Below are 115,343 nucleotides of genomic sequence, written 5' to 3'. Positions count from 1 at the left end.
GTCAGCAAAGGTTTGTGGGCGCCATTTTCGGGCTAAGACCTGATAACTCATTGGCAGGCTCTGAAAGGCTGGAGGGTGGATTCACAGGAGGATAATGCTAACACAACCTCGCACCGACGGCGAGGTTGTGTGTCTCGGTATTACTTCAGCCGGGATGAGATAGTCCGACTTAGTGGCCCGGGAACGGAACCAGGCTATAACAGGTCAGCCCCTGTTTTTCCAGGCGCTGTTCGCCGCCCAGATCAAACAAGTTAATGATAAAAGCAGCATCGGTCACTTCGCCACCCAGACGGCGGATCAGTTTCACGGTGGCTTCAATCGTGCCGCCGGTTGCCAGCAGGTCGTCCACAACCAGGACCTTATCGCCCGGTTTGATGGCATCAACGTGGATTTCCAGCTGATCGGTGCCGTATTCCAGCTCATAACTCTCGGCGATCACTTCACGCGGAAGCTTGCGGGGTTTACGTACCGGAACAAAGCCGACGCCCAGACCCAATGCTACCGGCGCGCCAAACAGGAAGCCACGCGCTTCGGTGCCAACCACTTTAGTGATACCCGCATTTTTGTAGCGTTCAACCAGCAATTCAATGCTGAGGGCGTAGGCTTTCGGGTCTTCCAGTAAACTGGTGACATCGCGAAAAAGAATGCCCGGTTTCGGGTAGTCGTGGATGCTTTTGATGCTATTTTTGAGAAACTCAAGCTGCTGTGCAGTCGCGGTCATAAGTTTGTGCCTGATTAATTCGGTATTACTTCACGGCGCACGAAAAGTGAGATCCAGGTTACACTTGCTTAACCTTTGACCACCTGCGCCTGTGCTCGAAAACGGTCGAATTTACTGGCTGCGAGAGACAATTGCAACAGCGATTATTGCGCTTTACTGCTTTTGTTGTTTTTCATCAATCACCGGGATCCGCCACATAAAAATCAGTAAACAGGCGAGAATAACCAGCAGCAGGCCGCGTACCCACATCATATTGACCAGCCACAGTGAAATACCAAACGTCACCAGGATCAACAAAATAGCGCGTGGCTTTGCTCCCGGCGGCATCGCGCGGTGTTTTTGCCAGTGGCGCAGATACCCGCCGAACCACGAACGATACAGCAACCAGTCGTGAAAACGTGGTGATGAGCGGGCAAAACACCAGGCAGCCAGCAGGATAAAAGGCGTGGTAGGCAATAGCGGCAATACAACGCCCAGCGTTCCTAATACTACCGCTAGCCAGCCAATGATGATTAGAATAATGCGTTGCATAATATGAGTACTTAACACAGAGAATCGCTACTTTAGCATAACAGTTCTCATTTTCATCGGAGTGTTGTCGTGAAAACCGTCATGCTGCTACAGACGCTCGAAAACCAGCTTAACCGCCTGCGACAGCGTTGTGCCCCGTTGGCGCATCATACAACGCTGAGCGCCCGCTTTGACAGGCATCTGTTCCACACTCGCAGTACGTTGCTGCAGGCTTGTCTGGATGAAGCAGAGGATAATCTCAAGGCCCTACGCCGCGCGGTGGATCAGCAACAACTACCACAAATTAGCTGGCTTGCGGAACACCTTGCTTCACAGTTAGAGGCGATTTCACGCGAAACCGCCAGTTGGTCGCTCAGAGAGTGGGACAGCGCCTCTCCCGGTCTGGCGCGTTGGCAGCGCAAGCGGGTTCAACACCAGGAGTTTGAACGCCGGCTGGTTGAAATGACGCGTGAACGTAAAGAGCGCCTGTCCCGGGCAACGGGTTTTGAAGAACAACAAAAATTGCATCGAGAAGTAGAAGCATTCGAGGCGCGACTGGCACGCTGCCGCCATGCGCTGGCAAGAATAGAAAACGTGCTGGCGCGTTTAACCCGTTAATACCCGGAGAATTTATGTCATTAGAGAACGCCCCGGACGACGTCAAGCTGGCCGTCGATTTGATTGTTTTACTTGAAGAAAATCAGGTCCCGGCACGCACGGTGCTACGCGCGCTGGAAATCGTTATGCGTGATTATGAAAACAAACTTAAAAGTGCGGAAGACGCCTCGCAAACTGATTAATTGCCCTCTGGTCTGCCATTGGTTTCGGTGTAAGAGTCGTCACAACATCACGACGATAACGGACAGATCATGGAACGACTCCCCACCACACCGCATGATGCGGTCTTTCGGCAAATGCTGACGCAAAAAGAGGTCGCCCTAGATTTTTTGCAGATCCATTTACCTGAAGCTTTTCTCAATATATGCGATTTGGAGACATTAACGCTGGAATCAGGCAGCTTTATTGAGGACGATTTACGCACCTGCTATTCCGATATCCTCTATTCCCTGCAGACAACACATGGACCCGGCTACGTTTACGCGCTGATTGAACATCAGAGTAAACCCGATAAATTAATGGCCTTTCGCCTGATGCGCTACGCTGTTGCCGCCATGCAGCATCACCTTAACGCCGGGCATAAAACCTTACCTCTGGTGGTACCTGTGCTGTTTTATCATGGTACGGAAAGCCCGTGGCCCTATACTCTCAACTGGCATCAGTTGTTTAGTGAACCACAGCTTGCAAAAGCACTTTACGGCAATGAATTTGCGCTGGTAGACCTGACTATTATGCCAGATAATCAGATCATGCAGCATCAGCGGGTAGCGATGCTGGAACTCCTGCAAAAACATATTCGTCGACGAGATCTTAGCGAGTTATTGGATCAACTGATTACGCTCTTAACGCAAGATCATCTGACAGAGTATCAAATCGACGTTTTGATCAATTACATGCTTAAAGCAGGAAATACCACGGAACCCGGCGTACTTGTCCGTCAACTGGCGCAGAGTGCGCCACAGTACAAGGAACAGCTGATGACAATTGCCGAATGGCTGGAAGAAAAAGGCAGAGTGGAAGGCATGCAGCAAGGGCTTGAAAAAGGGTTAGAAGAAGGTCGGCAGGCAGAAGCGCGTGATATCGCACAAAAAATGCTCGCCCGCGGGCTGGAACCGGACCTGATTACGCACCTTACTGGACTGACGCAGGAAGAACTGGTCGCGCTGGCGCACTAAATGCAATCAGGGCGGCAAATATACCGCCCTGATTGCAACTTAACCTACCGAAGGCGTCGGATCATCACCTTTGATGATGTCACGCTTAACCTCGGTCACGGTGTCCCCTTTTGCATTATGCAGGTGCACTTCGAGCTGGTTAAAGGCGATATCAATGTCATTTTCACGGCACAAACGATCGACTGCCCGGTTAAGTTCGTCAACCGTATGGCTACGATCGCGCAGTTCACGCACGTATAAACGCAGCTCATGATCCAACGTGCTGGCGCCGAAGGCGGTAAAGAACACCGCAGGCTCCGGATCGTGCATCACTTTCGGGTGTTCCATCGCCGCCTGCAGCAGCACTTTCTTCACTTTCTCCAGATCCGAACCGTAGGCCACGCCAATGCGGATCACCAGACGCGTAGTGGTATCGGAAAGCGACCAGTTGATCAAACGCTCCGTCACAAAGGCTTTGTTCGGGATGATCACCTCTTTGCGATCAAAGTCGGTAATAGTGGTGGCACGGATACGGATCTTGCTGACCGTTCCCGAGAATGTTCCGATGGTCACGGTATCACCGATGCGCACCGGGCGCTCAAACAGAATAATCAGACCGGAAACAAAGTTACCGAAAATCTCCTGCAAACCAAAACCAAGACCAACCGACAAGGCTGCGGCCAGCCACTGTAGTTTATCCCACGAGACGCCGAGCGATCCGAAGACCGTCATCGCACCGATGGCGATGATCGCATAGTTAAGAATGGTGGTGATCGCATACGACGCCCCCTGGCGCATCTTCAGTCGCGAGAGCACCAACACTTCCAATAGGCCGGGTAAGTTACGGATCAACGCCCACGCGACCATTGACGCAATAATCGCAAACAGCAGGCTGCCCATGGTGACGCTTTTCACCACTGCGGCCCCCGCTTCTGTCGCGTTATAATGCCAGAGCGTAATGCTGTCGAGGTAACTGAACACGGTGATCAGATCGGACCAAATTGCCCAGAACAGAACACCAAACAGGGCAACCATCACCAGCATGGTAATACGCAGGGTTTGCTGGTTAACCTGCTCCAGCGCAATGGTCGGTTCTTCTTGCGGTTCCGCGCCTTCCGCCCCTTCTTTCACCAGGTTCTGACGACGCGCTAACGCACGACGCCAGGCGATACGCCGCGCCGCTACGCTCAACCCGCGAAGTACCGTCTGATACAACAGGTTCCAGACAATAACCAGATAAACCGTTTCAATCCAACGACCCGACAAGCGCAGCGTGGTGTAGAAATACCCTGTCGCCGTCAGCACCATCAATGCGATAGGGATAATAGACAGCACGGTAATGGTGACCAGACGCAGACCATGCGACTCTTTGTCACGCCAGCTTTCACGGCACATAGGCCATACCAGGAAGGCGATCAGCAACAGGTTGAGGAAAATGACGGACTGACCAAGCACATCATCCATCAGATTGAGCGGTGACAGTTCAGCAACGACCGACCAGAAGTTAAGCGGTAACAACGCCAGGCTAATGCGCACAATCTGGCGACGCCAGTGGCTGGTTTGCTTTGCAGGCATGCCAAAATGGCGTATCGCCACACCATCTTTTTCCAACACCTTCCAGCACAGACCAAACACCAGCCAGAAGACGGTCATCTTCTTACTGAACGCCCACAGCAGGTCGCTGATATTCAGTTGCATGGTAAGCAGAATCAGACCCACGGCGAGGATAATCAGACACGCTGGCAGCGCCCTGATGAGATCGATCAGTATCGCTTTTGGCGTATTGAGCTGACTGTCATTACGCAGGTTGCCTACCGCAGCGGCTAATTTCGCCTGATATTCTTTCAGCCATTTCAAACGCCAGCGGATTAATCCGGCAATGAGCAGCAGCGGCAACCCTGCAAGGAAGGCAATAAATACCGCTGGCCAGGCTTTTTCCCAGTTCACGGTGATTTTCATCGACTTAAACTGGTCTTTCAGCGTTTGCGGGAAGGCTTTGATCCAGTCCCAGTCCATTGGACGGTTACTGTTAACCCAAAAAATTTGCTGGGTGAGGATCCCTTTCAGGTTTTTCGACACGCTCATCAACTGCTGCTGGTTGATTTGCAGGTTAATCGCCATCATCAACTGGTTACCCAGTTGCTTATTCAACTGATCCAACAGCTCCCGGCGCATATCAACGACCTGCAGCAGGGCATCATGGACTTCACCGTTGACTTCGTTGCTGTGCCCTTCTTCCAGTTTGGCGACAAACGCATCATTCTGGAACAGGGCGTCACGCTGCTGGTTGACCTCGAACTGCTCCAGACGCAAATCGGCGATTCGGTTGGTCATATCGGCAAGCTCATCTGCCGACGGCAGCGTTTGTTGCTGCTGATACAGAATACGTGACAACAACAGACTGCCTTTCAGGACGGCGATCTGTTCTTTAATATTGCGTTCGGATTGCAGCGCGCGATCGAGCCAGTTTTTGACCTTAATATTTTGCTGCATCAGGCTATTACCGTTTTCGGTCGCGGCGATCAGACGCTGACTAAGCTGATGGTTGACGTCCAGTTCCTGCTTCACTAACGGATTAGACTGAATACGCTCGGCCTCGTCAGGCGATACCGCTTCCTGCGCCGTCTTTTCGGTTAACGTCAGTCGTTTGCTGTTTACAGCCTCTTGCAGAAGCTGGAGCTGGTGTTCAAGACGATTGCTGTTCGCCGTCACGTAATCGCGTTGTTTTTGCAAGGTATCCTGCAAAACCGTATTACCTTCCAGGCTTTTACGCTGTTGGTCGATCTGCGCGTTCAGTAGCGCCTGCTGCGCCTGCAGTAGCACTTGCTGGCTGGGGCGCAACGCCGCCTCCCCCACATTATTACCATCGAGCCGATTGCGGATTTGCTGCATTTGCTGCGACGCGGTGTACATCGCATTTTGCACACGCTCTGGCTGAGTCTGTAGCGACACCAGTTGGCTGTTATAAGTGGCCAAATCGTTTTGCGCGCTTTGCAGGTCATCCAATACCTGCGCCACGCGCGACTCCAGTTGGCGTAAGGAGAGCGTACTCAGCGTTTTTCGCGTTTCATCGTCATTATCAACATCGCTGAGCGAATTTAGCGCATCCGTCGCCTGACGCATTTTCTCCGGCGCCTCGGCAACTTTCTGCCGAAGCTGTACGGTCTCATCTTTCACGCGCTCGATTTTATCCAGCGTGGCGATGGTATCGGTCAGATCCTGCTGAACCAGCTTATCCTGCGCGGAGAGATCTTTTTGTTTATTCAGCGCGTCCAGTTGGCTCTGAATATCCGCTTTCGTCGGCAGATCTCCACTCTGTTGCGCCCGTGCAAATGCTGACGACTGGCAAGAAAGCAATAGAATGAAGAAAAGAAAGGTAATAGCAATAAGATGCTGTGAACGTTTATAGAGCTGCAACATAGTCATGAGAATGAACGTTTCTGAACCGGAAGAGTGACCGGAAATAGTCAAGCGGCAAGAATATCACGGCTGTGAGCGGCAGAATAGCAGCAGGCAAAACGACCAGGAGAATTCCTGGTTCAGACTCCGAGAGTTAGCAGGATTTCGCCACGTTAACCCGCAGGCTTGGGCAGAGAAGACACATCTCCAGCAGCACTGCGACGTATTCACGCGCTTCTTTTTTCAGATCAAAAGATTCAGGGGCAAATAACCAGTTCTCTATAATTCCGGTAACATAGCTACGCAACAGCACCGCCACGCGACGCGTGTTCAGATTTTCCGGCAGCATATTGGCATTCATGCAGTGCCGCAATGTTTGTTCGATACGGTCGTAATTCTCAATACACAGACTGCGTTGAGCTAACTGAACAGAGGCCATTTCCCCGACAAATTCGCATTTGTGGAATATAATTTCCAACAACAAACGTCGGCGTTCTTCTGTCACGGTAGCTTCAAGAACGTAAATTAAAATTTCTCTTAATACTGATAGTGGATCGTCGGGGAATTTTGCTTGATACTCAGTCTCTAACTCATCAATGTTAGGTTTTGCTAGCTCCCAGATTTCACTGAATAAATCCGATTTGTTTTTGAAATGCCAATAGATTGCACCGCGCGTGACACCAGCGGCTTTTGCGATCTCCGCAAGCGAGGTGGATGATACCCCTTGTTGCGAAAACAAACGCAGAGCAACATCGAGAATGTGCTGTCGTGTTTCCTGTGCTTGTTGTTTGGTTTTTCGTGCCATAGGTCAGTGAATTTACAGGCGTTAGATTTACATACATTTGTGAATGTATGTACCATAGCACGACGATAATATAAACGCAGCAATGGGTTTATGGGCTTTAAGCCATTGATCAATTTGAAATCGGACACTCGAGGTTTACATATGAACAAAAACAGAGGGTTAACGCCTCTGGCAGTCGTTCTGATGCTCTCAGGCAGCTTAGCGCTAACAGGATGTGACGACAAACAGGCCCAACAAGGGGGCCAGCAGATGCCAGAGGTTGGAGTTGTTACGCTCAAAACTGAACCTCTACAGATAACAACCGAACTCCCGGGTCGCACCAGTGCGTATCGCATTGCTGAAGTTCGTCCTCAGGTTAGCGGTATTATCCTGAAGCGTAATTTCACGGAAGGTGGTGACATCGAAGCGGGTGTATCTCTCTATCAGATTGATCCTGCGACTTACCAGGCCGCTTATGAGAGCGCAAAAGGCGATCTGGCCAAAGCACAAGCCGCAGCAAATATCGCTCAACTGACGGTCAAACGTTATCAGAAACTGTTGGGTACTAAGTACATCAGTCAACAGGATTACGATAGCGCGCTGGCAGACGCACAGCAGGCGAACGCCGCCGTTGTCGCCGCGAAAGCCGCAGTAGAAACTGCACGCATCAATCTGGCCTATACCAAAGTGACGTCGCCGATCAGCGGCCGTATTGGTAAATCATCCGTTACGGAAGGCGCTCTGGTGCAAAACGGTCAGGCGACCGCACTGGCTACCGTTCAGCAGTTGGACCCTATCTATGTGGACGTGACGCAGTCAAGTAACGACTTCCTGCGCCTGAAGCAAGAGTTGGCCAACGGCACGCTGAAGCAAGAGAACGGTAAAGCGAAAGTTGAGCTGGTGACCAATGACGGCATTAAGTTCCCGCAGGCCGGTACGCTGGAGTTTTCCGATGTGACGGTAGATCAAACCACCGGTTCGATTACGTTACGCGCAATCTTCCCTAACCCGGATCACACCTTACTGCCGGGAATGTTCGTCCGTGCTCGTCTGGAAGAAGGGACTAACCCAACTGCATTACTGGTTCCGCAGCAAGGCGTTACCCGCACACCGCGTGGCGATGCCAGCGCCTTGGTTATCGGTGCAGACAACAAAGTTGAAACGCGTCAAATTGTCGCCGCACAAGCGATTGGCGATAAATGGTTAGTCACTGATGGACTTAAGCCAGGCGACCGCGTGATTGTCACTGGGCTGCAAAAAGTACGTCCTGGCGCGCAGGTAAAAGCCCAGGAGATTACCGCGGATAACAACCAGCAAGCCGCAAGCGGTAGCCAGCCTGAACAGTCCAAGTCTTAACTTAAACAGGAGCCGTTAAGACATGCCTAATTTCTTTATCGATCGCCCAATATTTGCGTGGGTGATCGCCATTATCATCATGTTGGCAGGGGGGCTCGCGATCCTCAAATTGCCGGTAGCGCAATATCCGACTATTGCACCGCCAGCAGTGACGATCTCCGCGACCTACCCTGGCGCTGATGCCAAAACAGTACAGGATACAGTTACGCAGGTTATCGAACAGAATATGAACGGTATCGATAACCTGATGTACATGTCCTCAAACAGTGACTCCACGGGTACCGTGCAGATCACCTTAACCTTCCAGTCTGGTACTGATGCGGACATTGCGCAGGTACAGGTGCAGAACAAACTGCAGCTAGCTATGCCGTTACTGCCGCAGGAAGTACAGCAGCAAGGGGTTAGCGTTGAGAAGTCATCCAGCAGCTTCCTGATGGTCGTCGGTGTTATCAACACCAATGGCACCATGACGCAGGAGGATATTTCCGACTACGTTGGCGCCAACATGAAGGACGCCATTAGCCGTACTTCAGGCGTGGGCGACGTTCAGCTGTTCGGTTCGCAGTACGCAATGCGTATCTGGATGGATCCGAACAAACTGAACAATTTCCAGCTGACGCCGGTTGATGTCATCAACGCAATCAAAGCGCAAAACGCCCAGGTTGCAGCCGGTCAGTTAGGTGGTACGCCGCCGGTGAAGGGCCAGCAGCTTAACGCGTCGATCATTGCGCAGACCCGTCTGACCTCCGCCGATGAGTTCAGCAAAATTCTGCTGAAAGTAAATCAGGATGGTTCCCAGGTTCGTTTACGTGACGTGGCGAAAGTGGAGCTGGGCGGCGAGAACTACGACATCATTGCGAAGTTCAACGGTAAACCGGCATCCGGTTTAGGTATCAAGCTGGCGACAGGCGCTAACGCCCTGGACACGGCTAATGCTATCCGCGACGAACTGAAGAAGATGGAACCGTTCTTCCCGTCAGGTCTGAAGATCGTTTACCCGTATGACACCACACCGTTCGTGAAAATCTCTATTCACGAAGTGGTGAAAACGCTGGCGGAAGCGATCATCCTCGTGTTCCTGGTCATGTATCTGTTCCTGCAGAACTTCCGCGCGACGTTGATTCCGACTATCGCCGTACCGGTGGTGCTGTTGGGTACATTTGCCGTCCTTGCGATTTTCGGCTTCTCGATAAACACCCTGACGATGTTCGGGATGGTGCTCGCCATCGGCCTGTTGGTGGATGACGCCATCGTGGTGGTTGAGAACGTTGAACGTGTTATGGCGGAAGAAGGGCTACCGCCGAAGGAAGCAACGCGTAAATCAATGGGCCAGATTCAGGGCGCGTTGGTGGGTATCGCGATGGTGCTGTCAGCAGTATTTATCCCGATGGCGTTCTTCGGGGGGTCTACTGGTGCAATTTACCGTCAGTTCTCCATCACCATTGTTTCCGCGATGGCGTTGTCAGTACTGGTGGCATTGATTCTGACCCCAGCCCTGTGTGCGACCATGCTCAAACCGATTGCTAAAGGCGATCATGGTGAAGGTAAAACAGGCTTCTTCGGCTGGTTTAACCGCATGTTCGATAAGAGCACGCACCATTACACCGACAGCGTGGGCGGCATTCTGCGCAGCACCGGTCGTTATCTGGCGCTGTATCTGATCATCGTCGTGGGCATGGCCTATCTGTTCGTACGTCTGCCAAGTTCATTCCTGCCAGATGAAGACCAGGGGGTATTCCTGTCAATGGCTCAGCTGCCAGCGGGTGCAACGCAAGAGCGTACCCAGAAGGTGCTGGACGAAATGACGGATTACTATCTGACGAAAGAAAAAGCGAACGTTGAATCGGTATTTGCCGTTAACGGTTTCGGTTTCGCGGGCCGTGGTCAGAACACCGGTATCGCGTTCGTCTCGTTGAAAGACTGGAGCGAACGTCCAGGTAAAGAGAATAAAGTTGAGGCGATTACTGAGCGCGCAATGGGCGCATTCTCGCAGATTAAAGATGCAATGGTCTTTGCCTTTAACCTGCCAGCCATTGTGGAGTTAGGTACCGCCACCGGTTTTGACTTCCAGTTGATTGACCAGGCAGGTTTGGGCCATGAAAAACTGACCCAGGCGCGTAACCAATTGTTTGGTGAAGTTGCGAAACATCCTGATCTGTTAGTCGGCGTACGTCCTAACGGTCTGGAAGATACCCCGCAGTTCAAGATCGATATCGATCAGGAAAAAGCGCAGGCTCTGGGTGTTTCCATTAGTGATATTAATACAACGCTGGGTGCCGCATGGGGCGGAAGCTACGTGAATGACTTCATCGACCGTGGTCGTGTGAAGAAAGTTTACGTCATGTCTGAAGCGAAATACCGTATGTTGCCGGAAGATATTGGCAACTGGTACGTCCGCGGCAGCGATGGACAGATGGTTCCGTTCTCCGCCTTCTCTACCTCACGTTGGGAATACGGTTCACCGCGTCTGGAACGCTATAACGGTCTGCCTTCCATGGAGATCTTAGGCCAGGCCGCACCGGGTAAAAGTACCGGTGAAGCGATGGCAATGATGGAGCAACTGGCCAGCAAACTGCCATCCGGTATCGGTTATGACTGGACGGGGATGTCCTACCAGGAACGACTGTCCGGTAACCAGGCCCCTGCCCTGTATGCCATTTCACTGATCGTTGTCTTCCTGTGTCTGGCAGCATTGTACGAGAGCTGGTCAATTCCGTTCTCCGTTATGCTGGTGGTACCGTTGGGGGTTATCGGCGCATTGCTGGCAGCAACGTTCCGTGGCCTGACCAACGACGTTTACTTCCAGGTAGGTCTGCTCACAACCATTGGGTTGTCGGCGAAGAACGCGATACTTATCGTCGAATTCGCCAAAGACTTAATGGATAAAGAGGGCAAAGGTCTGATTGAGGCAACGCTGGACGCAGTCCGCATGCGTTTACGTCCGATCCTGATGACGTCACTGGCCTTTATTCTGGGCGTAATGCCGCTGGTAATCAGCTCCGGCGCAGGTTCCGGCGCGCAGAACGCCGTTGGTACTGGCGTAATGGGCGGGATGGTGACGGCAACGGTGTTGGCTATCTTCTTTGTTCCGGTGTTCTTTGTGGTGGTACGCCGCCGCTTTAGCCGCAAAAATGAAGATATTGAGCATAGCCACTCAGTCGATCATCATTGATATCTCTCTAAAGATAAGGCCGCGCAAGCGGCCTTTTTTCTGCAAAAATGATAAAATCCACTTATTGCGATTCTGTTTATTTGCTCCAGCTTAAATAAGCGATATAATCCCTGTAGCGTTAAAGGCTATTCTTAAAAAGTGTTGAGAGTTCTTATTTACGTTAATAAATATTAAGATTATTCCTAGCTATCGGTCCATCCTGGTGGTTGCTTCCCGTCGTTACTATAGCTAATCAAGATAACCCGATGATTGCCCGAAGAATAAAAAAGTTGTCCGATTTCGAATAACTGCATTTATCTGTTAAAATGTAAAAATGACGCTACATCATAATTTTGCATAATTGTAATTTTTCGTGATATGACGATGAAATCTTTTTTAGAGTAGATTATAGTTAAATCATCAGGAGTCGCGGGCAAGTTCCAGGTAGTTTGTTGTATCCATCCCGAAGGTGTTCGGTTAGTTTAAGCCACGAAGAAGGGGATGCGTTATGGATGAATACTCACCCAAAAGACATGATATCGCGCAGCTTAAATTTCTCTGCGAAACTCTGTATCATGACTGTCTTGCAAACCTTGAACAAAGTAACCATGGCTGGGTTAACGACCCTACCTCTGCAACCAGCTTGCAGCTCAATGAACTGATAGAGCATATTGCAACCTTCGCACTTAATTATAAAATTAAGTACAATGAGGACAATAAGCTGATTGCGCAGATAGATGAATACCTGGATGACACTTTTATGTTGTTCAGCAGTTATGGTATTAATACGCAGGATCTGCAGAAATGGCGGAAATCAGGTAATCGACTGTTTCGCTGTTTTGTCAATGCCACCAGGGCTAATCCTGTTAGTTTGTCTTGTTAAAAATTATTACAATCATAGGTAAGAGTTATGTCTGATAAACCATTAACTAAAACAGATTATTTGATGCGCCTGCGACGCTGCCAGACAATTGACACGCTTGAGCGCGTTATTGAAAAAAATAAATATGAATTGACCGACAACGAACTGGCTGTATTTTACTCAGCAGCGGATCACCGTCTTGCTGAATTGACCATGAATAAGCTCTACGACAAGATTCCAACTTCCGTTTGGAAATTCATTCGCTAATTGCTCTCGAGGTTAAGTCAGGTATAGCGGTACATTTGTCTGACTGACCATTTTCGCATTTACAATGGTTATTTAATTCAAATCACGTGACTACGATCACAGTGAAGCAACGGGAACGTTCCCCTTATTGGCATTGCGTTTTACTGTGCTGAAATGTTCATCAGTACACAGGGAATTCGTAATGAGTAAAGAAAAGCAGAAAATGATCGCCGGCGAACTTTATAGCCCGGCAGATGAAACGTTGCGCCACGACCGACTACGCGCTCGTCAGTTGACCCATCGCTACAATCTCACCGCGCCAGATGCAAAAAGTGAGCGTCAGGCCATCCTGCATGATCTGCTGGGTCAAAGCGAGGGCGCGTATATTGAACCCTCTTTCCGTTGTGATTACGGTTATAACATCTACCTCGGTAAAGAATTTTACGCCAACTTCGACTGCGTCATGCTTGATGTCTGCCCAATCCATATTGGCGACAACTGCATGCTGGCGCCCGGCGTCCATATCTATACCGCGACACATCCTCTGGATGCAACCGAACGTAACAGCGGTCTGGAGCTTGGAAAACCCGTCACCATTGGCAACAACGTCTGGATAGGCGGACGTGCAGTGATCAATCCAGGCGTAACGCTCGGTGATAATGTCGTTGTAGCGTCTGGCGCGGTGGTGACCAAAAGCGTTCCGGCAAACAGCGTTGTCGGCGGTAATCCCGCGCGAATCATCAAAACACTGTGATCTTAAATGTAACTGTTATGCTAAATTGCGGTTAATCTGTTACTTTCTTCAGCAGGTGTCCCCTTTTAAAATAGGGCGATCGCTCCTGAATTTTGCAGATATCACGAAGGCAAGAGATGACAGAAATACAGCGCCTGCTTACCGAAACAATCGACGACTTAAATATTCGCGAGAAGCGCGACAACAAACCGCGCTTTAGCATCAGCTTTATTCGCAAACATCCGGGGCTGTTTATCGGTATGTATGTGGCGTGGTTTGCTACGCTGGCGGTAATGCTACAGTCAGAAACGCTGGTCGATTCGGTATGGCTGCTGGTGGTACTGTTTGTCATACTTAACGGCTTTTTCTTTTTCGACGTGGCGCCGCGTTATCGCTATGAAGACATCGACGTCCTGGATTTCAGAGTCTGCTATAACGGTGAATGGTACAACACGCGTTTTGTGCCCTCCTCACTCATCGACACTATTCTGCACTCCCCTTCAGTTGATAGCGAACATAAAGCCCAACTGCAAAAGATGATTTCGCGGAAAGGCGAACTCTCGTTCTACGATGTGTTTACGCTCACCCGCCCGCAGGCCAGCCAGTAATTTCGCCTTTATCATAAAAAAGTGCGTCCCTGTGAAGGAAACGCACTTTAATCCCTGAATGCTGGCAAAAAAACTAACGTCTTTTTTTACGGCCCTGTACCGCTTTAAATCGCGGATTCGTTTTACAGATAACATACAAACGCCCTTTGCGTTTCACTATCTGGCAGTCAGGGTGGCGCTGTTTTGCGCTGCGAAGCGAATTGAGTACCTGCATTTTAACCTCGCTTAGCGCCAATAAAATGGCCAAAACGTTTCTGGAAGCGCGCTGCGCTACCTTCGTTATCAAAGGTCTTTTGTTTTCCGGTGTAATACGGATGCGACTTAGAAGAGATATCAAGGGTCACATACGGGTACGTTTTCCCCTCGTACTCAATCTCACGTTCAGTTTTGATAGTCGAACCGACCTTAAAGTATTCATTGGCACTGGTATCGTGAAACACCACGGTACGATAAAAAGGATGGATATCCGGTTTCATGGCAACCTCAATTGTTACGTTATAACATAACTACAAAAATACACCACTCTTGCTTAAATCACAACCTGATTTACGCTACGGACAAACAAACGGGATGATAAGCGGCCCTAAATATCTGATGCCAATCGAATAGCTTTTTCGGCTTTCGGATATACTTTCCTTACGCTGTGTTAATAAGGATATCATTGTGACAACACGACATCTGATAAGCCTGGTAACCGGGGTGCTGTTTCTTTCTATCCTCGCGCCCGTAGGTTTAAGCTTGTGGCTGGCACATCGTCAGGTCGAAACAAAATTTATCGATGAACTCGATATGTTCTCAACTCGAGTCGCATTGCGCACGGAGCGCGTCGGCGAGCAGGCCAGGAAAGCCTTACGCCACATAGAATCCTTTCAGGGAGTGCCTTGTAGCGACGAGCATCTACTGGAAATGCGTCGCTTGTCATATAGCTATCGCTATATTCAGGAAGTGCTGTACCTCAAAGACAATGTTCCGCAATGTTCATCTCTGGAAAAAAACAGCCAGGCTGCCGCATTTCCACCGGCAATGAAAGTCACGCCGGATGGATATCGCGCATGGCTTACCACGCAAAACGATTTGGGCATCACGCGTTTTATGGCAGCTTTAGGTAGCGAGCATTATGTTGTGATGGTCGATCCGGGTTCCTTTATTGACGTCATCCCATTTGGCGCATGGCCGATCGAAGTCACGATCATTGGCACCGCGCGCAACGTGGTGGTTGCCAGTAGCGCCGCGTTGCCATCGGACGTTTTACAGCATGTGAAACAAGAACATTCGATCACTCATTTTCAGAAAGGGAGCAGTATTTTTAATGCCCGCCCCTTCCCCGAACTGGGCATCACGATCGTCACCTGGGCATCTACCCTCCCATTACAAAAAACCTGGCATCGACAGGCCCTGATCTGGCTCCCGGCAGGGATTATCATCGGCCTGCTTACCGCCGCCTTTATTCTGCGCATTTTGCGCCGCTTACAGTCACCCCATCACCAGTTGCAGGATGCTATCCAACATCGGGATATCAAGGTCCATTACCAGCCCATAATCTCACTCACAACGGGAAAAGTGGTCGGGGCAGAAGCGCTGGCCCGTTGGCAGCAGGCCGATGGGAGCTATCTGTCGCCTGAGATTTTTGTCGCGATGGCGCAGGAGACCGGACTGACAAAACCCCTCACGCGTTTGATAATTGAAAGCGTATTTGACGATTTAGGAAAATGGTTGCGTCAACATCCGGATCAGCATATCTCCATTAACCTTGAGTCAGCCGATCTGGCTTCTGAAACGCTTCCCGCTCTGTTAGCCCAGAAGGTGAAGCACTGGCAGCTGAAGCCAGCGCAAATCGCGCTGGAACTGACCGAACGCGAGTTTGCCGATCCGAAAAACAGCGCGCCGTTTATCGCTAAATATCGTCAGGCGGGGCACTCGATATACATCGATGACTTTGGTACCGGCTATTCCAGCCTGAGCTATTTACAGGATCTGGATGTGGACATCCTGAAGATAGATAAATCCTTTGTTGATGCCCTGGAGTACAACAACGTGACGCCGCATATCATTGAGATTGCCAAAACGCTGAAGCTGGAAATGGTGGCAGAAGGTATCGAAACTAAAACTCAGGAAGCCTGGCTACGCCAACATGGCGTGCAATACGGTCAGGGCTGGCTTTACAGTAAAGCCCTGCCAAAAGCGGAATTTATACTGTGGGCTGAAAAACGGCTTTGACATGGCTGGTGATGTTGAGATGGCTGGCGGCACGCCGCACAGCCAGTCACATTGCTCTTCCATAATGGGCGCAAATCCGCCGTAGATCATTCGCTTGCCATCAAATGGCATAGACTCACCGAACTCCTTCATACGGGGATCGGACATCATCTTCTGATTTGCCGCATCGCGGACCTCTTTGGAAGGGTATTCAATCCAACTGAATACCACCTCTTCATGATCCTGCGCTTTCACCGCCATGCGAAAATCGGTCAATTTGCCGTCGGGGACATCATCTGCCCAGCACTCCACCACGCGTAATGCGCCGAACTCCTTGAAAAGCGGAGCTGCTTTTGCCGCCATCGCAATGTACGCCTCCTTGTTTTCAGCGGGTACGGCAACTACAAAACCATCAACATACTTCATGAGAAAAACCTCCGAAGTGTACTGCGCGGCAAGCCGATTCCAGCCGCGTCAGTCGAGGTTAAGTTTAGTCGCCAGCGGACGATCGTGCCCCAGGCTCACTCCTGATACGGATGCGCGACTGTGGCTGGTGGCGAAACCACGGCAGGCAAATCTGAATTAACGGCCCAATAGCCAGCGCATACAACACCGTGCCAACCCCCACGGTTCCTCCCAGCAGCCAGCCGATAAGCAACACTGACACTTCGATTGCGGTGCGAATGCGTCGTACTGGCCATCCGGTACGTGCGTGAATACCGGTCATCAGACCGTCCCGTGGGCCTGCGCCAAAACCGGCACCAATGTATAAACTGGTGGCTAATGCATTCAGTATCACCGCCGTCACCAGCAGGCCGCTGCGCGCCGGCAAGGATTCGAATCCTGGGATCACCACCAGCGCGGCATCTGCCGCCAGCCCAATCATAATGACATTGCTCAGGGTGCCAAATCCGGGACGCTGGCGTAGCGGTATCCACGCCAGCAGCACCAACACGCCTACGACAATAATCACCACGCCGATATTCATTGACAGTAAATTGGCCACCCCCAAATGAAACACGTTCCACGGATCGGCCCCTAAATCGGCACGAACAAACATGGCCGTCGACACACCGTACAGCGCCAGACCGATATACAGCTGAAGTAAACGACGCAGCATGCTTTTTCCCTCTCACTCTCAGATAGCTTTCATCTTCCCCGCAATTGGCACTATGATTAATGTCCAGTTTTCAGAAAGTGGACTGCTATGTCATCTCGCCGTTATGGAAGTCAGTCTTTGCAGCGCCTGCTCGGCCACTGGCAGGAAAGCCCCTCGCGAACGCCCATCTGGCGACAGCTGGCAGAAGCGCTACGTCTATTAATTCTTGATGGTCGGCTGGCGCTGGATAGCCGCTTGCCCGGCGAGCGTGAACTCGCTGCCGTTCTGGAGGTGAGCCGAACCACCGTCGCCAGCGCGATGGCGCAACTGCGTGAAGAAGGGTATCTGGAGAGCCGTCATGGTAGCGGTTCAAGGGTGATTCTGCCGGAACACATTCGCCATGTGCCAACGCGAACCAGCACTGGCACAGCGCTTGATTTGTCCACGGCGGCGCTCAGTGCCGGTCCCGAAATTCATCAGGCTTATCAGCAAGCGTTGTACGCGATGCCGCAGCATCTGTTGAGTTCCGGGTATCTGCCGCAGGGACTGTCCGTTTTGCGTGAATCTATCGCCCGACATTATTGCGAGCGCGGGCTCCCAACGCAGCCCGATGAAATAATGGTCGTGAATGGCGCGGTCAGTGGTCTGGCGCTGATCCTGCGTTTGCTAACAGGTCCTGGCGATCGCGTCGTCGTTGATCACCCCACTTATCCGCTGGCGATTGCCGCTATTCAGGGCGCATCCTGTCGGCCCGTTGGCGTGTCGCTACCCGAGCAGGGTTGGGATACGGCCGGTCTGGTCGCCACCATCGCGCAAACGGCGCCAAGAATGGCCTACCTGATGCCAGACTTTCATAACCCGACCGGGCGCTGCATGGACGCCGCAACCCGCCAGGTCGTGGCGGATATTGCCGAAAGAACGCGTACTACGTTGGTAGTTGATGAGACGATGGTGAACCTGTGGTACGACGCCCCACCCTCACCGCCGCTTGCCGCATTCAATCGTGATGCTCCGATCATTTTGCTGGGATCGGCAGGGAAAAGTTTTTGGGGAGGATTACGTCTGGGTTGGATTCGGGCCTCGTCACGAACGATTGCCGCCCTGGTACAAACCCGCGACACCTTTGATTTGGGTTCGCCGGTACTTGAACAACTCGCCACCCGTTGGTTGTTGGATAACGCCGAGCGCTTTCTGCCTGACAGAAGACGCTTGCTGGCATCGCAGCGCGACCTGTGTTCCAGCCTGATGAATATGCATTTCCCGGAATGGCAGTTTACCCAACCACAAGGAGGACTCTCTTTCTGGGTCGAACTGCCCGATACGCTGGCGACGCTCTTTGCCACACGCGCCGAAAGCGTGGGGATTCAGTTAGGAACCGGTACGCGCTTCGGCCTTGATGGCGCATTCGACCGTTTTTTGCGCATGCCCTTCACATTGCCGGATGACACAGCTCGCGCCGCCTTCAGAGTGTTGCAACCCATTTGGGATAACCTGCGTTTGCAGTCCAGCAGCGGGAAAATGCGCAAAATAATTTAAGCGACGAGCCAAAGGACTCGCCCTTGTATGCCGTAACGGACAAAGAAGTCCGGGCAATATTACAGCTGCGGAGGAACCGGAAAACCTTTCAGGGAAATCACAAAATTCTCACCGTCCTTCTTAATTTTTGCCCCGGCATCACACCAGTCGGAAGCAATACGGAAGAACTCATCGCTGCCGACATTCCAGCTCAGGCGAACATGTTTCACATAGCCGGAACGCAGCAATTCACAGGCTTCGCCGTAATTACAGGCGGTTGAGAGCGATTGTTGTTTCATTTTTTCTTCTTCAGTAATCTGCGCAATGCTTTGATTTCTTTAGGAGTCAGTGCGTCAACGACGGATTCTTCCGTATGCTGGCTGTCGATATCCTCAGCGGAGACTCCCGCCTCTTCAACGGCGGAAAATGCTATCAGCAGCAGCTTTTCCGTCGCGACACTTAGATTTTCATTATGCACTTCGGCGTAATGACGAAGTTTTTCTTTCAGCGCTTCATCAATTTTGACATTCAGTACAGCAGTCGACATTGTAAAAAATCCTTGTGATCGGCGACGGTAAAAGCGTCAAACAACATCCCCGAAACACATTGACAGCATTTGATGACAATAAAATGACGATACGGTGACAAAGAAAAGAAGATAAGCAGAAAGGAAATTGCCGGACGGCAGAATTGGGTGGGGGCCCTGCCAGCTACATCCCGGCACACACGTCATCTGCCTTGGCTGCTTCCTTCCGGACCTGACCTGGTAAACAGAGTAGTGTTGCGGGAGAACCAACAGAGCCCCCATTGAGAGCGTTGTTAACCAACGCGCAGGCGCATTATCACTGCTGTACCCTGTAAATGCAACCCATCCTGCATCGGATGCTGTTTTCTTGCGCAATGCGGCTTCACTCACTCGCCATTCAGGATTATGCTGAAGGATTAGCGCAGGAATAAATGATGGATATACAAGACACTTTCCCCCAACGCGTCTGGCAAATTGTCGCGTCAATCCCCGAAGGATTCGTCACGACCTATGGCGATGTCGCCAGACTTGCCGGATCGCCACGCGCTGCGCGCCAGGTAGGCGGCGTACTTAAGCGTCTCCCCGAAGGAAGCACTCTGCCCTGGCATCGGGTCGTTAATCGCCACGGTGCTATTTCACTGACGGGTCCCGATCTGCAGCGACAACGTCAGGCGTTGCTGGCAGAAGGCATTGTGGTTTCCGGCAGCGGACAAATCGATTTACAACGCTATCGCTGGGTGTACTAACCCTCTCCCGGTGGAGAGGGTTACGACTGCCTTAGTACTGTGTGGGAGCAGGAACGGCAGAAGACGGGGTCACCTGGGTTGGTGAGGTCGAAGGCACCGTGGTGGTTGCGCCGCCGCCAGCATTAAGCGGGACTGCGGTCTGCTGCACGGGAACCAAAGTCAGGTCGGCTTTCGTCCCACCCTGATTGATAACTGTCTGAACGGTATCGGTAATAAAGACCAGTTTATCATTCACCGTAATTGCCGCACTCAGCAGAATACGCGCGTTGGGCTGAATGTCTGCCGGGTTAAACGGTAATACGAAACTAAATGGCGCTTGCTTACCTTCAGTACGCACCGCTTTTTGCGACAGCACTTTTGATGGCGCATCGGCCAGCGACGCATCCGACAGCGTAACGGTCAGCACCGCATCCGGTGGCAAGGCCACTTTCTGGCGGATCCATACCGTACCCGATACATTCGGCTGTTGAATTTTAGACTGTGTGTCAGAAATTGACGTATTAGGGCTTGGCGCAGGTGTCTGAATATCTGCACTTTTATCGGCGCAGGCCGCCAGCGCGACTGCAACCGCTAAACCACTTACCATGTGCACGAGTTTCATTAAATTCTCCTTATCATCTATGCACCAGCGAGAACTTTCCTCGCCAGAAGAGTGGTTAACAAAAACATAACGTGACTAAGTGTGGCACAAGACAGCTGTTTTTGCCTGTAATAGGCCAGTAATTCAGACAATTGCACCCATCGGACCACTTTCAAAATTGCGTTATACTCTGCCTACCTTGCGCGACATCGATATCACCTGGAGAGCACGTATGAGTCTGGCACTGAAAAATTTGCTGACATTGTTAAATCTGGAAAAAATAGAAGAAGGACTCTTTCGCGGCCAAAGTGAAGACTTAGGATTACGTCAGGTTTTTGGCGGACAGGTTGTCGGGCAGGCGCTGTATGCCGCGAAAGAAACCGTCCCGGAAGAGCGTCTGGTGCACTCCTTTCACAGCTACTTTTTACGCCCAGGCGATAGCCAAAAACCCATCATTTATGATGTAGAAGTCCTGCGTGATGGTAACAGCTTCAGCGCGCGCCGCGTTGCCGCGATCCAGAATGGTAAACCCATTTTTTACATGACCGCCTCCTTTCAGGCACCAGAAGACGGATTCGAGCATCAGAAAAACATGCCGGATGCGCCGGGTCCCGATGAGCTGAAATCAGAAACAGAAATTGCCCGCTCAGTCGCGCATTTGCTACCGCCGCTGTTGAAAGAAAAATTTATCAACGATCGTCCGTTGGAAGTGCGCCCGGTGGAGTTTCATAACCCCTTAAAAGGTCATGTCGCACCTCCGACCCGTCAGGTATGGATCCGCGCCAACGGTGAACTGCAAGACGATCTGCGCGTCCATCAGTATCTACTGGGTTATGCCTCAGACCTGAACTTCCTGCCCGTCGCCTTGCAACCTTACGGGATTGGTTTCCTGGAAAAAGGGATTCAGATCGCCACCATTGACCACTCAATGTGGTTCCATCGTCCGTTCAATATCAATGAATGGCTGCTGTATAACGTTGAAAGTACTTCCGCCTCCGGTGCCCGGGGCTTTGTGCGCGGGGAATTTTATACCCAGGATGGCGTGCTGGTCGCTTCTACTGTACAGGAAGGGGTAATGCGTAATCGCAACTGATAATTACCGGATGGCGGAGCAAGAGCGTTGCCATCCGGCAAATTGAAACATCAAGCGTTGTAGGCGTTCTCGCCGTGGCTGTTCACATCCAGACCTTCGCGCTCCTGCTCTTCCGGTACGCGCAGGCCCACTGTCATATCTGCCAGCTTATAGCCAATGAAGGCCACCACACCGGACCAGACGATGGTGATCGCCACGCTTTCCAGTTGCACCAGTAACTGATGCCCCATGGTTACGCCCTCGGCAAACCCCACGCCTCCCAGAGAGCTGGCGGCAAAAACCCCGGTCAGGATACAGCCGACAATGCCACACACGCCGTGAACACCAAACACGTCACACGGATCGTCTACGCGCAGAAAACGCTTCAGCATCGTTACTCCCCACAGACCCGCCAGACCGGCTACCACGCCAATAATCAACGCACCGCCGACACCGATATAGCCACATGCAGGCGTTACGCCAACCAGACCCGCAACGGCCCCAGAACAGGCCCCCAGCAGAGACGGTTTACCGCGCAGCGCCCATTCACCGAAGATCCACCCGAGGATGGCGGCAGCGGTGGCGACCACGGTATTGACGAAAGCCAGTGCAGCGATTTCATTCGCCATGCCCGCAGAACCGGCATTAAAGCCGAACCAGCCAATGTAGAGAATGGCGGTGCCGGTGAAGACCATCGGCAGGTTATGCGGCTTAAAGGCTTCTTTACCAAAACCGACGCGTTTGCCAATCAGATAAGCACCCACCAGACCGGCAATCGCCGCGTTGATATGTACAACCGTCCCGCCGGCAAAATCCAGTGCGCCGTGAGAAGCCAGCAAACCGCCGCCCCAGACCATATGGGCGATTGGGATGTAAGACAGCGTTAACCACACCACCACAAAAATCAGTACCGCCGAGAAGCGAATACGCTCAGCCAGCGCCCCAACGATAAGCCCAACGGTGATACAGGCGAACGAGCCCTGAAAAGCAACGTGAATATACTGGTAGAAACTCCCCGTGACCGCCGTCAGCGCAATGTTCTTCAACAATACCCAGTTGAAGTTGCCGAAGAAATTATTCCCTTCGCCAAAGGCCAGTGAGTAGCCATAAACCACCCATAAAATACAGACCAGGGCAAATGTCACCGTCACCTGAGTCAGCATCGACAACACGTTCTTACCGCGAATCAAACCGCCGTAAAACAGCGCAATGCCCGGAATGGTCATAAACAGCACCAGCGCGGTACAGATCATCATAAAAGCGTTATCCGCTTTATCCGCGACCGCCGGTGCCGCCATCGCCAGGCCCGGCAACAGCGCCAGTGAAGCAATACCCGTTTTCATCGTTGCTATCTTCATTTTTTGGTTTCCTATCACTGTGTGCCAGACGTTACAGTGCGGCTTCGTCAGTTTCGCCGGTACGAATACGAATCACGCGTTGCAGCTCGGCGACAAAGATTTTGCCGTCGCCAATTTTTCCGGTGTAGGCCGCCTTGCTGATGACGTCGATCACTTCATCCAGTTGGTCGTCGGCAATCGCCACATCAATCTTCACCTTGGGCAAAAAATTGACGCTATATTCAGCCCCACGGTACAGCTCGGCATGACCTTTCTGTCGGCCAAACCCCTTCACTTCGGTGACGGTCAGCCCCTGAATACCAATAGATGACAAGGCTTCGCGGACGTCTTCCAGTTTGAACGGTTTGATTACCACGGTAACCAGCTTCATAGATCCCCTCCAGTCAGAATTCAGTAGTGGCTGCAGATACACCAGATGAATACTGCAAGGGATGTGCCAGGAATGAAAAAGGCAGGATGACTCGGGCTAGCCGAGGAGGGTTGAGGGGGAAAAAGAAAAAACGCACTATAACGGTGCATAGTGCGTTACATTTTTGCACCAGATTGTTGATTGCCGTCCGGCCTACGATACCGCGTTGGTGTCAGCATCAGGCAATAACAGAATCCTCTTGTGCGCTGGCCGCCAGTTCCTCGCCTGCCAACTGCAACTGATACATCTGCCAGTAACGGCCTTGCGCCGCCAGTAATTGCTGGTGCGTACCACGTTCAACCGCCTGTCCACGGTGCAGTACCAGAATGGTGTCCGCATCGACAATCGTCGATAAGCGATGCGCAATCACCACCAGCGTGGTGTGTTCACGTACCGCCGCCAGCGCCTGCTGAATCGCCTGTTCCGTGCCGGAGTCAATACTGGCCGTGGCTTCGTCGAGGATCAGTACCTGCGGCGTTTCAACCAACACCCGCGCCAGCGCCAGCAGCTGTTTCTGCCCAACGGAGAGATTATTGCCCTGCTCGCCCAGCCGGGTATGAATCCCCTCACTCAGGCCGCGCGCCAGCTCCGCCAGTTGCACAGTCTCCAGCGCCTGCCATACCCGCGCTTCTGAGATATCGCGGCCCAGCGTGACGTTTGCCAGGAAGGTATCCGCCATCACCACCGGATCCTGCTGCACCATCGCGATGCCCTGGCGTAATACACCATGGCTCAGCGAAGACAGCGGTCTCCCATCAAGGCGGATTTCCCCCTGCGTCAGCGGGTAGTATCCCATCAGCAGGCTGGCCAGCGTACTTTTGCCGCTGCCGGTGTGCCCGACCAGGGCCACAAAGCTACGCGAAGGCACGGACAGACTGATGTTTTGCAGCACCAGATTGTCGTCGCGATAGGCAAATGAAACGTTATCTACCTCGATATCCCCACTCTTTAGCGGCTGGTCATCGTCACCATAGCGTTGACGTGGCCCATCCATCAATTCGAACACACGTTCACCGGCGACAACCGCCTGCTGCAGCATTGACTGCTGGGTCGTCAGCTCGATAAGCGGCTCGTTCAACCGCCCGAGATAGCTAATAAACGCATACAACACGCCAACCTCGATCGAACTGCCAGAGGTAAAGCTGAACAGCATCAATAAACCGCAGAGGATCAGCGCCGAGAAAAGGCTCAGCAGCGGACGCAGCAAAAAGCCATCCAGTCGCAGGGTCTGCATCCGCGCCATATAGTGCGAACGGCTGGCCTCGCCCATTCTTTCGCCAAATCGCGCCTGCTGACGGAACTGCTGGATAACGCTCATGCCGTTGATGACTTCGTTAAAGCCATCGTTAATATCCGCCAGATAAGCGCGAACCCGGCGCACAATCGGCGTGCTGTAACGTTGATAAATCACCATCACCACCAGCACTGCCGGGAAAATAGCCATCGCGACCAGCGCCATGCGCCACTCCAGGCTGAACATCGCCACCAGCATCGCGCCGATCAAGGCCGCACTGCGCAGAACCGTTGCCACTACCGTCACATACAGGTCACGAATCACTTCAGTGTCATTGGTCACTCGGGAGATAAGCTGCCCGACGGGCTGGGTATCAAAGGCGCTGAGCGGCTGGCGCAGCGCAGCGTCCATGACATCGGTGCGTAACTGTTGCACCACGCCAACCGCCGCCTGATTAAATAACAGTGACTGCGCGTAATGCAGACCAGCGGCCAACAGTTGCAGACCGACATAGGCCGCAACCAGTCCGACCACCATCGCCAGCGGTAAATTGTTCTTTGCCACCATATTATCGATAAAATAGCTAATCAGCAGCGGGCCGCTGACTTCAGCCGCAGCCGCTACCCATAGCATGACTACCGCAATCGCCAGCGGTTTTCGCCATGGCGAACCGTACTTCAGCAGTCTTTTCAGGGTCGGCCATAATTGCCCAAAACTACGCATTAGCCGCCTCCCCGTTTATCTCTGGCGTATCGGACAACGCCGCTTCCAATTGCTGATAGCGGTACATATCGCGATACCAGCCTGGCTGCTGCACTAACGCATCATGCTCACCGCGCTGAGCAATATGCCCATGCTGCATCACGATAATCTCACTGGCTTCCGTCAGGGCCGATAAACGGTGGGCGCTGATAATCACGGTTCTGCCTTCGCCCCACTGGCGCAGATTATGCAGGATCTGATGCTCGGTACGGCCGTCAACTGCCGACAACGCATCATCCAGGATCAGAATTTCAGCGTTCAACAGCAACGCACGGGCAATCGAGATTCGCTGTTTTTGCCCACCGGACAGCATCACCCCGCGTTCACCCACTTCGGTATCATAGCCTTGTGGAAGACGTAAAATATCCTCATGAACGCTGGCGAGGCGCGCTACCTGTTCGATCTCTTCCTGCGAGGCCTGCGGGCGTCCTAACGCGATGTTATTGGCGACGGTATCTGAAAACAGGAACGGCGTCTGGCTAACCACCGCCAGTCGGCTGCGCCAGCTATCCAGCTCTAAGCGCGTTAACGGGATATCATGAAAGCGCACATCGCCCAGGGTGATATCAAAATGACGCTGGATCAGCGACAGCACCGTACTTTTTCCCGCGCCAGTCGGACCACAGATGCCCAGCATCTGTCCAGGTTTAAGCTGGAAATTCACATTTTCCAGCGCCGGGTGGGTGGTTTGTGGGTAGCAAAACTCGCGAATCGCCACCGCCAGCTCGCCGCGTCCTTCCGGCACTGGTTCAGTACCGTCATCCACCACCGGCGCTTCAGCCAGCATGGCGCGAATACGGCTGTAGGCGGCGCTGCCGCGTTCGACAATGTTAAACATCCATGCCAGCGCCAGCATCGGCCAAATCATAAGACCGAGATACATCATAAAACTGGTGAGCTGGCCAAGTGTTAGCGAACCATGCACCACCATCCAGCTTCCTCCGGCAATCGCCAGCAGGTTAGCCATCCCAATGGCGATATAAATCGTTGGGTCAAAACGGGCGTCAATACGCGCCACCCGCAGGTTTTTCTTACCGGTGTCTTCAGCATCTGCGGCAAATAACGCTGACTGCCGATCCTCCAGGCCAAAAGCCTTGATCATGCGAATACTGGTCAGGCTTTCCTGCGTACGATCGTTGAGGCTGGAGAACGCCGCCTGCGCCAGCTTAAAACGGTGATGGAGTCGATCGCCGTAACGTTTGATCATTAACGCCATTACAGGCATCGGCAGTAGCGCAATAAGCGTCAGTTGCCAGCTGATCTGCGTAGACATCACGATCAGCACCGCGCACCCCATCACCAGCGAATCCACCAGCGTCAGCACGCCTTCGCCAGCGGCAAACACCACCCGATCGACATCGTTGGTGGCACGCGCCATCAGATCACCGGTGCGGTGGCGCAGATAGAACTCAGGGTGCTGACGACTCAACTGACGGTAATAATCTTCCCGCAGCTCAACCGCCAATTGGTAGGATGCGCCAAACAGCAATACGCGCCAGACATAGCGCAGCAAGTATACGACCACCGCAATCAGAGCGATTGTGCCTACCCACATCAGCAGCCGCTCGGTGGTAAAGCGTTGAGCCGTTACGCCATCCACAATGATCCCGACCACTTTCGGCGGGATAAGCTGAAGGATAGCGATGATAATAAGCAGGGCCACTGCCCCGAGGTAGCGACGCCACTCCCGGCGGAAATACCAGCTTAATTGAGCAAATAATCGCACGCGTTATGTCCTGACAAGATTTCCGGCAATGAGTGCCGGGAGAATTATTCAATCGGTAGAGCAGTTGTGTATTTAATCTGTTCCATCGCAAAGCTGGAGGTAACATCAGACAGGCCCGGCACGCTGTTCACCAGGCGCTTGTAGAATTCATCATAGCTTTTCATATCGGCAACCTGCACCCGCATCAGGTAGTCATACTCCCCTGCCATACGCCAGAATCCCAAAACTTCCGGCATTCCGGTGACTTCGGTGACAAAGCGGCAATACCATTCGCTGCTGTGGTGCTGAGTCTTGATCAACACAAACGCGGTTAAGCCCAGCCCCAGTTTTTCGGGATCCAGCAGGGCGACTCGCCCCAGCAGGATACCGTCATCTTCAAGCCGTTTGAGACGTTTCCAGCAAGGGGTGGTAGTCAGATTAACGGCATCTGCTAACGCCTGCAAAGAAAGGGTGCAGTCCTGTTGCAGTAAGCCGAGCAGTTTACGGTCAATTTTGTCTAACATATCCACTCCACAGAGAAGAATTTTCTCCTTACATTCTATTTTAAAGGCTAAATGGCAACAATTTTTTCCGTGCTTTTCGCTATTCTGGGCACAAAATGACAAATGGATATCTTTTAATGATGAATAGCTCCTGGGTTAAAAACGCCATCAATGAAATCAACGCGGATTATCAGCGTTCTGCGGATACGCATCTCATTCGTCTGTCGCTCCCGGCGTTTCCGGGCATTCAGCTCTATTTAAAAGATGAGAGCACGCATCCGACCGGGAGCCTAAAACATCGTCTGGCGCGCTCACTGTTTCTGTATGGGTTGTGCAATGGTTGGATCAAAGAAGGCACCACCATTATCGAGTCATCATCCGGCTCAACGGCGGTCTCCGAAGCGTATTTCGCCCGTCTGTTAGGACTACCGTTTATCGCCGTCATGCCTTCATGTACTGCAAAACGGAAAATTGAACAGATTGAGTTTTATGGTGGACGCTGTCATTTCGTGGAAAGCGCCTGCGAAATTTATGCGGCGTCTGAACAACTGGCACGTGAGCTGAACGGCCATTACATGGACCAGTTCACTTACGCTGAGCGCGCCACCGACTGGCGCGGTAACAATAATATTGCCGACAGTATCTTTCGTCAGATGCAATGCGAGCCCAACCCCGTTCCCCGGCATATCGTGATGAGCGCCGGAACCGGCGGCACCTCGGCGACCATTGGCCGCTATATTCGTTGTCAGGGCTACGATACTCGTTTGATGGTGGTGGACCCGGAAAACTCGGTCTTTCTGCCCTTCTGGCAAGATCGCGATGCAACATTACGCAGCCCGGTAGGCAGCAAAATCGAAGGTATCGGTCGCCCACGCGTAGAACCGTCTTTCATTCCAGATGTGGTCGATGAAATGCTACGCGTGCCGGATGCCGCTAGCGTAGCCACCGCCCACTGGCTGGAAACGCAGTTGGGCCGTAAAGTTGGCGCCTCAACCGGTACCAACATGTGGGGAGCGTTACAACTTGCCGCTCGTATGCGTGACGCAGGTGAAACGGGATCGCTGGTGACGTTGCTGTGTGACAGCGGTGAACGTTATCTGGAAACCTATTACAATCCGCAGTGGGTCGACGCGCACATCGGCGATTTAGCGCCGTGGAAAGCGGAGCTTGCTCAACTCCTGAATACCCACTAATCAGACAAAAAAAAGCCAGACGCAAAGTCTGGCTTGCTGGAAGGGATCTCTCATTCGGGGGAATAAGGTAGATGCGGATTGTCCAGCCAATGCGTCAAAAAGTGTGATACTGCCTGATTACGGCAATGCCCAATCACCGATAAATGAGGCAGTTCAGCAATCAGTTGCGGCATCGCGTTGCCCATAATCAGGCCGCGTCCAACGCTGCCTAACATTTCGCGATCGTTCATGGCATCGCCAAACGCCATACACTCGGCCATTGAATAACCTAAGTGGTCGCTCAATACCGCCAGCGCAGAACCTTTGTTACAACCCAGCGGCAGCACCTCGAGGCAATCAACCGCGGAGAAACAGAGATTCGCCTGCTCACCCAGCGCCTCATTGAGTTGAATACGCAGACGGATCAGCGAGTCATGATCGCCGCAGAAACAGATCTTCGTTACCTGGTGGGCGGGAATGCGTTTCACATCCACGATCTGATAACGAAATCCGCTATACACATGCGCCTGAAGCAGCGATGGAATTTCTTGTCCGGTGAACCAACCGTTGTCATTAAAGACATGCATGCTGGCCGTGGTGTCCCACTTCTGGTGCAACACAATATCCGCAACATTCGGATCCAGATCCTGGCGGTGCAGCACATCGCCCTCCAGCGAGTGAATGCGCGTACCGTTACCCGTGATCAAAAAGGCATCCAACGAAATAGAACCCAGAATGTGGCGCATCTCCAGCACATGACGACCGGTGGCAAATGTCAGAGTGATATCACGTTCACGCAGGCGCGCCAGCGTTGAAAGCGTTTCATCACCTAAATGGTGATTCGGCATCAAAAGAGTGCCATCCATATCAAATGCAGCCAGACGAGCCATTTCTTTCTCCACACTGTGAGGCGGTTAACTTGTGATTCAGTATCACCTGAGATATACGGAAGTAATAGTGAATAGATAAAATGAATTGTTCCGGGTTTATATGAGATTATTGAATCGACTGAATCAATACCAACGCCTGTGGCAACCGTCGAACGGCGAACCACAGTCTGTGACCGTGGGCGAACTGGCTGAACGCTGTTTTTGCAGCGAGCGCCATGTGCGCACCCTGTTAAAACAAGCTCAGGATGCGGGCTGGCTGGAGTGGCACGCCCAGTCGGGGCGAGGTAAACGTGGGCAGCTACGCTTTTTGGTTACGCCAGAATCGCTACGCAATACCATGATGGAGCAAGCGCTACAAAAGGGTGAACAGCTTAGCGTGCTGGAGCTGGCCCAACTGGCGCCGGGTGAATTAAGAACCCTGCTACAGCCGTTTATGGGTGGCCAGTGGCAAAACGACACGCCAACTCTGCGTATCCCCTATTACCGCCAGCTCGACCCTTTACACCCCGGATTTCTCCCCGGTCGCGCAGAGCAACATCTCGCTGGGCAGGTATTCTCTGGCCTGACCCGGTTTGACACGAATACGCAACGCCCCTGTGGAGATTTGGCTCACCACTGGAATATCTCCGCCGACGGTCTGCGTTGGGATTTCTATATTCGCTCCACGCTGTACTGGCATAACGGCGATGCCGTCAGCAGCACGCAGTTACATCAACAACTGTTGAGGCTACTTGAGCTGCCCGCCCTGAATAAATTGTTTATCAGCGTCAAACGTATTGAGGTGACCCATCCCCAGTGTCTGACTTTTATTCTGCATCGCCCCGACTTCTGGCTGGCGCATCGTCTGGCGAGCTACAGCAGCCATTTGGCACATCCTGAACATCCGTTTGTGGGTACCGGCCCGTTCAGGCTCACGTTGTTTACGCCTGAGCTAGTGCGTATCGAGAGTCACGATCACTACCACCTGAGTCATCCACTCCTGAAAGCGATTGAATACTGGATAACTCCGCAACTCTTCTCCCAGGATTTGGGAACCAGCTGCCGCCATCCGGTGCAAATTGCGATTGGTAAACCTGAAGAACTGCCCATGCTCAGCCAGGTGAGCAGCGGGATAAGCCTCGGTTTTTGCTATCTCACGCTCAGAAAAAGCGCACGCCTGAATACCCTGCAGGCCCGCCGACTGGTCAATATTATCCACCGCTCTTCCCTGCTACAAACGCTTGAGGTAGATGAAAATCTGATAACCCCGAGCAATGCGCTGCTGCCTGGGTGGACGATCCCACAATGGGATGAACTGGACGAAGTAGCGCTACCGGAAAAACTGACGCTGGCCTATCACCTGCCGGTAGAACTGCACGCCATGGCTGAACAGCTTCGCCAGGCGCTGGCGCTGCTCGGCTGTGAATTAACGCTTATATTTCATAATGCTAAAAACTGGGACGGTAATCATCCTTTAGCTCAGGCCGACCTGATGATGGGCGACAGGCTGATTGGCGAAGCGCCTGAATATACCCTCGAACAGTGGTTACGCTGCGATCAGCTCTGGTCACATGTCTTGAATGCCCCTGAATACACGCACTTGCAGACCACGCTGGATGCCCTGCAAGTCCAGGCCAATGAAGACGATCGTCACGCGGCGTTACAGCAAGTGTTCGCCACGCTGATGCATGATGCCACGCTGACTCCGCTGTTCAATTATCACTATCGTATTAGCGCGCCACCGGGCGTGAACGGCGTGCGTCTGAATCCTCGCGGCTGGTTTGAGTTCACCGAAGCCTGGTTACCGCCCCCTTCAGCATGAAGAAGCTGGTCGACGCCACGTCCAGGCGCTACCATATGGGTTTCGTTATTTGTCAGGAAAAGCCATGAAACGTGCCGTTGTTGTATTCAGTGGAGGTCAGGACTCCACGACCTGTCTGGCGCAAGCGCTACATCAGTATGATGAAGTGCACTGCGTGACCTTTGATTATGGTCAGCGCCATCGCGCTGAGATTGATGTCGCACGTGACCTGGCCTTAAAACTCGGCGTACGGGCGCACAAAGTGCTTGATGTCACGCTGCTTAGCGAACTGGCTGTCAGCAGCCTGACCCGCGATAACATTCCGGTGCCTGATTACGAACCGGATGCGAACGGTATTCCCAATACCTTTGTGCCTGGGCGCAATATTCTGTTTTTAACGCTGGCGGCAATTTACGCGTATCAGGTACAAGCGGAGGCGGTCATTACCGGCGTTTGCGAAACCGACTTCTCTGGATATCCGGACTGTCGCGATGAGTTCGTCAAGGCCCTGAACCATGCCGTGAGCCTGGGAATGGCAAAAGATATCCGCTTTGAAACTCCGCTGATGTGGATCGATAAAGCCGAAACCTGGGCGCTGGCCGATTACTGGGGCAAGCTGGACCTGGTACGCGAAGAAACGCTGACCTGCTATAACGGCATCAAAGGTGACGGTTGTGGTCACTGTGCGGCCTGTAATCTGCGCGCTAACGGTCTGAACCATTATCTGGCGGATAAACCGGCGGTAATGGCGGCGATGAAGCAGAAAACCGGTCTTAAGTAATACGTTAGGTTTTGCCGGATGGCGACGCGGGGGTCTTATCCGGCCTACGGGACTGGCCACCATTGTAGGCCCGGTAAGCGCAAGCACCACCGGGCATTTTCCACTACTTCACCATCAATTCCAGCTTTTCGCGTAACTCCCCTTCCAGCGGTAGCGCTTTTTGCGTTTTCAAATCAATACAAACGAAGGTTATCAACGCATCTGCCACCACCTGTCCTTCCGGCTCCAGCGTAATCGTCTGGTTCAACACGCCGCTTTTGCCATTTAACTGCTGCACCTGACTGGTAATAGTCAGCAGGTCGCTCAGCACCGCCGGACGGCGATAGTTGATATTAATATTCACAACCACAAAAGCGATGTTGTGAGCGGTCATCCACTGAAAGCTGTCGCTGTTTTCCAGTCCATCCCAGCGTGCTTCTTCCAGAAACTCAAGATAACGGGCATTGTTGACGTGCTGATAGACATCAAGATGATAACCACGAACTTTGATTTGTGTTTGCATAGCGCAGGAACCTTACGTTTTTTTATAAGTACATTTTCAGGGTAAAGAGGCCATAACTGGTATGACCTCTATAGTCTGGCAAACTTTCAGCGCTCTGCAAGTTATTAAAGTGTTAAAACTGCCAGGTTACGCTCCACCAAAGAACTGCCCATCCCCGGCACCTGCTTTAAATCATCGACCGTTTTAAATGGCCCGTACTCCTCTCGATAGCTGACAATAGCCTGGGCTTTTTTCAGTCCGACCCCATTCATCACTCGCGCCAAATCCTCCGCAGAAGCACTGTTGATGCTTACCCTGATGCCTTCATCATCGCTTGCTTTAGCCGGTTGCGTGGCCTTGCTATGCGCCGCCCCAGAAGCATCCGCTTTGGTTTGAGTCGCCTGGCTTTTGGCAACTGGTTCTGCAGCCAATGCGCTTTGGGCCATACCGCCGCAGGTCAATGAAAGGGTGATAAGCAGAGCTTTGATTCCATGTTTCATACTGTTTTCTCCGTGTTTGTTAACAGTGGAATCACGATAGCGAGGTGCAGAACGGCAGACAAACGGCAAATATCAGAAATGGAAAAGGCCGCGAAAGCGGCCTTTGGTTAATACAACTTTTTGCAATTTTTTGCGAGGAGCCTCGGTTATTGCTGCTGTTCCAGCGCGTCACCGATTTTAATTTTTGCGGCTTTACGCAGGTTGCTCATCAGCGCTTCAAAGGTAATTTGCGCATTATTCTGAGTAATCCCCTGAACCATGGCTTTCTTCTGCGCTTCAGGCATCGAACCCGCTTTCACTTCGTCCAGCGCCAGCAGAACAACGTTGCCCTGCATATCGTTCGCCACGCCGTAGCTTGGTTTGTCTTTCGCAGGTAGGCTCAGACCAAAGGCTGCCTGGCTCAGCGGATCCTGACCCGTACGGCTCAGCGTTTTTGCCTCACCAAAACTCAGACCCGCTGCTTTCATCGCTTCATCGCCTTTACCGGCTTTCAGGTCAGCCAGCAGTTTATCGGCATCCAGCTTAGCCTGTTGCTCTGCTTTATTATGCTTAACAAGCGCAGTAACCTGCTCTTTCACTTCAGCCAGCGGCTTAACGGCTTCGGCTTTGTGCTCTGCGATACGCAGCACAAACGCGCGATCGCCATCCACGGTAATGATGTCGGAGTTACTGCCAGGGGTACCGTTCTCGCCAACCAGACCACCATTGAAAATGATGTCAGCGACCGGTTTGAAGTTCAGTTCTTCCGGCAGGCTATCACGGCTAAACCAGCCCGTTTCAACCGCTTTCATACCGGCAGCTTGCTCTGCACCCGCCAGGGATTCGTTATCGTTGCTGGCTGCATCACTCACTTTCTGCTGCAGCGCATAGTAAGCATCCAGCGCTTTTTCCTGCTTCACTTTCGCCGCAATGTCGTCACGAGCTTCGCTCAGTGGTTTAACCTGCGCAGGCTGTACGTCGTCAAGACGCGCAACGAGGAAACCGACGGAAGATTTAATCACACCGGACAGTTGGCCTTTGTCTTTCAGGCCGGCATTTTTCAGCTCATCCGGAGTGGTGGAATCTTCCAGCCATCCCATATCGCCGCCTTTACGGGCAGAGATGATGTCGGCTGATTTTTCTTTCGCCAGCGCAGCGAAATCAGCGCCTTTGCTCAGCTCGTCCAGTACCGCTTTGGCTTCATCTTCCGTTTTAGTCTGAATGATGCTGTAGCGGTTACGCTGCGGCTGAGTGAACTGGTCCTGATGCTGGTCATAGTAAGACTGAATATCAGCATCGCTGGCCGTCTCCTGCAGTGCAGCAGCGTCGAGCTTGATGTAGCTCACGCGGAACTGTTCCGGCGTCATGAAGTTGTTTTTATTCTGCTCGTAGTAGCTGGCAACTTCCTGCTCGGTAACGGATTGCTTCGCGGCAAGCGCGTTAACATCAATCGTCGCCTCGCGAACGATACGCTGCTGTGCGACCAGTGCCGCCAGCTCGTCGGTTTCGCCTTTCAGCATGAAGTCCGTACCGGCAACGCCGTTGATCAACTGCTGGGTAGTGAGCTGATTACGTAATGCCTGAGCATACTGATCGGCGGTCATTCCCATTTGATTCACAATCGCGTTGTAGCGGTTGTTATCAAATTTGCCGTCCACCTGGAAAGCAGGCGTGGCGAAAATAGCCTGTTTAATCTGATCGTCGCTGATATTGAGCTTCAGCTCGCGGGAATACTGATCCAGCAGCGCTTCGTCTACAAGACGATTCAGCACCTGCTGACGCAGCGTTTTCATATAGCCTTCATTCGCCGCCAGTTCAGAGTATTGATCGCCCAACTGCTGCTGCATGCGGTTACGTTCGCTGTTGAACGCATTCTCGAATTGCCCGCGGCTGATCTCCTGGCCATTCACTTTGGCGGCGTAATTGTTGCCCCCGCCAATCAGGTAACCACTCACGCCGGTCAAAATGAACGACACGATAATGATACCGAAAATAATCTTGAGCACGAGACTGTTAGCAGCCGTGCGTAAGCTGTCCATCATGGTGTAACCACACTCCGCTGTAGATGACTATACGCGTTATCCTTCAAGCCGCCTGCGCGTTGTTACAACCACGGCGGCAAGGATGTTGAGTATATATGCTTCACGCAGCATAGCGTTTCCTGAACGCTGCGCACAAAGGTCTATTGTGACAAGAAACGGGGGCAATTGTCAGCCCACAACGCGTAGAAAGTACCGGAATCAGAAATAAAAAAGGCACATCAGTTGATGCGCCCTTGTACTTCGTCACATCCCCAAAGGGGAAATCACTTAGTTTACCGCGTCTTTCAGTGCTTTACCTGCACGGAAGCCCGGTACTTTAGCCGCGGCGATGGTGATCTCTTTACCTGTTTGCGGGTTGCGACCAGTACGGGCAGCACGCTCTTTAACGGCAAAAGTACCAAAACCTACCAGCGCTACGTCATCACCTTCCTTCAGGGATTCGGTAACAGAAGCAATAATTGCATCTAACGCACGTCCAGCCGCAGCTTTAGAGATATCAGCCCCTGCAGCAATTTTGTCGATCAGTTGAGATTTATTCACTCTTCTCTTCCTCTTTTATAATTTATATCGCACCTGAATCCTTCAAAGTGCGACCGCGCAGCAGTTATATCAGGCCTGCCATGCCCTTACAACACCCGTTAATGATGGCAAGCCTAATCCGTCATCTAAATTAGCTATACAAAAAAAGGCTGGCAAGTCCGAAATGGTCTGCCAGCCCTGTTTTTATTAGTGCTCTTTGCGCGAGGTCACTATTTTGCGGTCACAACCTGCATTCCAGACGGTTCATTTTGCAACGCAAGAGTCAAAACCTCCTCGATGCGTTTCACCGGATGGATGTCCAGATCGGCAATCACGTTGTCCGGAATCTCTTCCAGGTCACGTTTGTTTTCATCTGGAATTAAGACCGTCTTAATACCGCCACGGTGCGCCGCCAGCAGTTTTTCTTTCAAACCACCAATTGGCAGAACCTGACCACGCAGGGTGATCTCGCCGGTCATCGCCACATCGGCGCGTACCGGGTTACCGGTCAGACAAGAAACCAGCGCGGTACACATAGCAATACCGGCACTTGGACCATCTTTCGGCGTCGCCCCTTCAGGTACGTGAACGTGGATGTCGCGTTTTTCGTAAAAGTCCGGATTAATACCCAGTTTTTCCGCGCGCGCGCGCACCACGGTCAGTGCAGCCTGAATAGACTCCTGCATTACCTCACCCAAAGAACCGGTGTAGGTCAGCTTACCCTTACCCGGTACGCAGGCGGTTTCGATGGTCAGCAGATCGCCACCCACTTCCGTCCACGCCAGCCCCGTCACCTGACCCACGCGGTTTTCGTTGTCCGCGCGACCATAGTCAAAGCGCTGTACGCCCAGGTAGTCGTGCAGGTTGTCGCCATTGATCACAATATGTTTCAGTGATTTGTCGAGCAACAACTGCTTCACGGCTTTGCGGCACAGTTTCGAGATTTCGCGCTCCAGGCTACGCACGCCAGCTTCACGGGTGTAGTAACGAATAATGCCCACAATGGCGCTGTCGTCAACCGTCAACTCGCCTTTTTTCAGCGCGTTACGCTCAATCTGTTTCGGCAACAGGTGACGTTTAGCAATGTTCAGCTTCTCGTCTTCGGTGTAACCGGACAGACGAATCACTTCCATACGATCCAGCAACGGCGCCGGAATATTCATGGAGTTCGAGGTCGCAACGAACATCACGTCGCTGAGATCGTAGTCCACTTCCAGGTAGTGATCGCTGAACGCCACGTTCTGCTCTGGATCCAGCACTTCAAGCAGCGCGGAAGCCGGATCGCCACGCATGTCAGAAGACATTTTGTCGATCTCATCGAGCAGGAACAGCGGGTTTTTTACGCCCACTTTGGCCATTTTCTGGATCAGTTTGCCCGGCATCGAACCAATATAGGTCCGGCGGTGACCGCGAATTTCAGCCTCATCACGTACGCCGCCCAGCGCCATACGGATGTATTTACGTCCGGTCGCCTTGGCGATGGACTGTCCCAGAGAAGTTTTACCTACCCCCGGCGGCCCAACCAGACACAGGATCGGCCCCTTGATTTTGTTCACACGGCTTTGAACCGCGAGATACTCAAGGATACGGTCTTTGACGCGCTCCAGACCGTAATGGTCGGTATCGAGGATTTCCTGCGCCTGACGCAGGTCTTTTTTGACCTTGCTACGCGCATTCCACGGTACCTGTACCATCCAGTCGATGTAGCCACGCACCACGGTCGCTTCCGCCGACATCGGAGACATCATTTTCAGCTTCTGCAGTTCTGCTTCCGCTTTCTCTTTTGCCTCTTTCGGCATTTTCGCCGCGTCGATTTTGCGTTTCAGCGCTTCGTTTTCGTCCGGCGCATCGTCCATCTCGCCGAGTTCTTTCTGAATAGCTTTCATCTGCTCGTTCAGATAGTACTCGCGCTGGGATTTTTCCATCTGCTTTTTCACGCGGTTGCGAATGCGTTTCTCAACCTGCAGCAGATCGATTTCAGATTCCATCATTGCCATCAGATATTCCAGACGTTCGTTAACGTCGGACATCTCCAGCACGGACTGCTTGTCAGCCAGCTTCAGCGGCATGTGCGCAGCGATGGTGTCCGCCAGACGTGCAGGATCGTCAATGCTGTTAAGCGACGTCAGCACTTCTGGTGGGATTTTCTTGTTCAGCTTGATATAGCCTTCGAACTGGCTGATAGCGGTACGCACCAGCACTTCCTGTTCGCGCTCATCAATGGCAGGCGAGTCAAGGTACTCCGCTTTCGCAGAGAAATGCTCGCCGTTGTCAGACAGCGCAGAAATGCGCGCGCGCTGTAACCCCTCGACCAGCACTTTTACGGTGCCGTCAGGCAGTTTCAGCATCTGCAAAATAGAGGCCACGGTCCCGACGGTGAAAAGATCGTTTACACCCGGCTCATCCGTTGACGCTTCTTTCTGTGCGACCAGCATGATTTTTTTATCATGGTCCATAGCCGCTTCCAGACAACGGATAGATTTTTCCCGCCCTACAAATAAGGGTATGACCATGTGCGGATAAACCACCACATCGCGCAACGGCAACACGGGGATTTCAATGCGTTCAGAACGCTCAGGATTCATAGAGCTCTCTCTTAGTTTAGTGTCCGCCAGGTAATCAGGTGGTACGACTGTGCTTCACACCACCTTTAACATGTATGTCAGTATATGGGGATGTTTCCCACACATTCAACGCCATGTTTACGGAAAAATAAAAGGGGAGATAAAATCCCCCCTTTTTAATTAAATGCCTGTATGAATTGATGAATTATTCGCCAGATGCCTGCTGTGCTTCCGGCTTACCGTAAATCAGCAATGGCTTGCTCTGACCGCCAATCACCGACTCATCGATCACCACTTTTTCGACGTCTTCCATCGAAGGCAGATCGTACATGGTGTCGAGCAGCGCGGCTTCGACGATAGAACGCAGACCACGGGCACCGGTTTTACGCGCCATCGCTTTCTTGGCGATAGCATCCAGCGCTTCCTCACGGAACTCCAGATCGACACCTTCGAGGTTGAACAGCGCCTGATACTGCTTGGTCAGGGCGTTTTTCGGCTCTTTCAGGATCTGGATCAGCGCTTCTTCACTCAGTTCGCTCAGCGTTGCCACAACCGGCAGACGACCGATGAACTCAGGGATCAGACCAAATTTGATCAGATCTTCCGGCTCCACCTGCGACAACAGTTCACCTTCGCTGGCTTTATCAGACTGCGCTTTTACCGTCGCGCCAAAACCAATGCCGGAGCCGGTTTCAACACGGTTGGCAATCACTTTGTCCAGACCAGCGAACGCACCACCGCAGATAAACAGGATCTTGGAGGTATCAACCTGCAGGAACTCCTGCTGCGGATGTTTACGACCACCCTGCGGCGGAACGGCGGCAACCGTACCTTCGATCAGTTTCAACAGCGCTTGCTGTACGCCTTCGCCAGAAACGTCACGGGTAATGGACGGGTTATCAGACTTACGAGAAATCTTGTCGATTTCATCGATATAGACGATCCCGCGCTGCGCTTTCTGTACGTCGTAGTCGCACTTCTGCAGCAGTTTCTGAATAATATTTTCAACATCTTCACCCACATAACCGGCTTCGGTCAGCGTGGTGGCGTCAGCCATAGTGAACGGAACATCCAGCAGGCGCGCCAGCGTTTCAGCCAGCAGCGTTTTACCGGAACCCGTCGGGCCAATCAGCAGGATGTTACTTTTGCCCAACTCGACGCCATTGCTGGTGTCGCCGTTGCGCAGACGTTTGTAATGGTTGTATACCGCGACCGCCAGCACTTTCTTCGCCTGTTCCTGACCGATAACGTAATCGTCCAGGTGATTGCGAATTTCATGTGGCGTCGGCAGCGCACTGCGTTCACGGTGCGGTGCTACTTCCTTAATCTCTTCGCGAATGATGTCGTTACACAAATCGACACATTCGTCGCAGATATACACGGATGGACCGGCAATCAGCTTCCGCACTTCATGCTGGCTTTTGCCGCAAAAAGAGCAGTACAACAATTTGCCCGAGCCATCTTTGCGTTTATCTGTCATGGGTCAAAACCTCTTCTTTGTTCTTTGTGCCGCACACGACGACGCAAATGCCATTCTCAGGCGCAAGACGCTAGTCAGCGTTGTGCCGCTCCAGGTAATTATAGCGGCACACCTGCGCACTGGGCATTAATTACGATGGGTCAAAATCGAGTCGACCAGACCGTACTCTACCGCTTCAGAAGCGGAGAGGAAGCGATCGCGCTCGGTATCACGTTCAATCTGCTCAAGAGATTGACCCGTATGATGCGCCATAAGTTCGTTCATGCGCCCTTTTACCTTCAGGATTTCGCGGGCATGAATTTCAATATCCGTTGCCTGGCCCTGGTAACCGCCCAGAGGCTGGTGGATCATGACGCGAGAGTTAGGCAGGCAAAAACGTTTACCTTTCGCCCCGGCAGTCAGCAGGAACGCGCCCATTGAGGCCGCCTGGCCCATACAAATGGTGCTGACGTCCGGCTTAATAAACTGCATGGTGTCATAGATAGACATCCCGGCAGTGATCACCCCACCAGGGGAGTTGATGTACAGGTAGATATCTTTTTCCGGGTTTTCTGCTTCCAGGAACAGCATCTGCGCCACAATCAGGTTAGCCATATGGTCTTCGACCTGGCCAGTCATAAAAATGACGCGTTCCTTAAGTAGACGAGAATAGATATCAAAAGAGCGCTCACCACGTGAGGTCTGTTCAATGACCATCGGCACCAGCGCCATATGGGGTGCAAAGTTATCTCGTTCGCCGCTGTATGACATTTCCGTCTCCTGGATAAAATTTGAAAAAACCTGCTGTGCTGATTGTAACCTTATGGACGGATTATCAGCTAGTCCCTCAGTAATGGGTACGACATCGCCATAATTCAAGCATAACAATCTTTTGTTGTAACGCTAACACTGAAACGCTGTTTTCGCACTCTTCCCATGCAAAATGCGTGACAAAAAAAAACCCGCCACCAAAAGGTGACGGGCTTGCGTACGAAATTCGTGCTACAAAAGCGACGAATTACGCCTGCTGGTTCATCAGCTCGTTGAAGGAAGTGGCTTTTTCAGTCACTTTCGCTTTCGCCAGAACGGCTTCAACAGCTTGCTCTTCCAGAGCGACGTTACGCATGTTGTCCATCAGCTCTTTGTTTTTGCTGTAGAACTCAACAACTTCTTTCGGATCTTCGTAAGCAGAAGCCATCTCTTCGATCAGGCCTTTAACGCGATCTTCGTCAGCTTTCAGCTCGTTGGTGCGAATAACTTCGCCCAGCAGCAGACCTACAACTACGCGACGCTTAGCCTGTTCTTCGAACAGTTCACGCGGCAGTTCCAGAGCTTGTTTCTCGTTACCGCCAAAACGCTGCGCAGCCTGACGACGCAGAACGTCGATTTCGCTGTCGATCAGCGCAGCCGGTACGTCGATGTCGTTAGCTTTTACCAGACCTTCGATCGCCTGAGACTTAACGCGGTTACGCACAGCGCCTTTCAGCTCGCGTTCCATGTTTTTACGTACTTCAGCGCGCAGACCGGCTACGGAACCATCTTCAACGCCGAAACGTTTGATGAATTCTTCAGTCAGTTCCGGCAGTTCGCGTTCTTCAACTTTCTTCAGGTTGATAACGAACTTAGCGGCTTTACCTTTCAGGTTTTCAGCGTGGTACTCTTCCGGGAAGGTCACGTCGATAGTGAACTCTTCGCCAGCTTTGTGGCCCTTAACGCCTTCTTCAAAGCCCGGGATCATACGACCCTGGCCCATCGCCAGTACGAAGTCAGACGCTTTACCGCCTTCGAACTCTTCGCCGTCTACAGAACCGGTGAAGTCGATGGTTACACGGTCTTCTGCATCAGCAGCGCCGTCTTTGTCTTTCCAGGTAGCCTGCTGCTTACGCAGGGTGTCCAGCATGACATCAACGTCAGCGTCAGTGACTTCAACAACCGGTTTTTCAACTTCGATTGCTTCCAGACCAGTCAGCTCAACTTCCGGGTAAACTTCGAACTCTACCGCGTAAGTAAAATCTTCACCCAGCTTGTATTCGCCCGGAACGTAGTTCGGTGCGCCAGCCGGATTGATTTTTTCTTTGATGATCGCGTCAACGAAGTTGCGGCTCATCAGGTCGCCCAGCACGTCCTGACGCACGGAAGCGCCATAACGCTGAGCAACAACATTCATCGGTACTTTTCCTTTGCGGAAACCGTCAATACGCACTTTCTTCGCTACGTTGACCAGCTCGCTTTTCACAGCGGTCTCGATGCTGTCAGCAGCGATAGTAATCGTTACACGGCGGCCAAGGCCTTGAGTGGTTTCAACTGAAACTTGCATCTTGTTACCTCAAAAAATCACAGTGCTCGGTCAACTCTTCTCCGCAAGCACAGGTTGTTGGCTTCGCGGAACTGGGATGTTCTCATAAGCAATCACATTCCCTGTCGTCAGAATCATCCCGAAGACATTCCGAAAAATAAGACGCGCATTATAGCGGCATCACTTTTATGAGTCGAGAACGGTTATCGCGCGTTGCTGCGGCTTTTTTCACAATTCCCGGCTAATTTTTGTCTGAATACTGTACGACTCCCTCAGAATTCAGACAAAACAAAACGGCCCGCAGGCCGTTTTCACATATTCTGTAGCAACATACTGGAAAAACATCGGTTGTTGCAAATCCGTTTTTCTACGCGATGCTCCCGGCTCCACGACAAGGGGGCGACGCAAAGATCGTGTCCTGCAACGCTTCCCACTCCTTAATGGTATAGGTATGCAGGGCTAACGCATGTACGGTTGTGGAGAGTTCCGCCGTTAACGTGCCGTAAATCATCCGATGACGATTAAGAAAACGTTCACCTGTAAAACGATCGCTAACCAGCACAACCTTAAAGTGGCTTTCAGAACCTGCCGGGACATTGTGACGATAGCTTTCATCCACAACTTCGAGGAATACGGGTTGGAACGCTGCCCTTAATTTTTCTTCTATTTGCTCACGTATCATCATGAAATTTTTCCTCCGACAACGCTGAGATGTCACCCATCCCTTTAAATACTAGCCGCTTTTACCGTTTTCATTACACCTTAGCAACAAAAAATTAGCGCTTGTCTGATTTTCTCAGCCAAACGAATGAAGTTCACTCATTTCATGCTTTGGTTTATTGCAAAAAGTCCGTTTCTGGTCTCCACAAAGTCATAAAAAGGACAACACAATGAATTTACATGCGTTACCCACTTCCCCTCATCGTTGGCGATGTTATGATGGCGGGAATTTTCTCTAACCACACAATTTAGATTCGCTGAGAGCCCTGGCATGTTTAAAAAAATCCTCTTCCCGTTAGTTGCGATGTTTATGTTGGCAGGATGCGCAACGCCGCCTACCACCATTGAAGTCTCCCCTAAAATTACCCTGCCGCAGCAGGATCCGAGCCTGATGGGCGTGACCGTGAGTATCAACGGCGCCGACCAGCGTCAGGATCAGGCGCTGGCAAAAGTCACCCGCGACAATCAGTTGGTAACCCTGACCGCTTCCCGCGATCTGCGTTTCCTGCTGCAAGAAGTGCTGGAAAAACAGATGACCGCGCGTGGTTATATGATTGGTCCGAACGGTGCAGTAAACCTGCAAATCATTGTTAGCCAGCTGTATGCTGACGTGTCTCAGGGTAGCGTGCGTTACAACATCGCCACCAAAGCAGACATCGCCATTATCGCGACCGCCGCTAACGGTAATAAGATGACCAAAAACTACCGTGCAAGCTACTCTGTTGAAGGCGCGCTGCAGGCCTCCAACAAAAATATTGCTGATGCCGTTAACAGCGTCCTGACCGACACCATCGCTGATATGTCTCAGGACACCAGCGTTCACGATTTCATCAAGCAGAACGCTCGTTAATTTCTGCCCTTATGGCCCGGCGTTCGTCGGGCCTATAGAAGCCCATGTCCAGTCATTACTTACGTATTTTTCAGCAACCACGTTCAGCTATCCTGCTCATTCTGGGGTTCGCCTCCGGATTACCGCTCGCATTGACCTCCGGTACGCTCCAGGCGTGGATGACGGTCGAGAATATCGATCTTAAAACCATCGGTTTCTTTTCTCTGGTCGGCCAGGCTTACGTATTTAAGTTCCTCTGGTCTCCATTGATGGACCGCTATACGCCGCCGTTTTTGGGGCGACGTCGAGGTTGGCTACTGGCGACCCAGGTACTGTTATTGATTTCTATCGCCGCGATGGGTTTTCTGGAGCCAGGTACGCAGCTACGCTGGATGGCCGCTCTGGCGGTGGTGATCGCGTTTTGTTCGGCATCACAGGATATCGTCTTTGACGCCTGGAAAACCGACGTATTGCCCACCGAAGAACGTGGTGCGGGTGCGGCAATCAGCGTGCTGGGTTACCGTTTAGGGATGCTGGTTTCCGGCGGGCTGGCCCTGTGGATGGCCGATCGCTGGCTGGGCTGGCAAGGCATGTACTGGCTGATGGCGGCGCTGCTGATCCCTTGCATCATCGCGACCCTGTTAGCGCCAGAACCGACAGATGCTATTCCGGTGCCTAAATCGCTGGAACAGGCGGTTGCGGCTCCGCTGCGAGACTTTTTTGGCCGGAACAATGCCTGGCTGATTCTGCTCCTTATCGTGCTGTATAAACTCGGTGATGCCTTCGCCATGAGTCTGACCACCACTTTTTTAATCCGCGGTGTCGGATTTGATGCGGGTGAAGTCGGCGTGGTGAATAAAACGCTGGGGCTGCTGGCAACCATTGTTGGCGCGCTGTACGGCGGGATCCTGATGCAGCGCCTCTCGCTGTTCCGCGCATTGTTGATTTTCGGGATTCTGCAGGGGGCATCAAACGCAGGTTACTGGCTGCTGTCCATCACTGACAAACACATGTTCAGTATGGCCGCCGCCGTCTTCTTTGAAAACCTGTGTGGCGGGATGGGCACCGCGGCGTTTGTCGCCTTATTAATGACGCTGTGCAATAAGTCCTTCTCAGCGACTCAGTTCGCCCTGCTCTCCGCGCTTTCAGCGGTTGGCCGCGTGTACGTAGGTCCGGTAGCGGGTTGGTTTGTCGAAGCGCACGGGTGGCCAACGTTTTATCTGTTCTCCGTGTTTGCCGCACTGCCTGGACTCCTGCTGCTGCTGGTTTGTCGCCAGACGCTGGAACATAGCTGGCAAAATGAAAGCTTTATTCCACGCACGGAATTTCGTGGCGCGTACGGTCTGGCATTAATGACGCTGGTCGCGGGCTGCTGTTTGCTGGCAGTTTGGCTATTGTTGCTGACCCTGAATGCACTGGACTACACCAACTTCTCCTTCCTGCCGGAACTGCTTGAAGTCTCGGTGGTAGTCGCTGTCTGCGGAGTGGTATTCGGCGGATTGCTGGATTATCTGGCATTGCGCAAAACCCGTCTGGCGTGATTTTCCACATTAATTTAGCCGTTGTAATCACCCTGCGTAATTATAACGGCTAAATAAACAACAACTGATAAAAATATTATTTGTTATTTTGTGCGCCATAGAATTTGGAAATTATTGACGCCTTTTATACATGCTATTTTCCTTACTCGATTCAGCCATGAAAAATTTATTTTTTGTTCTGTAATTGTCTTTTTATTGATAATCAATTGTTAATTAATTGTTTTATTTTCGTATTGGTTATACCAATTGCCCTCCACGTATCCCTCGCCTGCCTGCTTTCGTTATAACGTGATGTTGCAACAGGTTCTTAAAGCCAACCCGACATATATTGCAACATATGTGACACGCTCGGCAGAACCCAGTAACACAGATCCAATGATGTTTACAGTAATGTAACCTTCCCGTAAAATGACCTCACACTTTAAACGCCACCCGGTCCCGTGGAATTGAGGTCGTTAAATGAGACTCAGGAAATACAATAAAAGTTTGGGATGGTTGTCATTAATTGCAGGCACTGCGTTACTCAGTGGCTGTAATTCTGCGCTGCTTGACCCTAAAGGACAGATTGGACTGGAACAACGTTCATTGATACTGACGGCATTTGGCCTGATGTTGATTGTCGTTATTCCTGCCATCTTGATGGCTGTTGGTTTCGCCTGGAAGTATCGTGCAAGCAATAAAGATGCGAAGTACAGCCCGAACTGGTCACACTCCAATAAAGTGGAAGCTGTGGTCTGGACGGTGCCGATCTTAATCATCATTTTCCTTGCCGTGCTGACCTGGAAAACCACTCACGCTCTTGAGCCAAGCAAACCGCTGGCGCATGACGAGAAGCCCATTACCATCGAAGTGGTTTCCATGGACTGGAAATGGTTCTTCATCTATCCGGAACAGGGTATCGCTACCGTGAATGAAATCGCCTTCCCGGCGAATACTCCGGTTGAATTCAAAGTGACGTCCAACTCCGTGATGAACTCCTTCTTTATCCCGCGTCTGGGTAGCCAGATTTATGCCATGGCCGGTATGCAGACTCGACTGCATCTGATCGCCAACGAAGTCGGTACTTACGATGGTATCTCCGCAAGTTATAGCGGACCAGGCTTCTCCGGTATGAAATTCAAGGCTATTGCAACAAAGGACCGCGCCGAATTCGACCAATGGGTTGCTAAAGCTAAACAGTCTCCGAACACCATGAGCGACATGGCTGCGTTCGAAAAAGTGGCTGTGCCAAGCGAATACAACCAGGTGGAATACTTCTCCAACGTGAAACCTGATTTGTTTAAAGACGTTATTAACAAATTTATGGCTCACGGTAAGAGCATGGACATGACCCAACCAGAAGGTGAGCACAGCGCACACGAAGGTATGGAAGGCATGGACATGAGCCACGCGGAATCCGCCAACTCAAGGGGTTGAGGAAGAATACGATGTTCGGAAAATTGACACTTGATGCAGTTCCGTTCCATGAACCAATCGTCATGGTTACGATCGCTGCCATTATCATCGGTGGTGCGGCCTTAGTCGGCCTTATCACTTACTTCGGTAAGTGGACCTACCTGTGGAAAGAGTGGCTGACTTCGGTCGACCACAAACGCCTTGGCATCATGTATGTCATCGTCGCAATCGTGATGTTGATTCGTGGCTTTGCTGATGCCGTCATGATGCGTAGTCAGCAAGCGCTGGCTTCCGCAGGTGAAGCGGGTTTCCTGCCACCTCACCACTACGACCAGATCTTCACGGCTCACGGCGTGATTATGATCTTCTTCGTGGCAATGCCATTTGTTATCGGTCTGATGAACCTGGTGGTTCCACTGCAGATTGGCGCACGTGACGTTGCATTCCCGTTCCTGAACAACCTGAGCTTCTGGTTCACCGTTGTTGGCGTAATCCTGGTTAACCTGTCTCTGGGCGTCGGTGAATTCGCGCAGACCGGTTGGCTGGCGTATCCGCCTCTTTCGGGGATAGAGTACAGTCCAAGCGTCGGGGTCGATTATTGGATATGGGCAGTCCAGTTGTCCGGTATTGGTACAACCCTGACCGGTATCAACTTCTTTGTGACCATCATTAAGATGCGTGCGCCAGGAATGACCATGTTCAAGATGCCGGTATTTAGCTGGGCATCTCTGTGCGCTAACATCCTGATTATCGCTTCGTTCCCAATTCTGACGGTTACCGTCGCGTTGCTGACCCTGGATCGCTATCTGGGCACCCATTTCTTTACCAATGATATGGGCGGCAACATGATGATGTACATCAACCTGATTTGGGCCTGGGGCCATCCGGAAGTGTACATTCTGATCCTGCCAGTATTCGGGGTATTCTCCGAAGTCGCTGCAACCTTCTCGCGTAAGCGTCTGTTTGGTTACACCTCGCTGGTGTGGGCAACCGTGTGTATTACCGTTCTGTCGTTCATTGTTTGGCTGCACCACTTCTTCACCATGGGTGCAGGCGCAAACGTAAACGCCTTCTTCGGTATTACCACCATGATTATCGCCATCCCGACCGGGGTGAAGATCTTCAACTGGCTGTTCACCATGTACCAGGGCCGTATCGTATTCCACTCAGCAATGCTGTGGACGATTGGCTTTATCGTCACCTTCTCAGTCGGCGGCATGACCGGCGTACTGCTGGCGGTGCCGGGTGCGGACTTCGTACTGCACAACAGTCTGTTCCTGATTGCGCACTTCCATAACGTTATCATCGGCGGCGTGGTATTTGGTTGCTTCGCGGGTATGACCTACTGGTGGCCGAAAGCGTTTGGCTTCACGCTGAACGAAACCTGGGGTAAACGCGCATTCTGGTTCTGGATCATCGGCTTCTTCGTGGCATTTATGCCGCTGTACGTGCTGGGCTTTATGGGTATGACCCGTCGCCTCAGCCAGCAGATTGACCCGCAGTTCCATCCGATGCTGGTTGTTGCCGCCTGCGGCGCCGCGCTGATTGCACTGGGTATCCTGTGCCAGTTCATTCAGATGTACGTGTCTATTCGCGACCGCGAGCAGAACCGTGACCTGACCGGTGACCCATGGGGTGGTCGTACGCTGGAGTGGGCAACCTCTTCCCCGCCTCCGTTCTATAACTTTGCCGTTGTGCCGCACGTTCACGAGCGTGATGCCTTCTGGGAAATGAAAGAAAAAGGTGAAGCGTACAAGCAGCCTGCGCACTATGAAGAGATTCATATGCCGAAGAACAGCGGTGCCGGTATCGTCATTACCGCCTTCGCAACACTGTTTGGTTTCGCCATGATCTGGCATATCTGGTGGCTGGCGATTGCAAGCTTCGCAGGCATGATCATCAGCTGGATTGTGAAAAGCTTTGATGAAGACGTGGATTACTACGTGCCGGTCCCGGAAGTCGAAAAACTGGAAAACCAGCATTTCGATGAGATTACTAAGGCAGGGCTGAAAAATGGCAACTGATACTTTAACGCACGCGACTGCCCACGCGCACGAACACGGGCACCACGATGCAGGCCAGACCAAAATCTTCGGATTTTGGGTCTACCTGATGAGCGACTGCATTCTGTTCTCAATTCTGTTTGCAACCTATGCCGTTCTGGTGAACGGCACCGCAGGTGGCCCGACAGGTAAGGACATTTTTGAACTGCCGTTCGTTCTGGTTGAAACATTCCTGCTGTTATTTAGCTCCATTACTTACGGCATGGCGGCGATCGCCATGTACAAGAATAACAAGAGCCAGGTCATCTCCTGGCTGGCGTTGACCTTCTTGTTCGGTGCCGGATTCATCGGGATGGAAATCTATGAATTCCATCACCTGATTGTTAACGGTATGGGCCCGGATCGCAGCGGCTTCCTGTCTGCGTTCTTCGCGCTGGTCGGCACGCACGGTCTGCACGTTACCTCCGGTCTTATCTGGATGGCGGTGCTGATGGTGCAAGTTGCCCGTCGCGGCCTGACCAGTACTAACCGTACCCGCATCATGTGCCTGAGCCTGTTCTGGCACTTCCTGGATGTGGTGTGGATCTGTGTGTTCACTGTTGTTTATCTGATGGGGGCGATGTAATGAGTCATTCTAACGAGAGCGGCGGCGCATCCCATGGCAGCGTAAAAACCTACATGACAGGTTTTATCCTGTCGATCATCCTGACGGTCATTCCGTTCTGGATGGTGATGACAGGTTCTGCCTCTCCGGCCGTCATTCTGGGAACTATTCTGGCAATGGCCGTGGTACAGATTCTGGTGCACCTGGTGTGCTTCCTGCACATGAATAGCAAATCTGATGAAGGTTGGAACATGACGGCCTTTGTCTTTACTGTGCTAATCATCGCCATCCTGGTTGTGGGCTCCATCTGGATTATGTGGAACCTTAACTACAACATGATGATGCACTAAGAGCGGCGATTATGATGTTTAAGCAATACCTGCAAGTAACGAAACCAGGCATCATCTTTGGCAACCTGATCTCGGTGATTGGGGGGTTCCTGCTGGCCTCGAAAGGCAGCATCGACTATCCCCTGTTTATCTACACGCTGGTTGGGGTGTCACTGGTTGTGGCGTCGGGTTGTGTATTTAACAACTATATCGACAGGGATATCGACAGGAAGATGGAGAGGACCAAAAACCGCGTGCTGGTTAAAGGTCTGATTTCCCCTGCCGTCTCGCTGGTGTACGCCACCCTGCTGGGTATTGCTGGCTTTATGCTGCTGTGGTTTGGCGCAAACCCTCTGGCCTGCTGGCTGGGGGTGATGGGCTTCGTGGTCTATGTGGGCGTCTATAGCCTGTATATGAAGCGCCATTCCGTTTACGGTACGCTGATTGGCTCACTCTCCGGCGCTGCGCCGCCGGTGATTGGCTACTGCGCTGTAACCGGTGAGTTCGATAGCGGTGCGCTGATTCTGCTGGCTATTTTCAGCCTGTGGCAAATGCCGCACTCTTACGCGATTGCGATTTTCCGCTTTAAGGATTATCAGGCTGCCAATATCCCGGTACTGCCGGTGGTAAAAGGCATTTCGGTCGCGAAGAACCATATCACGCTGTATATCGTGGCGTTTGCTATCGCCACGCTGATGCTAACCCTGGGCGGCTATGCAGGTTATAAATACCTGATTGTTGCTGCGGCGGTGAGCGTCTGGTGGTTGGGCATGGCGCTGCGCGGTTATAAAGTGGAAGATGACAGAGTCTGGGCGCGCAAGCTGTTCGGCTTCTCCATCATCGCCATTACCGCGCTCAGCGTGATGATGTCCGTCGACTTTATGGTGCCAAACTCGCAGAACCTGCTGACTTACGTCTGGTAAAATCTGCGGATACGAAAAGGGTGCTTCGGCACCCTTTTTTATTAGCAAAAAAGCTATTCAATCATATAGCCATTTACCGGCCTTTGCTGACTCAATAATCATCCCAACTGTCAGAGGTTTTAACTCAATTTCGGAAGGCTCTTTTTTCCAGAAAGGGTATTCTTGTTCAATATAATTCCTCCCATCAAAATTCGAATATTCAATATCAAAATGCTCAAATAAATCAGCTAAAAAATCATAGGCATCTTCCGGAACAAACTGAAAATCATTCTCCAGGGTCCATTCTTTAGTAACCTGCCTAAGACCAGGTCTAAACCAGCGTTCCCTGATTGGGTAATTCTTCATGATGTACTCAATGACTTCAGCTTCATAATTTCTCATCAGAAAGATGTCCACTGCATGCGATCTTTGAGTCGTACTAATATCATGATATCATTAGACTTTATGATGTATAATTCACACACCCTGTTGACCTTGGTTGGGTAAATTCAGCGAATGCTAAAAGGGTACTTCGGCATCCTTTTTATTTACTACCCGACTTTGACAGCGTCAGGTCTCGTCTTTTTGTTCATCATGCCAGATCTCAAACAACCATTTCCCCGCCTCTGCTGACTCCGCAAACATCCTTACGGTTAAAGGTAAACGTGTGGCTTCTACTTCTTCCCGTTTAGCTTTGAACCATCTAGTGAATAGTGGCAAATTGTGCCACGGATAATACGGTTTCCAGTTCACACATGATAAATCGACTTTAAACTCTTTCTCATATCGAGTCAGAGCACTGTGGAGGTCATCACCGGGGACATCAAATAGTTCTGAGTCGAGTTCTAAAGGAACCTCTTTCCAGTTTTCATCCAAATACCCGGGTATTTCTTCCCTGAAAAGCTTTAACACATCGTCTTGAATACTCATTAGAATGATGTCCATTGAATTCGATCTTTGGGCCGGGCAATTAAGTTGTATTTTGTCCGCGTCTTTCTGGAAACTTGCACAAGTGCATTTACAAGACCAATCCACCCAAGCCAAGGTATATACCGAGCAATCACAGCAGCAAGTTTGTTAGTGCTTTGTATCCTGAAACCCACTGGAGTGGGGACTTTAATACCAAATGGTACCCGCGCATCTCTCAGAAGCATTCTCCCGTATTTGGAAACAACACTTGTTCCTTCAATAGCCCCAGAAGGTTTTTGCCTTGTCTTTAACCAGGGCTGACCAGCCAGAATAGCCGCTCCCGATTCAATGCCAATTCCTAACTCATCACAAAACTGTTCCAGAAAGATGAGATCGAACAATTCGCCAGCAGACAGATTGCTGTGACCGTGATACCAATAGGTTCCATTCGCTTCTTCAGTTGTGTCCATTCAATCACCGATTATGCCGTCTGCCGATCATTCCATGCGTCGGTATAGATAATGTTCCCGTCGCAATGCTTCCAGGTGATTTTTTCGTAGCGTAACTCTATGGTTTCAAGGTGATTGTTGTTTTTGTCTTCTGGCCCAGCCATCGTAGGAGAGACCGAGACAATCCGCACGCCCTCGAGCAGCATGTTGAAATACTCCACTTCCTGACCCGCATCATTGATTTTGTACCAACGAATCTCTGCAGACTTAAGATTCTGACCAGAAGCAACAGCTTTGTATAAATAGGGACTCGAATAGTCAAACTCTTTGACGATCATCATCGGTGAATGTTGACGTGTGCCTGTTGGTTTACCCGTTGCATTATCGGTGGGAATAGAGAGATTGTGATGAAAACCTTTAAATTCAATACTGTATTCTCTTCCCTTTACGTCACACCCGCCCTTTATCAGCGCGCCTCCATCGTCATAAATCCACATATTGCCTGGAATTGCCATTTTCCTTTTCCCTGTTTCCATTAGTAATAACCACAAAAAGACTACACCTGTGATTATCGCAAGTAAATTAGTTGCGAAGGTAATTATTTCAATTATCCCACTACACAATTCCACATATCGTAGAGGTTTACCCCACCCCTTCCCCGCTTTACACTAGGCGCGAAATTAATACAGAGGTGGGAATGAACGATTACAAAATGACGCCCGGTGAGTTGCGCGCCACCTGGGGTTTAGGGACCGTATTTTCGTTGCGCATGCTTGGCATGTTTATGGTCCTGCCGGTTCTGACCACGTACGGTATGGCGCTACAGGGTGCCAGCGAAGCCTTGATCGGACTTGCTATCGGTATTTATGGCCTGGCGCAAGCCATCTTCCAGATCCCTTTTGGTCTGCTTTCAGACCGCATCGGCCGTAAGCCGCTTATTGTCGGCGGACTGGCGGTATTCGTTTTCGGCAGCGTGATTGCCGCCCTCTCAGATTCAATCTGGGGAATTATTCTCGGTCGAGCCCTCCAGGGTTCTGGCGCGATTGCCGCCGCCGTAATGGCGTTGTTGTCCGACTTAACTCGCGAGCAAAACCGAACCAAAGCGATGGCGTTTATCGGCGTCAGCTTTGGTATCACCTTCGCCATTGCGATGGTACTGGGGCCGATCGTTACCCACGCGCTGGGGCTACACGCGCTGTTCTGGATGATCGCGGCCCTTGCGACCACAGGTATCGTGCTGACCATTTGGGTGGTTCCCAATAGCACTACCCACGTACTGAACCGCGAATCAGGCATGGTAAAAGGCAGCTTCAGCAAAGTGCTGGCGGAACCAAAACTGCTAAAGCTCAACTTCGGCATCATGTGTCTGCACATTTTACTGATGTCCACTTTCGTCGCCTTGCCAGGTCAGTTGGCGAAAGCGGGTTTCCCTGCCGCCGAACACTGGAAAATTTATCTGGTGACGATGCTGCTGTCCTTTGTTTCCGTGGTGCCGTTCATCATTTACGCCGAAGTGAAACGCCGGATGAAACGCGTGTTCCTCGCCTGCGTGTTACTGATTCTTGTCGCCGAAATTGTATTGTGGAGCGCAAACATTCGTTTCTGGGGGCTGATTGCAGGCGTGCAGATATTCTTCCTCGCCTTCAACCTGATGGAAGCCCTCCTCCCCTCGCTTATCAGTAAAGAGTCTCCGGCTGGCTATAAAGGTACGGCGATGGGCGTTTACTCCACCAGCCAGTTTCTTGGCGTGGCGATTGGCGGTTCGCTCGGCGGTTGGGTCGTTGACATGTTTGATGGTCAGGCGGTATTCCTGGCCGGCGCGCTTCTGGCGGCAGTGTGGTTGTTAGTGGCCAGCACAATGAAAGAACCGCCGTACGTCAGCAGCCTGCGTATTGAAATCCCACCTGAGATTGCCGCGGATGACACCCTGAAGCAGCGTCTGCTGGCTAAAGAAGGGATAAGCGAAGTGTTAATTGTGGCGCAAGAGCATTCGGCTTACGTCAAAATCGACAGCAAAGTGACCAATCGATTCGAAGTTGAGCAGGCGATAAGCCAGGCGTGAAGATTGCCGGATGGCGACTGTGTCGTCTTATCCGGCCTACAAATAGCGTGTGCTACCTGTAGGCCGGATAAGCAGGCATTACGACTTAATCGCGGAAGTTCTTAAACTGGAACGGCTGGCCGAGGTCGCCGCCGCGAACCAGCGCCATGACGGATTGCAGATCGTCACGCGCCTTACCGGTCACACGGATTTCTTCGCCCTGAATCTGCGCTTGCACCTTCAGTTTGCTGTCTTTAATCAGCTTAACGATTTTCTTTTGCACCGCGCTTTCAATGCCCTGCTTCAGCTTCGCTTCCACAAACCAGGTTTTACCGCTGTGCACAAAGGTTTCCGGTACGTCCAGAGACGTGCCTTCAATACCGCGTTTCAGTAGCTTGGCGCGCAAAATATCCAGCAGTTGATTAACCTGGAAATCAGATTCGCTCAGCACCTTAATCGTCTTATTTGACTCATTCAGCTCAAAAGTCGCTTCAACGCCACGAAAATCAAAGCGTGACTCTACTTCGCGGCTGGCGTTATCCACCGCGTTACGGGCTTCCTGAAGATCAACTTCAGAGACAATATCGAAAGATGGCATCTTTTCCTCTCCCTTCATTTTTGATGCGAAGCATAATACCTGCAAAGTTACCCAACAGACAGCGCTATACTAGGCTGTATCCTTTAATTGTACGCGGAACTGTTACCTGCGAACAATAAAGGGGTACGGCCGATATGGATTAACACCTGGTGCTGTTGCAGGTGAGGAGGAAGAATGAAAATTACCGTACTGGGATGTGGAGCGTTAGGACAGCTGTGGCTTACCACGCTGTGCAAACATGGACATGAGGTGCAAGGGTGGCTACGCGTGCCACAGCCCTACTGCAGCGTGAACCTGATCGACACGGATGGATCAGTTTTTAATGAATCCCTGACGGCAAACGACCCCGATTTTTTGGCAAAAAGCGATCTGTTGCTGGTTACACTTAAAGCCTGGCAGGTTTCTGATGCGGTAAAAGGTCTGGCCGCAATTCTGCCTGAAACTACCCCCATTTTGCTGATTCACAACGGCATGGGGACGATTGAAGAGCTGCAAAATATTAAACAGCCTCTGCTGATGGGCACCACCACCCATGCGGCACGTCGCGACGGGAACGTCATCATTCATGTCGCTCAGGGCACAACGCGCATCGGTCCGGCACGTGAGCAGGACGGTGATTTCAGCTATCTGGCTGAAACACTGCAAGAAGTACTACCGGATGTCGCCTGGCATAATAATATTCGCGCCGAACTGTGGCGCAAACTGGCCGTGAACTGCGTCATTAATCCGCTGACGGCGCTCTGGGACTGCCCAAACGGCGAACTGCGTCAGCATCCGGAAAAAATAGCGCTAATCTGTGAGGAAGTCGCAGCGGTGATTGAACGCGAAGGCCACCACACATCAGCGGATGATTTACGCTATTATGTCGAGCAAGTCATTGACAGTACGGCGGAAAATATCTCATCAATGCTGCAGGATATTCGTGCTATGCGCCATACAGAGATCGACTACATAACCGGTTATCTGTTAAAACGCGCCCGCGCGCACGGCATCGCCGTCCCGGAAAACGCCCACCTGTTTGAAATGGTAAAGAGAAAGGAAAGTGAGTATGAGCGCTCAAGCACTGGTTTGTCTCGCCCCTGGTAGTGAAGAGACCGAAGCGGTCACCACTATCGATCTGCTGGTTCGCGGCGGAATTCAGGTCACGACTGCAAGCGTCGCCAGCGATGGCGGCCTGACGATTGTGTGCTCACGCGGAGTGAAGCTGCTGGCGGATGCACCGTTGGTCGAAGTGGCTGACGGCGATTTCGACATCATCGTGTTGCCTGGCGGTATTAAAGGCGCGGAGTGTTTTCGCGACAGCCCTCTGCTGGTCGAAACTGTGAAGCAGTTTCATCGTTCCGGGCGTATTGTCGCAGCCATTTGCGCCGCTGCGGCCACCGTACTTGTCCCACACGATATTTTCCCCATCGGAAATATGACGGGTTTCCCGGCGTTGAAGGACAAAATCCCCGCAGAACAATGGCAAGACAAGCGTGTCGTATGGGATCCGCGCGTTAACCTGTTAACCAGCCAGGGTCCGGGAACATCCATTGATTTTGGTTTAAAAATCATTGATCTGCTGGTGAGCCGAGAAAAGGCTCATGAAGTTGCGTCACAGCTGGTAATGGCGGCGGGAATTTATAACTACTACGAGTCAGAATGATTGCCAGATGGTGGCGTAAACACCTTATCCGGCCTACAAAACGGTACAGTCTGTAGGCCGGATAAGCGGCAGCACCATCCGGTAAAGGAACTACGGGCGATACACCTTCACGTTTTCAAAGCCCTGCTCGCGCAGATACAACGCCTGCAGGCGGCTCATTACCCCGCGTTCACACCACAGCAGCCAGGTTTTACTCTGGTCTAAATCGCCGAATTTGGTGCTCAGCTTGTAGAACGGCAGAGAAACCACGTCCACGCCTTCGACCTTCAGCGGTTTGTCATCCTGTTCATCCACAGAACGGATATCCAGAATCACGTCGTTCGGGCCGAAACCGCTCACGGTTTCCACTTCCACCACGGTCTGCTGAGTCTGCTGGGCGATATCGCGAATATCGATATTGTTCGCTTCTTCAACCACTTTATCGAGGATAGAGAAATCGAAGTTTTCTTCTTCGGCCTCAATCTTCGCTTTAATGGCCTTCACCGTCGGGCTTTTTGAAATTACGCCGCAGTATTCCGGCATGGTACGCGCAAAGTCCTCGGTACCAATTTCACGCGCCAGGTTGATGATGTGCTCTTTATCATGGGATATAAGCGGGCGCAGGATCAGGGTGTCTGAAACGTTATCGATCAGGCGCAGGTTGGTCAGCGTCTGGCTGGACACCTGGCCCAGCGCTTCACCGGTCACCAGTGCCTGTACGCCGTAGCGCTCAGCGACTTTCGACGCCGCGCGTACCATCATACGTTTGAGAACCACGCCCATCTGACCGTCGTCGACTTTCTCCAGGATCTCGCCCACCACCGGCTCAAAGTTGATCGCGACAAAACGCACGCGATGCGAGCTACCGAAGCGATTCCACAGATAATGTGCCACCTGACGAACACCGATTTCATGCGCGGCGCCGCCGAGATTGAAGAAGCAATAGTGTACGCGGCAGCCGCGACGCATCAGCATGTAGCTCGATACGCCGGAGTCGAAACCACCGGAGATCAGCGACAGTACGTCTTCCTGCGTACCAATCGGGAAACCGCCAATACCTTCATAGCGGCCTTTAACCAGCAGCAGACGGTCGTTTTCGATTTCAAGATTTACCGTAACATCCGGTTTCGTCAGCTTCACGCGCGCGGATTCAATATGCTGGTTCAACCCGCCGCCAACATAACGTTCCACCTCAATGGAGCTAAACTCATGCTTACCGCGACGCTTAACGCGTACGCAGAAGGTTTTACCTTCCAGTTGATCGCGATACTGCACCAGCGCTTTCTCAAAAATATCGTGCATGTCGGTAAACGGCACGTCTTCAACTTCGAGAATATGGTGGATACCCGGAATACGGGTCAGCGCGTCGCGAATATCCAGGCGCTGGCTTTCATCTTTAGCGCGAACCTCAACGTGATCCCAGTGACGGACAACGGCAAGGTCTTCATCGTAGTGCTTTAAAACGTTACGAATGTTCCCTGTCAGAATTTTTATAAAGCGCAAACGCACAGATTGGCTTTTGATGGTGATTTCTGGGAACAATTTAATGATAAACTTCATGGCGGCAATGGTTCTTTGGCAAGTCTGAACGACTTGTAATGGGAAAAAATACAGCAGCCCATACCCTGCGGCTGCATCCAGGCGCGCAAGTATACCACTATCATGGTCATCCTGTGCACATCGCCTTACCATTGCGCGTTATTTGCTTATCAGTGCGAGTCCGTTACCATAGTCTTGTGCTGCCAATACAGAGAGTCAGACATTCATTATGCCGAAGAAAAATGAAGCGCCAGCCAGTTTTGAAACAGCGCTGAGCGAGCTGGAACAGATTGTTACCCGCCTGGAAAGCGGCGACCTGCCGCTGGAAGACGCGCTGAACGAATTCGAACGTGGCGTACAGCTGGCGCGTCAGGGACAGGTCAAATTGCAACAGGCTGAGCAGCGCGTACAAATCCTGCTGTCAGACACCGAAGACGCCGCCCTTACGCCTTTTACACCGGATAATGAGTAAATGGATTTTACGCAGCAGCTACAGGCTTGCGTTGAGCAGGCCAATCAGGCACTGAGCCGTTTTATCGCGCCACTGCCCTTTCAGAACACTCCCGTGGTCGAAACCATGCAATATGGCGCATTATTAGGCGGTAAACGTCTACGCCCGTTCCTGGTGTATGCCACCGGTCAGATGTTTGGCGTCAGCCTGAGTACGCTTGATGCTCCCGCTGCCGCCGTCGAGTGCATCCATGCCTATTCCCTGATGCATGATGATTTACCCGCGATGGACGACGATGACCTGCGCCGCGGTCTGCCAACCTGCCACGTAAAATTTGGCGAGGCAAACGCGATCCTGGCCGGAGATGCGCTGCAAACGCTGGCGTTTTCTATTATCAGCGACGCCCCGATGCCGGAAGTATCTGACCGTGACCGCATCGCGATGATCTCTGAACTGGCACGGGCCAGCGGTATCGCCGGTATGTGCGGCGGCCAGGCGCTGGATCTGGAAGCTGAAGGTCAGCAGGTTGAGCTGGATGCGCTGGAGCGTATTCACCGCCATAAAACCGGGGCATTGATTCGCGCCGCCGTGCGTCTGGGTGCATTAAGCGCAGGCGATAAAGGGCGGGAATGCCTGGCAATACTCGACAAATACGCAGAAAGCATCGGTCTGGCCTTCCAGGTTCAGGATGACATACTGGATGTGGTAGGCGATACTGCAACATTGGGTAAACGTCAGGGTGCTGACCAGCAGCTTGGCAAAAGTACCTATCCTGCACTTCTGGGTCTTGAGCAAGCCCGGAATAAAGCCCGGGATTTAATCGAGGATGCTCGCGAGTCGCTAAGTTTGCTGGCCGCGCAGTCCCTCGATACCTCGGCACTGGAAGCGCTAGCGGACTACATAATCCAGCGTGATAAATAAACCAACATATCCCATGAGCTTGCGATGAGTTTTGATATAGCCAAATACCCGACCCTGGCGCTGGTCGACTCCACCCAGGAGTTACGCCTGCTGCCAAAAGAGAGCCTGCCAAAGCTTTGCGACGAACTGCGCCGCTATTTGCTCGACAGCGTGAGCCGTTCCAGCGGGCACTTCGCCTCTGGTCTGGGCACGGTGGAACTTACCGTCGCGCTGCACTATGTCTACAACACCCCGTTTGACCAGTTAATCTGGGATGTGGGACATCAGGCTTATCCGCACAAAATTCTGACCGGCCGCCGCGATAAAATCGGCACCATTCGTCAGAAAGGCGGTTTGCATCCGTTCCCGTGGCGTGGAGAGAGTGAGTATGACGTACTGAGCGTTGGGCACTCTTCAACGTCCATTAGCGCTGGCATTGGTATTGCGGTTGCCGCCGAGAAAGAAGGCAAAGATCGTCGTACCGTTTGTGTGATTGGCGATGGCGCTATCACCGCCGGGATGGCGTTTGAAGCGATGAACCATGCGGGTGATATTAAGCCCGATATGCTGGTTATCCTCAACGACAACGAAATGTCGATTTCAGAGAACGTCGGTGCGTTGAATAATCACCTGGCGCAACTGCTCTCTGGCAAACTTTACTCCTCGCTGCGCGAAGGCGGGAAGAAAGTGTTCTCCGGCGTACCGCCGATTAAAGAGCTGCTCAAACGTACCGAAGAACACATCAAAGGCATGGTGGTGCCGGGCACGCTGTTTGAAGAGCTGGGCTTTAACTATATCGGCCCGGTGGACGGGCACGACGTGCTGGGACTTATCACCACGCTGAAGAACATGCGCGATCTGAAAGGTCCACAGTTCCTGCACATCATGACCAAAAAAGGTCGTGGCTATGAGCCAGCGGAAAAAGACCCGATCACGTTCCACGCCGTACCCAAATTCGATCCATCCAGCGGCTGTCTGCCGAAAAGCAGCGGCGGCCTGCCGAGCTATTCAAAAATTTTCGGGGACTGGTTATGTGAGACCGCAGCGAAAGACAATAAGCTGATGGCGATCACCCCAGCGATGCGCGAAGGCTCCGGTATGGTGGAATTCTCACGTAAGTTCCCGGACCGCTACTTCGATGTGGCGATTGCCGAGCAACACGCAGTGACCTTTGCCGCAGGTCTGGCGATTGGCGGCTACAAGCCGGTCGTGGCTATTTACTCTACCTTCCTGCAACGCGCCTACGATCAGGTGCTGCATGATGTGGCCATCCAGAAACTGCCGGTACTGTTCGCCGTTGACCGGGCAGGTATTGTTGGCGCTGATGGGCAAACCCACCAGGGGGCGTTCGATCTCTCCTTCCTGCGCTGCATCCCGGAAATGGTCATCATGACCCCGAGCGATGAGAACGAATGCCGCCAGATGCTGTTTACCGGCTATCACTACAACAACGGACCATCGGTCGTGCGCTATCCACGCGGTAATGCGGTGGGCGTTGAGCTGACGCCGCTGGAACAGTTGCCAATCGGTAAAGGTATCGTGAAGCGTCACGGGGAAAAAGTGGCAATTCTTAACTTTGGTACCCTGATGCCGGAAGCCGCTCAGGTCGCAGAGTCGTTGAACGCCACGCTGGTCGACATGCGCTTTGTGAAACCACTGGATGAAACATTGATCCTCGAAATGGCAGCCCAACACGACGTGCTGGTTACCATTGAAGAAAACGCCATTATGGGCGGCGCAGGCAGTGGCGTAAACGAAGTGCTGATGGCCCATCGCAAGCCCGTTCCGGTGCTGAACATTGGCCTGCCTGACTTCTTCATCCCGCAGGGAACTCAGGATGAGGCTCGCGCCGATCTGGGTCTTGATGCCGCTGGCATTGAGGCCAAAATCAAGGCCTGGCTGGCATAATCCCCTCCCCGCTCCTGCTATGCTTAATGAATAACACGCTAAGCAGGAGCGAATATGCAATACAACACCTTAGGAAAAACCGACCTCCGGGTCTCCCGCCTTTGCCTGGGCTGCATGACGTTTGGCGAGCCCAATCGCGGCAATCACGCCTGGACGCTGCCTGAAGAGAGCAGCCGCCCAATAATCAAACACGCCCTTGAGGGCGGAATTAACTTTTTCGATACCGCCAACAGCTACTCCGCTGGCAGCAGCGAAGAGATTGTCGGCCGCGCGCTGCGTGATTTCGCCCGTCGTGATGAGGTGGTGGTGGCGACAAAAGTGTTCCATCAGGTTGACGATCTGCCGGAAGGCTTATCCCGTGCACAAATCCTGCGCTCAATCGACGACAGCCTCAGACGCCTGGGCATGGACTATGTGGACATCCTGCAAATTCACCGCTGGGATTACAACACGCCAATCGAGGAAACGCTGGAAGCCCTCAACGACGTAGTTAAAGCCGGTAAAGCTCGCTATATCGGAGCCTCGTCGATGCATGCTTCCCAGTTTGCTCAGGCGCTGGCCTTACAGAAGCAACACGGCTGGGCGCAGTTCGTCAGCATGCAGGATCACTACAACCTGATCTACCGCGAAGAAGAACGCGAAATGCTGCCGCTCTGCTATCAGGAAGGTGTCGCGGTGATCCCGTGGAGTCCGCTGGCGCGTGGTCGCCTGACCCGCCCGTGGGGAGAAACGACCGCACGTCTGGTTTCTGATGAAGTCGGTAAAAATTTATATAATGAAAGCGATGAAAACGACGCACAAATTGCCGCTCGGCTGGCTGGCATCAGTGAGGAGCTGGGCGTTACGCGCGCGCAGGTCGCGCTGGCATGGCTGCTGAGCAAACCTGGCGTGGCTGCGCCCATTATTGGCACATCGCGCGAGGAGCAACTGGATGAATTGCTCAATGCAGTAGATTTAACACTGAAGCCGGAGCAAATTGCCGAGCTGGAAACACCGTACAAACAGCATCCGGTGGTGGGATTTAAATAAGCGCGATTGTAGATTGTAGGCCGGATAAGGCGTTTACGCCGCTATCCGGCAACCCCGTTAAATGATACCTACCGGCCAGTGATGACCGATAAAATACAAAATTCCAGCAGAGAGTATCCCGGCGACAATATCGTCGATCATGATCCCCGTCCCGCCATGCACATTGCGGTCGAACCAACGAATCGGCCACGGCTTCCACATATCCAGAATACGAAAAATCACAAATCCGGCGGCAACCCATTGCCAGTCGAGGGTCGGTAGCGCCATCAGGGTTATCCACATCCCGACAAACTCGTCCCAGACAATGCTGCCGTGATCGTGCACGCCCATGTCTTTCGCCGTTTGATGACACAGATAAACGCCGATACAGATAGACAGCATGACCACCAGCGAATACAGCTGCCACGGCAGAAACGTCATTAAATACCAAAAAGGGATCGCCGCCAGCGATCCCATGGTGCCAGGAACAATTGGACTCAGCCCACTACCAAAACCGGTGGCCAACAGGTGCCACGGATTACGCATACTCAGGCGGCTTTTGGCGACATCTTTTTTAAGGCGCGGCAAAATGGTCATATCCTTTCCAGTCGAACGTGACGGGTTTTCCATCGCGCGTAAAGTGAACGCCTTCTACATCCGCACTCATCTGACCGATGCAGGTAAACGAGGTCCCGAGATGTGCCAACGCGACGTCCAGTGCGCCACGGTTAATTTCCGGTACGGTAAAGCATAACTCATAATCTTCACCACCCGAGAGCGCCCAGCGCAACGCCTGTTCAGGCTCAACATGTTGGGCGAATGCCGTGGAATAAGGCAGCGCGTCGACGTTAACCCGTGCGCCGCAGCCGCTGGCATTGACGATATGCCCCAGATCGGAAATCAGGCCGTCGGAGAGATCGATAGCCGCACTGGCCAGATCGCGCAGGGCTTGTCCCTGTAAAATACGCGGGGTTGGGCGCAGGTGGCGTTGCAGCAGATACTCCGCGTCTTTTGGATCTGTCACCTGCAATCGGTCCTGCAAAATCGCCAGCCCCGCCGCACTGTCGCCCGGCGTGCCGGTCACATAAATCCAGTCGCCCGGTTTTGCACCGGAACGTTTTAAGGCACGCCCAACGGGAACGTAGCCATGAATACCCAACGTCATCGACAGCGGTCCACGCGTGGTATCACCGCCAATCAGCTGCATATCGTAGTAATTAAGGAGTTCAAACAGGCCATCGCTGAAAGCTTCAAGCCAGGCTTCATCAACATCAGGTAACGTCAGTGCCAGCGTCAACCACGCAGGATCGGCACCCATCGCCGCCAGATCGCTCAAATTCACCGCCAGGGCTTTCCAGGCCAGATCGGTAGGATTTATGTCGGGGAGGAAGTGGTTGCCTGCCACCAGCGTATCGGTACTGATCGCCAATGTTTGTTTTTCAGGGATGTTCAGGAGTGCGCAATCGTCGCCAATACCGGTTTCGACATCAAGACGAGACGTTCTTACGCGATCAAAATAACGGGCAATCAGGGAAAATTCGCCGCATGCCATACGTTATGCCTCAGCAGAAAAAAAGAAAAAGCCGGGGACAGCGGAAACACGTTCCACTCTCCAGCCGGCCTCGGGATTACTTTTTGTTGGGGCGAATCACAGGTGCTGCTTTATCCAGTACGCCGTTCACGAATTTATGGCTATCTTCAGCGCCGAAGGTTTTCGCCAGTTCAATCGCTTCGTTGATGGCCACTTTGTACGGCACATCACTACGTTTAGACAGTTCAAACAGCGCAATACGCAGTACGGCTTTTTCTACCTGACCCAGCTCTTCCAGCAGACGAGACAGGTAAGGCTTCATTAATCCATCCAGGTACGCGCTGTTAGTCGCCACCCCGGACAGCAGTTCACGGAAATACAGAACGTCGACATCTTTAACGTCCTGTTCCGCCAGGAACTGGTATTCAACATCAGCGATGTCGTTCTGGGACAACTGCCAGGAGTAGAGCGCCTGGACGGCACACTCACGGGCGCGGCGACGAGCAGCAGGTTTCACGGATTTCCCCTTACAAAAATCAGGCCTTAATGGCTTTCAATACATTAATCATTTCAAGCGCAGTCAGTGCAGCTTCTGCGCCTTTGTTGCCGGCTTTCGTGCCAGCACGTTCGATGGCTTGTTCAATACTTTCGGTGGTCAGAACACCGAAGGCTACCGGAATGCCACTGTCCTGAGCGACATGCGCCAGGCCATTGCTAGCACCGCCAGCCACATATTCGAAGTGCGCGGTACCGCCACGGATCACCGTACCGAGCGCAATCACCGCGTCGTATTTACCGGTTTTCGCCAGTGCGTCAGCCGCCAGCGGCAGCTCATATGCGCCTGGAACCCAAACGACGGTAATGTTTTCATCTTTAACCTGGCCAATACGTTTCAGGGCGTCGATCGCACCTTCCAGCAGGCTATCATTGATAAAGTTGTTGAAACGCGCAATGGTGATGGCGACGCGAGCGTCCGGAGTAGCAACGTTAGCTTCAATAATGTTCATATTCTTCCTTCGGGTTCGATTTATGGCCCCGTAAGGGGGGCGGATTTTATCATAATATTCTGTGCGCTGCTTCCTCTAATTCAGAAAGCCTCACGCAGTGGTTAAATGCAGGCAAACGTCCGGGCCCACCTGGCGTATCTCGTTGAATTTGAAATGGGGGGCGTCAGCCAGTTTCTCAAGCCCCGGCAGCACACATAATCCTCGCGCATCACTGCCTAACAGTTTAGGCGCAACATACACGATTAGCTCATCCACTAAACCGGCCTGTAATAACGCGCCCGCAAGCGTTGGGCCAGCTTCCACCCAAATACTGTTAATTTGCTGTTTGCCCAGCTGCATCATCAGCACGACCAAATCCAGATGCCCGTTATGTTCCGGTACCTTAATACTGCGAACCGACTCCGGCCAACTACGGGTATCGTCTTGCGTTCGGACAATCCAGGTTTCTCCCGGCTGTTGCACAATACGGTGCTCCGGCGTGACCTGATTCTGGCTATCAAGGACAATGCGGATCGGCTGACGCAGATTTTCCTGCGGGTAACTCGCCTGGGTTGACTCTCCAAGCTCCGACCAACGCACGGTAAGCTGAGGATCGTCGGCCAGTACCGTCGCGCTGCTGGTTAAAATGGCATGGCTTTGCGCGCGCAGCCGTTGTACATCACGACGCGCCTGCGACGAGGTAATCCACTGGCTTTCCCCGCTGGCCATCGCCGTACGGCCATCGAGCGATGCGCCAAGTTTAAGCTGCAGATACGGGAATCCTGTACGCATGCGCTTGAGAAAGCCCTTATTAAGCAGCTCAACCTCGCTCATCATCAGCCCGTGGCTGACGTCAATGCCCGCCTGCTGCAAGCGATAGAGGCCACGACCTGCGACCTGCGGATTGGGATCCTGCATGGCGGCAACAACGCGTGCTACGCCCGCGGCAATTAACGCATCGCAGCACGGCGGCGTGCGGCCATGATGGCTGCAGGGTTCAAGCGTCACGTAGGCGGTTGCTCCTTGCGCTTTTTCACCGGCCATGCGCAGGGCATGGACTTCGGCATGCGGCTCGCCCGCACGGTGATGATATCCTTCACCGACGATCTCCCCATCCTTAACAATCACGCAGCCGACGTTGGGATTTGGGTGAGTAGTGAAACGTCCACGCGCAGCAAGCTTCAGCGCGCGCGCCATGTACAATTCATCCTGCATGGCTTAGTCCTGTAGGCGAGCAATCTCTTCGCCAAATTCTTTGATATCTTCGAAACTGCGGTAAACCGACGCAAAGCGGATGTAAGCGACTTTATCGAGCTTTTTCAGTTGCTCCATCACCAGGTTGCCGATCATCTTACTCGGCACCTCACGCTCGCCAGTCGCTCGCAGTTGTGATTTGATATGGTTTAACGCCATTTCGACGTCATCTGAGCTGACCGGACGTTTCTCCAGCGCTCTGAGCATGCCGCTGCGCAGCTTATCTTCATTAAAGGGTTCACGCACATCGTTGCTCTTCACAACGCGCGGCATGACAAGTTCAGCCACTTCAAAAGTGGTGAAACGTTCGTTACAGACCAGACACTGCCGACGGCGGCGTACTGAGGAGCCCTCGCCTACAAGACGAGAGTCAATTACCTTAGTGTCTACGGCGAAACAGAATGGGCAATGCATACGGCGTCCTGTACCTCAGTGGTTAACAGCAATCTATTTTACCCTGAACTGGCGTGACAACAAAGGCGCAGCGCTTTTGAGACAAAGGATCGATGCCTTCGTGCTCTGCGCACACTACCATTATGCTATCGCGACAATGAAGGAAGTAATCACAATGACAAGACGTTACCTAAGAATTCTCCTGGTGGGAAGCCTCTTTAGTCTTAGCGCCTGCGCGCAGCAAAGCGAAGTACGCCAGATGCATCAAAGCGTAAGCACGCTAAATAAAGAGATGACGCAGCTTAATCAGGAAACGGTAAAAATTACGCAACAAAATATGTTGAATGCCAAATCGACCAGTGGCGCCTACCTGTTACCGGGCTCCAAAACCCCTGCCCGTCTGGAGAGTCAGATCGGCACGTTACGTATGTCTCTGGTGAATATTGCGCCGAACGCCGACGGCACGCGCCTGACGCTGCGGATTCAGGGTGAATCCAATACACCTTTACCCGCCTTTAGCGCCACCGTCGAGTACGGCCAAATTCAGGGTACCACGGAGAATTATCAGGAAGTGAACGTTCAGAACCAACTGGTCAACGCCCCGGCAAGTATTCTTGCCCCCAGCGACGTAGATATTCCGTTGCAGATAAATGGTCTCTCCCCCGACCAGTTGGGATTTGTTCGCATTCACGACGTACAGCCTGTTAGCCAATAAACTTTTTCGCGGAACGTTTTGTGCGTTCCGCAACATCATTTCCGCCTCTTTTGTTACTCCCCTGACATAAGCGATATTTCTGTTAAAACTTGGCAACATTCATAGGAGCCAGTACAATTCGCCGCCTAAAGTACGCAAACGTGAACGCAATCGATTACGTAAATGATAGAACTGTGAAACAAGACATATTTTTGTGAACAATGATTTTTATAATAGGCTCCGAAGAATTACGAAATATTTAGAAACGCAATTTGCGCATTTTTCACTCCCGAAAGGGATTTCAAACAGTGGCATACATATGAAAAAAACATTACTTGCAGCCGGTGCAGTGCTGGCGCTCTCCTCGTCTTTTACTGCCAACGCAGCAGAAAATGACAAACCGCAATATCTGTCAGACTGGTGGCACCAAAGCGTCAACGTGGTGGGCAGCTACCACACCCGTTTCTCTCCGAAACTGAACAACGACGTGTATCTGGAATACGAAGCGTTTGCCAAAAAAGACTGGTTTGACTTCTATGGCTACATCGATATCCCGAAAACCTTCGACTGGGGTAACGGTAACGACAAAGGCATCTGGTCTGATGGTTCCCCGCTGTTTATGGAAATCGAACCGCGTTTCTCCATCGACAAACTGACCGGTGCTGACCTGAGCTTTGGACCGTTCAAAGAATGGTACTTCGCCAACAACTACATCTACGATATGGGTGATAACAAAGCCAGCCGCCAGAGCACCTGGTATATGGGTCTGGGTACCGATATCGACACTGGTCTGCCGATGGGTCTGTCCCTGAACGTGTATGCTAAATACCAGTGGCAGAACTATGGCGCCTCCAACGAAAACGAGTGGGATGGTTACCGTTTCAAAGTGAAATACTTTGTACCGATCACCCAGGTTTGGGGCGGTCAGTTGACCTACATCGGCTTCACCAACTTCGACTGGGGTTCAGATTTGGGTGATGATCCGAACCGCACCAGCAACTCTATCGCTTCCAGCCACGTGCTGGCGCTGAACTACGATCACTGGCACTACTCCGTAGTCGCGCGTTATTTCCATAACGGCGGCCAGTGGAAAGGTGGGGATACCCTGAACTGGGATGGTAGCGACTTCACTGCGAAATCAACCGGTTGGGGTGGTTACCTGGTTGTAGGTTACAACTTCTAATCCCGATATTTATCGCAGACAAGCCAGCTTAACCGCTGGCTTTTTTTGTTCCACAGCCAGGCTGTAATGATGATCAGTTAAGCATGTATGGAGAACGTTTTGCTCTGAATAAGTTTCCGTTCACCTTATGTGCATTGCTTCTCTGATATCGCTATACCCGTGAACGTGCAAGGGAGGCTCACCGCCACCTCCCTTGCATCCCAGGCTCCCGGCGGGAAAATCGTCGCGATGCGAGCTATTCGTCTTATGCCGTCTGCCTGTCGGGTCGGGGCCGAGCATGCGTCCATGCACGCCGTCCCCTCTGCCCGCATCCCTGCGGGCAGCCCCGGTCAGCCGTCAACGCCTCATCGATTTTCAGCCGGACATGGGTGTCGCTTCAACTCTCTGACTTTCAGTTAAATCTCTTTGCTGTTCAGATATATTCAAATAAAAATACAGATGGTCAGGCGTGGCTGGTCCGGCTGAAAATTGCCGACGTGTTTCCGTAAGGCCGGGAGAACCCGCAGGGATGCGGGTTCAGGGCGTGCTTTGCAAGGACGCTTCATCGCGCCCGGCCCGGTAGCCTGGAGGAATAAGCGGAGGGAACCACGAAGTGGCAATTTTCCCGCCGGGAGCCGGGATTGTAAAGGGCGTGGCGGAGAACGCCCTTTACACGTTCACAGGAATCGGTGTTTCAGAGAAAAGATGAACATGCGGTGAACGGAACCCTTGCTCTGAGAGAGCATATTCACTACCTGCACCAATGCAAGTTGATGCTTTTCGAAACTGAGGCGTTAACTAACTGGCATTACACAGCCTGGCTGCGGAGTTTCCACAGGCAAAAAAAATCCCGACCTTGCGATCGGGATTCCAGTATCTTCACTCTTAGTGGATTAAGGCAGAATTGACGGCTGATCCGCCCCTTCTTTCTCGACCTTCTGCTGCAGCATGTGCTCACGCTTCATACCCAGCTTCAGCGCCAGCGCCGATGCCACATAGATAGAAGACGCAGTACCGATGGAAACACCGATAAGCATGGTCAGCGAGAAGCCTTCCAGTACCGGACCACCGAACAGGAACAGCATCAGAATAACCATCAACGTCGTACCGGACGTAATCAACGTACGATGCAGCGTCTGAGTCAATGACACGTTAAAGATTTCATAAGGCGTACCGCGACGAATTTTGCGGAAGTTTTCACGAATACGGTCAGAGACTACGATACTGTCGTTCAGCGAGTAACCGATTACCGACATCAGCGATGCGACGATAGTCAGGTCAATCTCGATATGGAACAACGACAGGATCCCAAGTGTGATGATTACGTCGTGCGCCAGCGCGATAACTACCCCTGCCGCCAGTCGCCACTCAAAGCGGAAACCGACATACACCAGGATGGAGATCAGCGCCGCCATCAGCGCCATCGCACCGGTTTGCGCCAGGTCTGCACCCACACTCGGCCCCACGAATTCAATTCGCTTCACCGCAGCGTTTTGGTTGGTGGATTCGTTAATCACACTCAACACTTTGCTGCCCAGCACCTGACCGCCGTCTGCGCCTTCAGTTGGCGGCATACGCACCATAATGTCGTGGCTGCTGCCGAAGTTCTGCAGAAGCGGATCAACAAAGCCCGCTTTCTCCAGCGCATCGCGCATCACGTCCATTTCCGCTGGTTTTTCCAGCGTGATTTCAATTACCGTACCACCGGTGAAATCGAGACCCCAGTTAAAGCCGCGCACGCCCATAATCACTATGGCCGCGATCAGCAGAAAACCTGAAATGCCGAAAGCCCAGTAGTCCCAGCGCATAAAGTCCCAGACTTTACGGCCGTGGTTCAATTGTTCAACAGTATATTCCTGTGCCACTTCGCACTCCTCAGATTGACAGCTTTTTGACGCGCTTGCCGCCATACAACAGGTTTACGATGGCACGTGTACCGACAATTGCGGTAAACATCGACGTCGCTACCCCAATACCGGTAGTAATCGCGAACCCTTTAATTGCCCCGGTGCCGACTGCGTACAGGATAATGACCTTAATCAGCGTCGTAATGTTCGCATCGAAGATGGAGCTAAATGCGCCCGCATAACCTTCATTGATGGCCTGCTGCACCGAACGACCGTTACTCAACTCTTCTTTGATACGTTCGTTGATCAGTACGTTAGCATCGACCGCGACGGCAAGGGTTAAGACGATCCCCGCAATCCCCGGCATACTCAGCGTGGCTCCCGGCAACAGTGACATAATGCCGACAATCAGCACCAGGTTAGCGATCAGCGCGCTGGTCGCAATCAGACCAAACTTCTTATAGAAGAAGATCATGAACAGGATAGACACCACCAGACCGGCCAGACAGGCTTCCAGACCCTGTTTGATGTTCTGCATACCCAGGGTTGGACCGATGGTACGTTCTTCAACAATCTGAATCGGCGCGATTAACGCACCGGCACGTAACAGCAGAGAAAGCTGACGCGCTTCGTTCGGGTTGTTGATACCGGTGATACGGAAGCTGTTACCCAGACGAGACTGGATGTTGGCGATGTTAATCACCTCTTCCTGTTTCACCAGCACGGCGCGGCCGTTGGCATCTTTTTTACCGCTGTCTTTGTACTCCACAAACAGGGTCGCCATCGGCTTACCGATGTTGTCCTTGGTGAAGTTGGACATGATGTTACCACCCGCGCTATCCAGCGAGATGTTAACCTGCGGCTGATTGTATTCGTCCTGGCTGGAAGTAGAATCGGTGATATGGTCACCGGTCAGGATCACGCGTTTGTACAGTACAACCGGCTGACCTTCACGAGACTGTTTCACTTCCGAATCACCCGGCACACGCCCTGAGGCCGCAGCAGACTGATCAACGTTGGTGTTTACCAGACGGAATTCCAGCGTCGCGGTTGCGCCCAGAATTTCTTTCGCACGCGCGGTATCCTGAATACCCGGCAGTTCGACGACAATACGGTCAGCACCCTGACGTTGTACCACCGGCTCAGCAACACCCAACTGGTTCACACGATTACGCAGAATGTTGATGTTCTGCTGAACCGCGTATTCACGGGCTTCGCTCAGACGTGCGTCGGTCATCACCGCACGCAGAGCATTGCTGCCCTGGCTGGAAATAACCAGATCCTGGTGACGCTTGCTCAGATAAGAGATAGCTTCATCACGGGCGCTGCTGTCACGGAAGGTGATGCTCAGGCCGTAGTTATCTTCTTTACGAACGGTAGTATAAGGAATGCCTTTTTCACGCAGATCGCTGCGCAGGCTATCGATATTTTGTTCCTGCAACTTACCCAGCGCGGTATCCATATCCACTTCCATCAGGAAGTGAACGCCGCCACGCAGGTCAAGACCGAGCTTCATCGGTTCTGCGTGAATGGCTGCCAGCCAGCGCGGTGTTGCCGGAGCAAGGTTAAGCGCCACGACGTATTGATCGCCCAGCACGCCCATCAACACTTCACGTGCGCGCAGTTGGGTATCAGTGGAGTCGAAGCGCGCAAGAATAGCACCCTCTTCCAGAGCCACAGACTTAGGTGTGATTTTATCTTCTTGTAACGTTTTCTGGACCTGGATCAGCGTTTGCTCACTGGCGGCGGCACCGCGCACGCCAGTGATTTGAACAGCCGGATCCTCACCATACAGGTTGGGAAGTGCGTAAAGCAGGCCGACGACAATGACGACGACCAGCATAATGTACTTCCACAAAGGATAACGGTTTAACACGGCAGTTCCCTTTGGGAAAACAATAAATTACAGCGCCTTCATGGTGCCTTTCGGCAGAACGGCAGCTACGAAATCACGTTTAATAACCACTTCAGTGGTGTCGTTCAGCGCGATAGCGATGTAGCCAGATTCTGCTACTTTGGTCACGCGACCCACCAGACCACCGTTAGTCAGCACTTCATCGCCTTTCGCAATGGAGTTCATCAGGTTCTTGTGTTCTTTGGTACGCTTTTGCTGTGGGCGCAGGATCATGAAGTAGAAAATCAGACCAAACACCACCAGCATCAGAATCAGAGACATCGGGCTGCCCTGCGCCGGAGCACCTGTTGCCGCTACCGCATCAGAAATAAAAAAGCTCATTCAAATTCCCTCATTATTAAAATTAATCAACGTTCACAGGTGGAACTGGTCGACCCTGACGTTGGTAAAAATCGGTCACGAAGCTCTCTAATTTACCCTCTTCAATAGCCTTGCGTAAACCCGCCATCAAACGCTGGTAGTAGCGAAGGTTATGAATCGTGTTGAGACGCGCGCCCAATATTTCGTTGCAATGGTCGAGATGATGCAAGTAAGCGCGCGAATAATTGCGACAGGTGTAGCAATCACACTCAGCATCGAGCGGACTGGTGTCGCTTTTATGTTTCGCGTTACGAATTTTTACCACGCCGTCAGTCACAAACAAATGACCATTACGGGCATTTCGCGTTGGCATCACGCAGTCAAACATATCGATACCGCGACGCACGCCTTCAACCAGATCTTCTGGTTTGCCGACGCCCATCAGGTAACGCGGTTTATCTGCCGGAATCTGCGGGCAAACATGCTCCAGAATGCGGTGCATATCTTCCTTCGGCTCACCGACAGCCAAACCGCCGACAGCGTAGCCATCAAAGCCGATATCTACCAGACCTTTGACGGAGATATCACGTAAATCTTCGTAAACGCTGCCCTGAATGATGCCAAACAGCGCATTTTTGTTGCCGAGACTATCAAAACGGTCGCGACTGCGCTTCGCCCAACGCAGAGACATCTCCATTGAGCGTTTAGCATAGTCCCAGTCGGCCGGGTACGGTGTACATTCGTCGAAGATCATTACGATATCGGAACCGAGATCGTATTGAATCTCCATTGACTTCTCAGGATCGAGGAAAATCGGATCGCCGTTGATCGGGTTGCGGAAATGCACCCCCTGCTCGGTGATCTTACGGATGTCGCCGAGGCTGAAAACCTGGAAGCCGCCGGAATCGGTAAGGATCGGCCCTTTCCACTGCATAAAATCGTGCAGATCGCCGTGCAGCTTCATGATTTCCTGACCCGGGCGTAGCCACAGGTGGAAAGTGTTACCGAGGATAATCTGCGCGCCGGTAGCTTCAACTTCTTCCGGCGTCATGCCTTTTACGGTGCCGTAAGTACCGACCGGCATAAATGCAGGCGTTTCCACTACGCCACGATCAAAAACCAGGCGGCCGCGACGCGCGCGACCGTCTGTGGTGTCCAGTTCAAATTTCATCTTAACTCCTGCGTCAGAAAAACAGTCCGACGTTAAATACTCATGCCAGAAATTTATTCTCCGACACGCTCAGAAATAGCCTGCGGATTGTACGTGATAAACATCGCATCTCCGTAACTAAAAAAGCGATATTCCGCTTTTACCGCTTCATGATAGGCGTGCATGGTGTTTTTATAACCAGCAAACGCGGAAACCAGCATGATCAGCGTCGATTCCGGCAGGTGGAAGTTGGTGACCAGGGCATCAATCACCTGGTATTTATAGCCAGGATAAATAAATATCTGCGTATCGCCGAAGAACGGCGCAATGAGGTCGTTTTTGGCAGCCTGCGCCGCGCTTTCCAGTGAGCGAACGGACGTTGTTCCCACGGCGATCACGCGGTTGCCGCGCGCCTTCGCCGCCAGCACGGCATCAACCACATCCTGCGGCACTTCCGCATATTCGGAGTGCATAATGTGGTCTTCGATGGTGTCAACGCGCACCGGCTGGAAGGTACCCGCGCCGACGTGCAACGTAACGAAAGCCATTTCAATGCCTTTATCGCGCAGTTTCGCCAGCAGCGGCTCGTCAAAGTGCAGCCCCGCGGTCGGCGCAGCGACGGCACCCGGTTTTTCGCTATACACGGTCTGGTACAGCTCGCGGTCGGCGTCTTCGTCCGGGCGGTCAATATACGGCGGCAACGGCATATGGCCGATGGCGTTGAGGATATCGAGCACGCTGCGTTCGTCGTCAAACTCCACTTCAAACAGCGCGTCGTGACGGGCAACCATCGTCGCTTTAATACTTTCATCGTCGCCCAATAGCAGCTCGGCACCCGGCTTCGGCGCTTTCGAGGCGCGAATATGCGCCAGAATACGCTTATCATCCAGCATGCGCTCGACCAGTACTTCAATCTTACCGCCGCTGGCTTTACGGCCAAACAGACGCGCAGGAATGACGCGGGTGTTGTTAAAGACCAGCAAATCGCCAGGGTTGAGCTTATCGAGCAAATCGGTGAAAGTACCGTGCGTCAGCGCGCCCGTCGGCCCGTCCAAAGACAGCAAGCGGCAGCTACTGCGCTCAGCTTGCGGATAGTGGGCAATCAGGGATTCGGGTAGTTCAAAGGTGAAATCGGTAACGCGCATGACACTGACTCAGACTAAAATAAGAGGCGGGTAGTCTAGTGCCGGGGCGTTCTCCCTGCAACCTTTACCCCTCTGGATAAACGTTTAACTATGAATTTTCTTGCGCACCTGCACTTAGCACATTTAGCGGATAGCTCGCTTTCCGGCAATCTGCTGGCCGATTTTGTCCGGGGTAATCCGGAAACGCATTTTTCACCTGAGGTAGTGGAAGGCATCTTCATGCACCGTCGTATCGACGTGATGACTGATAACCTGCCGCAGGTGCGTGAAGCCAAAGAGTGGTTTCGTAGCGAAACGCGCCGGGTCGCGCCAATTACGCTGGACGTGATGTGGGATCACTTTCTGTCGCGCCACTGGGCGGAAATCTCCCCTGACTTCCCATTAGCGGAATTTGTGCGCTATGCCCGCACCCAGGTGACCACGATTTTGCCGGAATCGCCGCCGCGCTTTATTAACTTAAACAACTATATGTGGTCAGAAAAATGGCTTGAGCGCTATCGTGACATGGATTTTATTCAGAATGTCCTAAATGGGATGGCCAGCCGCCGCCCGCGTCTCGATGCGCTGCGCGACTCATGGTATGACCTGGATACGCATTATGATGCGTTAGAAGAACGTTTCTGGCAGTTTTATCCGCAAATGATGGAACAGGCGCGGCGTAAAACCCTTTGATTGTAACCCGCATAACACGCCGGATAAGCTATAGCGCTCATCCGGCAAAAGATTGATAGACAAAACCTGTCTCATTGATTGCCAGCGCCTCTTTGTCTTATTCTCAAACACTCTCTATACTGGCCCGCGTTGCGTTCCAAAAAACCCTTAACATTGCAGGAGAATTATATGGTACTGGTAACTCGTCAGGCTCCGGATTTCACAGCAGCTGCGGTACTGGGTAGCGGTGAGATCGTTGAAAACTTCAACTTCAAACAGCATACCAACGGTAAAACCACCGTTCTGTTCTTCTGGCCGATGGACTTCACCTTCGTTTGCCCGTCTGAACTGATCGCATTCGACAAACGTTACGAAGAATTCCAGAAGCGCGGCGTTGAAGTTGTTGGCGTTTCTTTCGACTCTGAATTTGTCCACAACGCATGGCGTAACACCCCTGTCGACAAAGGCGGCATCGGTGCGGTGAAATACGCAATGGTTGCTGACATCAAACGCGAAATCCAGAAAGCCTACGGCATCGAGCACCCGGAAGCGGGCGTTGCTCTGCGTGGTTCTTTCCTGATCGACGCTAACGGCGTTGTTCGTCACCAGGTGGTTAACGATCTGCCGCTGGGTCGTAACATCGACGAAATGCTGCGTATGGTTGACGCACTGCAGTTCCACGAAGAGCACGGCGACGTTTGCCCGGCGCAGTGGGAAAAAGGGAAAGAAGGTATGAACGCGTCTCCAGACGGCGTTGCAAAATACCTGACCGAGAACGTTTCCAGCCTGTAATTGGCAAGAATCGTAAGAGGCCCGCAAATGCGGGCCTTTTTTATTGTTTTATGTCGAATTACCCTTTTTCACTTCACGCCAGATTCGCCACGCCATCAGCGCCAGTACGGCGACGCCAAGGATTAACGCCCCCCACACCAATAGCGTTTTCCACTGGCTTTGTTGCTCAGCGACTGACGTTGCCGTCAGCCGCCCCTCACCGCCCAGAGTAACCGGTTCATCCTCCAATGCCTGTGGCATTTTGTCAGGATCGTTGTGCTTACGTAACGCCTCCGGGATCAGCATCGCCAGACTGACGCTCGCGGGTTCTGCCGCTTTGTTACCCCATGCCAGAATAAACGGGCTTTGGCCTTGCGCGTTAAAAATCACTTTATAGCTGTCGCGCATCCCTCTCAGTACGGGTAAGGTGTCGGGCAAACGCGCCTGAAGCGTCGTCATCCGTACCGCCTCAACTAACTCGCCGGAGAGCGGAATATCATCCGAATACTGATTTTCCAGATTGTAGAGAACCGTTCGGGTTAAAGGCTGCCAGGCGTCTTTTTCTCCCTTACGCCATTCAAGTTCAACCGGCAATACGCCTTCGTTATCCAGTGAAATCTTTAATGAGGTCAACGGTTGCGGCCTGGACCATCGCCAAATCGCCTGGTTTTCGGCAATTTTCTCCGCTTCAGCATCCATCGAAACAGGCCGGGTAAGCGGAGGCTCCTCACGGGTTATCGCACTCACGCCGGTCAGATTTAACGCAGGGCTTTGCGAATCAAGAATCAGCAACAGCCAGGGGACACCATCAGCAGACATGCGCAAATCATCGACGCCTAAGGTGTCCATTTTCAACCGGTCGTCGCTATGCGTCAGATCCATCAGCGGCGCGTTTCCTGTAATCAACCTCCAGTCACGCAAATCACGGCTGTAATAAAGCGATGCCGTTCCCTGCCAGTTTTTCGCAGGCGCATCCCAGTTCAAACGCAACTGGGACAGCGATGGCGTCTCTTTGACATCGTCTGGCAAGGCGATTAAATAACTCTGCCCGATGGATTGCAGGTTTTCACTTTCAAAGCGAATTTCAATGCCATTTTTAGAACGAAGCAGGACCGCTGGTCTTTCATCATCGTGCTTTGGCGTCACCGGTTGTGCCGTAGAATCAAACGGAAAAAGGCGCAGAGGAATCGTTCTGGGGGACGTTGCCTGCGCTTTTTCTGCCAGTAGCGTGAAAGGCACCACATCGCCCTGACGGTTGAACACTCTGATATCACGTAAGTCCGGCCAGACCGCCTCGTGGTATACTTCTAATGGCAGAGGGAGGCTATACCATTGCTCTGAACCCAGCGTTAATAGCTTCACGCCCTTCGCGTAGTCTGCTGGCGCCTCTGTAACCGTATTACTCCCCCACGTCGCACCTGTCGCGCCTAGCAGAACACTCCAGAGAACCGCTTTAATCCATTTCATTTTTCTTCTCCAGCTTTGGGCGGTAAGGGTGAAAAATACCCGATAATCAGCACCAGAATGGCCACGCCGATAAACGCGACCGCACGCGCCAGGCCGCCGCCTCCCGCGCTGTCCACCAGCATCAGTTTAATAATGACTATCCCCAGCAAAACGGCGCCACACAGCCATTCCTGGCGCGATCGACGCCGGGTTGCCCGCATCATCACCACCAATGCCGCCAGCATCCAGAACAGAGCAAAACAGGTTTGAATCAACCGCGAATCCCATAGGGCGTGTACATTCCACGCAATGTCGCCATACCAGGACAAGGCGCGCAGCAGTAAACCATTAAGCCACCAAAAGCCGAGCGCCATCAGCGCCACAACCGGCCATGGGCGGCACACCGCAAGCTGCACCGGGAAATAGCGTTCAGACGCGCGATAAAACACGACCAACCCGAGCAGGGCAAAAGCAGCGCCCTCTTCCAGCGGGTTGAGCAACGGCAGATACGTCTGATGATAAACCACGCCATCCTGTAAATTCGTCAGTACGAGCAGGCCGAACAGCACCAGCGCAACGGGAGTCATCGCCTGAACAGAATAGAGTGCCGGCCAGATGCGAAACGGCCAGATCTGTCGATTAACAGCTTGATAAACCAGAAAAATCAGCAACCCGCCAGCCGCCATCATCAGGCCGCTACCCCACGCGGCTCTCCCCCACGGTAGCGCCTGTGCGAACCAGAACAGCTCAACCGCCAGTGCCAGTACAATCATCCAGAAGAACGACAAATGCGCCAACCGGGAAAGCGTTGGCGGTAATATAGGTGCGTCACGCCAGAGCAGCAGCACTGCAACAATTAGCGCCGCGCACCAGGCCAGATTCGGCCAGCCCGCAGCAAAAATCTGCTGCAAAGAGATCTGATACATCAGCATCACCAGCATCGTCGGCCACAACAGCCATTTACTGGCGTCCAGCTCCCGCCATGCCAGGCGACCCGCAATTGTTCGCCAGCCCCAGACCGATACCGCCATTAATGCCAACACGCCAGACAGCACCCACCGTTCCTGCTTCAGGACGAGCTGCGATACCGCAACGAGTGCAATGATCCAGAAAAGCAAACCACCCGCGAGTAGCCCCCAGCTGCCCTGTAGGCGAATGTTGCGCCATAGCCATGCGGCAGCCAGCCAACTGAGGCTAAGCACGGCAAATATCAGCATCACTGAGAGCGCAGTTGTGCCGTTAGCCAGTGCCCATAGCGCGCTACCCACGGCCAGCACGAGCAGCGCCGTACCGCTATAACTCATGCGTCGCTGCTGCTGTTGGATACCCAGCCAGAGGATCCCAAGTCCCTCCAGCGACCAGGCCATCGCCGTCCAACGGGCTGAAAGCGCCAACGGGATAGCCAGAGTAGTAAATGCGCCACCGAGCGCCAGGGCGGACAATACCAGAGGTCTCCCCAGAGAAGACCAACGCCGCAAAGCCAGCGTCGCCAACACCAGATAGAAACCACCGTAGCCCAGCGCGCTGAGCGCTGGACCATATGCCATATGCCGGGTAATGGCATACTGCATGCCAAAACCTACCAGCGGAGGGGCAAACAGCAGGACGCCATCAATAATCTGTTTGCCTTTCTCCTGCGCCCGAAGCGACAGCGCCACGCTCAGCACACCAAAAATAAGGGTGTTGGCGATCAGGAACAGTTGGCAGCTCAGGTAATACTCAGGTCGATAGTCCTCCAGCCCCCACAAACCGCCGACACCAAAGGTAAATAACAGGCCGAGCAGATTCAGCTCCCGCCAGTGCTGCCAGATGCTGATAGCGAGAATACCGACCGACAGCAGTAGATAGAAAGAGAAGAGCGCGACATGGCTGCCGCCGCCGGAGGAAAGCAGCAGCGGCGCGAGATAACCGCCAAGGCTTGCCAGCATCGCCAGACTCAGTGCCTTTTGCAAAATAGCCAGGCCCACGCTCGCCGCGCAAATCGCCACCAGCAGCGCAAATGCCAGCGTCATTGGCAGCATTTGCCACAGCCGGAACGCGCCAAAGACGGTGAGATAGAGTGCTCCCGTAGCTCCGCCCTGAAGGATCAGCGCGTAGACCGGTTGCTTATGCCGCAACCGCCAGCCCAGCGCCAACAGGACAATAGCAAACAGCGCAGCCGCCACCAGGCGCAGCTCAAGCGGAAACAGAGAATGTTCGACGGTGTAACGCAGCAGGAAAGAAAGCCCCAGGAACAGGAGCAATATACCGAGTTTTGCCAACGGATTGCCCTGCATAAACCAGCGCACCAGCGATGACATCACCCCGCCAAAAGCAGAAGGCCGCCCGACGTTAGGCGTTGAAACTACCGCCTTATCCGGCTTTTGCTGTGAAGACCATGGGCTAACAGGTTCAAGGGTCGGCTCAGTGTCAGGTTCGAGTGCCACGCTGCTAATCGCAGACGTTGGCGCATCGACAGGAACACTCTTTGTTGCAGCCGTTGGCGCATCGGCGGTGGCCTGTGCCACAGACTCTGGCGCCACACCGCGCAGCTCAAGTTCCTCTACCCGACGGCGCAAGGCCGCCAGCTCAGAACGTACCGCGGCACTGCGTCTGTATGCCACGATCGCGAGGCCAGGAACCACCACCAACGCGAAGAATAAAACAATGCAGCCAAGGGTTAGCAGCTCATCCATGTTTCCACCTTCACTGTGTAAAGACAGTGCAGAATGACACAAATTGTTGCAGCTGTGCCATATCTGTTAACACTATGACCCGCTTTTCAGAAAATACAATCAGCCCCTGCGTTTGGCCAGGGGCTGTGAGGAGGGATTAAAACGCGAAGCAGGAACAGCCAAGCGCGCCCCAGAAAGCCCGATCGTCCGACACCGCGATCCCCGACTTACGCGCGATATCATGCTGATGACCGTGTACGCCGCAGCTGCCGCAGCACTGGTGCATCTGCACCATCGCCCCAACTTTCGCGGCAATCGGCGGCGCTGAGCGATAATGCCCCGGCACCGTCACCACCGGCGACCAGTCGGGCACTACCGGAATGGCTGGCGGTGCCAGCGGAGTGAAATGCCCGGCTGCGTACACCACTTTGCCATCGACAATAGTCATCACCGACTCGATGCCTTTGATCTCTTCTTCCGGCACGCTGAAATAGTCTTTAGACAGCACCACCAGGTCGGCCAGTTGATCTTTCTCGATGCGCCCTTTCTTTCCCTGTTCGCTGGAGAACCAGGCGCTACCGGCCGTCCACAGTTCCAGCGCCACGTCGCGCGGCAGACGATTGTTATCATCGTACATCGCCATGCCGCCAACGGTGCGGCCCGAAACCAGCCAGTAGAGTGCGGTCCACGGGTTATAACTGGCCACGCGGGTGGCGTCAGTCCCCAGCCCTACCGGCACATCAGCCGCCAGCATTTTCGCCACCGGCGGCGTATGTTTGACCGCGTCTTTGCCATAGCGATCGACAAAATATTCGCCCTGGAACGCCATTCGGTGCTGAACCGCGATCCCGCCGCCCAGCGCTTTTACGCGCTCGATATTGCGTTCGGTAATCGTTTCGGCGTGATCGAAGAACCAGTGCAGACCATTGAACGGGATATCGCGATTTACCTTCTCAAACACATCCAGCATGCGGCTGATGGATTCATCATAGGTAGCATGCAGACGGAACGGCCAACGATGCTCCACCAGGTGTCGCACCACGCGTTCCAGCTCATCTTCCATACCTTCCGGCAGATCCGGGCGTGGTTGCAGGAAGTCTTCAAAATCCGCCGCCGAGAAGACCAGCATTTCTCCTGCCCCATTGGCACGATAGAAGTCGGTGCCCTGTCCAGGCTTGAGCATATCGGTCCAGCGTTCAAAGTCCTCCAGCTCCTGCTTCGGACGCTGAGTAAACAGGTTGTAGGCTATGCGCACCGTCATCTGTTTATTGGTGTGCAACTGCTCAATGATCTCATAATCTTCCGGGTAGTTCTGGAAGCCGCCGCCCGCATCAATAGCGCTGGTCAGTCCCAGGCGGTTCAGCTCACGCATAAACTGGCGGGTCGAATTGACCTGCATTTCCAGCGGCAGCTTTGGCCCTTTCGCCAGCGTCGAATAAAGGATCATGGCGTTGGGTTTGGCGATCAGCATTCCAGTCGGGTTGCCGTTGCTATCACGCACAATCTCGCCGCCAGCCGGGCCCGGCGTCGCTTTGGTGTAGCCAACGGCTTTCAGCGCCGCGCGATTCAGTAACGCTCTGTCGTACAGATGCAGAACAAATACCGGGGTATCTGGCGCGGCTTCATTCAGTTCTTCCAGCGTCGGCATGCGCCGTTCGGCAAACTGGAATTCGCTCCAGCCCCCCACCACACGCACCCATTGCGGCGACGGCGTTCTGTCAGCCTGCTCTTTGAGCATGCGTAGGGCATCCGCCAGCGACGGTACGCCTTCCCAACGCAGTTCCAGGTTGTAATTCAGACCACCGCGAATCAGGTGCAGGTGTGAATCATTCAAGCCGGGGATCACCGTATGTCCTTGCAGATCGACAACCTGCGTCCCTTCGGCGGCAAAGCTCATGATCCGATCGTGGTTACCGGTCGCCAGGATCTTCCCGTTGGCGATCGCTACCGCCTCGACCTGTGGGCTTTGTCTGTCGAGAGTATGAATTTTTCCGTGAGTCAGAATCAGTGTGGCAGTTTGCGACATAACAATCTCCTGAAAAACCGGTCAGGCTTTTTTCAGCCATCCGGCAAACAGACGGGTTACGATGGGCATCCAGAACCAGACCACCAGCGCAACCACACACGCATCATTGATAAGATGCAGGAGTAACGAGCCCTTCATTGCAGGCAGCACAATGCCGGTCAACCACGGCACCAGGTTAGTGCTGGGAAAAATCACCAGCAGAGTTATCAGGAACTGTTTCCAGCGTCTGGGTTGCCGTACATGGGGCGCGGGCGGCGTAAACCAAAACGCCGCTTCGGTACGAATTTCGGTTTTATCACCTTCCGCCAGCAGCGGAGCTATCTCTTCCACCAGCACACGGCGCGTATCGGACTGGGTCCAGTTGTACAGATGCTCCAGCGTGTCGAAGCGGATAATAATGTTCCACAGATTCTCGCCATCCGCAGGACGAATCACATTCGCCCCGAGATGGCCGGGAAACTCGGCCGCCACCGGCATGATTTTTCCCAGCCACTGCTCATACCGCTGCGCCTGCTCGGGCTTTAGGGTATGGGTAATCACCAACGTCACATGTTTGTTCTGCGCCATGAAGGATTCCTTGCTAAAGGAGAATGGCGGGATAGCCCGCCATCAATATCAATACACGAGATCTATAACGATGCATTCAGGCAGCATGAAGGATGACGTGTATTCAGGCTTTACGTTCCGGCGCGCCGTGCACCATGGTGTAAGCATAATCCACGCCCATACCGTAGGCACCGCTATGCTCGCGCACCAGATCCATTACGGCGTCGTAGGTTTCTTTGCGGGACCAGTCGCGCTGGTACTCAAGAAGAACCTGTTGCCAGGTTACGGGGACTGCGCCCGCCTGCACCATCCGGTCGATGGAACGCTCGTGGGCATCCACAGACGTGCCGCCGGAAGTATCGGTCACCACATACACTTCATAACCCGCTTCCAGCGCCATCAGCGCCGGGAAGGTCAGGCAGACTTCGGTCCACAGCGCGGAGATAATCAATTTTTTGCGTCCGGTCGCTTCCACGGCCTTCACAAACGCCGCATCTTCCCAGGAGTTCATAGACGTGCGTTCAATAGGTTTCACATCAGGGTGAACCGCTAACAATTCCGGCCAGATATAGCCGCTAAAACTTTTTGTTTCCACAGATGTATAAATCACCGGAACATTAAATATCTTGCCGGCTTTCGCTAATGCCACGGTATTATTTTTTAAAGTCTGGCGATCAATATTTGCCACACCAAATGACATTTGCGGCTGATGATCAATAAAAATCAGCGTAGAGTTTTGAGGGTCAATCAGTTCCCGAATAGACATAAAATACCTTCTTAATCAATAGGTTAAAAGGCAACGGTCTGTATCTGCCGTCAGCAGCAGGATCCTGAATCAGAAAGCTTGTTGAGTATAGCGGGAAATTTCTAACGAGTTATTAAAGAAAACTTACCATCCTGTGAAACTATTAATTCTGTGTTGCGATATATCCTAAACAACATCAAAAAAATGCGCTTGACTCATCTAATTTATTCACTGGCATTGTTTTTCTTCATTCGGTACAACAGAAGGGTTTATTTTTCAGGATATTTTCCGCTTATGCGCATCAATCTGGATGTTTTGCTCATTCTCGACGCACTCGACAAACAGGGTTCATTTGCCGCAGCAGCCGAATCGCTGTTTAAAACCCCTGCGGCACTCAGCTATATGATTCAGAAGCTGGAAAGCGATTTGAACATCGAGCTGCTTGACCGCTCCGGGCATCGGGCGAAATTTACCGACACCGGGCTGATGATGCTGGAAAAGGGACGTTTGCTGCTGAGTGCGGCCAAAGATCTCGAAAAGCAGGCGGTACAGCTGAGTTCTGGCTGGGAAAAAGAGCTGGCGATTGCGCTGGACGACTCTTTTCCTTTCGCCGCGCTGTTGCCCATTATTGATCAATTTCACACGCTGAATAAGCAAACCCGTCTGAGTTTCACCCACCATACGCTGGCGGGATCCTGGGAGGAGCTGACCCATAATGGAGCAGACATCATTCTGGGGGCGATTAATGAACCGCCAACCTCAGCCGCCTGGTCCTACAAAATGCTCGGCACGCTGGATAATGTATTTGTCGTGGCACCTGAGCATCCGCTGGCTGCCGCGCCGGATGACCTGACAAACGAACAACTGTGCCTGCATCGAGCCATTGTTATCAGCGACAGCGCCCGCTTTTGCCATCCGCTACAAACCAACCTGATGGAGGAGCAGGCGCAGATTCGTGTGGATGACTTCCACAGTAAAGTGATGTTATTGCGAGCTGGCATGGGCTGCGGGTTTCTCCCCCGCCACATTGCCAGCCCGTGGCTTGCCACAGGCGAACTGGTGGAAAAAAGGGTCATCTCATTTCGCCAAAAAGATGTGGCCTATATGGCATGGCGCAACAGCCGCGATGGGCTGGCGCAGCGCTGGTGGCGAGAAACGCTGCTGGCAAGCCCGGAGATTGCGCGCTTGTATCAATGACCCATCCACACCGAGGCGGAGATCGCCGGCAGCGTCAGGATATCGTCAGCGAGCAGGCCGTTACCCTCTTTGTGCAGCCATTGACTGACGCGCAGCAATGGCGAGACTGGCAGGACCACTTCGCAGGCGTGGCCACGGTTAATCGCCACCAGCACGCGCTGGCGGTTGAGCACCCGCACAAACACCACCACGTTATCCTCGGCGTAAATCACCTGACAACCGCCATGGCGTAACGCCTGGCTTTGATGGCGTAATTTAGCCAGCCGCTGATACAGCGCCAGCAAGGTAGTGTCCTGTTTTTCAGCTTGCCACGGGAACGGCTTACGACAGAACGGATCGTTATTGCCGTCCAGCCCCACCTCATCACCGTAATAAATACACGGCACGCCTGGCCAGGTAAACAGCCACACCACCGCCAGCGGTAAACGCGCCACGTCTTTGCCAAGCAAGGATTTAAAACGGGCGGTATCGTGGCTGTCGAGTTGATTGAACATCCGCAGTTGCTGCTGATGCGACAGACCCGCGCGGTAGTTATCCATCCACGCCATACAGGTTTGGGCATCAATAGATTGCGGATCGTATGAGATATCAGTATTGGCCAGAAATCCCCAGATGGGGAAAGTAAAACCGCGATAGTTCATGGCGGCATCTTCAGCATCCGCCTGCAACCACTGACGCGCATCGCCAAAGTGTTCACCCACCACATACGCCTCTGGCTGGGTTTCTTTTGCCGCCTGCGAAATCCCCGCCACATGGTGCAGATTGTTGCGCGCACCGCCGCCCTCTCCCAGCATATGCACGACATCAAGACGCCAGCCGTCCATACTCCACGGCGCTTTCAGCCAGTGGCGAACGATACTGTCTTCCCCGCGATAAATTTCATTGATCAGGCTTGGCGAACAAAAATCCAGCTTGGGTAGACTCGCATAGCCCAGCCAGTCCAGCGCCACACCGTCGGCAGAGAAATGATACCAGTCACGCCAGGGGGAATCCGGGTTGTAACATGCCCCGTCCGTCCCACGGTTATGCCGATCAAACCAGGGGTGCGAATCGCCGCTGTGGTTAAAAACACCGTCAAGAATCAGACGCATGCCCTGCTGTTGCGTGTTATGGCGCAAGCGCAGCAGCGCGTTGTCGCCGCCAAACTGTGGATCAACATGACGGTAATCTTCGGTATCGTATTTATGCACGCTCGGGGCGGTAAACACCGGGTTCAGATACAGTGCCGTGACACCTAACGTTTTCAGATACGGCAGCTTTTCGCTGATGCCGTCCAAATCGCCGCCATAAAATGTCGATCCTCCGGCCTGAGCGGTCAGCGGTTCATCCCACTCGCGACGCACAATGTCATGCCCGGCTGCGTGGTGATAATAGACGTTTGGAGCCGACTCACGCGACTGGCTGCGGGCAAAACGGTCCGGGAAAATCTGATAGAAAATCTGGTCAGCTACCCACTGCGGACCGTTATCCGGCACATCAACAGCAAACTGCTCCAGACGCGCAGGCGGAAAACGGCTGAATCCCTGCGGCGTAAACCACAGCTGACGATCGGGCCACAATAATTTAAAGCTATAGCGCCGACGCGGTTGGCCGCTGGCAAGATCGATCGCCCCTCGCCACGCGGTTACGCCCGGCTGCGGCTGGCTGCGCAGCTTGTGCATACCCAGCGAAATTTCTTCGTTATCGTTTTCTGCGCGTAGCGTCACCCGCTGAGGTGGATTTTCCCCCGCCAGCCATAATGTAATCGTCAGTTGATCTTTGTTTTGCTTAACAAATGGGGCAACCGGAAGGTGCCAAGCGTTCAACATCACGTATCCCCTTTGATGAAAATGAAGCCACCTTGCCATAGCAAAGAGCAGGATCACTCATCATCTTAACGTTTATTGGGGGAGGAGCTTGGGGGAGGAGAAAATTGCCGGGTAACATCAGGCTACCCGGCAAAAATATTACTGCGCTTCAGCCAGTTGACGCTCGCGACGGCGTTTAAATACCCAACCCACCAGCAGCAGGGCAATCCACGCGAAACCAACGTACAGGGAAATACGGGTATCCGGATGGTAGCCGATAAGCGCGATGATAAAGACGAGGAAAATCAGGCCAACAACGGTCGTTGTTACCCCACCTGGTACTTTAAATTTCAGCGCCTTGACCTCTTCCGGCGGCAGACGACGGCGGAAGGCAATCTGCGACAGCAGGATCATAATCCACACCCATACCGTGGCGAAGGTCGCCAGAGAGGCGATCACCAGGAAGACGTTTTCCGGCATGATGTAGTTAAGATAAACCGCAAACAGCAGGGCGATAGTCATCACCATCACCGTGACCCATGGCACGCCACGACGCGACGTCTTGGCGAACATTTTCGGTGCGCTCCCCTGCTCTGCCATACCATGCAGCATACGCCCCACGCCGAAGACGTCAGAGTTGATAGCCGACAGCGATGCGGTGAGGACCACAAAGTTAAGGATCCCGGCGGCAAAGGTAATGCCCATATGCTGGAACGTCAGGACGAACGGACTCCCGTCGGTGCCAACCTGGTTCCACGGATAGATAGACATAATGACAAACAGCGTCCCCACGTAAAACACCAGGATACGCATCGGTACGGAATTGATAGCGCGCGGAATAGATTTTTCCGGGTCTTTCGCTTCACCTGCGGTAATACCGATAATCTCTATCCCGCCGTAGGCGAACATCACCATTTGTAGCGACATCACCATGCCGAGCCAGCCGTTGCTAAAGAAGCCGCCGTTACTCCACAGGTTATGAATACCGGTAGGTTGCCCGCCGTTGCCAATGCCCCAAATGATGATGCCGAAACCGGCGACAATCATGATGATGATGGTGGCGACTTTAAAGAACGAGAACCAGAACTCCAGCTCGCCAAACACCTTCACGCTCATCAGGTTGATGGCGCAAATAATCAGCACCACGCTGAGTACCCATATCCAATGCGGTACCGCCGGGAACCAGACCCCCATGTAGATGCCGAAGGCAGTGACGTCGGCAATAGCGACAATCAGGATTTCAAAACAGTAGGTCCAGCCGGTAATGTAACCCGCCAACGGCCCGAGGTTTTCCTGCGCATAGCGCGAGAAAGAGCTGGCTGCAGGGTTATGTACCGACATTTCGCCCAGCGCGCGCATGATGATATATGCCGCAACGCCACCGATAATATAGGCCAGCAACACGCTCGGCCCCGCCATTTTGATCGCATCGGCCGAGCCGTAAAACAGCCCAGTACCAATTGCCGAACCTAATGCCATAAAGCGAATGTGCCGGGTGCTCAGCCCACGCTTTAGCTTGTTATTACTTTCCATCGATTCCTAACCTGTTAACACAATAAAAAAACCACGGGGCCATATTAATAGCCCCGTGGTTAAAACTTATTGTCAGTGATTAGTGTGCGCTGGAGGTCACTTGTCGACCCGCGGCGCGATCCCAGATAATTGCCAGGATCACCATCACGACTGTTGGCATCAACCACGCCAGCCCTTGTTCCGCCAGCGGTAAACGCTGGGTCCAGGCCGGTAACACGTCGCCAATTGCAGAAGCTTTAATGCCATCAAGGATACCAAAAATCAGGCTGATAAACATCGCAGGTGCAATGACGCGGGAAGAATTATGCCACCATGAGCGGGTAAAACTTAATACAACCAGTGCGATACATGGCGGATAGATAGCCGTCAGCACCGGAATAGAGATCTGAATCAGATGGCTCAGCCCCAGGTTAGAGACCACCATCGAGAAGCCGCCGAGGATAAATACCAGCGTACGATAAGACAGTGGAATGTACTGGGCAAAGAACTCCGCACACGCACAGGTCAGGCCAACCGCAGTAACCAGACAGGCGATGAAAATCAGCGCCGCCAGCAGGAAGCTTCCTGCGCCACCAAAGGTGTGCTGAACATAAGCATGCAGAATCGCCGCGCCGTTAGCAGACTGATCGACCAGAATCGCACTATCGGAACCCAGACGGAACAACGCAAGATACAGCAACGTTAAGCCCACACCCGCCATCAGGCCAGCCCAGACGGTGTAACGGGTCAGCAGACGCGCTTCGGTCACACCACGCGAACGGGCGGCATTAACGATAACAATACCAAACACCATCGCGCCCAGCGTATCCATGGTCAGATAGCCATTTACGAAACCATTCGAAAATGCTGCGGTTTGATAGGCTTCCATCGCATTGCTGATCGGGCCTGCTGGCCAGACAATCGCGGCGACAGACAGTACCACCAGCGCCAGGATTTTCAGCGGAGCAAGGAAGTTGCCGACGGTATCCAGCAGTTTGCCCGGATACAGCGACACCAGAATAACAATCGCAAAATAGACCACGCTGTAGATGAACAGCGGCAGCGCAGAGTCACCGGTCAGCGGCGCAATTCCGACTTCGAAAGAGACCGTTGCGGTACGCGGCGTCGCGAACAATGGACCAACCGCCAGATAGCAAACGGTAGCCAGCAGCAACCCAGCAACCTTACCGATAGGGGTACTCAGGCTGTCCACACCGCCACCGACTTTCGCCAGCGCGACAACGGTAAGTACCGGCAGACCAACGGCGGTAATCAAAAAGCCAAAAGCCGCAGTCCAGACGTGTTCGCCTGCCTGCAAACCAACCATTGGGGGGAAGATGATGTTACCTGCACCAACGAACAGTGCAAATGTCATAAATCCCAAAGCGATAATATCGCGCGATTTTAACTGATGGGTCATAAAGTCTTACAGCCTGTGGATGTGGTGTTGAAAACAATAAATTTTTGCCTTTCCCTGGGGGACAATACAGCGGCATTTTTACTCAATTCCAGCGGGAAACACTCCCGACCTGGCGCGGCGAAGAATAGTTTTTCGATTTACCGCGTAAATGCAGTCGGTATGACAGCATCTGGAGCGCAATTTAAACGCTTATAACGTTTTAAAGCAAGGTGGGATCCAAAAACCAGAACAATATAGCGATATGAAAATTCGGATTAGCACAAAACACCATTTCATGGAAAAAGGTATGGGTAATAGTTCGAACAAAAAACAATCAAACGTCGCAAAATTCAGGATGTAACTATTGACCACATAAAAAAACCAGCTCGCGCTGGCTTTTGGAAAGATTATCTTACGAATACGGGTTAATCGTTACTTTTGGCCATTAAACGTTCCGGGATGACAAAACTAAATCGCGTCCCTTTGCCTGGCGTACTTTCGATATTCAGGCGGCTATCGTGATGATGCAGAGCATGTTTCACGATAGCCAGGCCTAGCCCACTCCCACCCGTTTGTCGGGATCGCGCTTTGTCCACGCGATAAAAGCGTTCGGTCAAACGAGGAATATGTTCCGCTGCAATACCCGGCCCATTATCCTCCACGCTAAATTCCGCCCCGGAGGCAACATGCTGCCAGCGCACGGTGATGTGCGTACCCGCGGGAGTATGGTTCACCGCGTTATACACAAGATTCGAAATCGCGCTACGCAGTTGTTCCTCATTTCCGCGCACGCTAAGGTGGCTATCAATATCGAAAGTAAACGTATGATTATTCTGACTCAGCGTTTGCGCCTCGTGTTCAACCACACGCAGCATCATCGGCACATCCACCTTCTCATTGAGCAGCAGCGCTGGCGCGGCCTCTATTTTCGACAGCGTCAGCAACTGCTTCACCAGCCCTTCCATGCGGTACGTTTGCTCACGCATGGTATGCAGCGCTTTTTCACGCGTCGTTCCTTCCAGCGGATGCTCCTGCATCATTTCCAGATAACCTTGTAGCACCGTCAGCGGCGTACGCAACTCATGGCTGGCGTTGGCAAAAAAGTTACGCCGCGAACCTTCCAGTTGGTGCATCTGGGTTACATCGCGCGCAACCATCAGCAATTGCTTGTCGGTATAGGGCATCACGCGAATTTCCAGATGCCGTCCGGTATTGAGCACCAGATTGATTGGCCGACTAAAATCACGCGTTTTCAGATATTGCGTGAACTCCGGGTAGCGCAGCAGGTTAAGAATATTTTGCCCGCTATCGTCCGGCCAGCGCAGTCCCAGAACCTGCTGGGCCAGACCGTTGCACCAGAAAATGCCGCCCTCTTCAGTCGTCAACACCACCGCGTCGGGTAGCGATTCCGCTCCACTGCGAAAACGTTTAATCAGATTACCCAGTTCCCGACGGCGCTTTTTGTTACGCAGCTGCATTTGATGCAGCCCGTACAGCAACGGCTCCCAACTTCCACGCCCCGGCGGCGGCGTCATACTTCTGTCGACCCATAACCACCAGGACAAGCGTAATAAATTCCAGAAATGCCAGACAAGCAGGCCGGTTACCGACGCCAGCAAAAACCAGGGCAGGTAACCAAAAAAAGCACTAAGGATAAACGCCGGTATGCAGCAGAGGATCAGCTCCAGTACCAGCCTTTTCCATGACAATCGTTCTAGCAAACGTCTTACTCCATTAACAGCCTAATCCCTCAGGCCCATATTCATGTCAGTCAGAAGCGGGTCGAAAAACGATATCCCGTCCCACGAACTGTCTGCACCATACGATCGTGTCCACTGTGCTCCAGCGCTTTACGCAAGCGGCGGATATGCACATCCACTGTCCGGTCTTCCACGTACACGTTGGTACCCCAGACATGATTGAGTAATTGCTCACGGCTATAGACGCGTTCCGGATGGGTCATAAAGAAGTGCAACAGTTTGAATTCTGTCGGCCCCATATCCAGCGGATCCTCGCCGGTCATCACGCGATGCGAGGTTGGATCAAGGCTCAGCCCCTGCATCTCAATAACCTCTTCCACCGCCATGGGGGAAATACGACGCAGAACCGCTTTAATACGCGCCACCAGCTCCTTGGGAGAAAACGGCTTGGTAATATAATCATCCGCGCCGGTTTCCAGACCCCGGACGCGATCTTCCTCTTCTCCCCTCGCCGTCAGCATCATTACGGGAATATCCCGCGTCATCGCTTCGCGCTTGAGATGTTTAATAAACTGTAGGCCCGAGCCGCCGGGTAGCATCCAGTCAAGCAGGACGAGATCCGGCCAGGGTTCATTGAGTTGGTTCACAGCACTGTCATAGTCTTCGGCTTCTACGGGTTGAAAACCGTTTTGCTCGAGCACGAAGCAGACCATTTCACGAATTGGAGCTTCATCTTCTACGACCAGAATACGTCTCGCCATGATTTGCCCTGTTTATAATTAAATCGTTTGCCATCAATACGGTGCCATTATGCGTCAGTTTTATGACAGATTTATGAAAAGATAGTCCAGGTTTAACGCAGCCCTGTGAATTATGACAGCCCTTAAACAAGATATTACCGTCCTTGCAGGGTTATAATCCCGCCACTGTTTTATCGTCATGGAACTCTTATGCGCATCCTTCATACGTCTGACTGGCATCTGGGCCAAAATTTCTACAGCAAGAGCCGCGCCGCTGAACACCAGGCCTTTCTCGACTGGCTGCTGGAAACGGCACAATCCCAGCAGGTGGATGCCATTATTGTGGCAGGCGATATTTTCGATACCGGCTCGCCGCCAAGCTATGCCCGTGAGCTGTATAACCGTTTCGTCGTTAATCTGCAGCAAACCGGCTGTCATCTGGTGGTGCTGGCAGGTAACCACGACTCCGTCGCCACGCTCAACGAATCCCGCGATATTCTGGCGTTTCTCAACACCACGGTGATCGCCAGCGCAGGCCATACGCCGCAGGTATTGTCTCAACGCGACGGCACGCCGGGTGCGATCCTGTGTCCGGTTCCTTTTTTACGACCGCGCGACATCATTACCAGCCAGGCCGGACTGACCGGACAAGAGAAACAGCAGCATTTGCTGTCGGCTATTACCGACTATTACCATCAGCAATATCAGGACGCCTGTACGCTGCGCGGCGCCCAAAATCTGCCCATCATTGCGACCGGGCATCTGACCACCGTTGGCGCCAGCAAAAGTGACGCCGTACGTGACATTTATATCGGTACGCTGGACGCCTTTCCGGCGCAAAACTTCCCACCGGCCGATTATATCGCGCTGGGGCATATCCACCGGGCGCAGGTTATCGGCGGAACCGAGCATATTCGCTACTGCGGTTCGCCAATTGCGCTCAGTTTTGACGAGTGCGGCAAAAACAAATGCGTTCATCTGGTGAGCTTCGAAAACGGCAAGCTGAGCGCTGTTGAGCACCTTACCGTACCGGTCACCCAGCCGCTGGCGGTGTTGAAAGGTGATTTAGCCGCGATTACCGCCCAACTTGAACAGTGGCGCGATGTACAGCAGGAACCGCCAGTCTGGTTAGATATCGAAATCACCACCGATGACTATCTGCACGACATGCAGCGTAAGATTCAGGCATTAACCGAAGATTTACCGGTAGAGGTGTTATTGGTGCGCCGCAGCCGGGAACAGCGTGAACGTATTATGGCGAATGAACGACGTGAAACACTAAGCGAGCTGAGCGTGACGGACGTTTTTGACCGTCGTCTGGCGCTGGAAGAACTCGAAGAATCGCAACGCGAGCGCCTGAATCAACTGTTTAGCACCACCTTACACACGCTTGCCGGGGAGACCGAAGCATGAAAATTCTCAGCCTGCGTTTGAAAAACCTCAATTCTCTGAAAGGAGAATGGAAAGTCGATTTCACGGCTGAGCCTTTTGCCAGCAATGGGCTGTTCGCCATCACCGGTCCAACGGGCGCGGGAAAAACCACGCTGCTGGACGCCATTTGTCTCGCGTTGTATCACGAAACGCCGCGGCTCAATACCGTGTCTCAGTCGCAAAACGATCTGATGACCCGCGACACCGCCGAGTGTTTGGCCGAGGTCGAGTTCGAGGTCCGGGGCGAAGCCTATCGCGCATTCTGGAGCCAGAACCGCGCGCGCAATCAGCCTGAAGGCAATCTACAGGCTCCACGCGTAGAGCTGGCCCGCTGCGCCGACGGTAAAATCCTCGCCGATAAAGTCAAAGATAAGCTGGAAATGACCGCCGAACTTACCGGCCTGGATTACGGTCGTTTCACCCGTTCGATGCTGCTGTCGCAAGGCCAATTCGCCGCCTTTCTTAATGCCAAACCGAAAGAGCGTGCCGAACTGCTGGAAGAACTGACGGGGACCGAGATCTACGGCCAAATCTCCGCGATGGTGTTTGAAAAACATAAAGCGGCGCGTACGGAGCTGGAAAAACTGCAGGCGCAGGCCAGCGGCGTGGCTCTGCTCGCTGCGGAGCAGGTGCAGTCCCTGACAGAGAGTTTGCAGGTACTTACTGACGAGGAAAAACGCTACCTTGCCAACCAGCAGACTCAGCAACAACATCTCAACTGGCTCATTCGGCAAAATGAGCTACAGACGGACATAAACCGTCACCAACAGGCGTTACAGGCCGCTAAACAAGCGCAAAAAGACGCACAGCCACAGCTGGCGGCTCTGAGCCTGGCACAACCGGCCAGAGCGTTACGCCCACACTGGGAGCGAATTCAGGAACAAACGGCTACGATAGCGCGCACGCGGCAGAAGATTCAGGAAGTGAATGCTCGCTTACAAAGCAGCTTAGCGCTGCGCGGGCGCATCCGTCAGCAGGCGCATACGCAATCAACCGCCTTGCTCGCCGGACAACAGACGTTAATCGACTGGCTGAACGAACACGATCGCTTCCGCTTGTGGGGCAGCGAACTGGCAGGCTGGAAGGCCCTGCTGGCGCAACAGTCCGACGCCAGCACCCAGCTACGCCAGTGGCTGCAATTAAGGGAAAATGACACGCGTAAACTGGATGCGTTGGCGCTTCCCACGCTGACCCTTTCGCCGCAGGAAGTCACGGCGGCGCTGGCGCAACATGTGCAGCGCCGTCCGTTACGCCAGCGTCTGAGCAATCTGCACGGGCAAATCGCCCCGAAGCAAAAGCAGCTGGCGCAGTTACGCGCCACGCTTGTGCAGCGTCAGCAAGAGCTGGCTCAGCGCAACGCGGTGCTGGCCGAAAAACGTCAGCGCTATAAAGATAAAAATCAGCAACTTGCCGATGTGAGAATCATTTGCGAGCAGGAAGCCCGCATCAAAGATCTGGAAAGCCAGCGGGCATTATTGCAATCCGGCATGCCTTGCCCGCTGTGCGGCTCCACCACGCATCCAGCGATTGAGCGCTATCAAACGCTCGAACTGAGCGTTAATCAGGCACGGCGTGAAGCCCTGGAAAAAGAGGTTAAAACGCTGGCTGATGAGGGTTCAACCTTACGCGGTCAGCTTGAGGCAATCACCCAGCAACTTCAGCGGGATGAACGCGAAGCACAGACGCTTTCTCAAGAGGAGCAAGCGCTTACTCAAGAGTGGCAGACGGTCACCACCAGCCTTAGCGTGACGCTGCAACCGCAGGATGATATTGCCCCGTGGCTTGCCGCCCAGGAAGAACACGAACAACAGCTTCACCAGTTGAGTCTGCGTCATACCCTGCAGGCGCAAATCGCGGCGCATACCGAGCAGATTACCCAGCTTCAACAGCATATTGAACAGCGCCAGGCTACGTTAACCGCCGATCTGGCCCGCCATGGACTGTCCCTTCCAGTTGAAGATGAAGCCGCTTCGTGGCTGAGCGAGCGGGCGAGAGAAGCGCAAATGTGGCAGCAGCGCCAGAACGAACTCACCGAGTTACAGGCGCGAATAGCTCAGCTCACGCCGTTGCTGGAAACGCTGCCAGAGTCCGATACGCTTTCCGCAAGTACTGAGAGTCTGTCGCTGGAAAACTGGCGACAGGTGCACGACGATTGCCTCTCCTTGCAGGGCCAGTGGCAAACGTTGCAGCAGCAGGAGGCGCAGGACGTACAGCGCGCCGCAGAAATTCAGGCACAGTTTGATGCCGCCCTGCAGGCCAGTATCTTTGCCGATCGTGACGCCTTTGTTGCCGCCCTGCTGGATGAAGAGACCTTTAGCCGCCTTGAGCAGTTAAAGCAATCGCTGGAAAACCAGCAACAGCAGGCGCAAACGTTGCTTAATCAAGCTCAGCAGGCTCTGGCGAGTCATCACCAGCAGTTGCCAACCGGGGCAGATCTCACGCTCACGACACAACATCTTCGCGACGCGCTGGCGCAGCTCACCCAGCAGTTACGGGAAAACACCACTCGTCAGGGCGAAATTCGCCAGCAGCTCAAACAGGATGCTGAACATCGCCAGCAACAGCAGGCGTTGATGCAGGAGATTGAAAAGGTCACGCAGCAGGTTGATGACTGGGGCTATCTTAATGCGCTGATCGGCTCGAAAGAGGGCGATAAATTCCGCAAGTTTGCCCAGGGGCTGACGTTGGATAACCTGGTGTGGCTTGCCAACAACCAACTCACTCGTCTGCATGGTCGCTATCTGTTACAGCGCAAGGCCAGCGAAGCGCTGGAGCTGGAAGTGGTTGATACCTGGCAGGCCGATGCCGTGCGCGACACCCGTACGCTTTCCGGCGGCGAGAGCTTCCTCGTGAGTCTGGCGCTGGCGCTGGCGTTATCCGATCTGGTCAGCCACAAAACGCGAATTGACTCTCTGTTCCTCGATGAGGGTTTCGGCACGCTGGACAGCGAAACGCTGGATACCGCGTTGGACGCGCTGGATGCGCTGAACGCCACCGGCAAAACCATTGGTGTGATCAGCCACGTTGAAGCGATGAAAGAACGCATTCCGGTGCAGATCAAGGTTAAAAAAATCAACGGGCTGGGCTACAGCAAACTCGATAAGATGTTTGCGGTGGAATCAGCATAAATCTCCAGGCCGGAGTCATCCGGCACACTATGTAGCACAATATTGCATACTCAAAGACGGATATGAAATGGCATTCCACTTCACTTATCCGCAAGCTATCTCTGTTGGCGGCGAACGTTCGCTGCTATGACGTACATCCGGCGTCTTTCTTGTTGGCAGGTGGTATGAAAAAAGTCATTTTCTCTTTAGCCCTCGGAACATTTGGCTTGGGCATGGCCGAGTTCGGCATCATGGGGGTACTCACCGAACTGGCGCGGGACGTAGGCATTTCCATCCCGGCCGCTGGCCATATGATTTCGTTTTATGCCTTTGGCGTAGTGCTGGGCGCGCCGATTATTGCGCTCTTCTCCAACCGCTTTTCGCTTAAACATATTCTGCTGTTTCTGGTCACGCTATGTGTGATTGGCAACGCCATCTTCACCCTTTCCTCCTCGTATTTTATGCTGGCGGTGGGCAGACTGGTTTCCGGTTTCCCGCACGGCGCATTTTTTGGCGTTGGGGCAATTATTCTGTCGAAGCTGGCGCGCCCTGGAAAAGTCACCGCCGCCGTCGCGGGCATGGTTTCGGGGATGACCGTTGCCAATCTGATTGGCATTCCCGTCGGGACCTGGCTGAGCCAGGAATTTAGCTGGCGCTATACGTTCTTGCTGATAGCCGTCTTTAATATCGCCGTTATTGTCTCGATAGCTTTTTGGGTGCCCAATATCAGCGATGAAGCGAAAGGCAATCTGCGCGAGCAATTTCACTTTTTGAAAAGCCCCGCCCCGTGGCTGATCTTTTCCGCCACCATGTTTGGCAACGCCGGAGTTTTCGCCTGGTTCAGCTACGTTAAGCCGTACATGATGTTCATCTCCGGCTTTTCCGAAGCGCTGATGACCTTCATCATGATGCTGGTGGGATTGGGGATGGTATTAGGGAATCTGTTGAGCGGTCGGCTGTCTGGCCGCTATACGCCGCTGCGCATTGCGGTAATAACCGACTTCATCATTGTACTGGTTCTGCTGCTGCTTTTTGTCTTTGGCGGTATCAAAGCCGCATCGCTGACCTTCGCCTTTATTTGCTGCGCGGGCCTGTTCGCCCTGTCGGCGCCGCTGCAAATTTTGCTGCTGCAAAATGCCAAAGGAGGTGAGCTACTGGGAGCGGCTGGCGGGCAAATTGCCTTTAACCTCGGTAGCGCAATTGGCGCCTGGTGCGGCGGTATGATGCTGACGCTGGGCTTTGCCTACAACTATGTAACGCTGCCGGCTGCGTTGCTGTCGTTCTCCGCCATGTCATCGCTGCTGATTTACGGCTACCTGAAGCGCGGCGTGCAACAAGTTGCACCCGCGACGTAAAACAGATTACTCCTGCGGCCACAGCCAGGCCGCACCGCGTACCCCGCTGGAGTCACCGTGCAGCGCCTTGCGCAGGGGCGTTTCGCACTCGCCGCCAAAGACAAACGGCTTCATCAACGCTGGAACGTTTTGATACAGCCTGTCGACATTACTCATTCCCCCACCCAGTACAATGACGTCCGGATCGAGAATATTCACCACGTGCGCCAGTGATTTCGCCAGACGCAGCTCATAGCGGCTCAATGCCTGCTCCGCCACAGCATCCCGCGCGTTAACCAGGTCGATAATCTCACTGCCCTTGAGCGGCTTACCGCTCAGACGCTGGTAGTCGGTGGCAAAACCGGTTCCGGAAATAAAGGTTTCAATGCAGCCTTGCTTGCCGCAATAGCAGGGGACTTCCTTGCGATAACGCAGCTCGTCTTCATCCATCCACGGCAGCGGATTATGCCCCCACTCGCCCGCGGTACCGTTGCCACCCGCGTGCGCCCGACCATTCAGCGCCACGCCAGCGCCGCATCCGGTGCCAATAATTACCGCAAACACGGTTTGCGCCCCTGCCGCCGCGCCATCCACCGCCTCAGAAACCGCCAGGCAATTAGCATCATTTGCCAGGCGCACTTCACGGTTCAAACGCGTACTTAAATCTTTATCAAAGGGTTGTCCGTTAAGCCAGGTCGAGTTGGCATTCTTGACTACTCCAGTGTAAGGCGAAATTGAACCGGGAATTCCCATCCCCACAGTTCCTGTTTGCCCGGTAGCCTGTTCCGCCATCTCCACCAGCGCGGCAATGGTTTCTATCGTTTGCCGATAATCATCACGCGGCGTGGGCAGGCGATGGCGAAAAAGCTGCTCACCCGCATCGCCAAGCGCGATAACTTCCGTTTTTGTACCGCCCAAATCGATACCTATACGCACTGTTTACTCCTCTTCCCGATTAACAATGCAAGCATAGCGACAATTCGCTATCATGCCCGCTGGATTTAACGACAAGGCCGTGGAAATTATCATGCTGTGGTTCAAAAATTTAATGGTTTACCGTCTTAGCCGCGATGTTTCTTTGCGTGCCGAAGAGATGGAAAAACAGCTGGCATCAATGACGTTCACTCCTTGCGGTAGCCAGGATATGGCAAAAATGGGCTGGGTTCCGCCGATGGGATCGCACAGCGATGCATTAACGCATACCGCCAATGGCCAAATTATTATCTGCGCCCGCAAAGAAGAAAAAATTCTGCCGTCGCCGGTTATCAAACAGGCGCTGGAAGCCAAAATATTCAAACTGGAAGCTGAGCAAGGTCGCAAGCTTAAGAAGACCGAAAAAGACTCGCTGAAAGATGAAGTTCTGCACTCATTGCTGCCGCGCGCCTTTAGCCGCTTCAGCCAGACGATGATGTGGATCGACACCGTCAACGATCTGATCATGGTTGATTGTGCGAGCGCGAAGAAAGCGGAAGATACGCTGGCGCTGCTGCGTAAGAGCCTCGGCTCACTGCCGGTTGTTCCGCTGACGATGGAAAACCCTATTGAGCTGACGCTAACCGAATGGGTTCGCTCCGGCACAACGGCGCAGGGCTTCCAGTTGCTGGATGAAGCCGAACTGAAAGCGATCCTTGAAGACGGCGGTGTGATCCGCGCGAAAAAACAGGATCTGGTCTGCGATGAAATCGCCGTACATATCGAAGCAGGCAAACTGGTCACCAAGCTGGCGCTCGACTGGCAGCAGCGCATTCAGTTCGTTATGTGTGACGACGGCTCGATTAAGCGTCTGAAATTTAGCGACGAGTTGCGCGATCAGAACGAAGACATTGACCGCGAGGACTACGCTCAGCGTTTTGATGCCGATTTCATCCTGATGACGGGTGAACTCGCGGCGCTGATTAAAAGTCTGGTGGAAGGATTAGGCGGCGAAGCGCAACGTTAAACCGTGTTTACCGAATGGCGGCTCAATGTCGCCATTCGTCATTTTTACGCTTACAGGTAGCGGCAAAGATAGGATGTTGGCTCTGCCACCTGCAGATGAAACTCGCTACTGCCTGGTACGTTAAACACGTCCCCTGCGGCATAGACTTTCCACTCAGTTTCCCCCGGCAGCAGCACGTTCAGTGCGCCGCTGACGACCGTCATCTCTTCAGGTGCCGCAGTACCAAAGGTGTATTCACCTTCGGCCATCACGCCAACACTGGCACGGCCAGTACTGCTGCTGGTAAAACCGATGGATTTTACTTTGCCGGAAAAGTATTCATTACTTTGAAGCATACAACTGGCCCTATCTTGTGATTAAGTTAACAACCAATATAGGGGGCTGGCGTTCCACCTGTCACGCAAAATTACGCAAGCAATTCCGAAGCCAGCCGGGCGATCAGCACATTGGACAGCAGAACCGGGACATCCAGCGATTTTTGCAGTAAATCGCGATGACGTTGATTAAAACCCAGACAATCCAGCATGATCACATCTGCGCCTTGCTCAAGCAATTCTTTACCGGCATCAATCAGTTGTTGTTCGGAACCGTGAATCGGGTTGGCCACGGCATACACTGGCGGCGTTTGTAACACCTGCCATTTTTGCGTCTGGGCTTTGAGTAATTCCGTGACGGGGACAATAACCCCAACCTGATGCCCTTCCACAATCGAGGCGACCAGCGGAGGAATGATACGTAAAGGTTCCAGCAGCATACTCTTGCGGGCGGTCAGGCGGGCAATTGAGGCCGTACTCATCAGCAGGATCACGTCAAAGCCCTGATTATCGAGCACCTCTACAATACCCTGCAGTGAGCGTTCCACTTTCTGGCGCGAAACATGGGCAAGCTGATGGTCGCTGAGCAGCGTTAAGAGCGGCTCGTCACCGGGAGAGACCCCGTACTCGGCCATCACATCCTCTCGCCGCATCTGTCCCAGCAGACTGTGGTGAGTGATGTGCTGCTCATCAATATATTCCGTCAGGAGCGGTAATACCTCACTCATCGGCACCACGCCAATCGTGAGGATAGCCAACGACGTACCCATTTTTTGCTCCACCGTCTTCTTACTTTGCTGTGAATTCCCGAATCATTGCCGGGCGCTGACCTGCGCTACAAACGCTCAAAAGCGTAGCAGCAGATCGGCGGTGTATTTTGTAAAGATTCCAAATCATTCCAGTACTGTATTGTTATTGTTTAATTTTCAATTTTTACTGTATGCGGCGATATTTAAAAAAATGTGATGTACGCCCGTACTGGGCCTTTTCAGACACCTGCCCGGGCGGTATCCGACATCAGGTTTTGTCGGGATCCTCATAGCGCTTTTTAGCATCCATGGCTTCCTGAGCGGAAGGATGCTCACTGATTAACGAATTCGGTTCGGGGTGATCGGCACGAAGTTGATACCAGGTTACCGTCTGGCCTGGTGTCCCCTTTTCAACCGTAACAATGGTCGCCTGACGCGGATAAGGTGGTTTTGTCGGCATAGCTCTTCCTTTTGTCTGAATGAGCTTTAAGTATAGACACCACCCTGTAACCGTGGCGCTGCCTGCGACAGTATCCCAAGAATGTCTTCCACCACCTGCGAAGGCGGATTGGTAGCATCAACAATGTAATGCGCTGCTTCACGGTACAGAACATCGCGCTGGGCAAGCACTTCCTCTACTTCTTCAGTCAGCGGCTTGCCGGTTAAGGTTGGGCGCAACCCCTCTTCAGGCGTAGCCTCCAGACGATCAACCAGTACCGATACCGGCGCGCTTAAATAGATAACCACACCGTGGCTACGCATGTAGTGACGATTAAATTCGGTGAGAATGATACCGCCACCGGTCGCGACAACCGTTGTCGGAGCCGTGACGGCCTGCAGAGCGGTCGTTTCCTGGGCACGAAACCCTTCCCATCCTTCTCTTTCGACAATTTCCGCCACGGTCATCTGCACGTGCGATTGCAACCAGCGATCGGTATCAACGAACTGGTAATCGATAGCCTTCGCCAGTGCCATACCGGTTGTCGTTTTACCACACCCCCGGGGGCCAACAAGAAAAAGAGGTTGCGTCATCAAAGAATTTCCCCAGAGAGCCGCCGACGAGCGGGATCTGATGCTATTAAAGATATAATCATATCATCAAACTAGTACACCGCCAAAACGTAAAGAAAAAATTACAGAAAGAGTAATGGCGTCAATTAAACCCTACTATAACAAGAATTCACAGGGATGAAAGTGTAAAAAATAAATTACAGATGTTATTTTCTGCGCTGAACTTCCAGCCACCACTTATCCAGCTCAGCCGCAAAATGCTGTCGGTCGCGGGGAGAAAGGCTGTCCGGTCCCCCGGTCTGGATGCCGCTGGCGCGTAGCGTATCCATAAAATCACGCATCATCAGACGTTCGCGAATCGTTGCTTCGGTATAACGTTCGCCGCGTGGATTAAGCGCTGCCGCCCCTTTTTCAATGGCTTCAGCAGCCAGGGGAATATCCGCCGTTATCACTAAATCACCGGCGCTACATTGTCGCACAATCTCGTTATCAGCGACGTCAAACCCGGCGGGAACGCGTAATGTACGGATAAAACGCGAAGACGGGACGCGCAAACTCTGGTTCGCCACCAGAATAAGCGGCATCTGCATACGCTCAGAGGCGCGGTATAAAATTTCTTTAATCACGTTCGGACACGCGTCGGCATCCACCCATATTGTCATAACCTCTCCCCACTCATGTGTAATCGCACATTGTCTCGTGCTTTTACTTGCAGGCAAAGTGCTGTTTCTCCTTCTGCCCATATTCATTCCGCGCTAAGCTTAGCTTTCCCAGGTAAAACAATGAATATCACGCATAGGGAGTGACAAGATGGACAAAAAAATTGGTTTTATCGGCTGCGGTAATATGGGCAAAGCAATTCTTGGCGGCATGATAGCCAGCGGCCAGGTTCTCCCGGGACAAATCTGGGTCTATACCCCTTCCCCCGATAAAGTCGCTGCGTTGCACGACCAATACGGTATTAATGCCGCGCAGTCTGCGCAAGAAGTCGCCCAAATCGCCGACATTGTTTTTGGGGCCGTCAAACCTGGCATCATGATTAAGGTGCTGAGTGAAATCACCTCCAGCCTGAACAAAGACTCTCTGGTTGTCTCGATTGCCGCTGGCGTTACCCTCGATCAGCTCGCCCGGGCGCTTGGCCATGACCGCAAAATCATTCGCGCAATGCCAAATACCCCGTCACTGGTTAATGCCGGAATGACCTCCGTCACGCCGAACGCCTTAGTAACGCCGGAAGATACGGCCGACGTACTGAATATCTTCCGCTGCTTTGGCGAAGCCGAAGTGATTGCAGAATCGATGATTCACCCGGTCGTCGGCGTCAGCGGTTCTGCACCGGCCTATGTCTTTATGTTTATCGAAGCGATGGCGGATGCTGCCGTGCAAGGCGGTATGCCCCGTGCGCAGGCTTATAAATTCGCAGCTCAAGCGGTAATGGGCTCGGCAAAAATGGTGCTGGAAACGGGTAAACATCCAGGGGAACTGAAAGATATGGTGTGCTCGCCAGGCGGAACCACTATCGAAGCCGTACGCGTCCTGGAAGAACGCGGCTTCCGTTCATCAGTGATCGAAGCGATGGTTAAGTGCATGGAACAGTCAGAAAAACTCAGCCGATCCTGAGTTAATATCACCGGACGTCAGGCCGCCGCTTCAGTGCGGTTACGTCCGGAATTCTTTGCTTTGTAAAGGGCCATATCTGCCGATTTTAACCATTCCCGATAATGCTCAGTTTCAGAAGTCAGCGGCGCTACGCCAACGCTAATACGCAAGGCAACCTGTGGAGCGCAGGATAAACGCAACTGGCTAAGTCGTTCATGCACGCGCGACATGGCCGCAATTGCGCTGGTGGCCGGCGTGCCGCACATAATCACCGCAAATTCATCACCGCCAAAGCGCCCGATCACATCGCTGCCGCGTAAAGTCATCTGCAACTGACGGGTCAGCGCGACAATGGCCTGATCCCCGACGTCATGACCCCAGGTATCATTGATGCTCTTGAAATGGTCGATATCAATAATAAGCAACGTGGCGTCACGCTGGTAGCGGCGGCAATTATCAAATTCATTACGTAGCAATAGTTCCCAGTGACGTCGGTTATAAACGCCGGTCATCCCATCTCGCGTACTCATCACCTGTAAGCGGCGTTTATGCTCCGCCAGCTTGATGACCGTCTGATAGCTGACCCAGGCAAACAGCAGCGGATACACCACCAGCATCGGCAGTGATAACACCACGCTCAGTTGGCTGCTGTTAACAGCCACGGGAATATCGGTTAACTGTAACGTCACCAGACATGAAACCGCCATCAGCACGACGCCCGCGAGGAATACTCGCATTCCCCCTGCGCCCATCAGGTTGATGCAAGTCATCATGAGCAGCGCCGTGGACGGCAACATGTTTGCCCCCATAATTCCCAGCCACATCCCGGCAAGGATGGCATCGGCTTTTAAATTGGTAAATTCACCATGCAGAGGATCGTCTGCTTTACTTGCCAACTGCCAGGCCAGATGTGGCCAGACGAATGCCCATCCCACCAGCAAAAGCCACCAGCCTCCGGTAATGGGCTGGGAAACTAATACCGACGCGATAGGGAAAAACATTCCCCCCAATCCCACAGCTCGCGGCAGCCTGATCCGTCGGGCAAATCGCAGACCGGAACGTTGGTGGTCATTTTGATGAAGCGATATAAATGCTTCATCTGCGACGACCTTCTTTTGGAAAAAATTTTCATCATTCATTGTATTTGGGAACATTCTGAAACAAATTTCCCAAATTATAGGTAGGGGTCTTCTGGCGGGAGTATGAAATTTCGGGTGAGCGATTTTACCTGCTCACCCGTAAGTGCTACGCAGATTTTTTCAGGCAAGCGCTCATAAACTTGTTACGATCGTCGCCTTTCAGTGACTGTTCCGTCGCCTTGACGTTGCATTCACGCATCTTCTGCTGCTGTGGGGTTAGACTCTTTTCCTCAGGCGCAGATTTGCTGTTTTTCAGGCAATCACTCATATATGTCTTACGCGCATCCCCTTTTAAGGTTTGCGCCGTTGCCTGCTGATTACAGGTGGTCATACGTTGTTGTTGCGGGGTTAACGTCTTCTCGGCAGCACCGACGGTAGTTAAAAAAACCAGTCCAAAGAGCAGCGTCATTAATAATGTAATTTTCATAGCACCATCCTTTTCTGAACGACGACACACAGGTAAGTTTGGCTGCTAACGATAAAAATACCACCCGGCGGCAAAACTATTGTCACCGGGGGCAGGGTTACTTCAGACCTAACGCCGCTTTCATGGTGTAAAACAGGTCAGTTTGATCGGTCAGGACGACCACATTCGCCGCATGCGGACCATAAGCGGCGATGCGTAACTGGCTACCAGTGTGCTCCTGAGATTCCTCTTCAGAGTTGCCGTAGCTGATGACCATCACCGCGCCATCTTTGGTGTTCAGCGCCTGAGTCAGGCCTGGCGCCTTGGTATCAGGTGCGACAATCTGGCTGGCATGCGCGTGGTCAGCGGTTACCACCACCAGGGTGTTGCCGTCTTGCTTCGCAAAGGCAAGTGCACGCTGCACCGCTTCGTCCAGATCGACCGTTTCGCCAATCTGTCCGCACGGGTTAGCGGCGTGATCTTGTTTATCGATGGATGCCCCTTCCACTTGCAGGAAGAAACCTTTCTCATTTTTGCTCAACAGTTCAATCGCTTTATCCGTCATCTGCGCCAGCGTCGGCACGGTGTCATCACGCTTTGGATTTGGCATACAGGTCACCACCGGTTTATCCAGATTGCCATGATAGGACGCTTTCGGACCTTCCCAGCGCACCGGCATATTGCCGTCGGAGAACAGGCCCAGCAATGGTTTATCCTGGTTAGCTTCGGTAATCGCTGCCAGCGTCGCGGCATCACTTACCATCTGATAACCGCGCGCCAGGGCTTGTTCACGCAACGTTTTGCCCTGCCACTCCCCTGCCGCAGCGGTTTCAGCAAACGTTTTTGCCCCACCGCCCAACGTGACGTCAGCCCGGGCATTCAGTAATTGTTCTGTAATTGACCCTTTACCGCCTTTTTCCAGCGCATTGGTTGGGCATTTTTCACGGGTCACACCAGGACCATAGCACTTACGTGAAGTCACATGCGCAACCAGCGCCGCTGGGGTAGCATCCTGCAATTCAGCGGTAGAAACGTTGCCCGTCGCCAGACCTGCCGCTTTTGCCATTTCCAAAATTGTTGCGTGATCTTTTTCATGGATATCAACGCCCAGGGCGCCGTTATAGGTTTTAACCCCGGTGGTCCATGCCGTCGCTGAGGCCGCAGAGTCCGTCACATAATCCGGCTTGCCCGTTTTCTTATTTAACGCATAGTGCGTGTATTGTCCGGTCAACGGTAAAGCATCAATACCTTTAAAAAAACCGCCCGCGCCTTCGGCATAATTTCGCGCGGCCGTTATTTCTGAATCCCCCATGCCATCGCCAATCAGTAAAATTATATTTTTGGCAGGCTTATCGTTCAGAGATTCGCGCAGCGCCGCCGTTTGATCGGCTGACAATCGGCGGGCGCCGCCTGGCGTGGTGATATCACCCTGAGCGGCACGATTATCCATAACCGCTACGGTAGATGTTTCTGCATTAATAAGCGGGGTAAACAGCAAAGGTAACAGGGCAATGGCAAGTGCGCTTTGTTTCACTTTATTTTCTCCATGTATAAATACGGTAAAATTAAAACAAAGCGACTATAAGTATTTGATGTGACACTTTTATGATATTTGTGGGGCGCCCCCCCGGATTACTCAAAACGCTTTTGGCACGCTCTCGCCAGCGTTATGTAGAGTCGTCATAAACGCTGGTACACGGTTTACGCCAGCCAGAGCACCTTCAATTTGACGCAGCACTATTTGCCGATCGCTCCACGCCATATTGCGCAGCATTTCGGTGATTACCTGCTCTAACGTTTCGACCTGCGCCGCCAGGTTTTGTGACTCTTCTTCTTTTTGGGCGAGCTTAAGCAACAACTCAGTGACGAGATTTTTCATTTGCGTATTCCCTTAACAAAATATAAGCCACGTTAACATTAAGGCTCACTACTGCCTAGGTGATAAAAGTTTTATTTTTAGAAGAAATTAAACTATTTGCGAAAACAATCACATCACAAAATAAGGAAGAGATAAGACGTAAAGCAGAATCCTGCGATATAAAAAGGTAAGATAATGAATAATCACTTAGAAATATAATGCAAAATTATAGATAAACAACGCTGACTGGCAGCGTTGTTTATCAGGAAGTCAGCGCGCGTGACGCCGACGTCGCAACGCGATGGCCAACTGCCAGATGTTAATCAGGACAATACTCGCCGTGGCGATGAATACCCAGCGGAACCCCGCCATGGCTGATACCGTTGCGCCCATTAATGGCCCAGCGACATTGCCAAGGTACATAAATGACTGGTTATAGCCAAAGATACGCCCGGTTATCTGGTCGCTGGAGTATTTCACCAGCAGCGTCTGTACCGCCGGCAACATCGCGCCGTCGGCAAAGCCGAGCAGAAAACGTAATATCCCCAACTGCAATGGCGTGGTGACCCACGACATAGCGAAAAACAGCACGACGGCGAAAATTAACGTCGCCATTAAAATCCGCTCAGTACCAATGCGGTCGCCTAATTTGCCAAGCCGGGGCGCGGAAATCAGGGCCGAGATGCCAGGTACTGAGGCGATCAACCCGCTGAGAAAGGCAATATTGCTGCTGTCTGGTACCATCGATTTAATAAATAACGCAAGGATTGGACCGATAGAGCCGTTACACAGCTGAATCACCATCGTCGTAAAAAACAGGCTGATCACCAGCGCTGGATAAGGCAGCGAGGCAAAGACAGCCTTCCCACTCAGGCGTTCGCTTTTTTTGGTCGTCGGGCGCACACCCTCTTTGATCAAAAACAGCGTGACAAGGAAACTGACCACCAGCAAAGCCGCGGTAATACAGAACACCGCCCGTAACCCGATATGGTCGGCAATAAAGCCGCCCATTAACGGGCCACCAATAACCCCGCTAATTTGCGCCGTAGAAAGCGTGCTCAATGCCCATCCGCTGCGTTCACGCGGAACCTGTGACGCGACCAGCGCCATCGCGTTCGGAATATAGCCTGAGGTTAACCCCATCACCCCGCGCAGCAGAAAAAGCTGCCAGACGTTAGTGGCAAATGCCTGCAGTAAAATCGCAATCGCCATCCCCAGCGAGGCTCGTAGCAGCATCAGCTTGCGCCCTTTACGGTCGGCTAAACTGCCCCACATCGGAGAAACAATGGCTGAAATAAGGAAGGTGACACTGAATGTTAACCCGGACCACATTGAGAGAGCTTCATGTGAGGTGACGCCCAATTGGGAGATGTAGAGCGGTAAAAAAGGCAGGATTTGGCTAATCGCCAGCCCGGTAAAAAAGCATCCGAACCAGACGGAAATAAGGTTTACTCTCCAGGATTCCATAAGGACTCATAACGATAAGTAGCTGAAAACTGCGAGCAGCTTAACAAATTACTTAGCCAAATAAGGATCCACAGGTGCGATATATCACAGTTTAGAATTTTATCTTCCCGCTCATCATATTTGTGATACGCCTCACACCAAACCCACAATACAAGCAGGGAATTATGCTTCATGCAAGATCTGTGCGTTTGTACTTATCTCTTCCCCTGTTACCCAGCAAAACAATCTGCCAGAAGCCGAGGAAACCTGCGTTTTGTCGTGGTAATGTATGTGCTTTGCATTCAAGGAATGGGTTTTTAAGATGGCAAAGTTGCGGGTAGGAATCGTATTTGGTGGTAAATCAGCGGAACATGAAGTGTCATTGCAATCGGCAAAAAATATTGTCGATGCCATCGACAAGACTCGCTTTGACGTTGTGCTGTTAGGTATTGATAAACAAGGGCAATGGCACGTTAGCGATGCCAGTAACTATCTGCTCAATTCAGACGATCCGGCGCACATTGCGCTGCGTCCTTCCACGACCAGCCTGGCTCAGGTTCCGGGTAAACAAGAGCACCAGTTGATCGATGCGCAAAACGGTCAGCCGTTGCCAACGGTCGATGTTATTTTTCCGATCGTCCACGGTACGCTGGGTGAAGATGGCTCTTTGCAAGGTATGCTGCGCGTGGCGAATCTGCCGTTCGTCGGTTCTGATGTCCTGGGTTCCGCAGCCTGTATGGATAAAGACGTAACCAAACGTCTGCTGCGTGATGCCGGATTAAATATCGCGCCATTTATTACACTCACTCGCGCCAATCGTAACAACATTAGCTTTGCTGAGGTGGAATCCCGCCTGGGTCTGCCGCTGTTTGTGAAACCCGCCAACCAGGGATCGTCCGTTGGCGTTAGCAAAGTGACCAGTGAAGCGCAATACAACCAGGCCGTCGCGCTGGCATTTGAGTTCGATCATAAAGTCGTGGTGGAGCAAGGGATTAAAGGCCGTGAGATCGAATGTGCGGTACTGGGCAACGATCATCCGCAGGCCAGTACCTGTGGTGAGATCGTGCTGAACAGTGATTTTTACGCTTACGACACCAAATACATTGATGATAATGGCGCCAAAGTAGTTGTTCCGGCAGCGATCGCACCCGAAATTAACGACAAGATCCGCGAGATCGCCATTCAGGCGTACCAGACGTTAGGATGTGCCGGCATGGCGCGCGTCGATGTATTCTTAACCGCAGAAAACGACGTTGTGATTAATGAGATCAACACGCTGCCGGGCTTTACCAACATCAGTATGTATCCAAAACTGTGGCAGGCGAGCGGCTTAGGCTATACCGATTTGATCACTCGCCTGATCGAACTGGCGTTAGAACGCCACGCTGCGGATAGCGCACTGAAAACCAGTATGTAAACCCGCCAGGATGCCTGATAACTATTGGGCATCCTTCGCTTCATCATCTTCATTTTCCACGCGGCGACGGATAATTAATCCGGCCAGCCAAAAGCTAATTATCCAGGTAACCAGCCCCACCGCATAGGTTTGCCATCCCTGCGCTTCAAAACCTAATAACCCCACCACGCCATTCAGAATAAAGATAAGCCCAATAGCGAAGGCATAGTAGTGCCAGTCTCGGCGGATTTTTACAGGCAGGTTCATAACGGCTCCGGTGGATATACAACATGAAAAGCATCCTCGCACATTTCCCCGTGGTCGTCTGTGGCATATGCGTAATTTCTGAAATGTAACTCAATTTAACTTAAGGTTAAATAATTGTGACACACCACTAATAACCGAAATCCAGGAATAATCTCCACCTGAAATTACCAACATTCTGATATTGACATTCCTAATCACCTGTCAGACTCACAGTCAGTTACAGGCATTACGCCAAAAAAGCAGGTTATTTCCGGAGGTCTTTATGGCTGATTTTACGCTCTCAAAATCCCTGTTTAAGGGCAAGTATCGGGATACCTCCTCCCTGCCCGGCAACATTGCGTATGCCGTATTTGTGCTGTTTTGCTTTTGGGCTGGCGCGCAGATTTTAAATCTGCTGGCCCACGCCCCCGGCATCTATGAGCAGTTGATGCAGTTGCAAATGCAGGAGACAGGGCGTCCGCGGGTTGAGATTGGTTTAGGCGTCGGTACCCTGTTTGGGCTGATCCCCTTCCTGGTCGGTAGCCTGATTCTTGGCGTCGTCGCGACAATTATCCACTGGCGCCGCCGTCATCATAACGATGGCTGAGCCATACACTTCGCCCGACGATCGTCCACGCGTTTAGCAAACCACGCGGTCGTCAGATTACGCGTGATCTTCGGGCTTTCCAGCTGAATACCAGGCAGCATTTCACGAGGTAGAGATTTACCGCTCTTCGCTTCCGCCAGTTTATAGACCTTCTCGTACAGCGCAGTCTCTTCAAAGGCCAGACTATCGCCCTTTTGCAGTTGCCGGTGGATCTCACTCTCGCTCATCCCCAACTTCCCGGCCAGCTTGCGTACCGCCATCTCCGTTTTCCCCGGATCGCTACTGCCATAGAGAATCAAATCCCCGTCCAGCGCCAGCTTCACGCCGCTGGCTTTACTGACTGCGTTCTGGAAAGCCGCATTGCGGCTGGCGTACCAGCCGGCATTAAAATCTGCAAAGCGGAAGATTGGCGCACTGTAATTCGCCGGATAATTGAGCAGATGATAAGTGCCAAACCACAGCCCGCCGCGTCGACTGAACACTTCCTGCCGGACCGTTCCTGCCATTTTCCATGGATACCCGCTGGCGTGCTGCTCGGCAAACGCAATGCTGACCTGCATCGGCCCACCGGTATGCACCGGATTCAGGGAACCAAACAGCGTCTGCCCCATCGGTACCATATTGATGAAATCATCAAAGATGGCGCTAAGCTGTTTTTCCGTCTTCACCGTATCCAGACGCTCACTGTAGCTTTTCCCCGTTGGGGAGTTAATCTTCAGCGCAGTGTGCACCACAAACAGCGGAATATGCATGCGCTCGGCGCGACGGTCGATCTCTTTCCAGGCGATTTTACTTAAGCCAGGAACCGCCGGATCGGCCTGGTAGTTTGACTCCTGTTGCGCGACCGCCAGCACCGAACAGACATTTTCAACCGTCGGCGCCAGCTTCTGGCTTTCAAACGTCTTTGCCAGATCCTGCGCCCACGCATCCCGGTCTTTCACGCTGGCGGGCATTTTCTGGCGCACCACGCTCGCCACATCGACGGCTTTCTCCCCTTTTTTTAACGGCTGCGCGGGTTGGCTACTACATCCCACCAACACCAATGCGGCCAGCCCAGACAAGGGGTAAAGACGGGAAACCGTCGACATAACATCTCCTTTTGTTAACTAAGAGTATGGGTCACTTCCTGAATATCCTGACCATCAAGCTCGCGTTCAAAGCTGCGCAGACGCTTATAAATAGACATCAGTTCAACTAACGTTGTCCAGGAGTTAATCAGATACTGGAACGAGCCGCGCACCTGGCCAAACACGTTGGTAATTTGTGTCATCAAACCGAGCGTAATCGTACCGGCAACAATCGACGGAAACAGCAGGAACAAACCGAAAACGTTATCAACCTGCAGGTACAGAATACGGGCGATATTAAAATACATATAGTGAAAATAGAGACGGAAATAGTTTTGCCGTACCGCATGGAACAGTTCACGCACCGTCGGCGGCGTTGCACGGCTGGCATCATCTTCACCGTATACCAGTTCTTTACGGTAAGCCGCTTCCACGCGCTGGTTTTTAAACTCCAGGCCCGGAAGTTTAATCCCGACTACCGCCAGCAAGCCGGTTCCCATCAGCGACCAGACAATCGCGGCAATCACCAGCCCATAAGGAACATGTCCAATAATTGGCAGATCAGGAACATGCGCCGACAGCGTAACCAGCACCGGTAAGAAAGCAATCAGCGTCATAATCGCGTTGATAAAGCTAACGCCCATATTTTCCAGCGTGGAGGCAAAACGCATGGTGTCTTCCTGCACACGCTGTGCTGCGCCTTCGATATGCCGCAGATGCTGCCAGTGCGCCATATAGTGTTCGTTCATCGCGGTACGCCAGCGGAACACATAGTGACTGACAAAGAAATTGTTCATCACGCCAATGACCACGGCAATCAGCGCAATGCCGAGAAAGATACCCACTTCATTATAGAACTGCTCAATTTTCACCTTATGCGGTGCGCTGAGCGCGGTTTGAATGAGATCGTAGAATGGCGCATACCAGGCGTTGACGGCAACGCCAACCTCAACCAGAAACCAGGTGACAAAAATTATCAGTGAGGTACCCAGAATGGACCAATACTGCCAGCGGTGCGGGCTGTAGAGAAACCAGAATAGTGCGAACATCCCGACACAAAGAATGTAGTAAGCATAAAAAATCAGGTAATCCAGCGACCAGAAACGCGCTGCGCTAATCGGTACATCCCCCGACGCGCCGGTAATGCGTGCAACCCAGGCTCCCCCACCTGCTTGCCAGAATACAACAGCGACCAGTGCCCAAATAAATGCCGAAATAAAGAACGGTCCCGGCTTTGGGAAAAAAGACTTAAACATAATGCTCTCCTGCTAACTTCTTATCGTTATGACGACTGCTGTGCGTTTGCCTCCGTAAAGTGCGGGGGCGAGACGGCTTACGCCCAAAAACACAAGCTGAAACCGACAATTGTGACCAGAACCGAGGCACATAGTTCGCCCCCGGTGATGAAGAATTGTTTCTGTGGTTTTCACACTCGACAACGTTCCAGCATGTGCAGATTATCACAGCGTGAGATCACAAAAGCGAACATCCACAATCCGGGAAACGCTCACGTTTACTCATCGTTACGTTTTTCACACTATCATTGGCTGATAAGCGCTTTGCAATACGCCATTGAGTAGTATAAATACGCATACGCACGACATCCTTTTTCACTTTTTCTAACTCATGGACACCACCGTTGAAACGTAGTCTGCTTTTTTCTGCCGCGCTGTGTGCGGCGTCATTGACATCTGTCCAGGCGGCACAGCCTATAACCGATCCGGTCTTCGCCTCTGATATCGTCGATCGTTATGCCGACCATATATTTTACGGCAGTGGTGCTACGGGGATGGCGCTCGTGGTGATTGATGGTAATCAGCGCGTATTTCGCAGCTTCGGCGAAACGCGTCCCGGCAATAATGTTCATCCACAACTGGATTCCGTGATTCGCATTGCCTCTATCACCAAATTAATGACCAGCGAAGTGCTGGTGAAATTACTCGATCAGGGCACAGTTAAACTCAACGATCCATTGAGTAAATATGCCCCACCAGGCGCACGCGTGCCGACTTATCAGGGCACGCCGATCACGCTGGTGAATCTGGCGACGCATACCAGCGCGCTACCGCGCGAACAGCCTGGCGGCGCAGCAAAGCGCCCGGTGTTTGTCTGGCCAACCCGCGAGCAGCGCTGGAGCTATCTCTCAACCGCCACGCTTAAAGTCGCACCAGGATCGCAGGCTTCTTATTCAAATCTGGCATTCGACCTGCTGGCCGACGCGCTGGGCGCTGCTGCCGGTAAGCCTTATCCGCAACTGTTTGAAGAAAAAATTACCCGACCGCTGGGGATGAAAGACACCACCTTTACCCCGTCACCCGATCAGTGCAGACGCCTGATGGTCGCAGAAAAAGGCGCCAGCCCTTGTAACAATACCCTGGCAGCGATGGGCAGCGGCGGCGTCTATTCAACGCCTGGCGATATGATGCGCTGGATGCAGCAGTATCTCTCTTCTGATTTTTATCATCGCAGCCAGCAGGCCGACCGTATGCAGACGCTGATTTATCAGCGTACGCAGTTGACCAAAGTGATAGGGATGGACGTTCCGGGCAAAGCCGATGCGCTTGGCTTGGGCTGGGTGTATATGGCGCCGAAGAATGGTCGACCGGGAATTATTCAAAAAACCGGTGGTGGCGGTGGTTTCATTACCTATATGGCGATGATTCCGCAGCAAAACGTTGGGGCGTTTGTCGTGGTAACCCGTTCTCCGCTGACCCGCTTTACCAATATGAGCGACGGTATCAACGATCTGGTCGCAGAGTTGAGCGGGAACAAACCGCAGGTTATTCCCGCATCCTGATTCAATACTCAAAAGGCAAACGGTTAATGCTCACCAGTTTGCCTTTATTCATTTCAATGTAACCACTAGACTGACCCCAATCCTGCCCTATAGTTGGAGTGGCCAATAGGTCCTCATTAACCCCACATAACGCCAACTTTCGTAAACCACCTGCCCTCAGGTTCGGGTATACTACGGCCTTCGATTCCACAAACATCAGGCATACCATGACAGACCTAATCCAACGCCCTCGCCGCCTGCGCAAATCTCCTGCGTTACGCGCTATGTTTGAAGAGACAACACTCAGCTTAAATGACCTGGTGTTGCCGATCTTTGTTGAAGAAGAACTTGACGATTTCAAAGCTATCGACGCCATGCCGGGCGTGATGCGCATTCCAGAAAAACATCTGGCACGCGAGATTGAACGCATTGCCAATGCAGGTATCCGTTCGGTCATGACCTTCGGCATTTCCCACCACACCGACGACACTGGCAGCGATGCCTGGAAAGAAGACGGTCTGGTGGCGCGCATGTCGCGCATCTGCAAGCAGACCGTACCGGAAATGATCGTCATGTCCGACACCTGCTTCTGTGAATACACCTCGCATGGCCACTGCGGCGTGTTGTGCGATCATGGCGTTGATAATGATTTAACCCTTGCCAACCTCGGCAAACAGGCCGTCGTTGCTGCCGCTGCGGGTGCAGATTTCATCGCGCCTTCCGCCGCAATGGACGGTCAGGTACAGGCGATTCGCCAGGCGCTGGATGCCGCGGGCTTCACCGATACCGCAATCATGTCCTACTCCACTAAGTTTGCCTCTTCTTTCTACGGCCCGTTCCGTGAAGCGGCAGGTACGGCGCTGAAGGGCGATCGTAAAACCTATCAGATGAACCCGATGAACCGTCGCGAAGCGATTCGCGAATCACTGCTGGATGAAGCCCAGGGCGCAGACTGCCTGATGGTGAAACCGGCCGGCGCGTACCTCGATATTCTGCGCGATATCCGCGAACGCACCGAACTGCCAATTGGCGCTTATCAGGTCAGCGGTGAATACGCGATGATCAAATTCGCGGCGATGGCGGGTGCAATAGATGAAGAGAAAGTGGTGCTGGAAAGCTTAGGTTCGATCAAACGCGCGGGCGCGGATCTGATCTTCAGCTACTTTGCGCTGGATCTGGCTGAGAAAAAAATCCTGCGTTAATTTACCTTATGCCGGATGGCGGCTTCGCCTTATCGGGCCTTGTATTATCCTTTCTGTGCAGAGAGAACCGGCCAGTTCTTTCTGCCATGCAGCCCGCATGCCGTA

Annotated in this window: 110 protein-coding genes, 1 other RNA gene and 2 pseudogenes (1 of these 113 running past the window's edge); 44 read left to right on the top strand and 69 right to left on the bottom strand. The window is 52.7% G+C overall.

The genetic code is table 11. From position 1 onward, the window contains the following. The 3 genes from dnaX to ACVXHP_RS19715 form a co-directional block, all read right to left on the bottom strand. A protein-coding gene (gene dnaX / locus ACVXHP_RS19725) for a DNA polymerase III subunit gamma/tau (RefSeq protein WP_447572061.1) crosses the window boundary here: on the bottom strand, positions 1–51 show its 5' end (the start). It extends 1,878 nt beyond the left edge of the window; only the first 51 of its 1,929 coding nucleotides appear in the window; it begins with the start codon at positions 49–51; its stop codon lies off the left edge, out of view. Positions 52–169: 118 nt separating this feature from the next. Next, entirely contained in the window at positions 170–721 is a 552-nt protein-coding gene (gene apt / locus ACVXHP_RS19720) for an adenine phosphoribosyltransferase (RefSeq protein WP_006685676.1), read from the bottom strand. 153 nt (positions 722–874) lie between these two features. Then, the gene (locus ACVXHP_RS19715) at positions 875–1,252 is read right to left on the bottom strand and encodes a DUF454 family protein (RefSeq protein ID WP_042310044.1); all 378 of its coding nucleotides are present in this window, start codon (positions 1,250–1,252) and stop codon (positions 875–877) included. A gap of 69 nt (positions 1,253–1,321) precedes the next feature. Between ACVXHP_RS19715 and priC the strand changes: the two genes are divergently transcribed. The 3 genes from priC (at position 1,322) to ACVXHP_RS19700 (ending at position 3,024) form a co-directional block, all read left to right on the top strand. Continuing rightward, positions 1,322–1,849 carry a primosomal replication protein N'' gene (gene priC, locus ACVXHP_RS19710; protein WP_447572060.1) on the top strand — a complete coding sequence of 176 codons (528 nt, stop codon included), beginning with the start codon at positions 1,322–1,324 and terminating at the stop codon, positions 1,847–1,849. A gap of 14 nt (positions 1,850–1,863) precedes the next feature. Further along, positions 1,864–2,031 (top strand): pleiotropic regulatory protein RsmS, encoded by a 168-nt coding sequence (rsmS, locus tag ACVXHP_RS19705; protein WP_200007671.1) that lies wholly within the window; start codon positions 1,864–1,866, stop codon positions 2,029–2,031. Positions 2,032–2,100: 69 nt separating this feature from the next. Continuing rightward, entirely contained in the window at positions 2,101–3,024 is a 924-nt protein-coding gene (locus ACVXHP_RS19700; RefSeq protein ID WP_447572059.1) for an Rpn family recombination-promoting nuclease/putative transposase, read from the top strand. A gap of 39 nt (positions 3,025–3,063) precedes the next feature. Here the strand turns inward: ACVXHP_RS19700 and mscK are convergent, their stop codons facing one another. Together mscK and acrR are read right to left on the bottom strand one after the other, a co-directional pair. Then, positions 3,064–6,429, bottom strand: coding sequence for a mechanosensitive channel MscK (gene mscK / locus ACVXHP_RS19695; RefSeq protein WP_447572058.1), 3,366 nt, complete (start codon positions 6,427–6,429; stop codon positions 3,064–3,066). A 127-nt stretch (positions 6,430–6,556) separates the two neighbouring features. Beyond that, positions 6,557–7,207 carry a multidrug efflux transporter transcriptional repressor AcrR gene (gene acrR / locus ACVXHP_RS19690; protein WP_137360423.1) on the bottom strand — a complete coding sequence of 217 codons (651 nt, stop codon included), beginning with the start codon at positions 7,205–7,207 and terminating at the stop codon, positions 6,557–6,559. Positions 7,208–7,348: 141 nt separating this feature from the next. Here acrR and acrA point away from each other — a divergent pair, with 141 nt between their 5' ends. The 6 genes from acrA (at position 7,349) to ACVXHP_RS19660 (ending at position 14,142) form a co-directional block, all read left to right on the top strand. Further along, on the top strand, positions 7,349–8,542 hold the full coding sequence (gene acrA, locus ACVXHP_RS19685; RefSeq protein WP_200007677.1) for a multidrug efflux RND transporter periplasmic adaptor subunit AcrA: 1,194 nt from the start codon (positions 7,349–7,351) through the stop codon (positions 8,540–8,542). A 22-nt stretch (positions 8,543–8,564) separates the two neighbouring features. Beyond that, positions 8,565–11,714, top strand: coding sequence for an efflux RND transporter permease AcrB (gene acrB / locus ACVXHP_RS19680; RefSeq protein WP_200007684.1), 3,150 nt, complete (start codon positions 8,565–8,567; stop codon positions 11,712–11,714). Positions 11,715–12,201: 487 nt separating this feature from the next. Beyond that, positions 12,202–12,576: an Hha toxicity modulator TomB gene (tomB, locus tag ACVXHP_RS19675; protein WP_003021733.1), complete on the top strand. Its 375-nt coding sequence runs from the start codon at positions 12,202–12,204 to the stop codon at positions 12,574–12,576. A 27-nt stretch (positions 12,577–12,603) separates the two neighbouring features. Further along, the gene (locus tag ACVXHP_RS19670; RefSeq protein ID WP_447572057.1) at positions 12,604–12,822 is read left to right on the top strand and encodes an HHA domain-containing protein; all 219 of its coding nucleotides are present in this window, start codon (positions 12,604–12,606) and stop codon (positions 12,820–12,822) included. A 181-nt stretch (positions 12,823–13,003) separates the two neighbouring features. Continuing rightward, positions 13,004–13,555: a maltose O-acetyltransferase gene (maa, locus tag ACVXHP_RS19665; protein WP_200007685.1), complete on the top strand. Its 552-nt coding sequence runs from the start codon at positions 13,004–13,006 to the stop codon at positions 13,553–13,555. A 116-nt stretch (positions 13,556–13,671) separates the two neighbouring features. After that, complete coding sequence (locus ACVXHP_RS19660; protein WP_200007686.1) at positions 13,672–14,142, top strand: YlaC family protein; 471 nt, start codon at positions 13,672–13,674, stop codon at positions 14,140–14,142. A gap of 73 nt (positions 14,143–14,215) precedes the next feature. Here the strand turns inward: ACVXHP_RS19660 and ykgO are convergent, their stop codons facing one another. Beyond that, positions 14,216–14,356, bottom strand: a complete 141-nt coding sequence (gene ykgO, locus ACVXHP_RS19655) for a type B 50S ribosomal protein L36 (protein WP_005125190.1) — start codon at positions 14,354–14,356, stop codon at positions 14,216–14,218. 1 nt (position 14,357) lies between these two features. Continuing rightward, on the bottom strand, positions 14,358–14,618 hold the full coding sequence (locus ACVXHP_RS19650) for a type B 50S ribosomal protein L31 (RefSeq protein WP_316129771.1): 261 nt from the start codon (positions 14,616–14,618) through the stop codon (positions 14,358–14,360). Positions 14,619–14,805: 187 nt separating this feature from the next. Between ACVXHP_RS19650 and ACVXHP_RS19645 the strand changes: the two genes are divergently transcribed. Further along, a complete protein-coding gene (locus ACVXHP_RS19645; RefSeq protein ID WP_447572056.1) occupies positions 14,806–16,359 on the top strand; it encodes an EAL domain-containing protein in 1,554 nt (517 codons plus the stop codon). 54 nt (positions 16,360–16,413) lie between these two features. Here the strand turns inward: ACVXHP_RS19645 and ACVXHP_RS19640 are convergent. Together ACVXHP_RS19640 and yczE are read right to left on the bottom strand one after the other, a co-directional pair. Further along, positions 16,414–16,764, bottom strand: a pseudogene (locus tag ACVXHP_RS19640) (DUF1428 domain-containing protein); the annotation flags it as partial. Between the two features lie 64 nt (positions 16,765–16,828). Next, the gene (yczE, locus tag ACVXHP_RS19635; RefSeq protein WP_200007700.1) at positions 16,829–17,458 is read right to left on the bottom strand and encodes a membrane protein YczE; all 630 of its coding nucleotides are present in this window, start codon (positions 17,456–17,458) and stop codon (positions 16,829–16,831) included. A gap of 87 nt (positions 17,459–17,545) precedes the next feature. On the opposite strand from yczE, the gene yczR reads away from it, so the two are divergent. Continuing rightward, entirely contained in the window at positions 17,546–18,973 is a 1,428-nt protein-coding gene (gene yczR / locus ACVXHP_RS19630; RefSeq protein WP_447572055.1) for a MocR-like transcription factor YczR, read from the top strand. A 59-nt stretch (positions 18,974–19,032) separates the two neighbouring features. Here yczR and ACVXHP_RS19625 read toward each other — a convergent pair whose 3' ends face one another. From ACVXHP_RS19625 to ffs, 3 genes are all read right to left on the bottom strand, one after another. Beyond that, on the bottom strand, positions 19,033–19,251 hold the full coding sequence (locus ACVXHP_RS19625) for a hypothetical protein (protein WP_042310063.1): 219 nt from the start codon (positions 19,249–19,251) through the stop codon (positions 19,033–19,035). Further along, complete coding sequence (locus ACVXHP_RS19620; protein WP_038638313.1) at positions 19,248–19,499, bottom strand: hypothetical protein; 252 nt, start codon at positions 19,497–19,499, stop codon at positions 19,248–19,250. The genes ACVXHP_RS19625 and ACVXHP_RS19620 overlap by 4 nt, the downstream gene beginning before the upstream one ends. Before the next feature lie 154 nt (positions 19,500–19,653). After that, an RNA gene (ffs, locus tag ACVXHP_RS19615) (signal recognition particle sRNA small type) lies at positions 19,654–19,750 on the bottom strand. 84 nt (positions 19,751–19,834) lie between these two features. Between ffs and ACVXHP_RS19610 the strand changes: the two are divergent. Further along, a pseudogene (locus tag ACVXHP_RS19610) lies at positions 19,835–20,224 on the top strand (MGMT family protein). A 31-nt stretch (positions 20,225–20,255) separates the two neighbouring features. Here the strand turns inward: ACVXHP_RS19610 and ACVXHP_RS19605 are convergent. Further along, positions 20,256–20,825: a YbaY family lipoprotein gene (locus ACVXHP_RS19605; RefSeq protein WP_200007706.1), complete on the bottom strand. Its 570-nt coding sequence runs from the start codon at positions 20,823–20,825 to the stop codon at positions 20,256–20,258. A 211-nt stretch (positions 20,826–21,036) separates the two neighbouring features. Between ACVXHP_RS19605 and tesB the strand changes: the two genes are divergently transcribed. Next, positions 21,037–21,897, top strand: a complete 861-nt coding sequence (gene tesB / locus ACVXHP_RS19600) for an acyl-CoA thioesterase II (RefSeq protein ID WP_199963878.1) — start codon at positions 21,037–21,039, stop codon at positions 21,895–21,897. Positions 21,898–21,947: 50 nt separating this feature from the next. On the opposite strand, the gene amtB is transcribed toward tesB, so the two are convergent. The 5 genes from amtB to decR all read right to left on the bottom strand — a co-directional run bounded on the left by amtB (position 21,948) and on the right by decR (position 27,868). Beyond that, the gene (gene amtB / locus ACVXHP_RS19595) at positions 21,948–23,234 is read right to left on the bottom strand and encodes an ammonium transporter AmtB (protein ID WP_042310082.1); all 1,287 of its coding nucleotides are present in this window, start codon (positions 23,232–23,234) and stop codon (positions 21,948–21,950) included. Between the two features lie 31 nt (positions 23,235–23,265). Continuing rightward, positions 23,266–23,604, bottom strand: coding sequence for a P-II family nitrogen regulator (gene glnK, locus ACVXHP_RS19590; protein ID WP_006685697.1), 339 nt, complete (start codon positions 23,602–23,604; stop codon positions 23,266–23,268). 217 nt (positions 23,605–23,821) lie between these two features. Continuing rightward, positions 23,822–25,600, bottom strand: coding sequence for a SmdB family multidrug efflux ABC transporter permease/ATP-binding protein (locus ACVXHP_RS19585; protein WP_304696800.1), 1,779 nt, complete (start codon positions 25,598–25,600; stop codon positions 23,822–23,824). Beyond that, the gene (locus ACVXHP_RS19580) at positions 25,593–27,365 is read right to left on the bottom strand and encodes a SmdA family multidrug ABC transporter permease/ATP-binding protein (protein WP_447572054.1); all 1,773 of its coding nucleotides are present in this window, start codon (positions 27,363–27,365) and stop codon (positions 25,593–25,595) included. Before ACVXHP_RS19580 ends, ACVXHP_RS19585 begins: the two co-directional genes overlap by 8 nt. A gap of 44 nt (positions 27,366–27,409) precedes the next feature. Further along, positions 27,410–27,868 (bottom strand): DNA-binding transcriptional regulator DecR, encoded by a 459-nt coding sequence (gene decR / locus ACVXHP_RS19575; RefSeq protein WP_003831023.1) that lies wholly within the window; start codon positions 27,866–27,868, stop codon positions 27,410–27,412. A gap of 116 nt (positions 27,869–27,984) precedes the next feature. On the opposite strand from decR, the gene ACVXHP_RS19570 reads away from it, so the two are divergent. Next, positions 27,985–29,040: a PLP-dependent cysteine synthase family protein gene (locus tag ACVXHP_RS19570; protein ID WP_233612640.1), complete on the top strand. Its 1,056-nt coding sequence runs from the start codon at positions 27,985–27,987 to the stop codon at positions 29,038–29,040. Between the two features lie 50 nt (positions 29,041–29,090). Here the strand turns inward: ACVXHP_RS19570 and cof are convergent, their stop codons facing one another. Next, positions 29,091–29,909, bottom strand: coding sequence for an HMP-PP phosphatase (gene cof / locus ACVXHP_RS19565; RefSeq protein ID WP_200007712.1), 819 nt, complete (start codon positions 29,907–29,909; stop codon positions 29,091–29,093). A gap of 100 nt (positions 29,910–30,009) precedes the next feature. Here cof and ACVXHP_RS19560 point away from each other — a divergent pair, with 100 nt between their 5' ends. Continuing rightward, on the top strand, positions 30,010–31,710 hold the full coding sequence (locus tag ACVXHP_RS19560) for an SgrR family transcriptional regulator (protein WP_447572053.1): 1,701 nt from the start codon (positions 30,010–30,012) through the stop codon (positions 31,708–31,710). A gap of 64 nt (positions 31,711–31,774) precedes the next feature. Then, positions 31,775–32,470, top strand: coding sequence for a 7-cyano-7-deazaguanine synthase QueC (gene queC, locus ACVXHP_RS19555; protein WP_095715159.1), 696 nt, complete (start codon positions 31,775–31,777; stop codon positions 32,468–32,470). A gap of 103 nt (positions 32,471–32,573) precedes the next feature. Here the strand turns inward: queC and fadM are convergent, their stop codons facing one another. The 9 genes from fadM to bolA form a co-directional block, all read right to left on the bottom strand. Beyond that, positions 32,574–32,972, bottom strand: a complete 399-nt coding sequence (gene fadM, locus ACVXHP_RS19550; RefSeq protein WP_087857049.1) for a long-chain acyl-CoA thioesterase FadM — start codon at positions 32,970–32,972, stop codon at positions 32,574–32,576. A 104-nt stretch (positions 32,973–33,076) separates the two neighbouring features. Next, entirely contained in the window at positions 33,077–33,451 is a 375-nt protein-coding gene (locus ACVXHP_RS19545; protein WP_447572052.1) for a helix-hairpin-helix domain-containing protein, read from the bottom strand. 146 nt (positions 33,452–33,597) lie between these two features. Further along, positions 33,598–35,472 (bottom strand): peptidylprolyl isomerase, encoded by a 1,875-nt coding sequence (ppiD, locus tag ACVXHP_RS19540; RefSeq protein ID WP_137348996.1) that lies wholly within the window; start codon positions 35,470–35,472, stop codon positions 33,598–33,600. Positions 35,473–35,739: 267 nt separating this feature from the next. Continuing rightward, entirely contained in the window at positions 35,740–36,012 is a 273-nt protein-coding gene (hupB, locus tag ACVXHP_RS19535; RefSeq protein WP_003021629.1) for a nucleoid-associated protein HU-beta, read from the bottom strand. A 209-nt stretch (positions 36,013–36,221) separates the two neighbouring features. Next, entirely contained in the window at positions 36,222–38,576 is a 2,355-nt protein-coding gene (gene lon / locus ACVXHP_RS19530) for an endopeptidase La (RefSeq protein ID WP_038638272.1), read from the bottom strand. 184 nt (positions 38,577–38,760) lie between these two features. Then, positions 38,761–40,035, bottom strand: a complete 1,275-nt coding sequence (gene clpX, locus ACVXHP_RS19525) for an ATP-dependent protease ATP-binding subunit ClpX (RefSeq protein ID WP_003831013.1) — start codon at positions 40,033–40,035, stop codon at positions 38,761–38,763. A 126-nt stretch (positions 40,036–40,161) separates the two neighbouring features. Continuing rightward, positions 40,162–40,785, bottom strand: a complete 624-nt coding sequence (gene clpP / locus ACVXHP_RS19520; protein WP_032939995.1) for an ATP-dependent Clp endopeptidase proteolytic subunit ClpP — start codon at positions 40,783–40,785, stop codon at positions 40,162–40,164. 247 nt (positions 40,786–41,032) lie between these two features. After that, entirely contained in the window at positions 41,033–42,331 is a 1,299-nt protein-coding gene (gene tig, locus ACVXHP_RS19515; RefSeq protein WP_003021622.1) for a trigger factor, read from the bottom strand. 346 nt (positions 42,332–42,677) lie between these two features. Further along, positions 42,678–42,995 (bottom strand): transcriptional regulator BolA, encoded by a 318-nt coding sequence (bolA, locus tag ACVXHP_RS19510; RefSeq protein ID WP_038638264.1) that lies wholly within the window; start codon positions 42,993–42,995, stop codon positions 42,678–42,680. A gap of 306 nt (positions 42,996–43,301) precedes the next feature. Here bolA and ACVXHP_RS19505 point away from each other — a divergent pair, with 306 nt between their 5' ends. From ACVXHP_RS19505 to cyoE, 7 genes are all read left to right on the top strand, one after another. Next, complete coding sequence (locus ACVXHP_RS19505; protein ID WP_003021617.1) at positions 43,302–43,880, top strand: lipoprotein; 579 nt, start codon at positions 43,302–43,304, stop codon at positions 43,878–43,880. A gap of 44 nt (positions 43,881–43,924) precedes the next feature. Next, entirely contained in the window at positions 43,925–45,400 is a 1,476-nt protein-coding gene (gene ampG, locus ACVXHP_RS19500) for a muropeptide MFS transporter AmpG (RefSeq protein ID WP_200007718.1), read from the top strand. Between the two features lie 459 nt (positions 45,401–45,859). Then, positions 45,860–46,816 carry a cytochrome o ubiquinol oxidase subunit II gene (cyoA, locus tag ACVXHP_RS19495; RefSeq protein ID WP_085047638.1) on the top strand — a complete coding sequence of 319 codons (957 nt, stop codon included), beginning with the start codon at positions 45,860–45,862 and terminating at the stop codon, positions 46,814–46,816. Between the two features lie 11 nt (positions 46,817–46,827). Beyond that, complete coding sequence (gene cyoB, locus ACVXHP_RS19490; RefSeq protein ID WP_200007720.1) at positions 46,828–48,819, top strand: cytochrome o ubiquinol oxidase subunit I; 1,992 nt, start codon at positions 46,828–46,830, stop codon at positions 48,817–48,819. Further along, positions 48,809–49,423, top strand: coding sequence for a cytochrome o ubiquinol oxidase subunit III (locus ACVXHP_RS19485; protein ID WP_200007722.1), 615 nt, complete (start codon positions 48,809–48,811; stop codon positions 49,421–49,423). Before cyoB ends, ACVXHP_RS19485 begins: the two co-directional genes overlap by 11 nt. Continuing rightward, the gene (locus ACVXHP_RS19480; RefSeq protein WP_003831006.1) at positions 49,423–49,752 is read left to right on the top strand and encodes a cytochrome o ubiquinol oxidase subunit IV; all 330 of its coding nucleotides are present in this window, start codon (positions 49,423–49,425) and stop codon (positions 49,750–49,752) included. Before ACVXHP_RS19485 ends, ACVXHP_RS19480 begins: the two co-directional genes overlap by 1 nt. A gap of 11 nt (positions 49,753–49,763) precedes the next feature. Further along, entirely contained in the window at positions 49,764–50,654 is an 891-nt protein-coding gene (gene cyoE, locus ACVXHP_RS19475; protein WP_003831005.1) for a heme o synthase, read from the top strand. Between the two features lie 57 nt (positions 50,655–50,711). Here cyoE and ACVXHP_RS19470 read toward each other — a convergent pair whose 3' ends face one another. The 4 genes from ACVXHP_RS19470 to ACVXHP_RS19455 form a co-directional block, all read right to left on the bottom strand. Then, positions 50,712–51,035 carry a DUF1493 family protein gene (locus ACVXHP_RS19470; protein WP_447572051.1) on the bottom strand — a complete coding sequence of 108 codons (324 nt, stop codon included), beginning with the start codon at positions 51,033–51,035 and terminating at the stop codon, positions 50,712–50,714. A 168-nt stretch (positions 51,036–51,203) separates the two neighbouring features. Further along, positions 51,204–51,578: a DUF1493 family protein gene (locus tag ACVXHP_RS19465; protein ID WP_316128371.1), complete on the bottom strand. Its 375-nt coding sequence runs from the start codon at positions 51,576–51,578 to the stop codon at positions 51,204–51,206. Continuing rightward, complete coding sequence (locus tag ACVXHP_RS19460) at positions 51,563–52,012, bottom strand: STM2901 family protein (RefSeq protein WP_038638248.1); 450 nt, start codon at positions 52,010–52,012, stop codon at positions 51,563–51,565. Before ACVXHP_RS19460 ends, ACVXHP_RS19465 begins: the two co-directional genes overlap by 16 nt. A gap of 11 nt (positions 52,013–52,023) precedes the next feature. Next, complete coding sequence (locus ACVXHP_RS19455; protein WP_003021598.1) at positions 52,024–52,506, bottom strand: Hcp family type VI secretion system effector; 483 nt, start codon at positions 52,504–52,506, stop codon at positions 52,024–52,026. Positions 52,507–52,688: 182 nt separating this feature from the next. Here ACVXHP_RS19455 and ACVXHP_RS19450 point away from each other — a divergent pair, with 182 nt between their 5' ends. Next, on the top strand, positions 52,689–54,053 hold the full coding sequence (locus ACVXHP_RS19450; RefSeq protein ID WP_316128373.1) for an MFS transporter: 1,365 nt from the start codon (positions 52,689–52,691) through the stop codon (positions 54,051–54,053). An 85-nt stretch (positions 54,054–54,138) separates the two neighbouring features. Here ACVXHP_RS19450 and ACVXHP_RS19445 read toward each other — a convergent pair whose 3' ends face one another. Further along, complete coding sequence (locus tag ACVXHP_RS19445) at positions 54,139–54,630, bottom strand: YajQ family cyclic di-GMP-binding protein (protein WP_003831002.1); 492 nt, start codon at positions 54,628–54,630, stop codon at positions 54,139–54,141. 174 nt (positions 54,631–54,804) lie between these two features. Between ACVXHP_RS19445 and panE the strand changes: the two genes are divergently transcribed. Together panE and yajL are read left to right on the top strand one after the other, a co-directional pair. Further along, positions 54,805–55,716 carry a 2-dehydropantoate 2-reductase gene (gene panE / locus ACVXHP_RS19440; RefSeq protein WP_038638233.1) on the top strand — a complete coding sequence of 304 codons (912 nt, stop codon included), beginning with the start codon at positions 54,805–54,807 and terminating at the stop codon, positions 55,714–55,716. Next, complete coding sequence (yajL, locus tag ACVXHP_RS19435) at positions 55,679–56,275, top strand: protein deglycase YajL (protein WP_447572050.1); 597 nt, start codon at positions 55,679–55,681, stop codon at positions 56,273–56,275. Before panE ends, yajL begins: the two co-directional genes overlap by 38 nt. A 90-nt stretch (positions 56,276–56,365) precedes the next feature. Here the strand turns inward: yajL and thiI are convergent, their stop codons facing one another. Further along, on the bottom strand, positions 56,366–57,814 hold the full coding sequence (thiI, locus tag ACVXHP_RS19430) for a tRNA uracil 4-sulfurtransferase ThiI (RefSeq protein ID WP_008783933.1): 1,449 nt from the start codon (positions 57,812–57,814) through the stop codon (positions 56,366–56,368). 208 nt (positions 57,815–58,022) lie between these two features. On the opposite strand from thiI, the gene xseB reads away from it, so the two are divergent. From xseB to yajO, 4 genes are read left to right on the top strand one after another with little or no spacing between them, the layout of a single operon-like run. Next, positions 58,023–58,265 (top strand): exodeoxyribonuclease VII small subunit, encoded by a 243-nt coding sequence (gene xseB, locus ACVXHP_RS19425; protein WP_200007735.1) that lies wholly within the window; start codon positions 58,023–58,025, stop codon positions 58,263–58,265. Continuing rightward, the gene (ispA, locus tag ACVXHP_RS19420) at positions 58,266–59,165 is read left to right on the top strand and encodes a (2E,6E)-farnesyl diphosphate synthase (RefSeq protein ID WP_447572049.1); all 900 of its coding nucleotides are present in this window, start codon (positions 58,266–58,268) and stop codon (positions 59,163–59,165) included. 24 nt (positions 59,166–59,189) lie between these two features. Further along, positions 59,190–61,052, top strand: a complete 1,863-nt coding sequence (gene dxs, locus ACVXHP_RS19415) for a 1-deoxy-D-xylulose-5-phosphate synthase (RefSeq protein ID WP_137349001.1) — start codon at positions 59,190–59,192, stop codon at positions 61,050–61,052. A 54-nt stretch (positions 61,053–61,106) separates the two neighbouring features. Continuing rightward, on the top strand, positions 61,107–62,081 hold the full coding sequence (gene yajO, locus ACVXHP_RS19410; protein WP_137349002.1) for a 1-deoxyxylulose-5-phosphate synthase YajO: 975 nt from the start codon (positions 61,107–61,109) through the stop codon (positions 62,079–62,081). Between the two features lie 57 nt (positions 62,082–62,138). Here the strand turns inward: yajO and pgpA are convergent, their stop codons facing one another. The 6 genes from pgpA to nrdR all read right to left on the bottom strand — a co-directional run bounded on the left by pgpA (position 62,139) and on the right by nrdR (position 66,245). Next, positions 62,139–62,657, bottom strand: a complete 519-nt coding sequence (gene pgpA / locus ACVXHP_RS19405; protein ID WP_200007741.1) for a phosphatidylglycerophosphatase A — start codon at positions 62,655–62,657, stop codon at positions 62,139–62,141. Beyond that, positions 62,635–63,612, bottom strand: coding sequence for a thiamine-phosphate kinase (gene thiL, locus ACVXHP_RS19400; protein WP_447572048.1), 978 nt, complete (start codon positions 63,610–63,612; stop codon positions 62,635–62,637). The genes pgpA and thiL overlap by 23 nt, the downstream gene beginning before the upstream one ends. A gap of 76 nt (positions 63,613–63,688) precedes the next feature. Then, positions 63,689–64,108: a transcription antitermination factor NusB gene (nusB, locus tag ACVXHP_RS19395; RefSeq protein WP_000801129.1), complete on the bottom strand. Its 420-nt coding sequence runs from the start codon at positions 64,106–64,108 to the stop codon at positions 63,689–63,691. A gap of 19 nt (positions 64,109–64,127) precedes the next feature. Then, positions 64,128–64,598 carry a 6,7-dimethyl-8-ribityllumazine synthase gene (gene ribH, locus ACVXHP_RS19390; RefSeq protein WP_003021575.1) on the bottom strand — a complete coding sequence of 157 codons (471 nt, stop codon included), beginning with the start codon at positions 64,596–64,598 and terminating at the stop codon, positions 64,128–64,130. 90 nt (positions 64,599–64,688) lie between these two features. Beyond that, entirely contained in the window at positions 64,689–65,792 is a 1,104-nt protein-coding gene (gene ribD, locus ACVXHP_RS19385) for a bifunctional diaminohydroxyphosphoribosylaminopyrimidine deaminase/5-amino-6-(5-phosphoribosylamino)uracil reductase RibD (protein ID WP_447572047.1), read from the bottom strand. 3 nt (positions 65,793–65,795) lie between these two features. Beyond that, a complete protein-coding gene (gene nrdR / locus ACVXHP_RS19380) occupies positions 65,796–66,245 on the bottom strand; it encodes a transcriptional regulator NrdR (protein WP_016152032.1) in 450 nt (149 codons plus the stop codon). Positions 66,246–66,399: 154 nt separating this feature from the next. Here nrdR and ACVXHP_RS19375 point away from each other — a divergent pair, with 154 nt between their 5' ends. Beyond that, positions 66,400–66,939 (top strand): SadB/YajI family lipoprotein, encoded by a 540-nt coding sequence (locus ACVXHP_RS19375; RefSeq protein WP_069323953.1) that lies wholly within the window; start codon positions 66,400–66,402, stop codon positions 66,937–66,939. Positions 66,940–67,237: 298 nt separating this feature from the next. After that, complete coding sequence (locus tag ACVXHP_RS19370; protein ID WP_262798311.1) at positions 67,238–68,101, top strand: nucleoside-specific channel-forming protein Tsx; 864 nt, start codon at positions 67,238–67,240, stop codon at positions 68,099–68,101. Positions 68,102–68,973: 872 nt separating this feature from the next. On the opposite strand, the gene secF is transcribed toward ACVXHP_RS19370, so the two are convergent. Genes secF through queA form a run of 5 tightly spaced genes read right to left on the bottom strand, consistent with a single transcriptional unit; the run spans position 68,974 to position 74,437 of the window. Beyond that, positions 68,974–69,945, bottom strand: coding sequence for a protein translocase subunit SecF (gene secF / locus ACVXHP_RS19365; protein ID WP_038638190.1), 972 nt, complete (start codon positions 69,943–69,945; stop codon positions 68,974–68,976). 10 nt (positions 69,946–69,955) lie between these two features. Further along, positions 69,956–71,803, bottom strand: coding sequence for a protein translocase subunit SecD (gene secD / locus ACVXHP_RS19360; protein WP_447572046.1), 1,848 nt, complete (start codon positions 71,801–71,803; stop codon positions 69,956–69,958). Between the two features lie 27 nt (positions 71,804–71,830). Beyond that, on the bottom strand, positions 71,831–72,163 hold the full coding sequence (yajC, locus tag ACVXHP_RS19355; RefSeq protein ID WP_003021544.1) for a preprotein translocase subunit YajC: 333 nt from the start codon (positions 72,161–72,163) through the stop codon (positions 71,831–71,833). A gap of 22 nt (positions 72,164–72,185) precedes the next feature. Next, positions 72,186–73,313: a tRNA guanosine(34) transglycosylase Tgt gene (gene tgt / locus ACVXHP_RS19350; RefSeq protein WP_447572045.1), complete on the bottom strand. Its 1,128-nt coding sequence runs from the start codon at positions 73,311–73,313 to the stop codon at positions 72,186–72,188. 53 nt (positions 73,314–73,366) lie between these two features. Beyond that, positions 73,367–74,437, bottom strand: coding sequence for a tRNA preQ1(34) S-adenosylmethionine ribosyltransferase-isomerase QueA (queA, locus tag ACVXHP_RS19345; RefSeq protein ID WP_262798309.1), 1,071 nt, complete (start codon positions 74,435–74,437; stop codon positions 73,367–73,369). Positions 74,438–74,527: 90 nt separating this feature from the next. Between queA and acpH the strand changes: the two genes are divergently transcribed. After that, positions 74,528–75,109, top strand: coding sequence for an ACP phosphodiesterase (gene acpH / locus ACVXHP_RS19340; RefSeq protein WP_200007754.1), 582 nt, complete (start codon positions 74,528–74,530; stop codon positions 75,107–75,109). 168 nt (positions 75,110–75,277) lie between these two features. Next, a complete protein-coding gene (locus tag ACVXHP_RS19335; RefSeq protein WP_003021524.1) occupies positions 75,278–75,880 on the top strand; it encodes a peroxiredoxin in 603 nt (200 codons plus the stop codon). Between the two features lie 48 nt (positions 75,881–75,928). Here ACVXHP_RS19335 and ACVXHP_RS19330 read toward each other — a convergent pair whose 3' ends face one another. The 5 genes from ACVXHP_RS19330 to ACVXHP_RS19310 all read right to left on the bottom strand — a co-directional run bounded on the left by ACVXHP_RS19330 (position 75,929) and on the right by ACVXHP_RS19310 (position 83,297). Next, on the bottom strand, positions 75,929–77,326 hold the full coding sequence (locus tag ACVXHP_RS19330; protein WP_447572044.1) for a DUF3999 domain-containing protein: 1,398 nt from the start codon (positions 77,324–77,326) through the stop codon (positions 75,929–75,931). After that, positions 77,323–79,980: a DUF2339 domain-containing protein gene (locus ACVXHP_RS19325; RefSeq protein WP_447572043.1), complete on the bottom strand. Its 2,658-nt coding sequence runs from the start codon at positions 79,978–79,980 to the stop codon at positions 77,323–77,325. Before ACVXHP_RS19325 ends, ACVXHP_RS19330 begins: the two co-directional genes overlap by 4 nt. A gap of 136 nt (positions 79,981–80,116) precedes the next feature. Further along, positions 80,117–81,985 carry an amidohydrolase gene (locus ACVXHP_RS19320; RefSeq protein WP_447572042.1) on the bottom strand — a complete coding sequence of 623 codons (1,869 nt, stop codon included), beginning with the start codon at positions 81,983–81,985 and terminating at the stop codon, positions 80,117–80,119. Between the two features lie 21 nt (positions 81,986–82,006). After that, positions 82,007–82,552: an antibiotic biosynthesis monooxygenase gene (locus ACVXHP_RS19315; protein WP_304696783.1), complete on the bottom strand. Its 546-nt coding sequence runs from the start codon at positions 82,550–82,552 to the stop codon at positions 82,007–82,009. Between the two features lie 103 nt (positions 82,553–82,655). Continuing rightward, positions 82,656–83,297, bottom strand: coding sequence for a hydrolase (locus ACVXHP_RS19310; RefSeq protein ID WP_003021513.1), 642 nt, complete (start codon positions 83,295–83,297; stop codon positions 82,656–82,658). A gap of 273 nt (positions 83,298–83,570) precedes the next feature. Here ACVXHP_RS19310 and ACVXHP_RS19305 point away from each other — a divergent pair, with 273 nt between their 5' ends. Continuing rightward, the gene (locus ACVXHP_RS19305; protein WP_200007762.1) at positions 83,571–84,473 is read left to right on the top strand and encodes a LysR family transcriptional regulator; all 903 of its coding nucleotides are present in this window, start codon (positions 83,571–83,573) and stop codon (positions 84,471–84,473) included. On the opposite strand, the gene malZ is transcribed toward ACVXHP_RS19305, so the two are convergent. From malZ to phoB, 5 genes are all read right to left on the bottom strand, one after another. After that, the gene (malZ, locus tag ACVXHP_RS19300) at positions 84,467–86,281 is read right to left on the bottom strand and encodes a maltodextrin glucosidase (RefSeq protein ID WP_447572041.1); all 1,815 of its coding nucleotides are present in this window, start codon (positions 86,279–86,281) and stop codon (positions 84,467–84,469) included. The two genes, ACVXHP_RS19305 and malZ, sit on opposite strands and share 7 nt — an antisense overlap. Before the next feature lie 138 nt (positions 86,282–86,419). Continuing rightward, positions 86,420–87,793: a proline-specific permease ProY gene (proY, locus tag ACVXHP_RS19295; protein ID WP_006685749.1), complete on the bottom strand. Its 1,374-nt coding sequence runs from the start codon at positions 87,791–87,793 to the stop codon at positions 86,420–86,422. 79 nt (positions 87,794–87,872) lie between these two features. Beyond that, positions 87,873–89,192, bottom strand: a complete 1,320-nt coding sequence (brnQ, locus tag ACVXHP_RS19290; RefSeq protein ID WP_200007766.1) for a branched-chain amino acid transporter carrier protein BrnQ — start codon at positions 89,190–89,192, stop codon at positions 87,873–87,875. 404 nt (positions 89,193–89,596) lie between these two features. Further along, a complete protein-coding gene (phoR, locus tag ACVXHP_RS19285) occupies positions 89,597–90,892 on the bottom strand; it encodes a phosphate regulon sensor histidine kinase PhoR (protein WP_200007768.1) in 1,296 nt (431 codons plus the stop codon). A 50-nt stretch (positions 90,893–90,942) separates the two neighbouring features. Continuing rightward, positions 90,943–91,632, bottom strand: a complete 690-nt coding sequence (gene phoB / locus ACVXHP_RS19280) for a phosphate response regulator transcription factor PhoB (RefSeq protein ID WP_003021496.1) — start codon at positions 91,630–91,632, stop codon at positions 90,943–90,945. Between the two features lie 189 nt (positions 91,633–91,821). Between phoB and sbcD the strand changes: the two genes are divergently transcribed. The 3 genes from sbcD to araJ all read left to right on the top strand — a co-directional run bounded on the left by sbcD (position 91,822) and on the right by araJ (position 97,504). Continuing rightward, positions 91,822–93,024 carry an exonuclease subunit SbcD gene (sbcD, locus tag ACVXHP_RS19275; protein WP_304696780.1) on the top strand — a complete coding sequence of 401 codons (1,203 nt, stop codon included), beginning with the start codon at positions 91,822–91,824 and terminating at the stop codon, positions 93,022–93,024. Beyond that, positions 93,021–96,170, top strand: a complete 3,150-nt coding sequence (gene sbcC / locus ACVXHP_RS19270; RefSeq protein WP_447572040.1) for an exonuclease subunit SbcC — start codon at positions 93,021–93,023, stop codon at positions 96,168–96,170. The genes sbcD and sbcC overlap by 4 nt, the downstream gene beginning before the upstream one ends. 164 nt (positions 96,171–96,334) lie before the next feature. After that, positions 96,335–97,504: an MFS transporter AraJ gene (araJ, locus tag ACVXHP_RS19265; RefSeq protein ID WP_304698816.1), complete on the top strand. Its 1,170-nt coding sequence runs from the start codon at positions 96,335–96,337 to the stop codon at positions 97,502–97,504. Positions 97,505–97,510: 6 nt separating this feature from the next. Here the strand turns inward: araJ and mak are convergent, their stop codons facing one another. Further along, complete coding sequence (mak, locus tag ACVXHP_RS19260; protein ID WP_447572039.1) at positions 97,511–98,419, bottom strand: fructokinase; 909 nt, start codon at positions 98,417–98,419, stop codon at positions 97,511–97,513. Positions 98,420–98,510: 91 nt separating this feature from the next. Between mak and rdgC the strand changes: the two genes are divergently transcribed. Further along, positions 98,511–99,422 (top strand): recombination-associated protein RdgC, encoded by a 912-nt coding sequence (gene rdgC, locus ACVXHP_RS19255; protein ID WP_003021479.1) that lies wholly within the window; start codon positions 98,511–98,513, stop codon positions 99,420–99,422. A 50-nt stretch (positions 99,423–99,472) separates the two neighbouring features. Here rdgC and ppnP read toward each other — a convergent pair whose 3' ends face one another. The 5 genes from ppnP to ACVXHP_RS19230 all read right to left on the bottom strand — a co-directional run bounded on the left by ppnP (position 99,473) and on the right by ACVXHP_RS19230 (position 102,158). Further along, positions 99,473–99,757 carry a pyrimidine/purine nucleoside phosphorylase gene (gene ppnP / locus ACVXHP_RS19250; protein WP_038638136.1) on the bottom strand — a complete coding sequence of 95 codons (285 nt, stop codon included), beginning with the start codon at positions 99,755–99,757 and terminating at the stop codon, positions 99,473–99,475. A gap of 71 nt (positions 99,758–99,828) precedes the next feature. Continuing rightward, positions 99,829–100,506 carry an AroM family protein gene (locus tag ACVXHP_RS19245; RefSeq protein ID WP_304696777.1) on the bottom strand — a complete coding sequence of 226 codons (678 nt, stop codon included), beginning with the start codon at positions 100,504–100,506 and terminating at the stop codon, positions 99,829–99,831. A 247-nt stretch (positions 100,507–100,753) separates the two neighbouring features. Continuing rightward, positions 100,754–100,945, bottom strand: coding sequence for a protein YaiA (yaiA, locus tag ACVXHP_RS19240; RefSeq protein WP_042310190.1), 192 nt, complete (start codon positions 100,943–100,945; stop codon positions 100,754–100,756). Positions 100,946–100,971: 26 nt separating this feature from the next. After that, on the bottom strand, positions 100,972–101,517 hold the full coding sequence (aroL, locus tag ACVXHP_RS19235) for a shikimate kinase AroL (RefSeq protein ID WP_200007779.1): 546 nt from the start codon (positions 101,515–101,517) through the stop codon (positions 100,972–100,974). A gap of 185 nt (positions 101,518–101,702) precedes the next feature. Then, on the bottom strand, positions 101,703–102,158 hold the full coding sequence (locus tag ACVXHP_RS19230) for a YaiI/YqxD family protein (RefSeq protein WP_042310194.1): 456 nt from the start codon (positions 102,156–102,158) through the stop codon (positions 101,703–101,705). 148 nt (positions 102,159–102,306) lie between these two features. On the opposite strand from ACVXHP_RS19230, the gene proC reads away from it, so the two are divergent. After that, positions 102,307–103,116 carry a pyrroline-5-carboxylate reductase gene (gene proC / locus ACVXHP_RS19225; protein WP_038638118.1) on the top strand — a complete coding sequence of 270 codons (810 nt, stop codon included), beginning with the start codon at positions 102,307–102,309 and terminating at the stop codon, positions 103,114–103,116. A gap of 17 nt (positions 103,117–103,133) precedes the next feature. Here proC and adrA read toward each other — a convergent pair whose 3' ends face one another. The 5 genes from adrA to ACVXHP_RS19200 all read right to left on the bottom strand — a co-directional run bounded on the left by adrA (position 103,134) and on the right by ACVXHP_RS19200 (position 107,965). Further along, complete coding sequence (adrA, locus tag ACVXHP_RS19220) at positions 103,134–104,249, bottom strand: diguanylate cyclase AdrA (RefSeq protein WP_316128388.1); 1,116 nt, start codon at positions 104,247–104,249, stop codon at positions 103,134–103,136. 91 nt (positions 104,250–104,340) lie between these two features. Further along, a complete protein-coding gene (gene psiF, locus ACVXHP_RS19215; protein WP_200007784.1) occupies positions 104,341–104,661 on the bottom strand; it encodes a phosphate starvation-inducible protein PsiF in 321 nt (106 codons plus the stop codon). Positions 104,662–104,758: 97 nt separating this feature from the next. Beyond that, positions 104,759–106,174, bottom strand: coding sequence for an alkaline phosphatase (gene phoA / locus ACVXHP_RS19210; protein ID WP_447572038.1), 1,416 nt, complete (start codon positions 106,172–106,174; stop codon positions 104,759–104,761). Between the two features lie 102 nt (positions 106,175–106,276). After that, on the bottom strand, positions 106,277–106,519 hold the full coding sequence (locus ACVXHP_RS19205; RefSeq protein WP_233612641.1) for a sigma-S stabilization anti-adapter protein IraP: 243 nt from the start codon (positions 106,517–106,519) through the stop codon (positions 106,277–106,279). A gap of 249 nt (positions 106,520–106,768) precedes the next feature. After that, a complete protein-coding gene (locus ACVXHP_RS19200) occupies positions 106,769–107,965 on the bottom strand; it encodes a multidrug efflux MFS transporter (RefSeq protein WP_042310202.1) in 1,197 nt (398 codons plus the stop codon). Between the two features lie 301 nt (positions 107,966–108,266). Here ACVXHP_RS19200 and ddlA point away from each other — a divergent pair, with 301 nt between their 5' ends. Next, positions 108,267–109,361: a D-alanine--D-alanine ligase gene (gene ddlA / locus ACVXHP_RS19195; RefSeq protein ID WP_042310511.1), complete on the top strand. Its 1,095-nt coding sequence runs from the start codon at positions 108,267–108,269 to the stop codon at positions 109,359–109,361. Between the two features lie 21 nt (positions 109,362–109,382). Here ddlA and ACVXHP_RS19190 read toward each other — a convergent pair whose 3' ends face one another. Beyond that, a complete protein-coding gene (locus tag ACVXHP_RS19190) occupies positions 109,383–109,607 on the bottom strand; it encodes a DUF2754 domain-containing protein (protein ID WP_038638102.1) in 225 nt (74 codons plus the stop codon). 262 nt (positions 109,608–109,869) lie between these two features. On the opposite strand from ACVXHP_RS19190, the gene ACVXHP_RS19185 reads away from it, so the two are divergent. Further along, positions 109,870–110,193, top strand: coding sequence for a DUF2755 family protein (locus ACVXHP_RS19185; RefSeq protein ID WP_304696773.1), 324 nt, complete (start codon positions 109,870–109,872; stop codon positions 110,191–110,193). On the opposite strand, the gene ACVXHP_RS19180 is transcribed toward ACVXHP_RS19185, so the two are convergent. Then, positions 110,178–111,281 (bottom strand): DUF1615 domain-containing protein, encoded by a 1,104-nt coding sequence (locus ACVXHP_RS19180; RefSeq protein ID WP_447572037.1) that lies wholly within the window; start codon positions 111,279–111,281, stop codon positions 110,178–110,180. The genes ACVXHP_RS19185 and ACVXHP_RS19180 overlap by 16 nt on opposite strands. A 14-nt stretch (positions 111,282–111,295) precedes the next feature. Beyond that, positions 111,296–112,516, bottom strand: coding sequence for a peptide antibiotic transporter SbmA (gene sbmA, locus ACVXHP_RS19175; RefSeq protein WP_200007789.1), 1,221 nt, complete (start codon positions 112,514–112,516; stop codon positions 111,296–111,298). A 383-nt stretch (positions 112,517–112,899) separates the two neighbouring features. Here sbmA and ampH point away from each other — a divergent pair, with 383 nt between their 5' ends. Both ampH and hemB read left to right on the top strand, forming a co-directional pair. Then, positions 112,900–114,057, top strand: coding sequence for a D-alanyl-D-alanine-carboxypeptidase/endopeptidase AmpH (ampH, locus tag ACVXHP_RS19170; RefSeq protein ID WP_200007790.1), 1,158 nt, complete (start codon positions 112,900–112,902; stop codon positions 114,055–114,057). Between the two features lie 206 nt (positions 114,058–114,263). Continuing rightward, positions 114,264–115,238 (top strand): porphobilinogen synthase, encoded by a 975-nt coding sequence (hemB, locus tag ACVXHP_RS19165; RefSeq protein ID WP_032940011.1) that lies wholly within the window; start codon positions 114,264–114,266, stop codon positions 115,236–115,238. The last annotated feature ends 105 nt before the right edge of the window (positions 115,239–115,343 follow it).

Source organism: Citrobacter freundii complex sp. 2025EL-00176 (genome assembly GCF_053309355.1).
The sequence above is the reverse complement of the archived record's forward strand: the minus strand, read 5'-3'. Positions and strand labels throughout refer to the sequence as shown.

Bases quoted from the DNA above. Each gene is read 5' to 3' on its own strand.
- proY (WP_006685749.1), bottom strand. From the start codon at position 87,793: ATGGAAAGTAATAACAAGCTAAAGCGTGGGCTGAGCACCCGGCACATT.
- ribD (WP_447572047.1), bottom strand. From the start codon at position 65,792: ATGCAGGATGAATTGTACATGGCGCGCGCGCTGAAGCTTGCTGCGCGT.
- ACVXHP_RS19620 (WP_038638313.1), bottom strand. From the start codon at position 19,499: ATGTCGACTGCTGTACTGAATGTCAAAATTGATGAAGCGCTGAAAGAA.
- ACVXHP_RS19585 (WP_304696800.1), bottom strand. From the start codon at position 25,600: ATGCGTAGTTTTGGGCAATTATGGCCGACCCTGAAAAGACTGCTGAAG.
- ACVXHP_RS19445 (WP_003831002.1), bottom strand. From the start codon at position 54,630: ATGCCATCTTTCGATATTGTCTCTGAAGTTGATCTTCAGGAAGCCCGT.
- yajC (WP_003021544.1), bottom strand. From the start codon at position 72,163: ATGAGCTTTTTTATTTCTGATGCGGTAGCGGCAACAGGTGCTCCGGCG.
- cyoB (WP_200007720.1), top strand. From the start codon at position 46,828: ATGTTCGGAAAATTGACACTTGATGCAGTTCCGTTCCATGAACCAATC.
- proC (WP_038638118.1), top strand. From the start codon at position 102,307: ATGGACAAAAAAATTGGTTTTATCGGCTGCGGTAATATGGGCAAAGCA.
- tig (WP_003021622.1), bottom strand. From the start codon at position 42,331: ATGCAAGTTTCAGTTGAAACCACTCAAGGCCTTGGCCGCCGTGTAACG.
- ACVXHP_RS19305 (WP_200007762.1), top strand. From the start codon at position 83,571: ATGCGCATCAATCTGGATGTTTTGCTCATTCTCGACGCACTCGACAAA.
- sbcC (WP_447572040.1), top strand. From the start codon at position 93,021: ATGAAAATTCTCAGCCTGCGTTTGAAAAACCTCAATTCTCTGAAAGGA.
- ACVXHP_RS19190 (WP_038638102.1), bottom strand. From the start codon at position 109,607: ATGAACCTGCCTGTAAAAATCCGCCGAGACTGGCACTACTATGCCTTC.
- mscK (WP_447572058.1), bottom strand. From the start codon at position 6,429: ATGACTATGTTGCAGCTCTATAAACGTTCACAGCATCTTATTGCTATT.
- ispA (WP_447572049.1), top strand. From the start codon at position 58,266: ATGGATTTTACGCAGCAGCTACAGGCTTGCGTTGAGCAGGCCAATCAG.
- rdgC (WP_003021479.1), top strand. From the start codon at position 98,511: ATGCTGTGGTTCAAAAATTTAATGGTTTACCGTCTTAGCCGCGATGTT.
- araJ (WP_304698816.1), top strand. From the start codon at position 96,335: ATGAAAAAAGTCATTTTCTCTTTAGCCCTCGGAACATTTGGCTTGGGC.
- ACVXHP_RS19650 (WP_316129771.1), bottom strand. From the start codon at position 14,618: ATGAAACCGGATATCCATCCTTTTTATCGTACCGTGGTGTTTCACGAT.
- lon (WP_038638272.1), bottom strand. From the start codon at position 38,576: ATGAATCCTGAGCGTTCTGAACGCATTGAAATCCCCGTGTTGCCGTTG.
- aroL (WP_200007779.1), bottom strand. From the start codon at position 101,517: ATGACGCAACCTCTTTTTCTTGTTGGCCCCCGGGGGTGTGGTAAAACG.
- clpX (WP_003831013.1), bottom strand. From the start codon at position 40,035: ATGACAGATAAACGCAAAGATGGCTCGGGCAAATTGTTGTACTGCTCT.
- ACVXHP_RS19460 (WP_038638248.1), bottom strand. From the start codon at position 52,012: ATGGACACAACTGAAGAAGCGAATGGAACCTATTGGTATCACGGTCAC.
- bolA (WP_038638264.1), bottom strand. From the start codon at position 42,995: ATGATGATACGTGAGCAAATAGAAGAAAAATTAAGGGCAGCGTTCCAA.
- acpH (WP_200007754.1), top strand. From the start codon at position 74,528: ATGAATTTTCTTGCGCACCTGCACTTAGCACATTTAGCGGATAGCTCG.
- ACVXHP_RS19480 (WP_003831006.1), top strand. From the start codon at position 49,423: ATGAGTCATTCTAACGAGAGCGGCGGCGCATCCCATGGCAGCGTAAAA.
- ACVXHP_RS19560 (WP_447572053.1), top strand. From the start codon at position 30,010: ATGAGATTATTGAATCGACTGAATCAATACCAACGCCTGTGGCAACCG.
- nrdR (WP_016152032.1), bottom strand. From the start codon at position 66,245: ATGCATTGCCCATTCTGTTTCGCCGTAGACACTAAGGTAATTGACTCT.
- fadM (WP_087857049.1), bottom strand. From the start codon at position 32,972: ATGCAAACACAAATCAAAGTTCGTGGTTATCATCTTGATGTCTATCAG.
- ACVXHP_RS19605 (WP_200007706.1), bottom strand. From the start codon at position 20,825: ATGAAACTCGTGCACATGGTAAGTGGTTTAGCGGTTGCAGTCGCGCTG.
- glnK (WP_006685697.1), bottom strand. From the start codon at position 23,604: ATGAAGCTGGTTACCGTGGTAATCAAACCGTTCAAACTGGAAGACGTC.
- ribH (WP_003021575.1), bottom strand. From the start codon at position 64,598: ATGAACATTATTGAAGCTAACGTTGCTACTCCGGACGCTCGCGTCGCC.
- psiF (WP_200007784.1), bottom strand. From the start codon at position 104,661: ATGAAAATTACATTATTAATGACGCTGCTCTTTGGACTGGTTTTTTTA.
- ACVXHP_RS19230 (WP_042310194.1), bottom strand. From the start codon at position 102,158: ATGACAATATGGGTGGATGCCGACGCGTGTCCGAACGTGATTAAAGAA.
- ACVXHP_RS19470 (WP_447572051.1), bottom strand. From the start codon at position 51,035: ATGAGAAATTATGAAGCTGAAGTCATTGAGTACATCATGAAGAATTAC.
- dxs (WP_137349001.1), top strand. From the start codon at position 59,190: ATGAGTTTTGATATAGCCAAATACCCGACCCTGGCGCTGGTCGACTCC.
- ACVXHP_RS19485 (WP_200007722.1), top strand. From the start codon at position 48,809: ATGGCAACTGATACTTTAACGCACGCGACTGCCCACGCGCACGAACAC.
- ACVXHP_RS19245 (WP_304696777.1), bottom strand. From the start codon at position 100,506: ATGGGTACGTCGTTGGCTATCCTCACGATTGGCGTGGTGCCGATGAGT.
- ACVXHP_RS19700 (WP_447572059.1), top strand. From the start codon at position 2,101: ATGGAACGACTCCCCACCACACCGCATGATGCGGTCTTTCGGCAAATG.
- ACVXHP_RS19715 (WP_042310044.1), bottom strand. From the start codon at position 1,252: ATGCAACGCATTATTCTAATCATCATTGGCTGGCTAGCGGTAGTATTA.
- cyoA (WP_085047638.1), top strand. From the start codon at position 45,860: ATGAGACTCAGGAAATACAATAAAAGTTTGGGATGGTTGTCATTAATT.
- cof (WP_200007712.1), bottom strand. From the start codon at position 29,909: ATGGCTCGTCTGGCTGCATTTGATATGGATGGCACTCTTTTGATGCCG.
- malZ (WP_447572041.1), bottom strand. From the start codon at position 86,281: ATGTTGAACGCTTGGCACCTTCCGGTTGCCCCATTTGTTAAGCAAAAC.
- ppnP (WP_038638136.1), bottom strand. From the start codon at position 99,757: ATGCTTCAAAGTAATGAATACTTTTCCGGCAAAGTAAAATCCATCGGT.
- ACVXHP_RS19180 (WP_447572037.1), bottom strand. From the start codon at position 111,281: ATGTCGACGGTTTCCCGTCTTTACCCCTTGTCTGGGCTGGCCGCATTG.
- tgt (WP_447572045.1), bottom strand. From the start codon at position 73,313: ATGAAATTTGAACTGGACACCACAGACGGTCGCGCGCGTCGCGGCCGC.
- tesB (WP_199963878.1), top strand. From the start codon at position 21,037: ATGAGTCTGGCACTGAAAAATTTGCTGACATTGTTAAATCTGGAAAAA.
- ACVXHP_RS19320 (WP_447572042.1), bottom strand. From the start codon at position 81,985: ATGTCGCAAACTGCCACACTGATTCTGACTCACGGAAAAATTCATACT.
- acrA (WP_200007677.1), top strand. From the start codon at position 7,349: ATGAACAAAAACAGAGGGTTAACGCCTCTGGCAGTCGTTCTGATGCTC.
- ACVXHP_RS19335 (WP_003021524.1), top strand. From the start codon at position 75,278: ATGGTACTGGTAACTCGTCAGGCTCCGGATTTCACAGCAGCTGCGGTA.
- ACVXHP_RS19330 (WP_447572044.1), bottom strand. From the start codon at position 77,326: ATGAAATGGATTAAAGCGGTTCTCTGGAGTGTTCTGCTAGGCGCGACA.
- acrB (WP_200007684.1), top strand. From the start codon at position 8,565: ATGCCTAATTTCTTTATCGATCGCCCAATATTTGCGTGGGTGATCGCC.
- ACVXHP_RS19200 (WP_042310202.1), bottom strand. From the start codon at position 107,965: ATGGAATCCTGGAGAGTAAACCTTATTTCCGTCTGGTTCGGATGCTTT.
- ACVXHP_RS19315 (WP_304696783.1), bottom strand. From the start codon at position 82,552: ATGGCGCAGAACAAACATGTGACGTTGGTGATTACCCATACCCTAAAG.
- ACVXHP_RS19465 (WP_316128371.1), bottom strand. From the start codon at position 51,578: ATGGACATCATTCTAATGAGTATTCAAGACGATGTGTTAAAGCTTTTC.
- queA (WP_262798309.1), bottom strand. From the start codon at position 74,437: ATGCGCGTTACCGATTTCACCTTTGAACTACCCGAATCCCTGATTGCC.
- ACVXHP_RS19570 (WP_233612640.1), top strand. From the start codon at position 27,985: ATGATGAATAGCTCCTGGGTTAAAAACGCCATCAATGAAATCAACGCG.
- tomB (WP_003021733.1), top strand. From the start codon at position 12,202: ATGGATGAATACTCACCCAAAAGACATGATATCGCGCAGCTTAAATTT.
- ppiD (WP_137348996.1), bottom strand. From the start codon at position 35,472: ATGATGGACAGCTTACGCACGGCTGCTAACAGTCTCGTGCTCAAGATT.
- rsmS (WP_200007671.1), top strand. From the start codon at position 1,864: ATGTCATTAGAGAACGCCCCGGACGACGTCAAGCTGGCCGTCGATTTG.
- cyoE (WP_003831005.1), top strand. From the start codon at position 49,764: ATGATGTTTAAGCAATACCTGCAAGTAACGAAACCAGGCATCATCTTT.
- brnQ (WP_200007766.1), bottom strand. From the start codon at position 89,192: ATGACCCATCAGTTAAAATCGCGCGATATTATCGCTTTGGGATTTATG.
- ampG (WP_200007718.1), top strand. From the start codon at position 43,925: ATGTCCAGTCATTACTTACGTATTTTTCAGCAACCACGTTCAGCTATC.
- phoB (WP_003021496.1), bottom strand. From the start codon at position 91,632: ATGGCGAGACGTATTCTGGTCGTAGAAGATGAAGCTCCAATTCGTGAA.
- adrA (WP_316128388.1), bottom strand. From the start codon at position 104,249: ATGTTCCCAAATACAATGAATGATGAAAATTTTTTCCAAAAGAAGGTC.
- ACVXHP_RS19455 (WP_003021598.1), bottom strand. From the start codon at position 52,506: ATGGCAATTCCAGGCAATATGTGGATTTATGACGATGGAGGCGCGCTG.
- ACVXHP_RS19185 (WP_304696773.1), top strand. From the start codon at position 109,870: ATGGCTGATTTTACGCTCTCAAAATCCCTGTTTAAGGGCAAGTATCGG.
- clpP (WP_032939995.1), bottom strand. From the start codon at position 40,785: ATGTCATACAGCGGCGAACGAGATAACTTTGCACCCCATATGGCGCTG.
- maa (WP_200007685.1), top strand. From the start codon at position 13,004: ATGAGTAAAGAAAAGCAGAAAATGATCGCCGGCGAACTTTATAGCCCG.
- ACVXHP_RS19450 (WP_316128373.1), top strand. From the start codon at position 52,689: ATGAACGATTACAAAATGACGCCCGGTGAGTTGCGCGCCACCTGGGGT.
- yczE (WP_200007700.1), bottom strand. From the start codon at position 17,458: ATGCTGCGTCGTTTACTTCAGCTGTATATCGGTCTGGCGCTGTACGGT.
- ACVXHP_RS19375 (WP_069323953.1), top strand. From the start codon at position 66,400: ATGACAAGACGTTACCTAAGAATTCTCCTGGTGGGAAGCCTCTTTAGT.
- yajO (WP_137349002.1), top strand. From the start codon at position 61,107: ATGCAATACAACACCTTAGGAAAAACCGACCTCCGGGTCTCCCGCCTT.
- ACVXHP_RS19625 (WP_042310063.1), bottom strand. From the start codon at position 19,251: ATGAAACAACAATCGCTCTCAACCGCCTGTAATTACGGCGAAGCCTGT.
- ACVXHP_RS19205 (WP_233612641.1), bottom strand. From the start codon at position 106,519: ATGAAAAATCTCGTCACTGAGTTGTTGCTTAAGCTCGCCCAAAAAGAA.
- ACVXHP_RS19505 (WP_003021617.1), top strand. From the start codon at position 43,302: ATGTTTAAAAAAATCCTCTTCCCGTTAGTTGCGATGTTTATGTTGGCA.
- hemB (WP_032940011.1), top strand. From the start codon at position 114,264: ATGACAGACCTAATCCAACGCCCTCGCCGCCTGCGCAAATCTCCTGCG.
- sbcD (WP_304696780.1), top strand. From the start codon at position 91,822: ATGCGCATCCTTCATACGTCTGACTGGCATCTGGGCCAAAATTTCTAC.
- xseB (WP_200007735.1), top strand. From the start codon at position 58,023: ATGCCGAAGAAAAATGAAGCGCCAGCCAGTTTTGAAACAGCGCTGAGC.
- decR (WP_003831023.1), bottom strand. From the start codon at position 27,868: ATGTTAGACAAAATTGACCGTAAACTGCTCGGCTTACTGCAACAGGAC.
- apt (WP_006685676.1), bottom strand. From the start codon at position 721: ATGACCGCGACTGCACAGCAGCTTGAGTTTCTCAAAAATAGCATCAAA.
- thiL (WP_447572048.1), bottom strand. From the start codon at position 63,612: ATGGCATGCGGCGAATTTTCCCTGATTGCCCGTTATTTTGATCGCGTA.
- ykgO (WP_005125190.1), bottom strand. From the start codon at position 14,356: ATGCAGGTACTCAATTCGCTTCGCAGCGCAAAACAGCGCCACCCTGAC.
- yajL (WP_447572050.1), top strand. From the start codon at position 55,679: ATGAGCGCTCAAGCACTGGTTTGTCTCGCCCCTGGTAGTGAAGAGACC.
- ddlA (WP_042310511.1), top strand. From the start codon at position 108,267: ATGGCAAAGTTGCGGGTAGGAATCGTATTTGGTGGTAAATCAGCGGAA.
- ACVXHP_RS19660 (WP_200007686.1), top strand. From the start codon at position 13,672: ATGACAGAAATACAGCGCCTGCTTACCGAAACAATCGACGACTTAAAT.
- panE (WP_038638233.1), top strand. From the start codon at position 54,805: ATGAAAATTACCGTACTGGGATGTGGAGCGTTAGGACAGCTGTGGCTT.
- yaiA (WP_042310190.1), bottom strand. From the start codon at position 100,945: ATGCCGACAAAACCACCTTATCCGCGTCAGGCGACCATTGTTACGGTT.
- sbmA (WP_200007789.1), bottom strand. From the start codon at position 112,516: ATGTTTAAGTCTTTTTTCCCAAAGCCGGGACCGTTCTTTATTTCGGCA.
- ACVXHP_RS19670 (WP_447572057.1), top strand. From the start codon at position 12,604: ATGTCTGATAAACCATTAACTAAAACAGATTATTTGATGCGCCTGCGA.
- pgpA (WP_200007741.1), bottom strand. From the start codon at position 62,657: ATGACCATTTTGCCGCGCCTTAAAAAAGATGTCGCCAAAAGCCGCCTG.
- amtB (WP_042310082.1), bottom strand. From the start codon at position 23,234: ATGAAGATAGCAACGATGAAAACGGGTATTGCTTCACTGGCGCTGTTG.
- ACVXHP_RS19545 (WP_447572052.1), bottom strand. From the start codon at position 33,451: ATGAAACATGGAATCAAAGCTCTGCTTATCACCCTTTCATTGACCTGC.
- thiI (WP_008783933.1), bottom strand. From the start codon at position 57,814: ATGAAGTTTATCATTAAATTGTTCCCAGAAATCACCATCAAAAGCCAA.
- ACVXHP_RS19310 (WP_003021513.1), bottom strand. From the start codon at position 83,297: ATGTCTATTCGGGAACTGATTGACCCTCAAAACTCTACGCTGATTTTT.
- ACVXHP_RS19325 (WP_447572043.1), bottom strand. From the start codon at position 79,980: ATGGATGAGCTGCTAACCCTTGGCTGCATTGTTTTATTCTTCGCGTTG.
- queC (WP_095715159.1), top strand. From the start codon at position 31,775: ATGAAACGTGCCGTTGTTGTATTCAGTGGAGGTCAGGACTCCACGACC.
- acrR (WP_137360423.1), bottom strand. From the start codon at position 7,207: ATGGCACGAAAAACCAAACAACAAGCACAGGAAACACGACAGCACATT.
- ACVXHP_RS19370 (WP_262798311.1), top strand. From the start codon at position 67,238: ATGAAAAAAACATTACTTGCAGCCGGTGCAGTGCTGGCGCTCTCCTCG.
- yczR (WP_447572055.1), top strand. From the start codon at position 17,546: ATGTCATCTCGCCGTTATGGAAGTCAGTCTTTGCAGCGCCTGCTCGGC.